The sequence below is a fragment of the Streptomyces lincolnensis genome, from assembly GCF_021173675.1.
Classification (GTDB): domain Bacteria; phylum Actinomycetota; class Actinomycetes; order Streptomycetales; family Streptomycetaceae; genus Streptomyces; species Streptomyces lincolnensis_B.
In genome coordinates this window covers 1-115,343 of sequence record NZ_JAIHON010000021.1, presented here as the reverse complement: position 1 = coordinate 115,343, position 115,343 = coordinate 1, and the positions used below count along the sequence as shown (strand labels likewise).

Sequence of the window (115,343 nt, the reverse complement as noted above, 5' to 3'; positions counted from 1 at the left end):
GAGGTGCCGGTCGAGGAGACCTGGGGCGCGATGGCGGAGCTCGTGCGGGCCGGAAAGGTACGGGCGTTGGGGTACTGCGCGATGGGCGCCCGGGGCGGCCGCCGGTCCGGTGCCGGGCTGCACGACGCGACGATCCGGCAACTGCGGCGGGTGCAGCAGGTCTTCCCGGTGACCGCGGTGCAGGCGGAGCTGTCGGTGTGGTCGCCGGAGGCCGGGGACGCCCTGCTGCCCTGGTGCGCGGAGCGGGGCATCGGCTTCCTGGCGGCGATGCCGCTCGGCAACGGCTTCCTGACCGGAACCCTCACCCCGGGCCAGGGCTTCGAACCGGACGACGTGCGGGCCCGCCATCCCCGGTTCACCGCGGAGATGATGGCCGCGAACCAGCCGATCGTCGTCGGCCTGCGCCGTGTCGCCCGGCGACACGGCGAGGACGTCACCCCGGCCCAGGTCGCCCTGGCCTGGATCCTCGCCCAGGGCCCCCACGTGGTGCCGATCCCCGGCTCCAAACAGGAGCGCTGGGTCACCCAGAACGCCCGGGCCGCGACCCTGCGCCTGACCGAACGAGACCTCACCGAACTGGCGAAACTACCGCGCGCCCAGGGCTCCTGGGAGTAACGGCCCGGCGACCGGCAGCGCGCGTCGGGGGGTGCCTGTGCTGCGGGTGCCTCCGCCACGGGTACCCGCCCTGTGAGCGCCTGCCACCCCGAGCGCACTCGCCCCGGGCCGTCGGGTTTCGCGTCGGTTTCTGGTGATCGGGAACCTGTGGGGTGCGAGCGGTGTATGACAAGTAGAGGCTGGTGCGAGACCGCTCCGTCGAAGGGACCAAGATCGTGCAACGTCGAGCTGTGTCGGCCGTGCTGGCCGCTGCCGCGCTCGTGCTGACGGCCGGCTGCTCCTCCGACGGTGGAGGCGGTGGAGCACCGACCGACAGCGGGAGCACGACACCCGGGAGCACGGCACCGGGGTCCTCGCCCTCGCGGGCGGCGGACGAGGCGGCCCCCGCCAAGGGCTCGGTCAAGGTGCTCCGCACTGTCGCCGAGGGCCTGAACACCCCCTGGGGCGTCGCCCCGCTGCCGGACGGCGACCTGCTGGTCTCCTCGCGGGACGAGCGCACGATCACACGGGTCGACGGGCAGTCGGGGAAGAAGACCGAGCTGGGCGAGGTGCCGGGGGTCTCCCCGGCGGGCGAGGGCGGGCTCATGGGCCTCGCGCTCTCCCCGGACTACGCCTCGGACCACCTGGTCTACGCGTACTTCACCTCGGCCGGGGACAACCGCATCGTCCGCATGCTGTACCAGGAGGAGAAGCCGGCCGGCGAACAGCTCGGCGCCCCCGACACCGTCTTCAGGGGCATCCCCAAGGGCTTCGTCCACAACGGCGGGCGGATCGCCTTCGGCCCGGACAAGATGCTGTACGCGGGCACGGGCGAGAGCGGTGACACCGGACTCTCCCAGGACACCAAGTCCCTGGGCGGCAAGATCCTGCGGATGACCCCGGAGGGCGAGCCGGCTCCGGGCAACCCGTTCCCCGACTCCACCGTGTACTCCTACGGCCACCGCAATGTGCAGGGCCTGGCCTGGGACTCCCGACAGCGCCTGTTCGCCGCGGAGTTCGGCCAGGACACCTGGGACGAGCTGAACGCGATCAAGCCGGGCGACAACTACGGCTGGCCGGAGGCCGAGGGCAGGTCGAGCGACGACAAGTACCACAATCCCCTGGCCCAGTGGGGCACCGACGACGCCTCCCCCAGCGGCATCGCCGAGGCCGAGGGCTCGATCTGGATGGCGGGTCTGAAGGGCAAGCGCCTGTGGCGCATCCCCCTCAAGGGCACCGAGGCCGCCGCCGACCCGCAGGCCTTCCTGGAGGACGAGTACGGCCGCCTGCGCACGGTGGTCTCGGCCGGCGGCGACAAGCTGTGGCTGGTCACCAGCAACACGGACGGACGGGGCGACCCGAAGGAGGGCGACGACCGGATCCTGGAGATACAGGTCAGCTAGGCGGACCGCTGTCGTCCTCCGGGGCGTCCCCCGGGTCCTCGCCCTCGTCCTCCCCCTTCGAGGGGCGTACGACGACCACTCCTGACGTGAGATCTATCGGTCCGCGTCCGGGGTCGCCGTCCCCGACGTCCTCGCGGGTGAGCTCCAGACGGTTCTGCTCGTCGGTGGTGTGCTTGCGTCCCGGAGAGAACAGTTCCTCGAAGGCGTTGAACACGGGGTCTCCCTCGGCCGAAGTCCTTTACAGCGTAGATCTCACGGCGCGGTCCGCGCGGTGAGCGGTTCGGTCGGGAACAGCTCCAGCCGGTGCGCCAGCGCCGCCGCCTCTCCTCGTCCGGAGACGCCGAGCTTGGCCAGGATGTTGGAGACGTGGACGCTGGCCGTCTTCGGGGAGATGAAGAGTTCCTCGGCGATCTGGCGGTTGGTGCGGCCGGCGGAGACCAGCCGCAGCACGTCCCGCTCGCGGCCGGTGAGGCCGAGGGACCGGGCCGGGTCGCCGGTGGTGCCGTCGGCGGCCTCGGCCCCGGCTCCGGACCTCCGGGGGCCGGTCAGGGCGAGCCGGGCCCGCTGGGCCAGCCGGGTGGCGGCTGCGGCGAGAGGGCGGGCGCCGAGGTGCTCGGCGACGGCGTGGACGAGGCGGAGCAGCTCCGTGGCGCGGGCGCGCTCGGGCTCCCCGCCGCCGGTCAGCAGGGCCTGGGCCAGCCGGTACCGGACGCGGGCGAGATCGTAGGGCCGGTCCAGGGTCTCGAAGGCGGCGACCACCTCCGACCAGGGCTCGGGGTCGTCCTGTCCCTCGGCGTGCCGGACCTCGGCGCGGACCCACTTCTCGAAGGCCAGCCAGACGGGCGCGCCGGTGGTGAGTTTCCTGACCGTGGCGAGGATGCGCTCCAGGACGTCCGCCCGACCCGCTCCGACGGCGGGCGCGGCGGGCAGGTCGCGGGCGTCGGCCTCGGCGACGGCGGCGGCCAGCAGCACCGACCAGCCGTAGCGCTGGGTGCCGGGCGGGAAGCCGGCCTCGAGGACGCGGTCCAGTTCGGCTCGGGCGTCGAGGAGGCGGCCGTCGGCCGCGGCCACCCCGATCACGATGCGGGCGAGCGGCAGCGCCTGCTGGGGCAACGAGTCATGGGTGCCGTAGTAGGTGCGGGCGGCGCCCAGTTGAGCGGCGGCCGTGGTGACGTCGCCGCGGTGGAGGGCCAGATGCGCCAGGCGCAGTGCGCCGGAGCCCTGGGGCCTGGAGCTGTGTCCCGCTCTGAGGGCGTTCTCCGCGGCTTCGGCGGCCTCGGGCCAACGGCCCAGTGAGTACAGCGACTCGGAGAGGTTGCCCCAGATGTAGGCCTCGGAGTCCAGCAGGCCGTACTTCCGGGCGTAGACGAGGCCCTCCTGGAGGAGGGGGACGGCTTCCCGGGAGCGGCCGACGGCCTCCAGTTCGGAGGGAAGGTTCACCTGGGCCCGGCCGGCCACGTAGTGCATGCCCTCGGCGACGGCACGGTCCTTGACCTCGTACAGCACACGCAGCCCGGCCTCGGTGTCGCCCGCGTCGACCATGAGACAGCCGACGGTGAGGCGGGCGTTGAGCTCCATCTCGCGGGCACCGACCATGCGGGCGTACTCCACCGCGCGTTCGGCGGCGGAGAAGGCGTCCGGGCCGGGCTCGTGCAGCATCGTCCAGTTGGCGACGGCGGACAGGACCTCGGCGTGCACCTCGGACGGCGGGAGGCCGCGCACCAGGTCCTGGGCGGTGGCCAGCTCCTGCCAGCCGTCGCCGCGGGACTGCGCCTGCACCAAGCGGGAGCGCTGGACCCAGAACCAGGCGGCGCGCAGCGGGTCGCCCTCGTCCTCCAGCAGCCGCAGGGCCCGCTTGGTGATCTTCAGGGCGCGTTCGCGCTCCCCGCACAGCCGTCCGGCGACGGCGGCCTCGGCCATCAGGTCGAGATAGCGCAGCGGGGTGGTCTCCGGGTCGCAGCCGCAGGGAGGGTAGACCTCGGTGTAGTCGACGGGGCGCAGCCGGTCCCGAATCTCCTCGGGGGCGCTGTCCCACAGCTCCATCCCGCGTTCCAGGAGCCGCAGCTGCTCGGAGTAGGCGTGCCGGCGGCGGGCGGTGACGGAGGCGTCGAGGACGGCGGGCAGCGCCTTGGCGGCGTCGTGGGCGTGGTACCAGTAGCTGGCCAGCCGGGTCACGCGTTCGTCGGCGACGACGAGCGTGGGGTCGGCCTCCAGGGCTTCGGCGTAGCGGCGGTTGAGGCGGGAGCGTTCGCCGGGCAGCAGGTCGTCGCTGACGGCCTCGCGGACCAGGGAGTGGCGGAAACGGTAGCCGTCGCCGCCGGGCGCGGCGATCAGGATGTTGGCGTTCACCGCGGCCCGCAGTGCCTCGATGAGGTCGTCCTCGGTGAGCCGGGCGACGGCGGCGAGCAGCCGGTACTCGACGGTGGAACCGCCCTCGGCGACGATCCGGGCGACCCGCTGGGCGCTCTCGGGCAGTCCCTCGACGCGGACCAGGAGCAGGTCGCGCAGGGAGTCGGTGAGGCCGGTGCAGCAGCCCTCGGTGGCGGCCACGGCGAGTTCCTCGACGAAGAAGGCGTTGCCGTCGGAGCGTTCGAAGATGTCGTCGACCTGGTCGGGGTCGGGTTCGGAGGCGAGGATGCCGGCGATCTGGCGGCCGACCTCGGTGCGGTTGAAGCGGCCGAGTTCGATCCGGCGGACTGTGCGCAGCCGGTCGAGTTCGGCGAGCAGGGGGCGCAGCGGATGGCGGCGGTGGATGTCGTCGGCGCGGTAGGTGGCGAGGACGACGAGGCGGCCGGTGCGCAGCGTGCGGAAGAGGTAGGCGAGGAGGTGGCGGGTGGAGGCGTCGGCCCAGTGCAGGTCCTCCAGGGCGACGACGACCGTGCGGTCGGCGGCGACGCGCTCCAGGAGGCGTGCGGTGAGTTCGAAGAGGCGGGCCATGCCCTCCTCGTCGTGCTGTCGCGGGCCGCGGGCGGTGGCCGTGTCGCCGAGTTCGGGCAGCAGCCGGGCGAGTTCCTCCTCCTGGCCCGCCGCGGCGGCGGCCAGGTCGTCCGGCAGTTCGCGGCGCAGGGCGCGCAGCGCGGTGGAGAAGGGGGCGAACGGCAGTCCGTCGGCGCCGATCTCCACGCAGCCGCCGAGCGCGACGACCGCGCCCGCGCGGCACGCGGCGGTGGCGAACTCCTCGACGAGGCGGGTCTTGCCGACGCCTGCCTCGCCCCCGAGCAGCAAAGCCTGCGGCTCGCCCGCGGCGGCGCGGGCGAGCGCGTCGTGCAAGGTGTCCAACTCGTCGGCGCGACCGACGAACACGGGACTGACGGACCTGGTCTCCACGAGCCCGAGCATCGCACGCGGGTCCGACAACGCGGCACCGGTTTTCCCCCCGGCAGAACCGGTGTGCCCGGTTCCGCCGAGGGCTTTCGCGGCGGGAACGACCGTGACGGCCGCCTCACTCGGGGCGGCCGTCACGGCGCGGTGGACGGAATCCGTCGCGCGGCCGTCCCGCCGCGCCCCGGTGTTCACGCGGCGCGGGCGAACCAGTGCCTGCGCCGGCGGTTGGTATGCACCTCACCCTCGGCGGCGCGTGTGGCGGTTGAACGGCGGGCGGCGCGGCGGCCGCGGACGACCTCGCGGGCCAGCCGCTCGGCGGCGGCCTGACGGATCAGCTCGGCGGAACGAAGCTGCTGAAGCTCGTACTCATACATGGTGTGCCCCTGTGTCCCTTGGAAGAGGTCGGTTTCGGACTTCGCTTTCTGCGATGTCTTAACCTTCGTCTCCCAGGCGGGTCCGCCACATCGGGAGAGTTCCGCATCTTCGGCGGGCCGGGGGGCCTTAGATGTGCGTGAGGGGCCTCAAGAGCTCCGTAAGGTGCTTACGGATGCCCTAAGACCCCTCAGGACCTGCGGCGATACGAGCCGAGTCAGCTCGCGGACGGCAGTCCCATCAGCACGTCGGTGTACTTGAGGACGGCCAGCAGGAGGCCGATGACGCCGAGCGCGACACCGCCCCAGGCGACCGACTTGATCCATACGGCCTGCGGCTTGCCGGGCGCCCCGAAGGCGGGCCGGGCCAGCACGAGGACACCCACGACCAGCGCGACGAGGGCGAAGAGGCCGCCCCAGAGGGCGCTGGCCTGCCAGGCGTCGCCGTAGACCTCCTTGACCTGCGTGGCGACGCTCGCGCCCGAGGAGGTCTGGAGCTGGCCCATCAGCTGCTCGCGGGCGGAGGCGACGGTGCCGACCCAGCTGCCGGTGAGGGAGACGAGGCCGAGGGCGGCGGAGACGACGGCACCCGCGCCCTGTCCGACGCCGGTGGGGCCGTCGTCGTCCTTGCCGGCGCCCTTCAGCAGCTCGGCCTCCTCGAAGGCCGGCTCGTCGGCCTCGGTGTCCGCGGCGGTGTCCTGCCCGTTCTCCGTCACCTCGTCGGTCTTGGTGACGTTCGCCTTCTCCTCGTCGGTGGTGGTCTCGGCGCCCGTCGTGGCGCCGGTCTCGTCAGCTGTCTTGGTTCCCATGTCCGGCACCGTACGGATCCTGTCTGAGAGGTTTCTTAATGATCGCTGTGGGGGGCACGCGCGCGTGCCTCACGCCACTCGGGCGCGAGAATCGACCACACCTCGAGGTCGTGGCGCACCCCACGATAGGGGTGGGCGGCCCGCCGTACACCCTCCGGGGTCATGCCGAGGCGGCGGGCCACGTTCAGGCTGGCCGTGTTGCCCGAGGCGGCGACCCACTCGACGCGGTGGATGCCGCGTTCCTCGACGGCCCAGTCGATCAGCACCCGCATCGCCCGGGTGATCAGCCCGCGTCCGGTCGCGGCGGGCTCCAGCCAGCAGCCGACCTCGCAGTTCCCCTGCTCCGCGTCGAAGTTCAGCGTGAGCACTCCGCCGACGAGCCGTCCGTCCCGCCAGATGCCGTGGTACGAGGCGGTGTCGGCGGCGCGCATCTCGGCGTACCGCCGGAGCGTCTCGCGCGCGGTGGTGACGTCCGTCGCCTGCGAGCCGAAGGGGATGAACTGTCCGATGAACTCGCGTCCCCGGTCCAGATGCGCGAGGAACTCCTCGGCGTGCCAGGGCTCCAGGGGGCGCAGTGCGGCTCCGTCGTCACCCAGGGATATCGCGTACATCCTGTTCCCGCTCCTTCTCCAGCTGCCCCATGACGTCGGTGAGCCTCTCATGGGCGGCGCGGCTCTCCGGCGGTTCGATGCTGATGCGGGGCATCCGGCGGTCCAGCCAGCGCGGCAGCCACCAGTTGGCGCCGCCGAGCAGATGCATGAGGGCCGGGACCAGCAGGGTGCGCAGGACGAAGGCGTCGAGGGCGACGGCGGCGGCGAGGGCGATGCCGAACATGGCGATCACCCGGTCGCCGCTGAGCACGAAGGCGAGGAAGACGGAGATCATGATGACGGCGGCGGAGTTGATCACCCGGCTGGTCTCGGCGAGGCCGACGCGGACGGCCCGCCGGTTGTCGCCGGTCTCCAGCCACTCCTCGTACATCCGGCTGACCAGGAAGACCTGGTAGTCCATGGAGAGCCCGAAGAGCACGGAGACCATGATCACGGGGAGGAAGGGTTCGATCGGGCCCGCGCGGCCGAGGCCGAGGAGTTCGCCGCCCCAGCCCCACTGGAAGATCGCGACGACGACGCCGAAGGAGGCGGCGACCGCGGCGACGTTCATCGCGGCGGCCTTCAGCGGGATGCCGACGGACCGGAAGGCGAGCAGGAGCAGCAGGCAGCCCAGGCCGATGACGACGCCGACGAACACGGGCAGCTTGCCGACGATGACCTCGGCGAAGTCGTCGTAGCCGGCCGTCACCCCGCCCACCTGGATGTCGAGGGAGGTGCCGGTCTCGGCGCGGGGCAGGACCTCGGTGCGCAGCCGGTCGACGAGTTCGCTGGTCGCCCGGGACTGCGGGGAGGACTCGGGGACGATCGTGAAGTAGGCGGTGTCCCCGCCGGAGTTGTAGACCACCGGGGTCGAGGACGCGATGCCCTCGGTGGTCCGGATGGTCGCGTCGAGGTTGTCGAGCAGGAGCTTGTCCTCGGCGCCGTCGACCTTGGTGACGAGGGTGAGCGGGCCGTTGACGCCGGGGCCGAAGCCGTCGGCGAGCAGGTCGTAGGCCTGGCGTGTGGTCGAGGACTCGGGGTTGTTGCCCTGGTCGGAGGTGCCGAGGCGCAGGCCCAGGGTGGGCAGGGCGAGGACGGTGATGACGACCAGGGCGAGGGCGCCGAGCAGTTTGGGGTGGCGTTCCACGAAGGCCGACCAGCGGGCGGCGAACCCGGTCGGCAGCTCCGGCTGGGACCCGTGCTCGGCGAGGTGGCGGCGTTCGCGGCGGCTCAGCGCACGCATGCCGATCAGGGACAGCAGGGCGGGCAGCAGGGTGACGGAGGCCACGACAGTGAGGACGACGGTCAGCGAGGCGGCTATCGCGACGCCGTTGAGGAAGCCGAGCCTGAGGATCAGCATGCCCAGCAGGGCGATGCAAACCGTGGCACCCGCGAAGACGACGGCCCGTCCGGTGGTGGCGACAGCGTTGGTGGCCGCCTCGGTGACGGACAGCCCGCGCTTGAGGCCGCGTCGGTGTCTGGTGACGATGAACAGCGCGTAGTCGATGCCGACGCCGAGCCCGATCAGCATGCCGAGCATGGGCGCGAAGTCGGCGACGGTCATGGCGTGCCCGAGCAGCACGATCCCGGCGTAGGCGGTGCCCACACCGACCAGGGCGGTGGCGATGGGCAGCAGCGAGGCGGCGAGCGAGCCGAAGGCGAGGAACAGCACGCCCGCGGCGACGGCCACCCCGACCACCTCGGCGAGATGCCCGCCGGAGGACTCGGTGAGCGCGACGGCGCTGCCGCCGAGTTCCACCTGGAGTCCGTCGGTCTCGGCGTCCTTGGCGGCCTTCACGACCGCCCGCGCCTCGGACGGGTCGATGTCCTCGGCGGGGGCGTCGAAGGTCACCGTGGCGTAGGCCGTGTGCCCGTCCGCGCCGATCCGGCCGGCGCCCTGCCCGTCGTAGGGACCGGAGACGGCGGTGACGCCCGGCAGGTCGGCGATGCGGTCCAGGGTGCGGCTCATCGTCTGCTCGACGTCGGCGGCCCGGACACTGCCCGAGGCGGTGTGCCAGACGATGGTGTCGCTGTCGCCGCCGAGGTCGGGAAAGCCCTCGCGCAGCAGCTGGGTGGCGCGGCCGGACTCGGTGCCGGGAACCTCGTAGTCGTTCGAGTAGGCGGAGCCCGCGACGGCGGCGGCCGCGCTCACTCCGCCCAGGGCGAGGAGCCACAGAAGAACGACGACGAGGCGTCGTCGGACACACCAGCGCGCGAGGGCTGCCACGAACGTGCTCCCAGGGTGACGATGTGTGGATCTTTGACCGGGAACAGTCGTTCATGGCCCCTCATGAACGACATGAGGTGAACAGCCCGCAAAGAACGCATGAGCAATGTGGAGACCACTCTTGCAGTCGAAAGTGATCGTTTAACGCGTTCGTGCGCTTATTCACAGGAGTGGGAGCCAGATCACAGGACAGTAACGGCCACTCTGTCACGTCAGTCGAACTGGTCGCCCAGCGCCATCACCATCACACCGGCGACCAGCAGCCACAGCGCCCGCCGGGTCCGCCCCCGGGAGCCCAGCACCGACCCCAGCGCGCACACGGCGGCGCCGAAGGCGTAGGCGGCCGACACGAGCGCGGGTGCGGAACCGGTCAGCCGGAGCGTCGAGGCGGCCAGGCCCGCGAGAGCGAGCAGCGCCCCCGTCCCGGCCGCCGTCCAGCGGGCCCGCCGGGCATCCTCGGCCGGGTCCACGACGTCGTCCTCCGGTATCCCGGATGCCTCGGAATTCCCGCGTCCGTTCATGGCGGGCGAGCGTAGCGCGTCCGGCCGGGAAACCGGGTGCGTGTCCACGGGGCGTGCTGCTACCGTCCCGCCGTCCGTCGTTCCCGGCATCTCGCCGCCGACCGAAGAGGGTGCGTTGTTTGAAGGTCCGACCGAGCTCCTGCGCATCTCTTTCCCCTACGAAGGACTCAAGGAGCCCGTTCACCGATGTCCGACATCACCGCGAGGACCTCGAACGACCTCACTAGCCGGCTGATCCACCCCCGCCGGCCCCGCAGCAACGGCTACGACGCCCGCTGGCAGATCGACAACCAGATGGGCCCGAACGCGCTGTGGCTGCTGGAGTGGCTGGCCCCCGCCCTCGGTCTCGACGCGCTGCGCCCCGGCGCCCGCATCCTCGACCTCGGCTGCGGCCGCGCCATGACGTCCGTGTTCCTCGCCAAGGAGTACGACGTCCAGGTCGTCGCAGCCGACCTGTGGGTCAAGCCCGACGAGAACGCCCCGCGCATCGCCGAGGCGGGTGTCGCCGACCGGGTGCTGCCCGTGTTCGCCGAGGCGCACGACCTGCCGTTCGGCGAAGGCACCTTCGACGCGATCGTCTCCGTCGACGCCTACCAGTACTTCGGCACCGACGCCCTCTATCTGCCCACGCTGACCCGGCTGTTGAAGCCGGGCGGGCGGATCGGTGTCGTGATGCCCGCGCTGCGGGAGGAGCTGGAGGGCGACGAGCCTCCGGCCCATCTCAGGGAGTACTGGGAGAAGGACCCCGGTTTCTGGGCGTTCCACTCCCCCGCCTGGTGGCGGCGGCTGTGGACGCGCAGCGGGGCCGTGGAGGTGGAGACGGCCGACTGGCTCCAGGACGGCTGGCGCGACTGGCTGCTGTGGAGCGAGGTGTGCGCCGAGGAGAGCGACAGCGCGTTCATGGCGGACATGGCCCGCTGGTCGGTCGACCTGATGCACGCCGACGTCGAGCATGTGCTCGGTTTCGCGCGAGTCGTGGGACGCCGTAAGAGCGACTGAGTGACAGTACTGAGTGACGGTACGGCCCCGGAGACCTGGTCTCCGGGGCCGTACCGCACAGTCGCTCAGCCCTCGCTGACGCCCAGCTGCTGAAGGATCAGCTCCTTCACACGGGCCGCGTCGGCCTGACCGCGCGTGGCCTTCATGACCGCGCCGACCAGGGCACCGGCGGCGGCCACCTTGCCGCCGCGGATCTTGTCGGCGATGCCCGGGTTGGCCGCGATGGCCTCCTCGACGGCGGCGGTGAGGGCGCCCTCGTCGGAGACCACCTTCAGGCCGCGCTTGTCGACGACCTCGTCCGGGGTGCCTTCGCCCGCGAGGACGCCTTCGATGACCTGGCGGGCCAGCTTGTCGTTCAGGTCGCCCTTGGCGACCAGCTCGGTGACCCGGGCGACCTGCTCCGGCGTGATGGCCAGCTCGTCGAGCGCCTTGCCCGACTCGTTGGCGCTGCGCGCCAGTTCGCCCATCCACCACTTGCGGGCGGAGGCCGCGTCGGCACCGGCGTCGATCGTGGCGACGATCGGGTCCAGGGCACCGGCGTTGAGGATCGCCTGCATGTCCAGGGCCGTGATGCCCCACTCGGCGACGAGCCGGTTGCGGCGGACCAGCGGCAGCTCGGGAAGGGCCGCCCGGATCTCCTCGACCCACTCGCGCGAGGGGGCCACCGGAACGAGGTCCGGCTCGGGGAAGTACCGGTAGTCCTCGGCCTCCTCCTTCACGCGGCCCGAGGTCGTGGACCCCGTGTCCTCGTGGAAGTGCCGGGTCTCCTGGACGATCGTGCCGCCACTGCTCAGGACCGCGGCGTGCCGCTGGATCTCGAAGCGGGCCGCACGCTCCACGGACCGCAGCGAGTTCACGTTCTTCGTCTCGGAACGCGTGCCGAACTTCTCGCGGCCGTGCGGGCGCAGCGACAGGTTCACGTCGCAGCGCATCTGGCCCATCTCCATCCGGGCCTCCGAGACGCCGAGCGCCTTGATGACCTCGCGCAGCTCACGGACGTAGGCCCGCGCGACCTCGGGAGCACGCTCGCCCGCGCCCTCGATCGGCTTGGTGACGATCTCGATGAGCGGGATGCCGGCGCGGTTGTAGTCAAGGAGCGAGTGCGAGGCGCCGTGGATACGGCCCGTCGCGCCGCCCACGTGGGTGGACTTGCCGGTGTCCTCCTCCATGTGGGCGCGCTCGATCTCCACGCGGAAGGTCTCGCCGTCCTCCAGCTGTACGTCGAGGTAGCCGTTGAAGGCGATCGGCTCGTCGTACTGGGAGGTCTGGAAGTTCTTCGGCATGTCCGGATAGAAGTAGTTCTTCCGGGCGAAGCGGCACCACTCGGCGATCTCGCAGTTCAGCGCGAGACCGATCCTGATCGCGGACTCGACCCCGGTCGCGTTGACGACCGGGAGCGCGCCGGGCAGGCCGAGGCAGACGGGGCAGGTCTGCGTGTTGGCGTCCTGACCGAGTTCGGTCGAACAGCCGCAGAACATCTTGGTCTTGGTGCCGAGTTCGACATGGACCTCAAGGCCCATGACGGGGTCGTACGACGCGAGAGCGTCCTCGTACGACACCAGGTCGGTCGTGGTGGTCACGGTGAAACTTCCCTCTCAGCCCAGCAGGACGTCGTCGTCGCCCAGCCGCTTCAGTTCGCGGTACAGGATGGCGAGGCCGGTGACGATGCCGACGGCGGCCACCGACGCGTCGATCAGACGCAGCGTGTCCTGCTCGGCGCGGGCCTTCTTGATCCGCTTGGCGATGCCCCACGCGCCGAAGGCGGTGGTGGCGATGGACACGTACGTACCGGACTTGGACTTCTGGAAGTCCTTGGCCTTCGACAGTGCCTTGGTCACAGCGACGGAGCCTCCTCGATCAGCGGGTGGCCCCACTTTTCCACGAACGCGGCCTCGACGGCGGCGCCGACCTTGTAAAGACGGTCGTCCTTCAGCGCCGGGGCGATGATCTGCAGACCGACCGGGAGGTTGTCCTCCGGGGCGAGGCCGCAGGGCAGCGACATGGCCGCGTTGCCCGCGAGGTTCGTCGGGATGGTGCACAGGTCCGCGAGGTACATCGCCATCGGGTCGTCGGCACGCTCGCCGATCGGGAACGCGGTGGTGGGCGTCGTCGGCGAGACGATGACATCCACCTGCTCGAACGCCTTCTCGAAGTCCCGGGTGATGAGCGTACGGACCTTCTGGGCGCTGCCGTAGTACGCGTCGTAGTAGCCGGAGCTCAGAGCGTACGTGCCGAGCATGATGCGGCGCTTGACCTCGGGGCCGAAGCCCGCCTCACGGGTGAGGGAGGTGACCTCCTCGGCCGAGTGGCTGCCGTCGTCGCCCGTACGCAGGCCGTAGCGCAGGCCGTCGAAGCGGGCGAGGTTGGAGGAGCACTCGGACGGGGCGATGAGGTAGTACGCCGACAGCGCGAGGTCGAAGGACGGGCAGTTCAGCTCGACGATCTCGGCGCCCAGTTCCTTCAGGAGGGTGACGGACTCGTCGAAGCGCTGGATGACGCCGGCCTGGTAGCCCTCGCCGCGGAACTGCTTGACCACGCCGACGCGCATGCCCTCGACGCTGCCGTTGCGGGCGGCCTCGACGACCGGCGGGACCGGGGCGTCGATCGAGGTGGAGTCGAGCGGGTCGTGCCCGGCGATGACCTCGTGCAGCAGCGCCGCGTCCAGGACCGTACGGGCGCAGGGGCCGCCCTGGTCGAGGGAGGACGAGAACGCCACCATGCCGTAGCGGGAGACCCCGCCGTACGTCGGCTTGACGCCGACCGTGCCGGTGACGGCGGCCGGCTGGCGGATGGAGCCGCCGGTGTCGGTGCCGATGGCGAGGGGGGCCATGTAGGCGGCGAGCGCGGCGGAGGAGCCGCCGCCGGAGCCGCCGGGGATCCTGGTGAGGTCCCAGGGGTTGCCGGTCGGGCCGTAGGCGCTGTTCTCGGTGGAGGACCCCATGGCGAACTCGTCCATGTTGGTCTTGCCGAGGATGACGACGTCGGCGGCCTTCAGGCGCTGGGTGACCGTCGCGTCGTACGGCGGGATCCAGCCCTCCAGGATCTTCGAACCGACGGTCGTGGGCACGCCCTCGGTGGTGAAGATGTCCTTCAGCGCGAGGGGGACCCCGGCCAGCGGGCCGAGCTTCTCGCCCCTGGCCCGCTTCTCGTCGACGGCGCGGGCCTGGGCGAGGGCGCCCTCGCGGTCGACGTGCAGGAAGGCGTGCACCTTCTCGTCGACGGCCTCGATCCGGGCGAGGTGAGCCTCGGTGACCTGGACCGCGGTCAGCTCGCCGGAGGCGATCCTCGCGGCGGTCTCGGCGGCGGTCAGCTTGATGATGTTGACGTTGTTGTCCGTCATGACTTCTTAGTCCTCCCCCAGGATCTGCGGCACCTTGAAACGCTGCTGCTCCTGGGCCGGGGCGCCGGAGAGCGCCTGCTCGGGGGTGAGCGACGGACGGACCTCGTCCGCCCGCATGACGTTCGTCAACGGGAGCGGGTGCGAGGTCGGCGGTACGTCTTGGTCGGCGACCTCACTGACGCGTGCGACCGCGCCGATGATGTCGTCCAGCTGTCCCGCGAAGTGCTCGAGCTCTTCGGGCTTCAGCTCCAGACGCGCCAGCCGGGCGAGGTGGGCGACCTCCTCGCGCGTGATGCCAGGCATGCAGCGATCCTCTGGGGTGAGTGCGTGTGTGGTGTGGAGCCCAATCCTATGGGTCAGCGCCCCGTGCCCGTGAAACGGTTTCCTCGCCCCCGCCGCGACCTCGATCTGCGGGTGGGTGGGGGCTGGTCGCGCCCGCGCGGCGGTAGCCGCATATTCAGCACAGCCCCGCGCCCCTGGGTTTCTCAGCCCGTCCGGCGTTTGAGGACGAGGCCCCTTCAGGGCCGACAGGGGGGTCTGGGGGCGCAGCCCCCAGGGATGGGACGGGTAGGGGCGGCGGGGGCGAAAAAGCTACTCGTCGGCCGCGGCCGCCGGCAGGGCCGTCCTCGGGCGTTGCCAGCCGCGCGAACCCCGGGCCCGCAGCCAGGCCGTCGTCTCCTCCGGAGGCATCGCCGCCGCCACCAGCCACCCCTGTACGGCATCGCAGCCGAGATCGCGCAGACGTTCCCAGGTCTCGTCGTCCTCGACACCCTCGGCGACGACGAGGAGCCCGAGGGAGTGGGCGAGGTCGACGGTGCAGCGGACGATCTCGGCGTCCTCGGTGTCGATCGCGAGCCGCGCCACGAAGGAACGGTCGATCTTCAGTTCGCTCACCGGCAGGCGCCGCAGATGCACCAACGAGGAGTACCCCGTGCCGAAGTCGTCCAGGGACATCTTCACCCCGTGCCCGGTGAGCGCGGCGAGGGTGTCGGCGGCGCGCTGCGGGTCCTCCAGGAGGACGTGCTCGGTGATCTCCAGCTGCAGGGCGCCGGCCGGAACACCGTGACGGGCGAGACGCGCGGCCACCGATCCGGCGAAGCCGGGGGTGTGGACGTCGCGCGGGGAGACATTGACCGCGACCGGGACGAACAGCCCCTGGGAGCGCCACTCGGCGACCTGGCCGAGGGCGGTCTCCAGGACGTACTCGGTGAGGTGGGGCATCAGACCGGAGGACTCGGCGATGGCGATGAACTCGTCCGGCGGAACCTTCCCGCGCTCGGGATGCACCCAGCGGACCAGGGCTTCGAGGCCGGCCACCTGTCCGTCGAAGCGGACCTTGGGCTGGTAGTGCAGTTCGACTTCGTGCCGGTCCAGGGCCCGGCGCAGATCGCCGAGGAGGCCGAGCCGGTCCGGGGTGTTGGAGTCCCGCTTGGACTCGTAGACCTCGACCCCGGTACGGTCGCGCTTCGCCTGGTACATCGCCACGTCCGCCCGGCGCAGCAGCCCCTCGGCGTCGAGGGCGTGGTCGGGGAAGACGGCGACCCCGGCACTGGCCTCCAGGACGAGGGTCAGGCCGTCGAGGTCGAGCGGGGAGCTGAGGGCGGCGACCAGGCCGCGGGCGACCCGGGTCGCGGAGGTGGTGGAGTCGGCGACCGGCAGTAACACGGCGAACTCGTCGCCGCCGAGCCGGGCCGCCTCGGCGCCGCGCGGCAGCGCCAGCCGGAGCCGGTCGGCTATCTGGAGGAGCAGCCGGTCACCGGCGAGGTGTCCCAGCGTGTCGTTGACCGAGCGGAAGCGGTCGAGGTCGATGAGCATCAGGGCGGCGCGGGCGTCGATGCGTTCGGCGTCGTCGAGGGCCGTCCAGATGCGCTCCAGCAGCCACTGGCGGTTGGGGAGCCCGGTCAGCGGATCGCGCAGCTGTTCCTCCGCCCGGGCCCGGGCTATCCAGAGGGTGGAGTCGAGGGCGATGAGCGGGATGGCGAACAGCGGCAGCAGGACGGGCTTGGCGGTGGCGACCACGCAGACCAGCGGGGCGATGCCGAGCAGCGCGGCCGCGACCAGGCCCTGTCTGATCAGGGCGGTGCGGGCGACGGTGGGCAGGCCGCCGGAGCGCGGGGCGTGCAGATACCAGCCCAGTGTGCGGGTGACGGCGAGGTAGGCGACGGCGACCAGCACCACTTCGGGAGCGGTGTAGAAGGTCCAGCTGTCGGGGTTCCAGGGGTGCTCGACGGACGGCACCCGGCCGAAGACGGCCAGCAGCAGGGCTCCGGCGGCGATGCCGAGGATGTCGACCGCGCCGTGCAGGACGCCCTGGCGCCAGCGGTGGCGGCGGGCCACCCCGACCAGCAGGACGACGGTGAGGCTGACCAGGCCTGCGGAGACCCAGCCGTAGAGCAGCAGGACGGCGAGGGTGAGGGCGGCGCCGGAGCCGGTGCCGCCCCACCAGCGGGAGCGGCCGAGGGCGACCAGGTGGCCGACGATGATGCCCGTCAGCACGGCCAGGGACCAGCCCACGGTGCCGGACGGGAAGAGCGCGTGGCCGCCGGTGAAGGCCCGGTAGAAGCCGGCGCCCAGGACGAAGGCGGCCGCCGCGACGACCGCGGCGGGCAGCGCGGGCCAGGACAGGTGGCGTTCCGTCTCGGCGCCGGACACCCCCGGGCCGAGGACGGCGGTGAGCTGGGGGGAGTCGTGGTTCTCGGTCTGCGTGTAGGGTCCGGCGACATACGGGCTGCCGGAGGCGTACTGGCCGGTGGTGCGTTGCCCGGTGCGCCCCTCCGCGCCCGGATGCTCCGCCGGCCGTCCGGCCCGCAGACCCGCCCGCCATGCGCCGGTCAGCCGGCGCAGCCGTGAGTCCGGGGCGGCGCTCTCGCTCGGTTCCATTCCCGTCCCTCTCACAGCCGGCGGTGCCCACGCCACGCGGCCCGGTGCCCGACAACAACCTTCAGCGGCGCCGCGTTGGAAATCCCTTCCCGCTGCTCCCGAAGAGTCTTCGAGAGCAAAGGGATGCCCCTGCCGCAGCTGGGCACGGCAGGCGCACATCTCAACAGTAGGCCGCAGAAGGCTTCCACGGGCACCGGTCGACGACGGTTGCCCGAATGCGACCCGGCCACCCGTATGCATCTGGTATGCGCCGATCGGGTGGCCTTCAACCGCTACTCCTCGCTACTCCTCTGCCGGAAGCGCGACTTCGGCGGCCGCCTCCGGTCCCTGTTCCAGCAGGACGGTGAAGCCGTCCTCGTTGAGGACCGGCACCTTCAGCTGCATCGCCTTGTCGTACTTCGAACCTGGATTGTCACCCACAACGACGAAAGACGTCTTCTTCGAAACAGAACCGGTCACTTTGGCGCCACGAATTTGCAACGCCTCCTTGGCGCCATCCCGGGTGAAGCGCTCGAGTGTGCCGGTCACGACGACGGTGAGGCCTTCCAGGGGACGCGGGCCCTCGTCCTCGCCGGAGCCCTCCTCCTCCATGCGGACGCCGGCGGCCTTCCACTTGCGGAGGATCTCCTGATGCCACTCCTCGGAGAACCACTCTTTGAGTGATTTCGCGATGATCGGGCCGACGCCGTCGGTGGCCGCCAGCTCCTCCTCGCTCGCCTGCTCGATGCGGTCGACCGAGCGGAACTCACGCGCCAGCGCCTCGGCGGCGACCGGTCCGACGTGGCGGATGGACAGGCCGGTCAGGACACGGGCCAGCGGGCGCTCCTTCGCGGCCGCGATGTTCTCCAGCATGCCGAGCGCGTTCTTCTTGGGCTCGCCCTGCTGGTTGGCGAAGACGGTGGCGACCTTCTCCTCGCCGGTCTTCGGGTCGCGCTTGGGCAGCCCGCTGTCCTGGTCGAGGACGTACGCCTTGATAGGCAGCAGTTGCTCGATGGTCAGGTCGAACAGGTCGCCCTCGTCGGTGAGCGGCGGCTCGGCCGGCTCCAGCGGCCGGGTGAGGGCCGCGGCGGCGACATAGCCGAAGTGCTCGATGTCCAGCGACTTGCGCCCCGCGAGGTAGAACAGGCGTTCGCGCAGTTGTGCGGGGCAGGTGCGGGCGTTCGGGCAGCGCAGGTCGACGTCGCCCTCCTTCATCGGCCGGAGCGCGGTCCCGCACTCGGGGCACTCGGACGGCATCACGAACTCGCGCTCGCTGCCGTCGCGCAGGTCCACGACCGGGCCGAGGATCTCCGGGATGACGTCACCGGCCTTGCGCAGCACCACGGTGTCGCCGATGAGGACGCCCTTCAGCTTCACGACGTCCTGGTTGTGCAGGGTGGCGAACTCGACCTCCGAGCCCGCGACCGTGACCGGTTCCACCTGGGCGTACGGCGTGACCCGGCCCGTGCGGCCCACTCCCACCCGGATGTTGATGAGCTTGGTGTTCACCTCCTCCGGCGCGTACTTGTAGGCGATCGCCCAGCGCGGGGCGCGCGAGGTGGAGCCGAGGCGGCCCTGGAGCGGGATCTCGTCCAGCTTGACGACCACGCCGTCGATCTCGTGCTCCACGGAGTGGCGGTTCTCGCCGTAGTACGCGATGAACTCCCGTACGCCGTCGAGATCGTCGACCACCCTGGCGTGCGGGGAGGTGGGCAGGCCCCAGGTCTTCAGCAGGTCGTAGGCCTCGGAGAGGCGGGTCATGCCGTCGAAGCCCTCCAGCGCGCCGATGCCGTGGACGACCATGTGCAGGGGGCGGGTGGCGGTGACGCGCGGGTCTTTCTGGCGCAGCGAACCGGCCGCCGCGTTGCGCGGGTTGGCGAAGGGCTTGTCGCCGGCCTCGACCAGGCGGGCGTTGAGCTCCTGGAACTTCTCCATCGGGAAGTAGACCTCGCCGCGGATCTCCACGAGGTCCGGGACGGCGTCTCCCTTCAGACGGTCCGGGATCTCGGCGATGGTGCGGACGTTGGGCGTGATGTCCTCGCCGGTGCGGCCGTCGCCGCGGGTCGCCGCGCGCGTGAGGCGGCCGTGCTCGTAGGTGAGGTTGACCGCGAGGCCGTCGACCTTGAGCTCGCACAGCAGGTGGTAGTCGGGCGCGCCGACGTCCTTGGCCACGCGCTCGGCCCAGGCGGCGAGTTCCTCGTCGCTGAAGGCGTTGTCGAGGGAGAGCATGCGGGAGCGGTGCTGGACGGCCGTGAACTCCGTCTCGTAGGCACCCGCGACCTTCTGGGTCGGCGAGTCCGGGGTGCGCAGCTCCGGGTGCTCCTCCTCCAGCGCCTCCAGGGTGCGCAGGAGCTTGTCGAACTCCGCGTCGCTGATGACCGGAGCGTCGTTCACGTAGTACCGGAAGCGGTGCTCCTCGATCTGCTCAGCGAGCTTCGCGTGCTGCTCCCGTGCCTCGGCGGGCACCGTCGTCTCCGCTTGCTTGTCGCCGGCCACCGTGTTGTCCTCCCGTTACTCAGGGTTGTCCGCGAGGGATCTCGCCGCCCGGACGCAGTGGGCGAGGGCCTCGCGCGCGTACGCGGGGGAAGCCCCCGCGAGTCCGCACGACGGAGTGACCGTGACCGCCTCCGCGAGAAGTCCCGGATGCAGCCCCAGCCTGCGCCACAGCGTCCTGACACCCATGACGCTACCGGCAGGGTCTGACAATCGGCTGTCCGTGCCCGGCACGACACCGACGAAGAGCCGAGTGCCCCCTTCCACCGCCTCGCCGATCGCGTCCTCGTCACGCTCGGTGAGGAGCGAGAAGTCGAAGGAGATCGCCGCCGCGCCCGCCCGGCGCAGCAGGGCGAACGGGACGTCCGGTGCGCACGAGTGGACCACGACGGGGCCGTCCCCGTGAACCCCGACGACGTCGCGGAGGGTGGACTCGATGAGCTGGCGGTCGACGGCGCGGTGGGTGCGGTAGCCGCTCGCGGTCTTCACATGGCCCCTCAGTACGGCGATGAGGGACGGTTCGTCGAGCTGGAGGACGATCCGGGCGCCGGGGGCGCGGCGCCCGACCTCCTCCAAGTGCAGCCGCAGTCCCTCGGCGAGCGAGGCGGCCAGGTCCCGGGTGGCGCCGGGGTCGGAGAGGGCGACCTCTCCGTTCCTCAGCTCCAGTGCGGCGGCCAGGGTCCAGGGGCCGACCGCCTGTACCTTCAGCAGCCCCTCGTATCCCTGCGTGAACTCCTCCAGCGCGTCCAGGTCCTCCCCCAGCCATGACCGTGCCCGCTTCGTGTCCCTCCCCGGGCGGTCGCCGATGCGCCAGCCGCTGGGCTCCACGCGTGCGTACAGGTCGACGAGCATGCCCGCGGTGCGGCCGATCATGTCGGCGCCGGGGCCTCTCGCGGGGAGCTCGGGCAGGAACGGGAAGTCCTCGAAGGAGCCGGTGGAGGTCTTGACGGCTTCCCTGGCGTCGCCTCCGGGGAGAGAGCCGATGCCGGTGGCCGGGCCGAATGCGGGGTTGGCGTTCACACCCCGAAGCCTAGTTCTCGCCCCCGCCGCCCCTACCCGTCCCATCCCCAGGGGCTCCGCCCCTTCGACCCCGAGCTGCGGGTGGGTGGGGGCTGGGCGCGCAGTTCCCCGCGCCCCTAGGTTTCTCAGCCCGTCCGGTGTTCGAGGACGAACCCCGGCCCAGGCATCTTCAGCCCGTCCGGCGTTTGAGGACGAGGCCCCTTCAGGGCCGACAGGGGGGTCTGGGGGCGCAGCCCCCAGGGATGGGACGGGTAGGGGCGGCGGGGGCGAGACAAGTTCTTGTCAGTTGCCCGGACGGACCGTCAGGTCGTTGATCTCCGCGTCCCGGGGGAGGTCGAGGGCGAGGAGGATCGTCGTGGCGACCGACTCGGGGTCGATCCAGCGGGAGGCGTCGTACTCCTTGCCCTCCTGCTGGTGGACCTTGGCCTGCATGGGGCTCGCCGTACGCCCGGGGTACACCGAGGTGACCCGGACCCCGTTGGTGTGCTCCTCGTGGCGGAGGGAGTCGGCGAGGGCCTTCAGCCCGTGCTTGGAGGCCGCGTAGGCGGACCAGTCGGCGTGGGCGTTGAGACCGGCACCGGAGTTGACGAAGACGACGTGGCCCCGGGCGGTGCGGAGTTGGGGCAGGAAGTGGCGGGTCAGCTCGGCCGGGGAGATCAGGTTGACGTTGAGCTGGTGGCGCCAGGACTTCGGGGTCAGGTCACCGACCGGACCCAGGTCCACCACGCCCGCGATGTGGAGCAGGGAGTCGACCCGGTCGGGGAGCGTCTGGTGGGAGAAGGCCCAGGACAGCTTGTCGGGGTCCGACAGGTCGCCGACCAGGGTCCGCGCCCCGGGGAACTCCGCCGCCAACTCCTTCGCGCGGCCCGCGTCGCGCGCGTGGAGGACGAGTTCGTCCCCGCGCGCGTGAAGGCGGCGGGCGACCGCCGCGCCGATGCCGGAGCCCGCTCCGGTGATCACATGAGTAGCCGTGTCCGTAGTAGCCATGCCCGCCATGCTCGCATCACCCCGGGGTCACTCGACGCTCTACTCGATGCCCTGGCTCTCCTCCAGGTAGGCCAGCGCGCCCACCGGCTCCTCCGCGAAGAACACCAGGTCGGTGAGGGGGACGGGCAGGAAGCCCTCGTCCTCCATACGGCGGAACTGTTCCTTCAGACCGTCGTAGAAGCCCGCGGTGTTCAGCAGGACCACCGGCTTGTCGGTGTGGCCGTGCTTCTTCAGTTCCAGGATCTCGGTCGCCTCGTCGAGGGTGCCGGTGCCGCCCACCATGACGACCACCGCGTCGGCCTTCTCCAGAAGCAGCCGCTTGCGTTCGGCGAGGTCACGGGCGACGACCATCTCGTCGACGCCGGAACGCGCCTTGGCCGCGAGGAACTCCACCGAGACGCCGACCAGCCGGCCGCCCGTCTCCTGGACGCCGTCGGCGACCACCTTCATCAGGCCGACGTCCGAGCCGCCCCACACGAGCGTGTGACCGCCCTTGCCCAGCAGTTCCGCGAACTCGCGCGCGGGGCGCGTGTACCGCTCGTCGAGGTCGGCGGCCGAGAGGAAGACGCAGATTCGCATGAGGTCACCGTACGCGGGAAGAACCGGGAACCCGCGAGTGCTTTTCGGATATGGCTGACGGACACACGATCACGATCGAGCAGGGCACCCGGCGCGTACGGGTCGTCCACGGCGACCAGGTGCTGGCGGAGAGCGAACGGCCCCTTCTCCTGCGGGAGACGGGCTGTCCGGTCCGGTACTACCTGCCGCCCGAGGACGTACGCCTCGACCTGCTGACCCCTTCCGAGACCCACACGTACTGCCCGTTCAAGGGCACGGCCTCCTACTGGTCGCTGCCGGACGCGGCGGACCTGGTCTGGGCGTACCCCGAGCCCAAGCCGGACGTCGCCCAGATCAAGGACCACTTCTGCTTCTACGACGTGGAAGAAGTGCAGTAGGCAATAAGGGCGGCCGGGGTGACTCAAACCACCCCGGCCGTCGCCCGCACCGTGGACGCGATCGTCGCCGAGCCCACCACGCGTGTGCCGTCGTAGAGCACGACGGCCTGGCCGGGGGCCACGCCGCGGACCGGCTCGGTGAAGGAGACCCGGAGCTCGCCGTCGACCAGTTCGGCGGTGACCTCGGTCTCGTCGCCGTGGGCACGGAGCTGGGCGGTGTAGGTGCCAGGACCGCTCGGGGCGGCTCCGCACCAGCGCGGCTTGATCGCCGTCAGTCCGTTGACGTCCAGGGCGGCGGCCGGGCCGACCGTGACGGTGTTGTCCACCGGGGAGATGTCGAGGACGTAGCGCGGCTTGCCGTCGGGGGCCGGGTGGCCGATCCGCAGGCCCTTGCGCTGGCCGATGGTGAAGCCGTAGGCGCCCTCGTGGGTGCCGACCTTCGCGCCGGACTCGTCGACGATGTCGCCCTCGGCCTTGCCCAGGCGGCGGGCCAGGAAGCCCTGGGTGTCGCCGTCGGCGATGAAGCAGATGTCGTGCGAGTCGGGCTTCTTGGCGACCGCCAGGCCCCGGCGCTCGGCCTCGGCGCGGATCTCGTCCTTGGTCGTCACCGTGTCGCCCAGCGGGAAGAGGGCGTGCGCCAGCTGCTTCTCGTCGAGCACACCGAGGACGTAGGACTGGTCCTTGGCCATGTCGGAGGCGCGGTGCAGTTCGCGGGAGCCGTCCTCGCGGACGATCACCTGGGCGTAGTGGCCCGTGCAGACCGCGTCGAAGCCGAGGGCGAGCGCCTTGTCGAGCAGGGCGGCGAACTTGATCTTCTCGTTGCAGCGCAGGCAGGGGTTGGGGGTGCGGCCGGCCTCGTACTCGGCGACGAAGTCCTCGACCACGTCCTCGCGGAAGCGGTCGGCGAGGTCCCAGACGTAGAACGGGATGCCGATGACGTCGGCGGCGCGGCGGGCGTCGCGGGAGTCCTCGATGGTGCAACAGCCACGCGCGCCCGTGCGGAACGATTGCGGGTTCGCCGAGAGGGCGAGGTGGACGCCGGTCACGTCGTGCCCCGCCTCGGCCGCGCGGGCGGCGGCGACGGCGGAATCGACCCCGCCGGACATGGCGGCGAGGACGCGAAGAGGACGGGTGGGCTGCGTGGTGTCAGTCATAACCCTTCAAGGGTAAGGGGACACGGGAACCGGAGCCCACGAGTATCCGTTCAGGATCACATGGGCGCGAGACGAGCCAAGGACAAGGACGCCGACCGGCGGATCGGGCGGCGGGCCCTGCTGATCGGCGGGACGGCCGCCGCGGTGGGCTCGGCCGTGCTGGCCCGGGACGAGCTGGCGCGGCTGTGGTACCGCGCGCCGGGCGTGACCAAGCCCCGCAAGGAGGGCGAGGTCGACTACGCCGGCGCGCGCTGGGTGGCCGCGTCGGACGCGAACTGGCGGCTCGCGGACCGCCCCGACGACTACGGCATAGACATGGTGATCATCCATGTCACCCAGGGCAGCTTCGACAGCGCGGTGAAGGTCTTCCAGGACCCGGGACACGGCGCGGCCGCGCACTACATCGTCCGCAAGGACGGCCACATCGCCCAGATGATCCGCGAGCTGGACGTGGCGTACCACGCGGGCAACCGCGACTACAACGAACGCAGTGTCGGCATCGAGCACGAGGGCTTCGTCGACAAACCCGAGGACTTCACCGACGAGATGTACGAGGCCTCGGCGCGGCTCGCGGCACGGATCTGCGCGCGCTACGACATCCCGGTCGACCGCGAGCACATCATCGGCCATGTGGAGGTGCCGGGCACGGATCACACCGACCCGGGCGAGGACTGGGACTGGGACCGGTACATGAAGCTCGTCCGGCAGGCGCACACGGCGGTGGCGACCTCCCGGACCTGACCGGTCAGAACAGCGCCGCGACCAGTGCGACGGCGGGCGCGAGTCCCTGGCCGAGCGCTCCCCTCCACAGCCGCGGGAAGGAGACGAGGAACACCAGCGCGGACACGATCAGCGACGCGCAGAGGTAGACGATCAGCGTGCGGCCGACGGTGGCGTCCCCGGTGTGCAGGGCGACGACCCCGGCGACCAGGCCCAGGCCGAGCAGGATGTTGTAGACGGCGACGCCCGAGCGCCACAGCGTCACCTCGGGGGCGTCGGCGGGCGAGGTGGTCAGGAAGACGCGGATGGCCTGGCGGTCGTAGAAGAAGCGCTCCAGCGTGCCCACGACGAGGTGGATCAGGGCCGCGAGCAGGGCGAAGACCTGGGTGACGGTGTTCACGTCCGGAGTGTCCGCCGTTGTCCGGAGGTCGGCAAGGGCGTGCGCGTCGGGTCGCGCGCCCCACGAGTCCTGGCCGCGTGCCCCACGAGTCCGGGTCGCGCGCCCGGGAGTCCTGGCGGGAGTCCTACAGCAGGCCCGCCGCGCGCGCCCGCTCCACCGCCGGACCGATGGCCTTCGCCACGGCTTCGACGTCGGCCTCGGTGGAGGTGTGGCCGAGGGAGAAGCGCAGGGTGCCGCGGGCCAGGTCCGGGTCGGTGCCGGTGGCCAGCAGGACATGGCTGGGCTGGGCCACGCCGGCCGTGCAGGCGGAACCGGTGGAGCACTCGATGCCCTGGGCGTCCAGGAGGAGCAGCAGGGAGTCGCCCTCGCAGCCGGGGAAGGTGAAGTGGGCGTTGGCCGGGAGGCGGTCCTCCGGGTCACCGCCGAGGATCGCGTCCGGGACCGCCGTACGGACCGCCTCGATCAGGGCGTCGCGCAGGGCGCCGATCTCCCGGGCGAACCACTCGCGCTGCTCGGCGGCGAGCCGGCCGGCGACGGCGAAGGAGGCGACGGCGGGGACGTCGAGGGTGCCGGAGCGCACGTGCCGTTCCTGGCCGCCGCCGTGCAGGACGGGGACGGGGGTGTGCTCGCGGCCCAGGAGGAGGGCGCCGATGCCGTAGGGGCCGCCGATCTTGTGGCCGGAGACCGTCATCGCGGCGAGGCCGGAATCGGCGAAGTCGACGGGGATCTGGCCGAAGGCCTGGACGGCGTCGGCGTGCAGCGGGATACCGAACTCGGCGGCGGTGGCGGCCAGTTCGCGGACCGGCAGGACCGTGCCGATCTCGTTGTTCGCCCACATGACGGTGGCCAGGGCCACGTCGTCGGGGTTGCGGGCGATGGCTTCGCGCAGGGTCTCGGGGTGGACCCGGCCGTACCGGTCGACGGGCAGGTACTCGACCGTGGCGCCCTCGTGCTCGCCCAGCCAGTGGACGGCGTCCAGGACGGCGTGGTGCTCGACGGGGCTGGCGAGGACCCGGGTGCGGGCCGGGTCGGCGTCGCGGCGGGACCAGTACAGGCCCTTGACGGCGAGGTTGTCGGCCTCGGTGCCGCCGGAGGTGAACACGACCTCGCTGGGGCGGGCGCCGAGCGCCTCCGCGAGGGTCTCGCGGGATTCCTCGACCGTGCGGCGGGCCGCGCGGCCGGACGCGTGGAGGGAGGAGGCGTTGCCGGTGATGCTCAGGTGCGCGGTGAGTGCCTCGACTGCCTCGGGGAGCATCGGGGTGGTCGCGGCGTGGTCGAGGTATGCCATGGTGACGCCGATTCTACGGGCCGCCCACGGAGCGGCTTCGGCCGCCGTACGCCTTGGCCGGCGGGCCGCACCGGGCGTGGGTGCGGGCATGGGTGCCCCTAGAGCCCCCAGGACACCGTGCTGTCCATCTGCATGAACGTCACCAGGACCACCAGGTCGGCGACGCCCAGGCCCAGGCCCAGGTAGGCACGGCCCTTGCGGGCCGTGCCGCGCCAGAGGGCGACGGAGGCCAGGACGATGGCGACGGGGCCGAGGAAGATGTTGAGGACCAGGAGGCCCAGGAGGCCCAGGATGAAGGAGGCGACGGCCATGCCGTCGGCGTCGCGGGTGGGGTTGGCGGGGGCGTTGCGGCGGGTGGCCGGGGCGGTGAGTTGCATGACGGATCAGCTCCTGGAAGTCGCGAGGGGGGACGAGCTGGACGGCGGACGGTCAGTTGGTGGACGGACCGCGACGGCGGCCGTGGCGCTCGCGGATCGCGAAGATGCCGAGCCAGGCGGCGATGACCGCGGCGGCGACGAGGGTGAAGGTGAGCGGCGCGTGGGCGACGGTGCCCAGGACGACGCCGAGCAGCATGAGTGCGGCGACGAGGAACAGCATGGGACGGATCCCCCTCCGAACATGGCGACGAGATGACTCTCGTTACGGTTGGGTGAACAGTTGTAGTTACAGTTGTTCACTGACTCCAGAGTCTAGCGCGCCGTACGGCTTTTCAATTACGGAGAACAGTTGTTAACTGGATGACATGAGTCACACCCTCGGCATCCGACAGGCCCAGAAGCAGAAGACCCGACAGTCGCTCCTGGACGCGGCATTGGGACTGTTGGAGGGGCAGAGCCTGAGCAGCCTCGGCCTGCGCGAGGTCACGCGTGCCGTCGGCGTCGCCCCGACGGCCTTCTACCGGCACTTCCGCTCCATCGCGGATCTCGGCGTGGCCCTGGTCGAGGAGGCGCTGGGCAGCCTGCACCCGATGATCCGGACGACGGTGTCCACGGCGGACAACGGCAACCAACGCATCACACGCGCCATCGAGTTGATCGCCCGCCATGTGGAGGGGTACCCCGCACATGTCCGGTTTATCGCCCGCGAACGACATGGCGGGGTCGAGCCGGTCCGGGAGGCGATACGGGACCAACTGGCCCGGTTCGGCGAGGAGGTCAAGGCGGAGCTGGCCAAGGACCCCGAGTCGGCCGGCTGGAACGACGACGACCTGCTCATGCTCGCCAATCTCTACGTCGACCAGATGCTGATCACCGCCTCGCTGTTCCTGGAGACACTCCAGGCCCCGGAGGAGGAGCGGGAGCGGGTCGCACAGGTGGCGGAGCGTCAGATGCGGCTGATCAGCATCGGCCGACGTCACTGGCTGGACTGAACCGGACCCAAGGGGTCAGCTCTTGGTCGCCTGCGGGGTGGGAGCACCACTCGGGGCCGCGCCGCCACCCGAACCGCCGCAGCCACCACCGGGACCGCCGCCCTGGCCGCCACCCTGACCACCGCCGGGAGCACCACTCGGCGCGCCCGAGGGAGCACCGGACGGAGCACCCGAAGGAGCACCCGACGGCTTGGCACTCGCGGTGCCGGTGGGAGCGCCCGACGGCGCACCCGACGGCACCCCGGACGGCTGCCGGCAGTTCTGCTGCTGACCGGAACCGCCGCTGTCCGGGGACGACGAGGAGTCGCCCGAACCGCAGGCCACCAGGGCGAGGGGTGCCAGCGCCAGCAGGGCCACCGCGGGGACGAGACGCACACGCTTCATGAGGAACAGCTCCAAGGAGGATGAGGAGAACCTGAGGTCGTGCACTCAACCAACGCCCCTTAGGGCTTCTTTGGGACCGGCCTGTTCCTCACCTGTGCGCACGGCAAAGCGCGTCTAAAAGGCGCACAACTCCGTGACGGAGGGGGCCGCCCGGGCCAGTTCCGCGCGCACCTCCGGGGGCGAGATCACCTCCACGCGGTCGGAGAACGCCAGCAGTTGGCGGGTCTCGCGGAGGAAGCCGTACGACAGTCGCGCGGTCACCCACGCGCCGGTGCCGTCGTCGCCGTCGTCCTCGGGGAGTTCGGCCAGGTACGCCGCGTTCATGCGCAGGAACATGTCGAGCCGGTCGCGGCGGACGCGGACGGTGACGTCGAGTCCGCCGGGGCGTTCCTCGACCTGGCGGCGCAGCGTCTCCCAGGCGTCCGCGAGGTCGACGCCCGGGCGTACCAGACGCCGGCCTTGGAGACGAGGCCGTAGGGGTCGACGGTGTACGTCCTCGTCTCCGGCTCGCCGCTGTGCCGGTAGCGGAGCCTGAGGCGCCGGTCGGCGAAGACGGCGTCCTGGAGGACGTCCAGGTCCACGGTCCTCGCGGGCCCGCCGTTCCAGCGGGTGGCGTCGACCAGGATGCGGCGCGAGGTCACCTCGGCGGCCGGGCGGTGCGGGGCCGGGAGCGCGGCCATCACCTTGCGCAGGGCCGAGCCCAGGGCGGCGTCCAGGCCGAGGGTGGCGTGTGCGCCCTCGGCGGCCAGGATGAACAGGGCGCGGGACTCGTCGGCGGTCAGGCCGGTGACGTCCGTACGGAATCCCGCGAGCAGTTCGATGCCGCCGTGTCGCCCGCGCTCGGCGTAGACCGGGACGCCGGTGGCGGAGAGGGCCTCGATGTCCCGGTAGATGGTGCGGACGGACACCTCCAGCCTCTCGGCGAGTTCGCGGGCGGGGACTCTGCCGCGGGTCTGGAGGAGCAGGAGGATCGACAGGAGACGGTCGGACTTCACATGGTCAGGCTATGGCTGTACGTGCGCCTATCGACCAGCCACATCCGTCCGCGCGCGGCTTCAGGTCGCTCGTGGCCGGTCGCGCAGTTCCCCGCGCCCCTGAGTGGCTCTTCTCAGCCCAGTCTCACACGTGCGAGCTGCCTCGACTGGGCCACCAGACGGTCCTCCGTGTCCCAGACCTCCGCGTCCTCCTCCAGGAAGCCGCCGGCGAGGTTGCGCGTGGTGATGGAGACGCGGAGGGGGCCCGGAGCGGGGCGGCAGCGGACGTGGACGGTGAGTTCGACCGTGGGCACCCAGCCCTTCAGGCCGATCTCGAAGGCGGTCGGCGGAAGCGCGTCGACCGCGAGGAGCAGCGAGAGGGGGTCGGCGTCGCGGCCGTCGGCGAGGCCGAACCAGGAGCGCATCTCACCCTTGCCGGAGGGGGCGCCGAGGGCCCAGCCGAGGGTGGTGGGGTCGAGCTTGAGCATCAGACGGTCGGTGATCGCGGAGCTGCCCTCGACCGGGGCACCACCCGACGGTAGTCGGACATCAGATGCAGTGTCCTCGGGGCCGAAGCACTGGTCCATGGGCGGGATCGCGGGCGGCTTCGCCGTCGTACGGACGTCGTCCGGCAGCGAGTCCAGGTCGCCGTAGGAGGCGAGGACGCGGATGCGTTCGACCTCGCGGCCCTGGTCGTCGTACTGGAAGAGGGAGGCCTGTCCGGTGGAGAGGGTGCGGCCGGTGCGGACGACGTCGGTGCGCACGACCGCGGGGCCCGGCCGGGAGGCGGTGAGGTAGTGCGCCGAGATCGTGAACGGGTCGGCGTGCGGCAGGGCGTCGGCGAGGGCGCGGCCGAGCACGGCCAGCAGGTAGCCGCCGTTGACGGCACTGATGATGGTCCAGCCCGCGGAGAGGTCGATGTCGTAGACCCCGGGCTCACGGCGGACGACCGCGGTGTCCCGGTCGAACTCGCTGTCGCCGATGGTGGCGCGCACGGTAGCTGCTTCTGGCATGGGTGAACGGTACAACATCACATTACTAAGCGGTAGCTTTGCTTTTGGGTGAGGAGCGGGAAATTTCTCGGTAAGTGCCCCTCTCGTCCGTAAACCCGGAGCCCCCTGTGTCCCTCCTTAGGGACATGAGCCTCACCGGGACTTCGTTCCTCTACACCCTGATCGCGCTGGTGCTCGTCGCCGTGGTGCTGCCCTTCGCGCTGTGGTCGCGCCTGCGGGGCCCGAGGATCGTGCGGGCCGCCGGCCGTGGGCTGATGCTGCTGTTCGCGCAGGGCACGGCGGTCGCCCTGGTCTTCGTCCTGGTCAACAACCAGAACAACCTGTACGACAACTGGGCCGACCTGCTCGGCACGGGCGACCATGTGCAGCACGCCGCCAACCTGGGCGCCGACGGCACCGGCGGGATAGCCCTGGAGCGACTGCCGAAGGTCAAGCAGAGGTTCGCCGAGGCCAGGGGGCCCGGGATGCCCGCGTCCGAGGGGGTGCGGATCACCCAGCTCAAGGGCCGGGTCTCGGGCGTCAACGCCGAGGTCTACGTCTGGCTGCCGCCGCAGTACCACGAGCCCGCCTACCGGCACCACAGGTTCCCGGTGGTGGAGCTGCTGTCGGGCTACCCGGGCTCGGCGAAGGCCTGGTTCGGGTCGCTGCACGCGGTCAAGCAGCTGCGGCCGCTGATGCGCGAGGGCCGGGTGGCGCCGTTCATCCTGGTCGCCCCGCGCATGAACCTGCTGGCCGGGGTGGACACCGGCTGCGCCAACATCACCGGCACGGTGAACGCCGACACCTGGCTCAGCGTGGATGTGCCGAAGATGGTCATGGACAACTTCCGCGCCCAGCCCGCGCCGACCGGCTGGGCGGTGGCCGGCTACTCGGCGGGCGGGCACTGCGCGACCAAGCTGGCCGTCGCCCACCCCGACCGCTACCGGGCCGCGGTCAGCATGTCCGGCTACAACGACCCGATCGGCGAGCGCAACTCCCTGGCCTCCGAGACGCCCGCCCTGCGCCGCGCCAACAACCCCTACGTCCTGCTGCGCGAGGCCCGCACCCCGCCCGCGATCGCGCTCTACCAGTCCGGTCAGCCGGGCGACGGCTACGAGGCGGGCGCGGCCCTCGAACAGATCGCGAAGGCTCCGACGACCGTGCACGTCGTCTTCATCCCGAAGAGCGCGGGCGGCCACAACATGGCCCTGTGGCGGCCGCAGGTGGTCCCGGCGTTCCAGTGGCTGACCGAGGAGATGGGGCTGCTGCACGGACGGGCCGGCGCTACTCCTCACGCACGGTCGAGCGCCGGTTCCACGCCCGCGGAGCTCGCCAGTGGAACCGCATCGCGAGCAACCGCAGCACGAAGGCCGTGAGCGCCGCGAGCGCGCTGGTCAGCGGGGTGAGGGCGCCGTAGCGGATGCACAGGGCGACCATGGTGGCGCCGACGATCGCCGGGACCGCGTACAGGTCGCGGTCCCAGCGCAGCAGCGAGGGCACCTCGTTGGCCAGCACGTCCCGCAGCACACCGCCGCCGACGGCGGTGGCGAGGCCGAGGGTCACCGACTGGGTCAGGCCGAGTCCGTACTCGTACGCCTTCGTCGTCCCGGCGACGCAGAACAGGCCGAGTCCCGCCGCGTCGAAGACGTTCACGCCGGCCTGGATGCGTTCGACCTGCGGGTGCAGGAAGACGACCAGGAGGGCGGCGAGCAGCGGGGTGACGAAGTAGCCGAGGTCGGTGAAGGCGGCGGGCGGCACCGCCCCGATGACCAGGTCGCGGAACAGCCCTCCGCCCAGCGCGGTGACCTCGGCGAGGACGGCGATGCCGAAGACGTCGAAGTTCTTGCGGACGGCCAGCAGCGCGCCGGAGATGGCGAAGACGAAGATGCCGACGAGGTCGAGCGTGTGCTGGACGGAGGGGCTGAACAGTTGCTGGAACACCCTGCCATTCTCACCCAGCACTGAGCCCCTGCCTTACATTGCAAGGCAGGGGCTCGGGTTCGCTTACTTGTCGTCGGTGTCCCGGGGAGGCTCGGAGACGTCCTCGGGAGGATCGGAGACCTCCTGGGGAGGTTCGGAGACCTCCGCCGCGACCGCCGCCGACGTCTCCGCGGACTCCTCCAGCACGGCTTCCGGCACCAGCTCCGCCGCCTCCTTGGCCGCCGAGAGCAGGACCGTCTCCTGCGGGGCCTGGTCCTCGAAGTTCTCGGGGTGGTGGCAGGCCACGCGCTGGCCCGGCTTCAGCTCCACGAGGGCCGGCTCGGTGGTCCTGCAGATCTCCGTCGCCTTCCAGCACCGGGTGTGGAACCGGCAGCCGCTCGGCGGGGAGATCGGCGAGGGCACGTCGCCCTTGAGCAGGATCCGCTCGCTCTTGACGCCCCGGCGCTTGGGGTCCGGGATCGGCACGGCCGACATCAGCGCCTTGGTGTACGGGTGCATCGGCGCCTTGTACAGCGACTCGCGGTCGGCCAGCTCGACGATCTTGCCCAGGTACATCACCGCGATCCGGTCCGAGACGTGCCGGACGACCGAGAGGTCGTGCGCGATGATCACGTAGGTCAGGCCGAGTTCCTGCTGGAGGTCGTCCAGCAGGTTCACCACCTGCGCCTGGATCGACACGTCCAGCGCGGAGACCGGCTCGTCCGCCACCACCAGCTTGGGGTTGAGCGCGAGCGCGCGGGCGATGCCGATGCGCTGGCGCTGGCCGCCGGAGAACTCGTGCGGATAGCGGTTGTAGTGCTCGGGGTTGAGGCCGACCACCGACAGGATCCGCTGCACCTCCTTCTTCACGCCGCCCTCGGGCTGGACGCCCTGGAGCCGGAAGGGGGCACCGACGATCGTGCCGACGGTGTGCCGGGGGTTCAGCGAGGAGTACGGGTCCTGGAAGATCATCTGCACGTCGCGGCGCATCGGGCGCATCCCGCCCGCGTCGAGGTGCGTGATGTCCTTGCCCTGGAACTCGACCGTGCCCGCGGTCGGTTCCAGCAGCCGGGTGATCAGACGGCCCATCGTCGACTTGCCGCAGCCGGACTCGCCCACGACACCGAGGGTCTCCCCCGCCCTGACCTCGAAGTCGAGGCCGTCGACGGCACGGACCGCGCCGACCTGCCGCTGGAGCAGGCCTTTTCGGATCGGGAAGTGTTTCTGGAGCCCGGTCACCTTCAGCAGGACGTCACCGGGGCCGGCGTCCTTGGTGAGCTGAGCACCGGCACTCTGCGCAGGGGTGGTCACTGCCGCGTCCTTCGGGTTCTCGCTCACAGCTTCGGCGCAATCTCTTCGGTCCAGATCCGCTGCCGCTGCTCCTGCGTCATGTGACAGGCGGCCCAGTGCCGGCCGCCGACCTCGGTGAGTTCGGGGCGGACCGTGCGGGTGACGTTGTCCTTGGGGATGTCGGCGTACGGGCAGCGCGGGTTGAAGGCGCAGCCCTCGGGGAGGTTGATCAGCGAGGGCGGGGACCCCTTGATCGGGATGAGCCGGTCGGTCTCCTCGCGGTCCAGCCGCGGCATCGAGCCGAGCAGGCCCCAGGTGTAGGGGTGGCGGGGCTCGGAGAACACCGACTCGGCCGGGCCGCGCTCCACACAGCGTCCGCCGTACATGACCAGCAGGTCGTCGGCCATCTCGGCGACGACGCCCAGGTCATGGGTGATCATGATGACCGCGGAGCCGAACTCCTTCTGCAGATCCCGGATCAGGTCGAGGATCTGCGCCTGCACGGTGACGTCCAGGGCGGTGGTCGGCTCGTCCGCGATGAGCAGTTCGGGGTTGTTCACCAGCGCCATGGCGATCATCGCGCGCTGGCGCATACCGCCGGAGAACTCGTGCGGATAGCCGTCCACCCGCTTGTTCGGCTCCGGGATGCCGACCCGGTCCAGCATCTCGACGGCCCGCTGCTTGGCCACCTTCTTGCTGACGTCGTGGTGGACGCGGTACGCCTCCACGATCTGCTGGCCGACCGTGTAGTACGGGTGCATCGCCGACAGCGGGTCCTGGAAGATCATCGCCATCTTGCGGCCGCGCAGCCGTCGTACCTCGTCGGGGTCGGCGGCGATCAGCTCCTGGCCGTCCAGCCACACCTCGCCGGAGACCTTGGCGTTGGCCGAGCGGTGCAGGCCCATGACGCCGAGCGAGGTCACGGACTTGCCGGAACCCGACTCGCCGACGATGCCGAGGGTCTTGCCCCGCCGTACGTCGAAACTGACGCCGTCCACGGACTTGACCAGGCCGTCGTCCGTGTTGAAGTGGATGCGCAGATCGCGTACGGACAGGAACGCGTCGTCCGCGTCGGACGGGGCGACGCCGGCGGGTTCGCCGAGCGCGGCTTTGACGGGCTTGCTCACGAGTACCTCACCCGGGGGTCGATGGCTGCGTACACCAGGTCGACGATGAGATTGCAGAAGACGATGAAGAAGGCGGCGACCAGGGTCACGCCCATGACGATGGGCAGGTCGTTGTCCTTGATGGACTGCACCGCGTAGGCGCCGATGCCCTGCAGCGAGAACACGGTCTCGGTGAGCACCGCGGAACCGACGAGGGTGCCGAAGTCCATGCCGAAGATCGTGACGATCGGGGTGAGCGCGGCGCGCAGACCGTGCTTGGCCACGACCGTGGTCTCCCTGAGTCCCTTGGCCCGGGCCGTCCTGATGTAGTCCTCGCCCATCGTCTCCAGCATGCCTGCCCGGGTGAGCCTTGCGTACAGCGCGGAGAAGAGGAAGGCGAGGCTGATCCAGGGCAGCAGCAGATGCCAGGCCCATTCGGCCGGGTTCTGGGTGAACGGGACGTAGTCGATGCTCTCCCAGATGGGGACCTCGTACACGAACAGGGCGCTGAGGACCTGGCCGGTGAAGAAGATCGGGAGCGAGACGCCGGCGAGGGCGATGAACATCGCGACGCGGTCGACCGGCTTGCCCTTGCGCAGGGCCGAGATCACGCCGGTGGTGACACCGAAGATCAGCCAGATCACCGCGGCACCGATGGCCAGCGAGAAGGAGACCGGAATCCGTTCCTGGAGCTGGGGCCACACCTCGACATGGCTCTTGAAGGAGTAGCCGAAGCACGGGGCGTCGCAACGGGTGGCGTCGGGGCCGAACTTGTAGTCGGCGCCCACCACGAGACCCTTGATGTAGTCCCAGTACTGGATCGCGATGGGCTGGTCGAGGCCCAGGTTCTTCTTGATCGCGGCGACGGACTCCGGGTTGGCGTCCTTGCCGACGTACTGCGTTGCCAGCTGGTCGGCGGTCTGGCCGCCCAGCTTGGGGACCAGGAAGAAGATCGCGAAGGTGACTGCGCTGACCACCAGCAGCAACAGCACCGCGCCCATGACGCGTCGGAGGATGTACGCAGCCACAGCTGTACGGCTCCGGGTGGCCGGGGCGGAGGGTATCCGCCCCGGCCACCCGGTGCCTTCACCTGCCTTTCAGGGAATAAGGCCTGCCGGTGTTACTTGGAGGAGCTCATCAGCAGGTAGTCGTACATGCCGAGGTACGCCTGCGTGACCGTCACGTTGGTCGCCGACTTCGGCCTGAGCAGCAGGTTCTTGCGGTAGACGAGCGGCACGACGGAGGCGTTGTCCAGCACCATCTTGTCGATGTCGCCCCAGGCCTTGGTGCGGGCCGCGTCGTCGGTGTTGGCGATCGCGTCCGTCAGGGCCTTGTTGATCTTCGGGTCGTTCAGCTCCATCAGGTTGTTGCCGCCGGAGGGCTTGATGGCGGCACCGTTGATGATCTGGTCGAGGAAGCCGTAGCCGGTCGGCCAGTCGGCGCCCCAGGCCATCGAGAGCATGCCGAGCTTGTTCTGGTGGACGTAGCTCGGGACACCGGCGAAGTTGGAGAAGTACTTGCCGGAGGGGAACTGCTTGATCTCGATGTTGATGCCGATGCTCTTCAGCGACGCCTGGATCGCGGTCGCGGCCGCGATCTCGGCGGGACGGTCGGAGCGGGCGGTCAGGATCGTGGAGAAGCCGTTCGGCTTGCCGCACGCCTTCAGCTCTTCCTTGGCCTTGGCCGCGTCGCCCTTGTGACCCGCGCTCGGGTAGGTGTCGAACTTGGTGTAGCCGTTCACCGACGGCGGCAGCAGCGTGGTCGCCACGTCACCCTTGGGCGAGCCGCCCATCGCGTCGATGACGGACTGCTTGTTCAGACCCCACTGCACGGCCTTGCGGCAGTGCACGTTGTCGAACGGCTTCACGTTGACGTTCAGCGCGATGTACTGCGTCGCGCCGGCGTACGAGTTGTCCGTCTGCTTGGCGTTGGGGCCGGCCAGCACCTTGGGCTGGGTCTGCGGCTGCACACCCGTGCCGGCCGCGTCGGCCGTGATCTTGTCGGACAGCAGGTCGTTGTCGACCGTGACCGGGTTGACCTTGAACTTGATCGTGACCTTGTCCGGCAGTGCCTTGCGGATCGGGTCCGTCTTCGGGTCCCACTGCGGGTTGCGCACCAGGGTGGCGCCGCGCCCCTCCTCGTAGGACTGGAACTGGTACGGGCCGGAGGACACGATGTTCTGCACGTACTTCGCGCCGGTGTCCTTCGCCTTCGGCACCGGAGCCGTCTGCGAGAACGTCGCCAGGTAGTCGAAGTCCGCGAACGGCTGCTTCAGCTTGAAGATGATCGTCTGGTCGTCCGGCGTCTCGATGGACTTCAGACCCTCGGCCGACTTGTCCTTGTAGGGACCCTGGTACTTGTCGCCGCCGACCAGGTACGCCTTGAAGTACGTCGGCCCGTTGGAGAGAGCCTCGGGCGCGAAGTTGGAGCGCTCGATGGCGTACTTGACGTCCTTGGACGTGATCGGCGTGCCGTCCTGGAACTTGAGGCCCTTGCGCAGCTTGTACGTCCACGACTTGGCGTCGGCGCTCGGCTTGCCCAGGGACTCCGCGAGGTCCGGGACGATCTCGAGGCCTTCCTTGCCGGCGGCCGGCTTGAAGGAGGTGAGCGAACGCCCGTACAGACGGGAGAAGTTCTGCACCCAGCCGTAGTAGGTGTTGCCACCGTCCAACGAGTCCGGAACGTCGGAGTGCTCCAGGCTGAGCGTCCCTCCCTTCTTGCTCGACGCGTTGACGATGGAGGTGAGCGCCGCGTCCTTCGCGCCGTTGCCTCCGTTGTCGTCGTTGTTGTTGTCCCCGCCGCCACATGCGGCAGCACCCAGCGAGAGTGCCAGGACCGACGCCACAGCGGCGGTCACCCTTCTCGTCTTCACCTGAGGAAAGCCCTCTCTATCGATGGATCACTTGCTGCGAGGGTCGAGGGCGTCACGCAGCCCGTCACCCAGCAGGTTGAAGGCCAGGACGGTGATGAAGATCGCCAGTCCGGGCACGAACATGTACTGAGGATCAGCGGTGTAGAGATCCACAGCGTTGCTGAGCATGCCTCCCCAGGAGGCCTGCGGCGGAGCGATACCGACTCCGAGGAAGCTCAGCGCGGCCTCGAAGAGGATGTTCGTCGGGATGATCAGCGTCGAGTAGACGAGAATCGGCGCGACGAGATTCGGGAGCAGCTCCCGGAAGAGGATGTACGGCCCGCGCGCACCGAGGCTCGTGGCGGCCTCGATGAACTCGCGCTTGCGCAGCGTCATGGTCTGCGCGCGGACGATACGGCCGATGTACGGCCAGCTGAAGAAGCCGATCACGAAGATCAGCACGCAGATGCGCAGCGGCAGTCCGTCGAGCCCGAAGAAACCGTCCTGCACGGAGGCGGAGATGGAGATCGCGAACAGCAGCAGGGGGAACGCCAGGAAGGTGTCCATCATCCTGCTGATGACGCTGTCGATCCATCCGCCGTAGTACCCGGCGACGACGCCGAGGACCGTGCCGATCACCACGGACAGCAGCGTGGCACCGCCCGCGACCAGCAGCGAGACCCAGGATCCGTCGATGATCCGGGCGAGCATGTCGCGGCCGTACTGCGGATCGACGCCGAGCGGGTGGTCCCAGCTCATGCCGCCCCAGCCGCCCTTGGGGGCGAGCAGCGCGGGGTCGATCAGGTCCTGGTTGAACTTGTTGGGGTCGAGGTCGAAGACCCACTGGATGGGCTTGGACAGCACGGCCATGAGCACGAGCAGCACGACGACGACGCCGCCCGCCATGGCCACCTTGTCGCGCTTGAACCGCGTCCAGGCGATTTGGCTGAGCGAACGCCCTTCGATCTGACTCTTCTTGACTCCGGCGAGAACGGCCTCGGGCTGTGCTCCGGCCTCCGCCCCGGTGGTCTCGATCGGTGCGGTCACAGTGAGATTGACCCCTCTCGGGTCGACGATGGCCGACCCCCTGGCTGCCGCGGTAGCGGTGGTTTTGAACTCGCTCACGGGACCGACCGGCCCGTGTCTCCCGGGAGTCTTCAACGCTTTGGCGATCAGTTGAAAGACTTCGTGATGAAAGGATGCGCAACCGTGATGCGGCTTGGGGGATTCCGTTATCCGGACGGGAAGTAACGCGGGCCGGACGTGGGCCAGTTGGGACATACGGGGCGTGAGAGCTCCTTTCACCCCGGTCTACGCGCGAAGAAACGTGGCGGTAACAAAGTACCGTCTCCCGGCACGGAGTGCCTGTTGTGTGAACGCTGTGTCGCGAGAGGCGTCAGTAACCGCCCCGGGCGGGCGGGTAGCCGTAGCCCGCCGCCGGGGCCTGTGCGGGAGCCGCGTGAGCCTCGCGGTCGTAGAACGGGCGGGCGCTCGCGCGCATCCACAGGGCGACCGGGTCGTACTCGTCGGACATCGCCACGGTGGAGACCGGCAGACCGTCCGGGACGGCGCCGATGGACTGCTGCATCATCGCGCGCACCGAGTCGACGGCCTGCGGGCTGGTGTCGTACACGTCGAGTCCGATGGCCAGATACGGGGCCCCCAGCGCGGGCTGCACCCAGGCGCGGCGCAGTGAGCGGACCGCCGTGGTGCGGTGGGCGTTCTGCGTGAGCAGGGCGTAGAACTGCGGGACCTCGATCGCGGGTTCGGACAGCCGCAGGGGTCCGGCGGGCTGCCGCTCCAGGCCGGTGGCGATACGGCGCAGGTCGAGCCAGGGGATGCCGACGCCGCCGCCCGGGGCGTGCGGGTTGAGCCAGAGGCCGTAGTGGTCGGGGTACAGGGTGCGGGCCACGTCGAGGCCGTCGACCACCTCGTAGGACCTGTTCCAGCCGCTGGCGGACAGTTCCTGGGCGGAGGTCACGCAAGGGGCGTAGCCGAAGCCCTCGACCTGCATGTTTCCGTACTGGGCGTCCGGGGAGCCGGCCTGGCCGTGCCACAGCAGCATCCAGACCTGGCCGGAGTTCGGGGTCGCCAGTGCGCGCAGGAGCGCCTCGTAGGCGTCGTAGCGCCCGGGCGTCACCTGGCGCAGCATGTGCTCGACCTGCCCGGTCGCGGTGCCCGTGCCCGTGCCGCTGGCGCTCACCTGAACCGCCCCTTCTGGAAGTTGCACCGGTTGTGGGACCAGCTTAAGTGGAGGTGCCGTCAGCAATCGCCCAAGGGCTCGGGGGTTCTTGCCCGCCGGCGGGTGCGGGCCGTGCCGGCCGGTCGCGCCCGCGCGGCGGTAGCCGCAGATCAGGCCCGGCCGCGCGGCCCGTCAGTAACCGTGCTGGTAGAAGGGCCGTACCTGGTCGCGCATCCAGTGGCCCACCGGGTCGTCCGCCACGTCCAGGAGGACCAGGTTGACCGGCCAGGGGGCGGGGGCGCGGGTGAGGGCCCGGGAGAGCGCCTCCATGGGGAGGGCGCGGATGTCGCCCTCCCACTGGGCCAGTTCGACGCCGACGAACATCACCGGGTCGGCCGTCTCGATGGCGGCCAGGCAGCGGCGGGCGGAGACGACCACTCCGGTCTGCGCGAACTCCGTGGCGGCGGCGGCGAGGAAGTCGACGGGGTCGTCCTGCCAGTCGGGCTCGTAGAGCTTGACCCGGCCGCCGCTCGCGGGACCGTCGAGCGGGGTGCGGCCGGTCCGGCAGAGATCGGCGACGGCCGCCGGGGGCAGCGGGACGCCGACCACGCCGTCCGGGTTCAGGGCGATGCCCACCTGCGGGGGCAGCCCGCGCGCGAACTCCACGGCCGGGGCGATGGTGTACGACATGTGCGAGCCGACGACCAGGCGGAACTGCTCCTCGGAGCTGAACACGGGCACATAGGCCTGGCCCTCGATCTCCAGCGTCGGCAGGTCGAGCGGGCCGCTGTGCGGGCCGCCGCCGCCGGGCAGCGGCACCCACACGAAGCTCCGCCCGAGCACCTCGACGATCCGTCCCCCGGCCGAGGGGACGCCGAGGGAGGCCGAGAGCACCTCCTCCAGCTCGTTGCCGGGCCATCCGCCGTGGGGATGGGGGTGTGCCTGCGCCGAGAAGTCCGCGGGGAGATCCGCCGGGAAGTCCATCTGCCTACCGCCTGCCGAGTACCACTGCTGTGGCTGAAAAGGCTAACGGGTACGAACGGCCCGGACACCGCGCCGGAACACCCCGGCCAAACGGAACGTGCAGCTCCGCCGGGGGAGGGAGCCCGGGCCGCTCAGCCCGTGAAGCCGATGCGGTGCAGGACGTTCGCCGCGGCGCGGTCGATGAGGACCGCGGAGCCGACGCCCTGGGGGAGGTCGCCGTTCTCCGCGGCGCCGATCAGGCGGGCGGCGGCGCCGCGGTGGCGCAGGAAGGCGTACCGGGAGACGCCGCGGCCGCGCTCGCGCTGGCCGGCGAGGGCGGTGTCCGGGGTGACGTCGAGAAGCAGGAGGTGCAGGGTGCCGCCACGGCGGCGGGCCTCGCGGGCCAGCCAGCGGCGCACCCAGGCCTGCGTACCGCAGTCGTGCACGACGACGCCCTCGCCGGAGCGCAGGGCACGGCGCAGTCCGGCGTAGTGCGCGAGACGGACCAGGGGACGGTAGGCCGCGTACGGCAGGAAGCGGGGCACGCGTTCCTGCCAGCGGTCCCGGGTGTCCTGGGAGTCGATACGGGTGCCCTTGACCGTCCGCTTCATCAAGGTGGTCTTGCCGCTGCCGGGCAGGCCCGTGATCACCACGAGGTCCTGGGGCGCGAAGAGCAGGGCATGCGGGCTGTGTCCGTCACGCTCGCGCAGGTCGCGGACGACGGGTGCGGTGAGCGGGCCGCAGACCTCCCTGGCCGGGGCCGTCGGCTGCTGGGGCAGCGCGAGGGCCGAGGTGGTCGCGTACGCCGTGGTCCTGTTCACCGTGATCGTCCTCCCCTGGGGTGGTCACGAGATCCCATCCCCGTCGAGTGTAAAGAGAAGGTAATGCGCGGTGCCTCTCGTTTCCGTCCGTTTCCCGCAACAAGCCTGCTACAGCGGGACGTGGCCGTCCGAGAAGCCTGTGCGGCCCCGGTGCGGACCCGGCGGACGGGTCCCCCTGCCGCGCCCGACCGATGCGTGCAATGATGTGCCCGCCAACTGCATACCGGCCGTTTGAATCCGCGCGGGAGAGTCCCCAGCCGTACGTCATCGGGCGTACGTCGCCGGGGCGCCGAAGGAGCAAGTCCCTCCCTTGAATCTCTCAGGCCCCGTCACCGCGCGGGCGAGGCACATCTGAAAAGCGGGCCGCCGGTTCCGGTGGCTCCACCCAAGGTGCAAGTCATGCCCCGTACGGTCATGACGAACCTCTCAGGTTCCGATGACAGATGGGGAGGAACGACCTCGCCGTCATGCCTTGGGAGACGACCGTCCGATGAGCAGTACCCCGATCCGTCATACCGCGCTCGACGCCCTGCACCGCTCGCTCGGCGCCACGATGACCGACTTCGCCGGCTGGGACATGCCGCTGCGCTACGGCTCCGAGCGCGACGAGCACAACGCCGTGCGTGAGAGGGCAGGCCTCTTCGACCTCTCGCACATGGGCGAGATCACCGTGAGCGGCCCCGAGGCCGCCGCCCTGCTCAACCACGCGCTCGTCGGCAACCTCGCCTCCGTCGGTGTCGGCCGCGCCCGCTACACCATGATCTGCCAGGAGGACGGCGGCATCCTGGACGACCTGATCGTCTACCGCCTGGACGACACCGAGTTCATGGTCGTCGCCAACGCCTCCAACGCCCAGGTGGTCCTGGACGCCCTCGTCGAGCGCTCCGCCGGCTTCGACGCCGAGGTCCGCGACGACCGGGACGCGTACGCCCTGATCGCCGTCCAGGGTCCGCGGTCCCCGGGCATCCTGGCCTCCCTCACCGACGCCGATCTCGACGGCCTGAAGTACTACGCGGGCCTGCCGGGCACGGTCGCGGGCGTCCCCGCGCTGATCGCCCGCACCGGCTACACCGGCGAGGACGGCTTCGAGCTGTTCGTGAAGCCCGAGCACGCGGTCGAGCTGTGGCAGGCCCTGACCAAGGCCGGCGAGGGCGTCGGCCTGGTCCCCTGCGGACTGTCCTGCCGGGACACCCTGCGCCTGGAGGCGGGCATGCCGCTGTACGGGCACGAGCTCTCGACCTCGCTGACCCCCTTCGACGCGGGCCTCGGACGGGTCGTGAAGTTCGACAAGGAGGGCGACTTCGTCGGGCGCGAGGCGCTGACGGAGGCCGCCTCCCGCTCCTTGGAGAACCCGCCGCGCGTCCTCGTCGGCCTGGTCGCCGAGGGCCGCCGCGTCCCGCGTGCCGGGTACGCCGTGGTCGCCGAGGGCCGAGTGATCGGCGAGGTCACCTCCGGCGCCCCCTCCCCCACGCTCGGCAGGCCCATCGCGATGGCCTACGTCGACGCCGCGCACGCGGCGCCGGGCACCCCCGGTGTCGGCGTGGACATCCGGGGCAGTCACGAGCCGTACGAGGTCGTGGCGCTGCCGTTCCACAAGCGGCGGAAGTAGACACTCGAAGCGGCCGGTGCGTGACCCTGCGCACATGTCCGCTGCTCACGCGCACGTTCCGCAGTCCCCCATTCATCAGCACTCCCCCGCGTACAGGAGAATTCAGGCCATGAGCAACCCCCAGCAGCTGCGCTACAGCAAGGAGCACGAGTGGCTGTCGGGCGCCGAGGACGGCGTCTCGACGGTCGGCATCACCGAGCACGCGGCCAACGCGCTCGGCGATGTCGTCTTCGTCCAGCTCCCGGAGGTCGGTGACACGGTGACCGCGGGCGAGACCTGCGGCGAGCTGGAGTCGACCAAGTCGGTCAGCGACCTGTACTCCCCCGTCTCCGGTGAGGTCACCGAGGTCAACGAGGACGTCGTGAGCGACCCGGCGCTGGTGAACTCCGCCCCCTTCGAGGGCGGCTGGCTGTTCAAGGTACGCGTCGCGGAGGAGCCGGCCGACCTGCTCTCCGCCGACGAGTACACCGCCTTTTCCGCCGGCTGAGGAGTCGTACACCAGATGTCCGTTCTGAACACGCCCCTGCACGAGCTCGACCCGGAGGTCGCCGCCGCGGTCGACGCCGAGCTGGAGCGCCAGCAGTCCACCCTTGAGATGATCGCCTCGGAGAACTTCGCGCCGCTGGCGGTGATGGAGGCCCAGGGCTCGGTCCTGACCAACAAGTACGCCGAGGGCTACCCGGGCCGCCGCTACTACGGCGGCTGCGAGCACGTCGACGTCGCCGAGCAGATCGCCATCGACCGGCTCAAGGAGCTGTTCGGCGCCGAGTACGCCAACGTCCAGCCGCACTCCGGCGCCTCCGCCAACCAGGCCGCCCTGTTCGCGCTGGCCCAGCCCGGCGACACGATCCTCGGCCTGGACCTGGCCCACGGCGGCCACCTCACCCACGGGATGCGGCTGAACTTCTCCGGCAAGCAGTTCAACGTGGTCGCGTACCACGTGGACTCCGCCACCGGTCTGGTCGACATGGCCGAACTGGAGAAGCTCGCCACCGAGCACCGCCCGAAGGTGATCATCGCGGGCTGGTCCGCCTACCCGCGTCAGCTGGACTTCGCGGAGTTCCGGCGGATCGCCGACGCGGTCGGCGCGTATCTGTGGGTGGACATGGCGCACTTCGCCGGCCTGGTCGCCGCCGGGCTGCACCCCAACCCCGTCGAGCACGCGGACGTGGTCACCTCCACCACCCACAAGACGCTCGGCGGGCCGCGCGGCGGGATCATCCTGGCCAGGAAGGAGTTCGCGAAGAAGCTGAACTCCTCGGTCTTCCCCGGCTTCCAGGGCGGCCCGCTGGAGCACGTGATCGCCGCCAAGGCCGTCTCCTTCAAGGTCGCCGCCTCCGAGGACTTCAAGGAGCGCCAGCGGCGTACGGTGGAGGGTGCGCGCATCCTCGCCGAGCGTCTGACGGCCGCGGACGCCCGCGAGGCCGGGGTGAACGTCCTGTCCGGCGGCACGGACGTGCACCTGATCCTGGTCGACCTGCGCGCGTCCGAGCTGGACGGGCAGCAGGCCGAGGACCGTCTCCACGAGGTCGGCATCACCGTCAACCGCAACGCCGTACCCGACGACCCGCGGCCGCCGATGGTGACCTCGGGCCTGCGGATCGGCACCCCGGCCCTGGCCACCCGCGGCTTCACCGCCGAGGACTTCGCCGAGGTCGCGGACGTCATCGCCGAGGCGCTGAAGCCGTCGTACGACGCCGAGGCCCTGAGGACCCGTGTGAAGGCGCTCGCCGACAGGCACCCGCTGTACCCGGGCCTGAACAAGTAGTTCCCCGGTGGGGGCACCCGACGACGTGTGCCCCCACCCTTTTCTGGAGGAGTTCCCGTGGCCATCTCGGTCTTCGACCTGTTCTCGATCGGCATCGGCCCGTCGAGCTCCCACACGGTCGGCCCGATGCGCGCGGCCCGCATGTTCGCCCGCCGCCTGCGCAACGAGGACCTGCTCGGCTCCGTCACCTCCGTCCGCTCCGAGCTCTACGGCTCCCTGGGCGCGACCGGTCACGGCCACGGCACCCCGAAGGCGGTGCTGCTCGGACTGGAGGGCGCCTCGCCCCGGACGGTGGACGTGGAGGGCGCCGACGAGCGGGTCGAGACGATCAGGTCGTCCGGCCGTATCCGGCTGCTCGACGAGCACGAGATCGCGTTCTCCTTCGACGACGATCTGGTCCTGCACCGCCGTAAGACACTGCCCTACCACGCGAACGGCATGACGCTGTGGGCCTTCGACGCGTCCGGTGCGGAGCTGCTGTCGAAGACGTACTACTCGGTGGGTGGCGGCTTCGTCGTCGACGAGGACGCGGTGGGCGCGGACCGCATCAAGCTGGACGACACGGTGCTGAAGTACCCCTTCCGCACGGGCGACGAGCTGCTCCGGCTGACGGGGGAGACCGGCCTGTCGATCTCCGCGCTGATGCTGGAGAACGAACGCGCCTGGCGCACCGAGGACGAGATCCGCACCGGCCTGCTGGAGATCTGGCGGGTCATGCAGGCCTGCGTGTCCCGGGGCATGTCCCGCGAGGGCATCCTGCCGGGCGGGCTCAGAGTCCGCCGCAGGGCCGCCATGTCGGCGCGCCAACTGCGGGCGGAGGGCGACCCGTTGGCCCACGCCATGGAGTGGATCACCCTCTACGCGATGGCCGTGAACGAGGAGAACGCGGCGGGCGGCCGTGTGGTGACGGCCCCGACGAACGGAGCGGCCGGCATCATCCCGGCGGTGCTCCACTACTACATCAACTTCGTCCCCGGCGCCGACGAGGACGGCGTGGTGCGCTTCCTGCTCGCCGCCGGCGCCATCGGCATGCTCTTCAAGGAGAACGCCTCCATCTCCGGCGCCGAGGTCGGCTGCCAGGGCGAGGTCGGCTCCGCCTGCTCCATGGCCGCCGGCGCCCTCGCCGAGGTCCTCGGCGGCTCCCCCGAACAGGTCGAGAACGCCGCCGAGATCGGCATGGAGCACAACCTCGGCCTCACCTGCGACCCCGTCGGCGGCCTCGTCCAGATCCCCTGCATCGAACGCAACGGCATGGCCGCGGTCAAGGCCGTCACCGCCGCCCGTATGGCCATGCGCGGCGACGGCTCCCACAAGGTCTCCCTCGACAAGGTCATCAAGACCATGAAGGACACCGGCGCCGACATGAGCGTGAAGTACAAGGAGACGGCGCGGGGTGGGCTGGCGGTGAACATCATCGAGTGCTGAGCGAACTGGCTGTCAAGTGCTGAGCGAGGGGGCTCAGGGACGCGACGGCACCGCCGCCGACACCTCTGTCAGCAGAGTCTCGACGTCCCCGCCCCAGCGCGAGGCGATCACCAGGTCGCGGGCCGGGTCGACCCACAGGGTGTGGGTGCCGGCGTTGCCGCGGGCGCAGCGGCCGGTGGTGGGGGCGGTGGGCCAGACGGTGCGGTGGTCGTTGAGCCACCAGGACAGGCCGTACTCGGGCTTGACCGGGCAGGGGGTCCACAGGGCATCGATCCAGCGGAGTGAGAGGACCTGGTGACCGTTCCAGCGGCCCCGGCGCAGGCAGAGGTGTCCCAGGCGGGCCAGGTCCAGGGCGTTGATCCACAGGCCGCCGCCCCAGTGCGCGCCGCCGGAGACGACGGGGAGCCGGGTGCCTTCGAGGTCGACGAACGACGTGGAGTAGCCGTGCCAGGACCAGGTGTCGGAGGCGCCGACGGGGAGCATCACGCGCTCGCGCAGGACCTCCGGCAGGGCGCGGCGCAGCAGGACGGTCAGGGCCAGGGCGGTGAGGTTGACGCGGACGTCGTTGTAGGCCCAGCCCGCGCCGGGCGGGCCGCCCGGTGACTCGGTGCCCTCGCGGGTGCTCTGGGCGTCCACCCAGGTGGGCTTGGACCACAGTTCGCCCTCCCACTGGCTCGTCTGGTCCAGCAGGTGGCGCCAGGTGATCGCCCGGCCGTGGTCGTCCGCGAACTGCGGCAGGTCGATCGCGGCCGAGACCGGTTCGTCGAGGCGCAGCAGGCCGTCGTCGTGGGCGATCCCGGCCACCAGCGACAGCACGCTCTTCGTCGCGCTGTACGCCATCTCCGGGCGGGTCGGATCGCCCCAGGAGGCCAGGACCGTGCCATGGCGTACGACGACACCGCTCGCGCCGGCGCCGTCCAGCAGGGGGCCGACGACCTCCCGGTGCGAGGTGTCCGACACCTGGCGGGCCAGATACGACGCCATGTCGTCGATGCCGGTCACCGGCCGTCCCGCCTGCGCCCGCACGGCCCGCGCGAGTGCCGCCCCGTCCACGCCCGCCCACGGGTCGGCGGCGCGGTCCGCGTCCTCCAGGACCTGTGCGTCGTACCGCGAGGTCACCGTGTGTCCGGGCTTAGGCTCGCCGGTCATCCGATCGCTTCCTGGAGGCTGCTGCGGCGGGGCAGTTGGGCGAGCTGGCCGCTGCCGAGCCGGATCCGGTCCTCGCTGATCATGACGCGGGCGGACAGCACGTCACGGATCTGGCGGCTCAGGCTCCATCGGCTCGCCGACGGTTCCCGATAGGCGTCCACGCCGATGACCTGGAAGGAGTCCAGCACACTGTCGTTGGCGCGGGCGGCGGCCGTCAGGCGCAGCGCGTTCGAGCGGCGCACCAGGGCGTCGCTCGCGGCACCCCGCGCCTCCTCGTAGCGTTCGGCGAGGGAACGGACCTGCTCGGTGAGTTCGTCGATGGTGTCCGATGCCCGTCCGAGCCGCATCGTCTTGGCCGTGAGGACGTCGGGCGCCGTCCTGCCCTGCTGCCGGCGGAAGGCGTCCTGGGCGACGGTGAACGCGGACTCGGCGATGCCCAGCCAGCACGCGGCCCAGCCCAGGTTGGACAGCGGCATGATGACGCGGCCGGAGACCTCGCTGAACGACTCCTCCAGGATCCGGTCCCGGTGGGTGCGGGCCCGGACCCGGCCGCCGCCGCTGCCCGTGCCGCGCATACCGAGCGCCTGCCAGTCCCGCCATCCGGCGATGGTGAGTTCCTCGCGGAGCACCAGGACCACGGCCTGCTCGGTGACGGCGTCCTCGGCCGAGCGCCGGGCCACCAGCAGCCCGGCGTCGGCCTGCTGGAGGTAGGAGGAGACCGAGACGTTCTTGTCGATGGTGACGGTGCCGTCGCCGCCCGGGTCCTCGCGGCAGTGGGCGCGGCTCTCCCGGGGGCTCGCGGCTCCGGCCTCCGACATCAGGCTGGCCACCAGCGGCTGGGTCTGCCACGCCGTGTCGAGGAAGTCCTGCACCGCCTGGCTGGTCTTCGGCTGGCGGGCGACCGCCTGGATCTGTCCCTGGTGCATGGCCCAGATCATGCCGGTGGAGGCGCAGGCCTGGCCGAGCGCGTGGGCCACCGCGACCGTCTGGGGCGCGGTCCACAGCCCCTGTCCGGGGACCGGCTCCGGGGCCAGCAGCCGGTTCCGCTTCAGCTCGGCGACCGCCTCGGCGGGGAAACGGCCCCGCGCGTCCACGTCCTCGGCGTGTGCGCGCGCCGCCTCCACGACCGCGGCGACCCGTTCGCGCAGGGGCAGGTGGTCCGGGGTGTCCTTGGGGTCTTCGGCCATGGCCTCTTCCGTCTGTGGGTGCCGTACGGGTACAGGTGCTCTCGGCGTCAGCCGCCGAACTCCATGAGCGTGGCGCGCAGTCGGGGCCCGGATGCGGCCAGCATGTCGGGGTCGAGCATGCGCAGGTGCGGTGCGGTGGTCGCGATCGTCTCCGCGCCGCCCTTGAACAGGCCCTCCCAGTACCCCGGTTCGCGCCGCGAGGCGGGGTCGGTGGCGAGGAAGTGGGTGAGCCCGCAGGTCACCCGGGGCTCCGGCGCGTCGAGGTCGACGTCGGCCGCGTCGAACATCACCACGTGCTCGATCTCGTGGCCGCGGTCCTGGAGTTCCGCCGCGACGCCCGGCGCGAGGGCCGCGCCGACGGACCAGCCGACCAGCACGAGCGGGCCGAGGACGTCGACGCTCTCCACGGCCGACACGAACTCCTCCAGCAGCGCGGCCGGATCGGCGGAGCGCCCCTCGGCCGCCAGGAGCGGCGAGAGCACGCCGTGCACCGGCATGTGCCGGGGCAGGTACGGCAGCAGCTGGACGAAGCTCCACGCCGTGCCGGACAGCGGGGGCAGGCAGATCACCGTGGGCTCGCCGCCGGCGGTGCGCAGCGGGACGGCGGGCTCCTGGACGAAGGACGGGCGGCCGAGCCGCTCGGCGAAGGTCCGCGGGGTGGGGTGGCGGAAGACCTCGGCGGTCTCCAGCGTGACGCCGAACATGTCCTGGAACCTGAGCACCATCTGCACGGCGAGCAGCGAATGGCCGCCCAGTTCGAAGAAGTTGGCGTCGCGCCCGATGTCGTCGCGTCCGAGCAGATCGCGGAAGACACCCTGGACCAGCTGCTCGTGGGGTGAGCCGCCGTCGGGGTCGGCCACCGGCGCGGGTGCGGTGGTGGCGCCCAGGCGGCGCCGGTCGAGTTTGCCGCTCGCCGACATCGGCAGGGCGGTCAGCGTGGTGTAGGCGGACGGGATCATGTACTCGGGCAGTGTCTCGGCGAGCCACTCCCGCATCCGGGCCGCCTCGGGCACGGTGTCGCCGTCGGGGACGACCCCGGCGATCAGCCGGTCCCCGGTCTCCGGGTCGACGCCGACGACCGCGTCGGCGACGCCGGGGCACTGCGCCAGCCGCTTCTCGATCTCCTCCAGCTCGACGCGGAAGCCCCGCACCTTGACCTGGGTGTCGAGGCGTCCCAGGAAGCGCAGCCGTCCCTCGGCGTCCCAGCGTCCGGCGTCACCGGTGCGGTAGCGGCGGTATCCGTCCGCCGCGATCCGGTCGAGCGGGAAGCGGCTGGCGGTGAGTTCGGGCCGGCCGACGTACCCCTGGGCCACCTGGGGGCCGGCGAGGAAGATCTCGCCGGGCACGTTGACCGGGCAGGGGCGGTAGGAGGCGTCCAGGACGTAGGCGCGGTTCAGGCCGAACGGGGTGCCCACGCAGGAGGCCGTCTCGACCGGCGGGGTGTCGGTCCCCCCGCCGGATGTCTGGACGGTGCAGTAGACGGTGGCCTCGGTCGGGCCGTAGAAGTTCCAGTACGTCAGTCCGCGCGCGTCCAGGTGGTCGGCGAACTCGCCGGGCAGGGGTTCGCCGCCGAGCATCAGCCTGGTGCCGGGGGCGACCTCGACTCCCGCGTCGCGCAGCGACTTCCACACCGTGGGGGTGCCGCCGACGTATGTCACCGGCGGGGTCGCCGCCAGCGCCCGCCCGACCGCCGCGGGGTCGGTCGCGTTCTCCGGGAGCAGGCGCACCGAGGCCCCGGCCAGCAGCGGGACCAGGTACTCCAGCAGGGAGATGTCGAACGAGGTGGTGGTCAGGCCGAGCGAGACGTCCTCGGGGGTGATCCCGACGAGATCGACGGCGGCCGCGCAGAAGGCCGACAGCGCCGTGCGGGCGACGGCCACGCCCTTGGGGTCACCCGTGGAGCCCGAGGTGTACATGATGTACGCGGTCGTGTCGGCGTCGGGCTCCGGGCGTGCGGCCCGTGGCGTCGTACGGCCCCGCAGACCGGCCGGGTGCACCGCGCGGACGCCGGCGATCGCGTCCGTGCCGGTGTCCGTCACCACCAGGGCGGCCTGCGCGTCGCCGAGGACGAACGCGACGCGCTGCGCCGGGTGGGAGGCGTCGATCGGGAGGAAGACCGCGCCGAGCTTCCAGATGCCGAGGACGGTGGCCAGGAAGTCGAGTCCCCGCGGCAGCCGGACGGCGACGACGTCCGCGTGGCCGATGCCCTCGGCGGCCAGCGCGTCGGCGAACCGGTCGGCGTCCCGGTCCAGTTCGCGGAAGGTCAGGCCGTCCTCGCCGGATCGGGCGGCGGGCCGGTCCGGCCAGGTCTCCACCGCCTGCCGGAACCGGGTCAGGACGTCCGGTACGGGACGGGCGGCGGCGTCGACGGTGTGCACTCCGGAGTAGGCCAGGACCCGGCGCTTCTCCTCCTCGGAGGCGAGGTCCAGATCCGCCACCCGCACCGTCGGTGTCCCGGCCGCCTGGAGCAGGACCTGACTGAGGTGGGACACCAGGGTGCGCACGGTGCCGTCGTCGAAGAGCGCGGTGTCGTACTGGAGCCGCAGGCGCAGCCGCCCGCCGTCGGGGACGAAGGTGGTCGTCAGGTCGTAGCGCGCGCCCGCCAGTTCGACCCAGATGTGCTCGGACGGTTCCAGGCCGGCCAGTTCGAAGGGCAGGTCGGGCAGATTGGCGACGGACAGCGAGACCTGGAAGATCGGTGAGACGGTGTCGCGCCGCTGCACCGACAGGCCCTGGAGGACCTGGTCGAAGGGGAGTTCCTGGTGCTGCATCGCCTGGAGGCTGGAGCGGCGGGTGGACTTCAGCAGATCGAGGAACGAGGCGTCGTCGTCGACCCGCACGCGGACCGAGATCAGATTCAGGAACAGGCCCACGGTGGACTCGAACTCGGTTCTGGTCCGTCCCGCGACCGGGGTGCCCAGCACGACGTCCCGCTGGTCGGAGTACCGGGTGAGCACCACGGACAGCGCCGACGCGAGGACCATGTACAGGGTGCAGCGGGCCGTGGAGGCGAGCCGGCGGGCCGCGTCGTACACCTCGTCGGGGAGCATGAGGTTGAGGACGGTGCCCGTCATGTCGCGGCGCTCCGGGCGCGGGCGGTCCCGGGGCAGCTCGATCTCCGCGGGGGCTCCGTCGAGGTAGCCGCGCCAGAACTCGACCTCCTGGCGGATCCGTTCCTCGTCGAGGTGCTCGCGCTGCCAGGCCGCGAACTCGGGGTACTGGACCGTCACCTCCCGGGGCTCCTGATCCGTCGCGCCGACCTCGCGGTCGTAGAAGAGGGCGATCTCCTCCATGACGTTGGTCAGGGACCAGCCGTCGAGGGCGATGTGGTGTCCGATCACGACCAGGACGTGCACCGTGGGGCTCCAGCGCAGCAGGAAGGTGCGCAGGGGCGACTCGGCGGCCAGGTCGAAGGGCCGCCCGGCGGCTTCCCGTACGAACGTCTCCACCGCCGGCCGCAGGGCGTCCGTGGAGAGGTCCGGCGCGGACATCTCCACCACCTCCAGCGGCCGCCCGACCCGCGGTTCGACCCACTGCATGGGCTCCCGGCCGCCGGTCGCGGGCGTGATCCTGGTGCGGAGGGCGTCGTGCCGGCCGACGACCGTGCGGACGGCGGTGTCGAGCGCCTCGACGTCGAGCGGGCCGCGCAGGATCCGCACGTCCGGGTTGATGTAGGCGACGTTCCCCGGCGCGACCTGCTCGACGAACCAGATGCGCTGCTGGCCGAAGGACAGCGGCGTCTCGATGCGGGACATACACGAGCTCCAGATGTCAGGGGCGGTGGGCGGGGTGGGGGCGGTCGGGGGCGGGGGAGCCGGTGGAGCCGGCGAGATCGAGCCGGACGGTGTCGAGCAGCTCCGCCGTCCTGTCGTGCGGGAAGAAGTGGCCGCTGTCGAAGACACGGGTCGTCACCGACTCGGCGGCCTCGGTCCACCGGGCGAGCGGCTCGGGCGGGGCGACCCGGTCGGTGAGGCCCGCGTACACCGCGGTGGGGGTGGTGACGCGGCGGCCCTCCCACGCGTAACCGCGCAGGGACGCCAGGTCGTTGAGGAGCATCGCGACGGCCAGCTCCCGCATGCCCGGGTCGGCGAGCACCTCCTCCGGGGTGCCGCCCGCGGTGCGCAGGAAGGCCACCGCCTCCTCCTCGGTCCCGCCCGCCACGGGCGGCGGCCGGCGCAGATGGGGCGGGACGGTGGCACAGACGACGAGCAGTGCGGGCACCGCCTCCGGGCGGTGCCGCTCCAGATGCAGCACCGCCTCCGCGGCGATGAGCCCACCGAGGCTGTGGCCCACCAGGACGTACGGCTCACCGAGTGCGGCCAGGGACTCGGCCAGGTGCCGGGCCCTGGCCCGGACGGTCCGGTCGGGAGCGGGCGTGCCCGGCGTCGCCGTCCGCACGCCGTACATCCGGAACCCTCGCGTCCGGGCAGGCCTCAGCCAGTTCCTGAAGGCGTGCGCGGTCCCTCCGGCATGCGGCACGGCCACGAGCGCGAGCCCGGGGGTCGGGCCGGGGGCGGGATCGAGGGGAAAGACGACGTCCGTGTTCATCGCGGCGGCTCCAGGACAGGTGTGGCGGAACCGCTCCCCGGCGATCCGCCGCCCGGCGAACCGCTCCCCGGCGATCCGCTGCCCAGCGCGAGTTCGCGGAGCCGGGCGCGGTCGATCTTGCCGCTGGGGGTCATCGGGAAGCGGTCGAGGACGGTGAAGCGGCTCGGGACCATGGCGGGGGTCAGACGGGCCATGGCGTGGCGGCGCAGTTCCGCCCGGCCGGGCGGGTCGCCCGGTTCCACGACGAGACAGCCGACGAGCCGGTCCCCGGCGGGGGTCCCGACCTTCACGACGGCGCTCGCCCGTACCCTCGGGTGCTGGTCCAGGACGTGTTCGACCTCCCCGGTCTCGATCCGCACCCCGTGGACCTTGATCTGCTGGTCGGTCCGGCCCCGGTAGTCGAGGGCCGGCCGGCCGTCGGCGGACGTCGTTGAGGGGAGCCAGCGGACGAGGTCGCCGGTCCGGTACATCCGGCGGTCCGGGTCGGCCGTGAAGGGGTCGGGCACGAACCGCTCCCGGGTGAGGGCGGGGGCGCCCACGTATCCCGAGGCGAGGCAGACCCCGGCCAGATGGAGTTCGCCGACGGCGCCGAAGGGCACCGGCTCCCCGGCCGGGGAGAGCACGTACGCGTCGACGTTGTCGATCGGCGGCCCGATCGGCACGGCCGGCCCCGGCTCGGGCGTGCGGCAGTCCCAGGCGGTCACGTCCACCGCCGCCTCGGTGGGGCCGTAGAGGTTGTGCACGGTGACGCCCAGGACCGACGCCGCCCGGTCGGCCAGCGCGGGCGGGAGCACCTCGCCGCTGCACACCAGGCGGCGCAGCCGGGTGCCGTCCGCGGCGCGCGGCTCCCGCAGGAACTGCTCCAGGACGCAGGGCACGAAGTGGGCGACCGTGACCTCCTCCCGGACGACCGCCTCGGCCATCTCCTCGGGGTCGAGGTGCGCGAGCGGCGGGGCCATCGCCAGCCGGGCCCCGACCAGCAGCGGCCAGAAGAACTCCCAGACCGAGACGTCGAAGTCGAACGGGGTCTTCTGCAGGACGATGTCCGAGCCGTCGAGGCGGAAGTGGTCCTGCATCCACAGCAGCCGGTTGACGATGGCCTCGTGCGGCACGACGACACCCTTGGGCCGTCCGGTCGAGCCGGAGGTGAACAGCACGTAGGCGGGATCCTCCGGTCCGGCACCGGCCTCGGGCCCGGCACCGGCCTCGGGCTCCTCCCCCGGGCGGTGGACCGGCTCAGGGACGGCCCGCCGGGCCTGTCCGGGCGGCCGGTGGCCGGAGAGGTCCACGAGGGTCACGTCCGGTGCGGCCCGCCGGATCCCGTCCGCGGTGTCGTCGGCGCATACGACGATCCGCGCTCCGGCCGTGTCGATCATGGTGCGGAGCCGGGCGGGCGGCGCCTCGGTGCCGAGCGGCAGATAGGCGCCGCCGGCCAGCAGGATGCCCAGCAGCGCGCCGGGCAGGTCCACGCTCCGCCAGGCGCTCACGCCCACCACGTCACCCCGGCGGACCCCCTCGGCCCGCAGCCGGTCCGCCAGCTCCCGGGCCCGGGCGAGCAGTTCGGCGTACGTCAGTGAGGTGCCCGCCGCCGTGACGGCCACCCGGGACGGGTGCCGGTCGGCGGTCCGCGCGATCAGCTCGTGCAGCGGTGTCGCGGGCCGGGCCACCCGCGGTCCGCCGAGTGTCAGGAGCATGCGGCGCTCCTCCGCACCGGCGACCACCAGATGGTCGAGCCCGGCCTCGGGGGACGTGCCGAGGCGCTCCAGCACGGTCCGGGTCCGCTCCGGGCCCCACCGGGTGAACGTCTCGCCGCAGCCGTGCGCCACCGGGTGCCGGCCGGGCTCCCCGGCGGGCGGCGGGGCGAGGGCGAGCCGGCAGGGCCGGTGGTCGCCGGAGCCGTCCCGGCAGCTGTCGCAGCGCACGTCGAGGCGGATGGTGTCGTACGCGCTCCAGGTGCCGATCGCCTCGGCGAGCCGGGTGACCGTCTCCCGGCCGTCCTCCGCCAGGGCCACCGTCACGCTCTCGGGCGAGCCGTCCGCCCCGATCCGGACGGTGGCGTCCCCGCGGTGGCAGACCCGCGCCGCCACGACGGCCGCCGCCAAGGCGGCCGAGGTCCGGTCCGGCGCCTCCACCGCGAAGCGCCGACCCTCGGACTCCTGCTCCGGGTTCTGCTCCTGTTTCTGCTCTTGTATCTGCTCTTGTATCTGCTCTTGTATCTGCTCTTGTATCTGCTCTTGTATCTGCCGCACCGTCAGCCCGCCTCCCCCTGTGCCGCGCCGGTCTTCTCGTCGATCAGGCCGGCCATGGCGCGGGGGGTCGGGTCGACGCCGAACAGGTGGGTCGCCGTGATCTCCACACCGCAGCTCCGGGAGAGCCGGCCGGCCAGCCGGACCAGGGTGAAGGAGTCCCCGCCGAGCATGTACAGGTCGGCGTCGGGCCCGACGTCCGGGAGTCCGAGGGTCTCCCGCCAGATCCGGAGCACCCGGGGCAGCGTCTCCTCGTCGCCCGTCGGGTCCGCGGCCGGCGCTGGGCCGTCGTCCCCGCCCCGCCGGCCGGGCGCGTCGATCCAGTGCCGCCGCCGGTCGAACGGGTAGGTGGGCAACGGCACGCGCCGGTGGCCGTCCGCCCCGTTGGCCGCCCCGAGGTCGACGCCGATCCCCGCCGACCACAGCCGGCCGAGCTGGGTGAGGAAGGGCACGGCTCCGGGGCCGGGCAGCACCGGCACCACCTCGGACGGGCCGTCCGCCCCGACGTACGGGTGCAGCAGGTCGCTCAGCGAGCGCCCCGGTCCGATGTCGACGACCAGCGCGCCCGGCACGGTCGCGGTCAGGGTGCGCACGGCGTCCGGGACGCGCACGGGCTGTCCCGGACGGACGTCCCACCAGGGGCCGTCGCGGCCGGTCCGCGGGTCGACGGCCCGGCCCGTGCGGGTGGAGACGACCGGCAGGGACGGCGGCTTGAAGGCGGCCGTCACGACGTCCGTTCCGGCCCCGGCGGACAGCCGTACGAGGTCGGCGCCGTCGACCGCAGAGAACTCGCCGGCGAGGCGGGCCGCCGCGAACTCCCCGAGCCCGTGACCCAGCACCGCGACGGGCTCGACGCCGAGGGACCGCAGCAGTTCGGCGGTGGCCACCTGAGCGACGTAGAGACACTGGGCGGCCAGGTCGGCGGGCGGCGGCGGGCCGTCGGTCTCGTCCAGCAGGGCGGAGCGGATCCTGTCGCCGTCCTCCCCCAGGGCGGCGAGGATGTCCTCCACCCGGTCGCGCACCACGGCGTGGCGGGGGTACAGGCCCGCCAGCGCACCGCGTACGGAGCCCGTCCGCTCGCCGAAGGCCAGCACGACCGGCGGTGGCTTCCTCGGGACCCGGCGGGGGGTGTCCCGGAGGGACTCGGGCACCGGCCCGTCCGGGGTCAGTACGACGCTCAGGCGGACCGGGAAGCCGCGCCGGCCCGAGACGAAGGTGCGGGCCACCTCGCCCACCCGTGGACCGGGCCGGACCGCCAACTGCTCCAGCAGGGCGTCCCGGTAGCGCAGCACGCCGTCGGGGCCGGTCGCCGACAGCGGGATCACGGCCGCCGTCAGGTCCTCCTGCGGTGTCGGCGCGGAGGGCGCGAACTCCTCGACCACGACATGGCAGTTGGTGCCGCCCATGCCGTAGGAGCTGACCCCGGCACGTCGCGGCACCCCGGGTGCGGCGGTCCAGGGCCGGGCCACCGGGTCCACCACGAAGCCGTCCGGCAATTCGTCCGCGGCCGCGCCCTCCCCCGCCCCGGGCAGCGGCGGGAGGACACCGTGCCGGAGCGCCAGCACCGCCTTGACCAGGCCCACGACACCGGCGGCCGCGCCCAGATTCCCGAAGGTGGCCTTGGCCGAGCCCAGGGGCAGCGGCTCGTCCGCCCGGCCCCGGGCGAACACCTCGGCCAGCGCGGCGAGTTCGATGTCGTCGCCGACCTCGGTGCCGGTGCCGTGCCCCTCCAGGTAGCCGACCGTCGCGGGATCGATCCCGGCGTCCCGGTGGGCGGCGCGCACCACGTCGACCTGGCCGGCGAAGCCCGGGGCGGTGTACCCGGCCTTGTCGCCGCCGTCGTTGTTCATCGCCGAGCCGCGGATCACGGCGAGGACGGTGTCGTGGTCGGCGATCGCGTCCGTCAGGCGCCGCAGGGCCACCAGACCGAGGCCGTTGCCCGGCACGCTGCCGTCCCGGCCCGCCAGGAACGGGCGGCAGCGGCCGCTGCGGGAGAGCACACTGCCCGGGGTGAGCGCGTAGCCCTCCTCCTGCGGCAACTCGACGTTCACCCCGCCGGCCAGCACCAGATCGGCGTCGCCGCTCCGCAGGGCCCGGACGCCCTGGTGCACGGCGACCAGCGAGGTGGAGCAGGCGGTCTGGACGGTCATCGCCGGGCCGGTCAGACCGAGCCGGTAGGCGATCTTGGCCGCGAGGTGGTCCTTGTCGTTGGCGAGGACGATGGGCAGGAGTCCCTCCACCGCCTCGATCGAGGGGTCGGTGAGGATGTGCCGCAGCAGGTAGTAGTCCAGCCCCGCGCCGGCGAAGACACCGATCCGCGGGGCACCGCCGCCGCGCCCGGTCCGGTCGCCGCCGGTGCCGTGGCCCGCCCGTTCCAGCAGCACCCACGCCGCCTCCAGCAGCAGCCTGTGCTGCGGGTCGGTCAGCTCGGCCTCGCGCGGGGGCATCCCGAAGGCCTCGGCGTCGAACAGCTCGACGTCCGCGAGGACTCCGCGCCGGGGAACCCGGCCGGGGCCGCCGTCGGGGTCCGGTCCCGTCCCGGCGCCGGGCAGGGTGGTGACCGCGTCCCGGCCCCCGGCCACCGTGGCCCAGAAGGCGTCGAGGTCGTCCCCCGCACCCGGGGTGCGGGTGTACACCCCGATCACGGCGATCGGCTCGGTCTCCGCTTCACGCACCGCGCATGCCCTCCTTGATGTGCGCCGCCAGCTTCTCGACCGTCGGGGCGCGGTAGATGTCGACCGAGGTGATCCGGACTCCCGGGAAGCGTTTGCGGAGCGCGTCACGCATCTCGGTGAGCTGCAGGGAGTCGCCGCCCGCGTCGAAGAACGCCTCGTCGTAGTCGAAGTCGTCACCACCGAGGAGGAGCCGCCAGACCCCGGCGACCTCCTCGACGACGTCGTCCGCGGTGGGCGCCGCGACGGCCGGCTCCGGAACCGCCGTCTCCGGGGCGGTCGTCTCCGGGGCCGTCCGCTCCAGGGCCGCCGGCGCCGGGGCCTCCGTGAGGAAGCGCTCCGTCGTCCGGGCGCGGGCGGCCAGGGCTTCGGTGTCCACCTTGCCGTTGCGGTTCAGGGGCAGGGCCGGCACCAGGCACCACAGGCCGGGCAGGGCGTAGGACGGGAAGCTCTCCGCGAGCGTGGGGACCAGCTCGCGCAGGGCGGCCGGTTCCGGGCCGACGACCGCGGCGAGGACGGCCCGGTCGGTGTCGTCCGCGCCGACGGCGCTCACGTCGACGTCGACGACCCCGGGCCAGCCTCTGATGTGCGACTCGATCGCGGCGAGTTCGACCCGGTGGCCCCGGACCTTGATCTGACGGTCCCGGCGGCCGCGGAACAGCAGCTGCCCGGTGTCGTCCCAGCGGACGATGTCCCCGGTGGCGTAGGCGCGTTCACCGGAGAGCCAGGGCAGGCTGCCGAAGGCCGCGGCGGTGCGTTCGGCGTCCTGGGCGTACCCGTGGGCGAGGCCGAGGCCGGTGGCGTACAGCTCGCCGTCGACGCCCGGCGGGACCGGTCGGCCCGCCCCGTCGGCGACGAGGACGCCGGTGCCGGCGACGGGCCGTCCGATCGGTACGGTGTCGCCGATCCCGTCCGCCGAGGTCACGTGGTGGACGGTGGTGAATGTGGTGTTCTCGGTCGGGCCGTAGCCGTTGGTGATCCACAGCCCGGGGCAGGTCTCCAGGACGCCGCGGACGTGGTCGGGGGAGACCACGTCCCCGCCGGTCAGCACCTGGCGGAGGGCGCCGAGGGAGGCCGGCTCGTGCCGGGCCATCAGACGGAAGAGCCCCGAGGTCAGCCAGGCATGGGTGACCCCCTCCTCCCGCAGGAAGACGCCGATCGCGCGGGGCGCCGCGGGTCCCGGCGGGAGAACGGTGATCCGGTCGCCGTTCAGGAGCGGGGGGAAGAGCTCCAGGGTCGAGGCGTCGAACGCCAGGGGTGCCATCCGCAGCATCGAGCGCCGGTGGCCGGGGTTCTCGTCGTCCGCCGGGCGCAGCAGGTCCGGGTCCGTCGCGAGGCGGATCACCGCGCGGTCGGGTACCTCGACTCCCTTGGGTGTGCCGGTGGTTCCGGAGGTGAAGGAGACGTAGGCCGTGCTGTCCGCGGTGCGCGGGTGCGGTGCCGGGGCGGTGTCCTCGCCGGGCGCCGGGTCCGGGGTCCACGGTGCCACGAACCGGACCCGGTCGGGCCAGTCGCCGCGGTGGTCGGCGGAGGCGACGGCCACGGCCGCACCGGTGACGCGGAGCACCTCCGCGCGCCAGGCGGCGGCCGTCTCGCGCGGCACCGGGACGTAGCAGGCCCCGGTCCGCAGGACCGCCAGGACCGCGACGGCCTCCGCGGCCGAGCGGTCTACCTGGACGATCACCCGGTCGCCGGGCCCGACACCCGCCCGGCTGAGGACGGAGGCGTACCGCGTGGCGGCCTCCCGCAGCTGACGGTAGGTCAGCGTGTGACCGGTGGCCGGATCGGTGACGGCGACGGCGTCGGGGCTCCGCCCGGCGGTCTGCGCGAAGCGGTCCCAGAGCCCCGGGGGCCCGTCCGCCGTGGCGGGCGCGCGCTGCGCGAGGGCGGTGACGCGGTCCCGCTCGGCGGCGGACAGCCCGGTGAGGGAGCCGAGCGGTGTGTCCGGGTCCTGTGCGAACTCCCGCAGGGTCGCGAGCAGCGCACCGGCGAGCGCCGTGGCGGTCCGCGGTCCCACGGTGCCGACCGAGTACTCCAGGGCCAGGGCCGGTTCGCTCCCCCACCGCCGCAGGTAGAGGATCGCGTCGAACACCGCGCCGCGGCAGTGCCCTTCGACCACCTCGGCCGGGGTGCCGGCGAGGTCGACGGTGGCCGGGACCAACTCGTCGTGCGCGGCGAAGGCGAATGGGGCCGGTGCGTTGGAGCCGCGCTCGGGGTGGGCACCGAGGTGGCGCACGATGTCCTCGTAGGGGGCCTCGGAGTCCCGGGTCGCGGCGCCGTGCTCGGCGGCCGTCGCCCGGAGGTGGTCCGCGACCGTGCGGTCCGGGTCCAGCCGGATCCGCAGGGGTGCCACCCGGGTCAGCAGGCCGACGGTGTCGAACTGGTCCGCGCGGAAACGCCCGCTGGTGGGCATCCCCAGCACCAGGTCGTCGACCCCGGCACGCCGACCCAGCACCAGGGCCCAGGCCGCCAGCAGGACGACCGGGCGGCGCACACCGGCCCGGCGGGCCACGGCCTCGACCGCGTCCCGTACGTCGGCGGGCAGGACGAACGGCAGCCGGCCGCCCTCCGGGTCGAACGGCCGGTCCTCTCCCCCGGCCGTTCCCCGCAGGCGCACCCCGGCCGGCGCGCCCGCCAGCCGCTCGGCCACCCGGCCGAGGTCCTCCGCCAGCAGCCCCGAGCCGGCCCGCGCGCGGTACCGGGACAGCGAGGAGTCCGGTGCCGGGGCGCTCGGGACCGGGAGGGGGTCCGTGGCGTAGAACTCCGCGAACTCGCGCAGCAGGACGCCGATGCTCCATCCGTCGGCGATCGTGTGGTGGACGAGCAGGGTCAGCACGTCGCCGGTCCCACCGGAGCGTCCGACGAAGGCGCACCACGGGGGCTGCTCGAACGGCCGGAGGACGCTTCCCGCGGTCGGGGCGAGGAGGGCCTCCATCCGGGCCGGGGCCTCCATCCGGGCCGCGGGGCCGCCGCCGTCCGCGGGGAGTTCCAGCTCACGCAGCGGGACCCGCCAGTGCGGCAGGACACGCCGTACGAAGGTGTCGCCCTCGGCGACGAACCTCGTCCGCAGGGACTCGTGCCGTGCGGTGAGTGCCCGCAGCGCCCGGTCGACCCGGGTGCCGTCGAGGTCCGGGGCCACCAGGGAGAACATCAGCCGGTAGGGGGCGTCCCGGCCCGCCAGATGGGCCGTCAGCATCTGCTCCTGCCCGGGCAGCAGCGGACGGTCGCCGGGCGGGGGCGGCGGCGCGGGCCGGGCGTCCACCGGCCGTGCGGCGGCCAGCACCTCGCCCAGCGGGGCGTCGCCCAGCAGACGCGTGAGGTCCGGCGCCAGACCGAGTCGCCGTTCGCCCAGGGCGACCAGGTGGTACGCCTGGAGCGAGGAGCCCCCGAGGGCGCCGAAGGTGACGTCGGTCCAAGCGCCGGAGCGGGCGCCGGTCCGGGCGCCGGGCGGGCCCGCCGTGCCGTGCAGCGCCTCGTCGAGCAGCGGCTCCCAGTCCTCGGTCGCCGCCCGGTGGCGCGGTGCGTCGGTGCTCACTGGGCGTTCTCCCCCTTGGTCTCGGACACCGGTTCCTTCTCGGGGCCGGGCTCGGACGGCCGGGTCGCCGCCTCGATCGCCCGGTCGGACAGGTAGACCCGGATCGGGACGACGGTGAGCAGGGTCAGGACGGTGGACACGGCGAAGAGGACCGTGGCGTCGACGGCGAGCGCGACGGCACCGCCGATCGCGGCGCCGACCGGTGTCATCCCGTACGTCAGCATCCGCGAGGCCCCGCTGACTCGGCCCAGGTCCCCCCGGTCGACGGTGAGTTGCCGCACCGACATCGACTCGACCGACCACATCCCGCCGAGCGCGCTGCCGACCGCCATCACGGCCGTCAGCAGGACACCCTCGGCGAACAGCGGGCCCGCGAACACCAGGGCCCAGCCCACCCGGGTGAGGGTGAGGGTCGTGCTCCGGCCCACCAGGCGCTCCACATGGTGGGTGGCCAGGGCGCCGCAGGCCGCGCCCACCCCGATCGCGCCCACGAGGAAGCCGTACTGCGACGTGGACAGCCCGAGCGGGCCCGGCGTGATCGCGTACACCACGAGGACGGTGAAGAAGATGCTGTTGGCGATCGTGGTCAGGCCGCCCACGGCGACGATGGTCGCGAGGATCGGCCGGGAGAAGACGATCCGCGCCCCGTCCCAGAACCCGGTGGAGGTCTCCTCGGATGCCACGCGGGCCGCGGTGCGCGGCAGTTGGGCGGCGACCAGCGCGGCGGCCAGGCACGCCAGCCCGGACAGCACACCGGGCAGCACCGGGTCGACGTCGACCAGGACACCGGCCAGGGCCGGGCCCAGGAACTGGTAGAAGAGCCGGGTCGACACGGCCAGCAGACCGTTGGCCCGGGTGCGACGCGCGTCGTCGACCGCGTTGGCGGTGACGACCTCGGCCGCGGTGTCGACCACGGTCTGGAAGCAGGAGACCACGAAGACCAGCGCCGGCACGGTCACCGTGAGCGCGACATCGGCCCAGATCAGCGCCGCGAGGCCGAGCATGGCCACGCAGCGCCCGAGGTTGGCCAGGGTGACGGCCCGGACCGGATTCATCCGGTCCACCAGGACGCCGGCCGGTACGGCGGCGATCAGCCAGGGCAGGGTCGCGGCGACCGTGACCGCGGCGACCGCCGCGGCCGAGTGCGTGGTGGTGGCCGCCGTCATCGTCGCCGCCACGGCGAAGACGCCGTTGGCGGTGTCCGAGACCGCGGTGGCGGTCAGGAATCTCCGGAACACCCCGCTCATCGGGTGGTTGTTCCGGTGCCGGCACCCGCCATCTCGTCCCGCAGCCGGGCGAACCGCCGCAGACTGCCGATCACCTGACGTTGTGTCAGGCCGAAGTCGACGAGCGCGCCGATCTCGTTCACCCCCGCCTCCCGCAGCAGCTCGCAGCGCCGCCGCACCGAGACCGGGTCGCCGAGCAGGGCGCGCTCGGTGCGGAACTTCCGGTAGGCGCGCCGGAGCACGGCGTCGAGGTCCTTCGGGCTGGCCCCGGCCAGGTCGATCCGCTCCTCCGCCAGGGCGGAGGTGAGGGTGCCCACCAGGTGGGTGTGGCTGCGCAGATAGCGGATGAAGGGGTCGTGGCAGACCTCCTCCACCATGTCCTCCGACTCACCGACGTAGCAGTGGACCATCAGGGTGACCCGGCCGGTCTCGGGGTCGTGGCCGGCCTCCTCGCGCGCCTTGCGGTAGACGCGGATCTTGTCGGCGAGTTCGTCGGTCCGCAGCTCCAGCAGCGCGGTGAGCAGGTTGGCGCCGAGCGCACCGGCCCTGCGGAAGCTCTCGTCGTTCGAGGTCGCGGTCAGCCAGGTCGGCAGCTCCCGCTGCACGGGCGTCGGATACAGCGACACCTGGACGCGGCCGCCCGTGCCGTCGAGGGCGTCCGGCACGACGCCCTCGGACCACAGCGAGCGGATCCGCCGGACGTCGGCCTCGAAGGTGTCCCTGCGGCCGGCGAACCGGTCGGGGGCGAGCGCGAAGTCGGACGGGTGGAAGCCGGGGGCGAAGGACACCCCGATGCGGCCGCCCGAGAGCCGGTCGACGACCCGCCAGTCCTCGACCAGGCGCAGGGGGTTGTGCAGGGCGGGGATGACGCTGCCCGCGCGGATGTGGATCCGCTCGGTGGCGGTGGCCAGCGCCGCGCCCAGCACGGCCGGGTTGGGGTAGTGCGCCCCGAACTCGTGGAAGTGACGCTCCGGTGTCCAGATCGCCTCGTAGCCGAGCGCGTCCGCCTCACGGGCGGCGGCGAGGATGAGGTCGTAGTCGGATCCGTGGGTGCCCTCGGCGGAGGAGAAGAAGTAGACGCTGGTGCTGAGGGCGCCGTCCGCTGCGGCCGGGCGGTCCGCCCGCGACGGTACGGGGTCGGCCGGGACGTGGGCCCGGAGGGCCGGTTCCGGCCGCGCCGGGGGGATCTGTGCCGTCGGGGCCGGCACGCCCAGCCGCTCCCGTACGACCCGGCACAGACCGCCGAAGGTGGACTCGTCGAAGAACGAGTCCAGCTCCAGCTCCAGGCCCAGCGCGTCGCGGATGCGGGCGCTCAGCCGCAGCGCGGCGAGGGAGTGGCCGCCCTGGTCGAAGAAGTCGTCCTCGGGGCCCACCGCGTCGACGCCGAGCACCTCGCACCACAGGGCGCTGAGCACCGGGTCGGTGTCCGTCGTCGCGCTCACGGCCGTCTCCTGTTGTGTCACGTCGCTCCGTTCGTCGGTCGCCATGTGCCGTGCTGGAACTGCCTCGTGACGCGGGGGCCCGGGCGTGCGCGGTGCGGAGGGCGCGGCGTCGGCCGCCGGCCCGATCCAGCAGCGCTCGCGCGAGAAGGAGTACGTCGGCAGCGGCACCCGCCGGGCGGCCCCGCCGTCCCCGTGCCACCCCTCACCGAGCCCCCAGCTCCACAGCAGCCCGGCGGCGTCCAGGCCCGTGGCCAGGGATCCGCCCCGCCGCGGCCGGTCGAACCCGCCGGTCAGCGGTGCGCGATCGGAGAGGATGTCGCTCACCAGGCCCTGGAGCGTGGCACCCGAGCCGGTCTCGAACCAGGCGACGGGCCCGAGGTCGTCCGACGCGGCCCGGACCGCCTCGGCGAACCGCACGGGCAGCCGGATCTGTGAGGCCCAGAACCGCGGGTCCACGGCCTCGGCGTCGCCGAGCCCGCGCCCGGTCGCCGCGGAGAACAGGGGGGTGCGGGGCGGTCGCAGGGCGAGCCCCGCCATCACCTCGGTGAACTCCTCCGCCGCCGCGTCCATGCCCGGTGAGTGGAACGCGTGCGCGGTGCGCAGCGGCACCGTCGCCGTCCCGGCCGCCCGGCAGCGCTCCACGAAGGCGCCCACGGCCTCGGCGGAGCCCGAGACGACCACGTTGTGCGGTCCGTTGAGGGCCGCGACGACCAGGCCGTCGGCCAGCAGCCCGGCCACCTCGTCGGCCGGTGCGACGACGGCCGCCATCGCGCCCGGTGGCGCGGCGTGCATCAGCCGCGCCCGCTCGGTCACCGCGGTCATGCCGTCCGCGAGGGTCAGCACGCCGCCGACGCACGCGGCGGTCAGCTCGCCCAGGCTGTGGCCCACCAGCGCGCGGGGTTCCAGTCCCCGGGAGGTCAGGCTCCGGGCCGTGGCGACCTGGTCCAGGAAGAGACAGGGCTGGGCGAGCAGGGTGCTCATGGTGCCCTCGGGCCCTCCGGCCGCCCCGGGAGCCGACGGGGTGAGCAGGGCGTCGGCCACCTGTCGGCGCAGCGTGCCCTCGACGGCCGCCAGCCCCTCGTCGACGCAGGAGCGGTAGACCGGGTCGGCGTCGTAGCGGGCGCGGCCCATACCCGGGCGCTCGGTGCCCTGCCCGGGGAACATCAGGACGACGCCCGAGCCGGCCGGGACCCGGACCCTGCCGAGTGCGGCCCGGCGCAGCAGGGCGGGTGCCCGGGCGGTGTCCGGAGCGACGACCGCCGCCCGCCACGGCAGTTCGGCCCGGCCGACCCGGAGGGTGTGCGCCACATCGGCCAGGGCAAGGTCGGGGTGTTTCTCCAGATGGTCGGCCAGCCGGCGCACCGCCCGGCCCAGCGCGGCCTCGTCGTTGGCCGAGCAGGTCAGCAGCCGGGGCGCGGGATCGGCGGGAGCCGCCGCGGGAGCCGCGGGCGGTTCCTCCAGGACGACATGGGCGTTGGTCCCGCCGATGCCGAAGGAACTGACGCCCGCACGCCGGGGCGTCGTGCCCCGCGGCCACGGCCGGGCCTCGGCCGGGAAACGCAGCGCGGTCCCCTCCGCGCCGAGCCGCTCGGCGGCGCGGGTGAGGTTCGCGATCGGGGGCACCGTGCCGTGGCGCAGCGCGAGCACGGTCTTGATCAGGCCCACCACCCCGGCCGCGGCGTCGAGATGACCCACATTGGACTTCACGGCGGTCAGGTGGAGCGGGGAGCGCTCGGCGTCCCGCGCCCCGGTCAGGAAGACCTCCCGCAGCGCGGAGATCTCCACCGGGTCGCCGAGCCGGGTGGCGGTGCCGTGCGCCTCCAGCAGGCCGATCGACTCGGCCGGTACGCCCGCCGCGTCCAGGGCGGCCTTGATGACCGCGGCCTGGGCGGCCGGACCGGGCGCCGTGTAACCGACCTTCCGGGCACCGTCGTTGTTGACGGCGGACCCGAGGAGGACACCGTGGACGACGTCCCCGTCGGCGAGCGCGTCCGCCAGCCGCTTCAGGACGACGACGCCCGCCCCGTCGCCGGGGACGGTGCCCGCCGCGTCCTCGTCGAACGGCCGGCACAGCCCGTCGGGCGAGAAGATGCCGCCGGGCTCGTGGACGTAGCCGTGCCGGGACGGCGGCGCGACCGAGCAGCCGCCGGCGAGGGCGAGGTCGCTCTCGTGGGACAGCAGGCTCCGCACGGCCATGTGGACGGCGACCAGGGACGTCGAACAGGCCGTCTGGACCGTGACGCCGGGGCCCTGGAGGTTGAGCTTGTAGGAGATCCGGGTGGCGGCGAAGTCCTTGTCGGAGGCGATGACCGCTTGCAGGGGCCCGGCGGTCTCCAGGGCCTTCGGGTGGGCGAGCACCTCCTCCAGCAGGTAGGAGTTGCCGCCGACGCCGGTGAAGACGCCGATGCGGTTGTCGTCCGGCGCCACCGGGGCGTATCCGGCGTCCTCCAGCGCGCGCCAGGCGCACTCCAGCAGGATCCGCTGCTGCGGGTCGAGCAGCGACGCCTCCAGCGGGGAGTAGCCGAACAGCTTCCGGTCGAAGCCGGGGACGTCGTCCATGGCGGCGCGCACCGGAACGTACCCGGGGGTGTCGAGGATGCCGCGCGGTACCCCGGCGGCGCGCAGCTCCGCCGCGTCGAAGCGGGCGGCGGCGTGTCCGCCGGACCGCACCATCCGCCAGAAGGCGTCCAGGTCCTCGCCGGTGCCGGGCAGCCGTGCGGCCATGCCGACCACGGCGATCCGGCCGTCGTCGGGACGACGGCGGCCGGTGTCCCGGTCCGCCGGTGCCCGCCGGGTGCCGCCACTGCCGATGGCCTCCCGTGACCCGTGCAGGAACCGGGCGCAGGCCTCGACGGTGGTGTGGTGGAAGAGGTCGGTGACGCTGATCTCCAGGCCGGCCCCGGCCAGTGCCTCGTGGACCTTCAGCAGGGCGAAGCTGTGTCCGCCGACGTCGAAGAAGTTGTCGTCCACGCCGATGTCGGACCGCCCGAGCACCTGCTGCCAGGTCGCGAGCACGGTCCGGGTGAGGTCCGCCAGGTCCGGCCGCCGAAAGCCGTCGGGTCGTGGCGCCGCCGTGGCGGCGGTCGGCTCCGGGGCGGCGGTCGGCTCCGGGGCTGCCAGCAGTCCGAGCAGGAGGGCGCGGTCCGCCTTTCCGTTCGGCGTCAGCGGGATGGCGTCGACCCGCACGAACCGGTCCGGGCGGAGGTAGGGCGGCAGCTCCGCCCTCAGGTGCTCGCGCAGCTCGCTCTCCGGGAGCGGCCCGTCGACGGCCACGAAGGCGACCAGCGAGTCGTCGTGGGCCAGCACGCTGCAGGCCGAGGGGCGGCGTCCGGGCAGCCGCAGCACGGCCCGTTCGACCTCCGCGGGCTCGACACGGTAGCCGCGCACCTTCACCTGGTCGTCGACGCGTCCCAGGTACTCCAGGGTGCCGCCGGTGCGCCAGCGGGCGAGGTCGCCGGTGCGGTACAGCGTGCCGCCGGGGTGGAACGGGTCCGGGGTGAAGCGCCGCGCGGTCTGCTCCCCGTCGGCCAGGTAGCCGCGGGCGACATGCCCGCCGCCGATGTACAGCTCGCCCGGCACGTCGAGCCCGGCGGGGTCGCCGTTCTCGTCGAGCACGTAGCAGCGGGCCTGCGGAAGCGGCACGCCGATCGAGTGGGCCGGCACCGAGCCGAGGTCCGCGGCGGGCACCGGGTGCGCGGTGACGTGGACGGTCCCCTCGGTGATCCCGTACATGTTCACCACGGTGGTGTCGAGACCGCCGCCGCCGAGCGACAGGGCCAGCCGCCCCCAGTCGAGCGCCTCGCCGCCCAGCACGATGTACCGCGGTCCGGAGCCGGACGCCGCGGTCAGGGCCGGGGCCAGACGGTAGAGCGACCCGGGTGTCTGGCTGAGGATCGTCACCCCGTGCCCGCTCACCAGGGCGGCGAGCGCCGCCGGGTCGCGCACCTGGTCGTCGGTGGCGAGGACACAGGTGCCGCCGGTGGTCAGCGGGCCCCAGATCTCCCAGACCGAGAAGTCGAAGGCGAACGAGTGCGCGCAGAGCCATACGTCCGTCTCGTCCACCGTCAGCCCGGCGGGCCGGTCGGCGAACAGCTGGGCGAGGCAGGAGTGCGTCACCTCGACACCCTTGGGCCGGCCGGTCGAGCCCGAGGTGAAGATGACGTACGCGGTCCGCTCGGGATCGCTCCCCTGCGTATCGTCCCCCTCGGGATCACTCCGCTCCAACGGCGGGACGTCCGGGACCTCGTGCGGCTCCCGCCCGTCCACCACCTCGTCCACCACCAGCGGGTTCGCGGTGGGCAGCCACTCCTGGAGGTCGGCCCGGGTCGCCGAGTCGACCAGGACCAGGCCGATCCCCGCTCGCTCCGCGATCGACCGCAGGCGCTCCCCCGGGCCGACCGGGTCGAGCGGGACGTACGTCGCCCCGGCCTTCCACGCGGCGAGCATCGCGACCACGGTCCACGGGGTCCGCCGCCCGCACACCCCGACCCGCGTACCCGGTCCCGCTCCGGCGTGCCGCAGCCGTCGGCGGACCCGGTCGGCGTGGGCGTCGAGCTCGGCGTAGGTCAACGTGGTCGTGCCGTCGGTCAGCGCGGGGTGGTCGGGACGGGCCGCGCGGGCCCGCAGGAACCGGGACAGCACGGACTCGGTCTCGGGCGCGGCGGGCGCCGGGTTCACGCCGAGGGTGAGGTGGGCGGCCTCCCGCGCGTCCACCATCCGCACCGGCTCGTCCGGGGCCTCGACCGCGTGGGCGATCGCCGACTCCAGATGGCGTACGAGGGTCTCGGCGGTCGGCGTCAGCAGGATGTCGGCGTCGAACTCCAGCCGCAGGGAGGGGTGTTCGCCCGAGAGGTCGACGGTCAGGGCCAGGTCCCACTTCGCCCGGTCGCTGTGCACCTCGATCTCGGTGACCGTCGTCCCCGGGAGGTCGGGCAGCCCGGCGTCGAAGTTCTGCACCGCCAGGGAGCACTGCAGGAGCGGCGACCGCCCGGCGGCACCGCGCAGCGCGAGCTCGCGCACCAGCACGTCGACGGGCACGTTCTGCCGGGCCATGGCGGGGAGCACCGCGGTACGTGTCCTGCGCAGCAGGTCGGTGAAGGCGGGGCGGCCGGAGACGTCCAGGCGCAGCGGCACCATGTTCACCTGGCACCCGACGAGGGCCTGGTCCTCCTCCGAGTGCCGGCCCGCGACCGGGCTGCTGATCACCACGTCGTCCTGACGGGCGTAGCGGCCCAGGACGCTCGCGTAGATCGCGGCGAACGCCATGAAGACGGTGGCGCCCGCTCGCTGCGCGGTCTCGCGCAGCCGGCCCACCACCTCCCGGTCCAGCGGCACCAGTACGGAGCCGCCGGCGCCGCTGGGTACCGCCGGGCGGGGCAGGTCGGTGGGCAGGGCCAGGGGGTTCAGGTCCGCCAGGTAGCCACGCCAGAAGTCCAGATCGGCCGACGCGGTCCCGCCCGTCGCCCACTCGGCCCGCTCACGCGCCGCCCGGGCGAGCGGGCCGGGGGCCTCGCCGTCGAAGGGCTCGCCCTCCGGGGGCGTGCCGTAGGCCCTCTCCAGGTCGCGGAAGATCACGCCCAACGACCAGCCGTCACACACGATGTGATGGGCCACCAGGACGAACCCGTACTCCCCCGGCCCCAACCGGGTCAGTCCCCAGCGGACCGGCGGACCGGCGGCCAGGTCGAAGGGGTCCTCGCTCAGCCGTCGCACCAGCGCGCGCACGGCCTCCGCCCGTTCGGCGCCCGGCTCGGACGCGGTGACGGTCCAGGAGGGCTCGGTGTCCCGGCCGGGTATCCGCTGCACCAGCCGGCCGCCCTCGAAGGCGAAGGTGGCCCGTAAGGCGTCATGACGGGCCGTCACCCGCCGTACGGCCCGGTGCAGCGCCTCGACGTCGAGATCGCCGTCGATGTGCATCGCCACGACGACCAGGTAAGCGTCGTCCCGTCCCGCCGCCTCGCGCGTGACGTAGAGACGCTCCTGGGCAAAACTCAATGGCCCTTGGTCGGCTGTCGCGCTCATCGTGTCCCCCGTGGACGCTGAAGATCGTGGTGCCCGGAGGGCTATGTGCCCAGAGTCGATTCAAGATGCACTCATCGTGGGTATGGCACACATCACACGTCACAGGGATCACACGCGCCACAACCGCCGGCCAGGTTGACGTTTCCATGTCACGCGCGCCGCCCCCGTGCCACGCTGGGAAACACACCAACTCGTGTCACCCCACTGGCACTTCAAGGAGTCCCCCCATGCTGCGCGGCATCGACGTGAGCGCCTACCAGTCCTCCTCCTACGACACCGACGGCCTCTCCTTCGTCTTCATCAAGGCGACCGAGGGCCGCTCCTACATCAACCCCAAGCTCGCCGCCCAGACCAAGCGCGCCCGCGACGCCGGTCTCGTCGTCGGCTTCTATCACTTCCTCTGGCCGGGCAACCTCACCGCCCAGGCCGAGTACTTCGTCAAACACGCCCCCGAGAAGGGCGGCGACATCCTCGCCGTCGACTGGGAGACCACGGGCGAGGGCACCCACGCCTCCAACGCGGAGAAGGACAGCTTCATCCGCAAGGTGAGGGCACTGCGGCCCAACAACCGGGTGATCCTCTACTGCAACCGGAACTTCTGGCTCAACGTCGACACGACCTCCTACGCCGGCGACGGCCTCTGGATCGCCGACTACGTCACCGCCGGCAAGCCCCGCATCAAGGCCAAGTGGCGCTTCCACCAGTACACCTCGGACCCGCTGGACAAGAACGTGGCGGACTTCGAGAGCAAGGCGGCACTGCGGAAGTGGGCGACGGACGCCTGATCTGCGGCTTCGTCTAGGCTCGCCACCATGGGTGGGACAGTGAGCGCGGTCAGCAGCAGTGGTACGTACTCCTTCACCAAGCCGAACCGGGAGAGCATCACACTGCTCGCCGGGCTCGGGGTGGAGGGGGACGTGCACGCGGGAGTGACGGTGAAGCACCGGTTCCGGATGCGCAAGGATCCCTCGCAGCCGAACCTTCGGCAGGTGCACCTCATGCACGAGGAGCTGTTCGAGGAGGTCCGCGGGGCCGGGTTCGAGGTGGCGGCCGGGGAGCTCGGCGAGAACGTGACCACGCGGGGCGTCGATCTGCTGGGGCTGCCCGTCGGGACGCGGCTGCGTCTCGGGGACGAGGCGGTCGTAGAGGTGACCGGGCTGCGGAACCCCTGCGCCCAGATCGACACGTTCCGGCAGGGGCTGATGAAGCAGGTCGTCGGCCGGGACACCGACGGGAGCGTGCGCTTCAAGTCCGGGATCATGGGTGTCGTGCTCACGGGCGGAGTCGTACGGCCCGGGGACGGGGTCGAGGTCCTGCTGCCGGAGGGACCGCACCGGCCCCTGGAGATCGTCTGATCACCCCTGTCCGCCGAACGGATCCTCCAGCTCCCCCCGCACGATCTCCGCGGCCGCCTCCGCGTCCCCGTCCGCGACCGCCCGGATCAGGGCCTCGTGGGCGTCGTCCGCGGTGTTGGGGTCGTGGTCGCGCAGGCCGGTGAGGGTCAGCAGGTCGATGAGGCCCTCGCGCAGGACCGGGACGAAGTCGTGGAACAGGTCGGTGAGGACGGGGTTGTGCGCGGCGGCGACCACCGCCGCGTGCAGGGCGATGTCGGCGTCGATGAAGGTCGCGTCGTCGCGCGTGGAGGCGGCCCGCCGGCCCTGGAGCGCGTGTTCCATCGCGGTGACGTCCTCGGGGGTGCGGCGCCGGGCGGCCAGCCGGGCGGCCTGGACCTCGATGCCCATGCGGACCTCGTAGACGTCGGTGACGGCGGCCCGCCGCAGCCGGGTCGGCCAGTCCTCGACGGGGTCGGTGGCGAGGACGAAGACGCCGGCGCCCTGCCGGGGCTGGACGAGCCCGGCGCCGGCGAGGGCGCGCAGGGCCTCGCGGACGGTGGAGCGGCCGACGCCGAGTTCCTTGGCGAGGGTCGTCTCGCCGGGCAGCTTGGTGCCCACGGGCCAGTGGCCCTCCGTGATGTGCTCACGCAGGCGCTCGGCGGCCTGTTCGACCAGGGGACTGGGACGGACGGGGCCCAGCGGCATCGGGGGTTCACCAACTCGTCGGAGGAGTGCTGCTCTGCACGGCCATTCTCACCTGCCTCATCCCGCCCGTACTTGTCTGAGGAGCTGAGGAGTGGATAGCGTACCGCCATGACGCTTCGCGGTCTCCTTCTTCTCGGCTGCCGCGGCGGGGCCTGACGCGACCGGCACCCCGCCGCGGGACGCCGTGCTGCCGGTCTCCGACCGATCGACGGTCCACCGAGCGGACCGTCCGAGCAGAAGGAAACCCCGTGACCTCCGTATGGAATCCGCAGCGGCCCGGTCCCATGCCGCACCACCGCTACCGCCCCTTCCACGAGCGGGTGAACGTCCCGGCCGGCGACCGGAGTTGGCCCTCCGCCCGCATCGAGCGCGCCCCCCTCTGGGTCCCCGTCGACCTGCGCGACGGCAACCAGGCCCTCGCCGAGCCGATGGACACCCCGCGCAAGCGCCGCTTCTTCGATCTGCTGGTGGCGACCGGCTTCAAGGAGATCGAGGTCGGCTATCCGTCGGCGAGCCGTACCGACTTCGACTTCGTACGGCACCTGGTGACCGCCGGGGTCGTGCCCGACGACGTGACCCCGGTCGTGTTCACCCCGGCCCGCCCGGACCTGATCGACCGGACCTTCGACGCGATCGCCGGGCTGCCGCGGGCGGTGGTCCATCTGTACATCGCGACCTCACCGGTGTGGCGCGACGTCGTCCTCGGCCGGGACCGCGGGGAGGTGTGGCGGACCGTACGCGAGGCGGCCGAGCGCATGGCGCGGCGGGCCGGGGACACCGCGGGCGTCCGTTTCCAGTTCTCCCCGGAGACCTTCAACCTCACCGAACCGGACTTCGTCCTCGACCTGTGCGACGGGCTGACCGAGGTGTGGGACGCGAGCCCCGACCGTCCCGTCACCCACAATCTGCCGGCCACCGTGGAGATCGCCACCCCGAACGTCTACGCCGACCAGATCGAGTACGTCCACCGCCATCTGGCCCGCCGCGACGCGGTCGTCCTCTCCGTCCACCCGCACAACGACCGCGGCACCGGCGTCGCCTGCGCCGAACTCGCGGTCCTGGCCGGCGCCCAGCGGGTCGAGGGCTGTCTGTTCGGCAACGGCGAGCGCACCGGCAACGTCGACCTGGTGACCCTGGCGCTGAACCTGTACGCCCAAGGCGTCGACCCGATGCTGGACTTCGGCGACATCGACGCGATGAAGGAGACCGTCGAGCTCTGCAACCGGCTCCCGGTCCACCCCCGGCACCCGTACGCCGGCGACCTGGTCCACACGGCGTTCTCCGGGACCCACCAGGACGCGATCAGCAAGGGGATGGACGAACACGCCCGCAGGGCGAGGGAGTTGGGTGTTCCTGAGCGCGAGGCTCCGTGGGAGGTCCCCTACCTGCCGATCGACCCGGCCGACGTGGGCCGTTCGTACGAGGCGATCATCCGCGTCAACTCCCAGTCGGGCAAGGGCGGGACGGCGTATCTGCTGCGTACGCACCACGGCGTCGACCTGCCGCCGCGCATGCGTCCGGACTTCTCCCGGGTGGTCCAGGAGGCGGCGGACGACAGCGGGCGCGAGCTGACACCGAAGGAGCTGTACGAGCTGTTCCGGGCGGCCTACCTGGCGGAGGGCGAGGTACGGCTGCACGACTGGTCCGCGTACGAGGAGGCGCCCGGCGTCCATCGCTTCGTGTGCACGCTGGAGGCCGGGGACCGTGTCGGCGACTACGAGGGCACGGGAGGCAGCCCGGTCTCCGCCTTCGTCGACGCGCTGGCCGGTGCCGGGTACACCGTCGACGTCGTCGACTACGCCGAGGACGCGACGGCCGCCTACGCCGAGTGCCGGGTGGACGGCCGGGTGGCCTGGGGCGCGGGCGAGGGCTCGTCGGCCGCCGTCCACGCGGTGCTGTCCGCGCTGAACCGGGCGATGCGGTGAGCCGGGTCCTGCGCGCCGAGGACGTCCACGTCGTCCGCGACGGCCGCCCCCTGCTCCAGGAGGTCTCCCTGACCGTGCGGGCCGGGGAGCACTGGGCGCTCCTCGGTCCCAACGGCGCGGGCAAGTCCACCCTGCTCAGCCTGCTCGGCGCCCTGGTCCACCCGACCCGGGGCACGGTCGAGGTGCTGGGCCGCCGGCTGGGCCGGGTCGACCTGCGGGAGCTGCGTGCGTACGTCGGTCATGTCGACCCGCGTCATCCGCTCACCGCGCCCCTGCGGGTGCGGGACGTCGTCCTGACGGGGCTGACCAACTCGGTCGCCCCGCTCCCCCGGTGGCGGCCGACGGACGGGCAGCTGCGCAGGGCCGACGGGCTCATCGAGACGCTCGGCCTCGCCGACCACCGTGACGCCCGCTGGCCCACGCTCTCCCAGGGGCAGCGCGGCCGGACGCTGATCGCCCGCGCGCTCATGCCCGAGCCCAGGCTGCTCCTGCTGGACGAACCGGCGACGGGACTGGACCTGCCGGGGCGGGAGCGGCTGCTCGACGCCCTGGACACGCTGCGTCGCGCACATCCGGCCCTGGCGACGGTCCTGGTCACCCACCACCTGGAGGAACTGCCGGCCGGCACCACCCACGCCGTGCTCCTGCGCGAGGGCCGGGTCCTCGCGCAGGGGCCCGCGGCCGAGATCCTCACCGGGGACCAGGTCGGCAAGTGCTTCGACCTGCCCCTGGTCGTGGACCGGCACGACGGCCGCTGGAGCGTGCGGATCCGGCGCCGGACATGAGGAAGGGGCGCCCGTCCGGCCCGGACGGGCGCCCCTTCGACGCTTCGACGCCTCACTGGCTCAGGTACGTCACCTGCTCAGGTGCGTCACTTGCTCAGGTGCGTCCAGAACTCGTCGAAGGACAGCACCTTGTCGCCGTCGAGGTCGCGGGTCTTGATGATGACCTCGGCCACGGACTCGGTGACGTTCCAGTCACCGGCCTGGGCGAGGGCGGTCTTGAACTCGGCAGCGGTGATGAATCCGTCACCGTCCGTATCGATCCGCTCGAACTGCTTGCGCGCTTCGTCGATGTTCGCCACCGAGCCGCCCCTTTTTCGTCGTTCCTTGCCGTGTGCTGACGAAGGTCAGATTAACCGGCGGTACGAGCACGCAGTGCGGCGACCACCCACGCGAAGTCCTCGGCGTGCGGTGGCGCGGGCTGCCGGTTCACGACGGCGAGCAGTTCTCGGTAGCGGGCGACCCGGTCGTTGAAGCCCGCCGTCATGCGTTCCAGTACGGCGACCCGGTCGGCGTCCCCGAACAGGTCCCGCAGCGCCTGCTCCGCCTCGGGTGCCCCGGGCTCGACACCGCGCTCCCGCAGCGGTGCCACCAGCTCCACCAGGCGTTGGGCGAACCACACGGACTGCCCGCGCGGGGCGTCCGGGGTCCGGTCGGCCGCGTTGAACTCGACGGCCCGCCGCATCTGCCGCCGGAACTCGGGGTCCTGGAGCATCCCGGCCAGCTCCATCCACGCGTCGACCTGCTCGGGCGTCGGGTCGTCCGCGAGGTCGACGGCGGTGCGCCGCATCCGTTCCCGGATGTCCGGGTCGACGGTGTCGAGCCCGTGCAGGGCCTCCTCCACGAACTCCTCCATGATCCGCTGCCGTTCGGCCGCGGACAGCCTGGCCAGTTTGTTCGTCAACGTCATCTCCTCCGCCGTGGATCCTCGTCGTGCCACGCTCGACAGCACCGCCCGGGTCACCTTCAGTGAGCGGATCTGCGCGTCCAGCGCCGCCACGTGCGCGGCCGCGACCTCCGCGACCGTCCGCTCCCCGTCCAGCACCTTGCGTACGACGTCCAGGCCGAGGCCCAGTTCGCGCAGCGTGCGGATCAGTTCCAGGCGGGCGGCGGCCTCGGCGTCGTAGAGCCGGTAGCCGCCGGCGGAACGGGCCACGGGGTGCAGCACGCCCTCGTCCGACCAGTAGCGGATGGTGCGCACGGTCAGTCCGGTGGCGCGGGCCAGCTCGCCGATGGTGAAAAGGCCGGTGCTGTTGTCGATCACGTCTGCGAGTCTGGGCCTTCCAGTGGGTGGAGACTCAAGGAGCACCCGAGGAGCACTCAAGGAGCGTGGCGATGGAGACCTTGCGGGACATTCTCGACGCGGCGGCCCGCGGAGTCTTCCCGCCCGCGGACGGCCGTACGACCGTCGTGCCGCAGGCCTGCCGACGGGACGCGGGGGTGCTGGCCTTCACCGCGCACTCGGTGGTCTTCACGGACGAGGACCCGGCATGGGTGCACGAGACGCTGCGCGGCCTGGACTGCGACACGCTGGCCGCGACCATGAATCCGCGGTTCCTGGCGGCGCTGCTGGAGCGGACCGGGCGGACGTCCGAGACGATCGACGCGATGCTGGTCGCCGACCCGCTGCCGGGTGAACCGCCGCTCGCGCTGAAGGAGATCGAGGACGGCGGCCATCCCCGCATCGCCTACGCCCGCGGGCGGCGCGACGACGTGCGCGCGTGGGAGGCCGAGGGCGGTGTGGTGGTCGTGGGGCGCGGGATCGCCGGGCGGCCGGAGGTCTCCGTCGAGGTGGACGAGGGGGTACGGCACCGGGGGCTGGGCCGGGCCCTGGCGACGGCGGCCCGGCACCTCGTCGCGGAGCCGCTGTGGGCGCAGGTCGCGCCGGGGAACGCCCGCAGCACGCGGGCGTTCCAGGCGGCGGGCTACCGCCCTGTGGGGGCGGAGGCGCTGCTGCTTCAGTGCCAGGGCTCGTAGTACGGGTTGCTCTCGCAGTCGCTCATGATCTCGACCTTGGTCTTCTTGTCGACCGGGCAGACTCCGATGACGTACTGCCGGGCGATGCCGCCGGGGAACGCGACCTCGACCTGGTCGGCCCACTTGTGGGTGTCGCCGATGGTCTTGTTGACGTCGATGCCGCCGGGGGCGTCGATGTAGTAGTTCCAGCCCGACTTCCACCACTTCTTGTACAGGTCGTGGTCGTACGTCGTGGACACGTACGGGGAGGGCTGGTTGACCAGGACGTACTTCTCGATGTCGTACTGGCCGTCGATGTCCTTGGGGTGGAAGCCCTGCTCGAAGACGATCTCCGGGCCGCGGCCGTCGGCCCGGTAGAGCGTGCCGCAGGTCTTGCGCCAGAACGGGTCCGGGGTGATGCGGTCGACGTCGACGCCTCGGTCGGCGGCGGCCTGGATCGGATCGTCGTACTGGACGGGGCAGTCGGGGGCGGTGGGGGCCTTGGCGGGGGTGCCGGCGGGCGTGGTGGTGAGTTGGGTGGCGGGTGCGGTGGCGGGTGCGGTGGCCGCCGTCGTGGTGAGGACGGCGGCCAGGGACAGGACGGCGGCAGCGGCGCGGCGCCGCAGGCGAGTTGTGATCACGGAGAGCACAATTCCGGTTCGGCAGCGGCCCGTTGTGGACGTTCACTCGTCCGACGGCGTGTCAGCCGCCCGGGCGTTTTTCGCCCCCGCCGCCCCTACCCGTCCCATCCCCAGGGCTGCCGCCCCCAGGGGGCTCCGCCCCCTGGACCCCCGATCGGCCCTGAAGGGGCCTCGTCCTCAAACGCCGGACGGGCTGAAAATGCCCGGGCCGGCAACAAGGCAGCCGCACACCCGCCAACCCCGCACCCGCACCCGCCAACGTCGCCCCACCCCCACCAGGGCCATCCGCACCCGACCACGAAAGTTGTACTGGTGGTGCGGGTGGGAACAACCGGCCCGGCCGGAGGCCACGGCCGGGCAGGAGACGGCGCGGGGTCAGCGGTCGGTGACTCTCATTTCGAACCAGGTTGTCTTGCCTCGGGGGAGGAGGTCGACGCCCCAGCGGTCGGAGAGTTTGTCCACGAGGAACAGGCCGCGGCCGCTGATGTCGAGGTGCTGGACGGGCATGAGGCAGGGCAGCCCCCGGGAGGGATCGCGGACCTCGACGCGGATCCAGCCGCGGCGGCGGCGCATGCGGAGGCCGAAGACGCGGGCGCCGGTGTGGCGGACGGCGTTGCCGACGAGTTCGGAGACGAGCAGGACGGCGTCCTCGGTCATCTTGGGGGTCAGTCCCCACTCGCGGAGGACGACGACCTGGGCCAGTCTGCGGGCGGTGGCGGCGGACTCGGGCCGGGACGGCAACGGAACCTCCGCGTCCACGGGGTTGCCGAACAGTTCGAGTGCCTTGAGTGCGCGTTCGTCCTCGACCGCCGGAGACCAGCGCGCCGCGGTCGCACGGCTCTCTCCCCGCGGCTGTTCGATACCCTCCAGCCCCGCCATGCCCCCATCATGGCCGCCCAGAGCGCCCTCCGGGGGCGTTCCCGGCGAATGCGCCCCCCGGAATCCATCATTCCGCAGCGGGCTGTTGACATATGACACAGGCATGCCGGAAGCGCGAAGAGCGCCGCCGACCTGCGGTAACGGCTCAATCGGCGGCAAGCGACCCGCTCCCTCGACGCGACAGACTTAAGGGTGCCTTAAGGCTCCCATAAACCGCCCCAACGAGGGACCCGGGTCAGACATCCTGTCAATTGCAAGTGGTTCAGAGGAATTTCGCCTTGCCGGGGCCCTCCTCGACGAAGCTCTTCATGCCCCGCTCCCGGTCCTCCGTGGCGAACAGGCCCGCGAACCAGTTCCGTTCCACCGCGAGCCCCGTCTCGATGTCGGTCTCCAGGCCGGTGTCGACGGCCTCCTTGGCCGCGCGCAACGCGAGCGCCGGGCCCTGGGCCAGCTTCGCCGCCCAGGCGTGGGCCTGCTCGTACACCTCGGCGGCCGGCACCACCCGGTCCACCAGCCCCAGCGTCAGCGCCTCGTCCGCCTTCACCATGCGGCCGGTGAAGATCAGGTCCTTGGCCTTGGAGGGACCGATCAGGCGGGACAACCGCTGGGTGCCTCCCGCGCCCGGGATCAGGCCGAGCAGGATCTCGGGCTGGCCGAGCTTGGCGTTGTCCGCGGCGATACGGAAGTCCGCGCAGAGCGCCAACTCGCAGCCGCCGCCGAGCGCGTACCCGGTGACGGCCGCCACCACCGGCTTGGGGATGCGGGCCACCGCGGTGAACGCGTCCTGGAGGGCGCGGGCGCGCAGGACCATCGCGGTGTGGTCCATGGCCTGCATCTCCTTGATGTCCGCGCCGGCCGCGAACACCTTCTCCCCGCCGTACACGATCACGGCCCGTACGTCGGTGCGCCGGGTCGCCTCCTCGGCGAGTTCCTTCAGCCGGTCCTGTGTGGCCACGTCCAGCGCGTTCATGGGCGGGCGGTCGAGCCGGAGCGTGCCGACGCCTTCGGCGACTTCGAGATTCACGGTCATGCAGGTCAGGTTAACCATCATTAACGGCCGCGGCCCCGGTGCCGTAGCTCACACCGGGGCCGCGGACCGCGGAGCGGCTACGCCTTCCACTTCTCCCAGGACATGTTCCAGCCATTGAGGCCGTTGTCCGGGGCGACCGTGGCGTCGTTGGAGTTCTTCACGACCACCACGTCGCCGACCATCGAGTGGTTGAAGAACCAGGCGGCGGGGACGTCGCTGTCGTAGCCGCCCTTGACGTCGCGCAGGCCGATGCAGCCGTGGCTGGCGTTGTAGTTGCCGAAGGCGTCGCCGCCCCAGTAGTTGCCGTGGAGGAAGGTGCCGGAGGTGGTGAGGCGGGCGGCGTGCGGGACGTCCTTGATGTCGTACTCGCCGCCGTAGCCGACGGTCTCGCCGTTCATGCGGGTGACCTCGAGCATCTCGCTGATGACCATCTGGCCGTTCCAGGTGTCGTAGCCGGGCTTGCCGGTGGTGACGGGGATGGTCCTGATGGTCTTGCCGTCCTGCATGACCTTCATCTTCTTGGTCTTCACGTCCACGACGGAGACCTGGTCGCGGCCGATGGTGAAGGAGACGGTCTTGTCCTGCTTGCCGTAGACGCCCTCGCGCCCCTCTACGCCGTCGAGGTTGAGGTCGACGGTGACCTTGGTGCCTTCCTTCCAGTACTTCTCGGGGCGGAAGTCCAGGCGGTCGTTGCCGAACCAGTGGCCCGCGACCTCGACGGCCGGTTCGGTCTTGACGGTGATGGCCTTCTCGACGTCCTCGGGGCTGGTGATGCCCCGGGTGAAGCGGATCGAGAACGGCATCCCGACGCCGACCTTGGAGCCGTCCTCGGGGGTGAAGTTGCCGAGGAAGGTGTTCTCGGGCGTCAGGGTGGTGAAGCGGGAGTCCTCGGCTGCCGTGCGGCCTTCGGCGTCCTTGGCGATCGCGTGCACGGTGTACGCGGTGCCGGAGGCGAGGTGGGTGGACGGCGTCCAACTGGCACCGTCGGCGGCGATCTTCCCGGCGATCGCGGTGCCCTTGGCGTCCTTGACCTCGACCTGGGTCAACCTGCCCTTGGCGGCGGTGACCTTGAGGGCGCCGCTGGTGTCGACGGCCTTGGCGCCGTTCTTCGGGGCTATGGAGACGACCGCCTCCGACTGCTTGGTCTCCGACTGTGTGGAGTCCTCGCCCTTGCCCTTGCCCTCGGAGCCGGAGCCGGAGCCACCGCCTCCGCCGCACGCGGTGACCGCCAGCAGCAGGACGCCGAGTATCAGCGCCAGCAGGCCCTTACCGCCACGGCCCCTGTACCGGTCGTCGTCCCGGCCCGCGCGCGCGTCAACCGACGCCCCCGATATCGGTCGCACGTTCAAAGTCCCTACTCCCCTCGTCGGGCCTGGTCGGGCCCGCTCCCCCACGCATCACGCCACGCGTCCCGCGCGTGCATCGGCGCATATTAACCACAAGGTCAGGGCCCTCGGCGGCCCGCAGTTGTCACTGTTCTGTACCGACTGTCGGCCTACTTCACAGCACTGCCCGCCTTCCACTGCTTCCAGCCCATATTCCACCCACCGAGGCCGTTGTCAGGAGCGACCTTTTTGTCATTGCTGTGGACGACCTCGACGACGTCCCCGATGAGGCTGCGATCGAAGAACCAGCCCGCGGGGGTGTCCGCGCCCCCGCCCTTCACGTCCCTCAAGCCGATGCAGCCGTGGCTGACATTGACCCTCCCGGGGGCGTCCGGCGCCCAGTAGTTGCCGTGCAGGAAGGTGCCGGAGTCGGTGAGGCGCAGGGCGTGCGGGACGTCCGGGATGTCGTACTCGCCGCCGAAGCCGACCGTGCGGCTGTTCATCCGGGTCACTTCGAGCATCTCGGTGACGACCATCCTGCCGTTGTAGGTGGTGGTCCTGGGGGCGCCGGCGGTGATCGGCACGGTGGCCAGCAGGTCGCCGTCCCGGCGTACCTCCATGGTGTGCCGGGCGGCGTCGACGAGGGAGACCTGACTGCGGCCGACGGTGAAGGAGAACGTCTTGTACTGGAGGCCGTAGACCCCGGGCGCTCCCTCGACGTCCCGCAGGCGCAGCGAGACGGTGACCTGGGTGCCGGGCTTCCAGTACTGCTCGGGGCGGAAGTCCAGGCGGTCCGCGCCGAACCAGTGCGGGCGGATCTCGACAGGCGGCCGGGCGGTGACGTGGACGGCGCGTTCGACGACGGCGCGGTGTGCGATCTCCCGGTTGAACTTCAGGGAGACGATCATTCCGGTGCCGACGGTGGAGCGGTTCTCGGGGCTGACGTATCCGATGAAGCGCTCGTCGGGGACGTACGTGGTGAAGGTGGTGTGGCGGGCGGAGCGGCGGCCGTGGCCGTCCAGGGCGACGGCGTCGACGGTGTACCGGGCGGCGAGCGCGAGGCGGGACTCGTCGGGCTCCCAGCTCAGGCCGTCCTCGGAGAGGTGGCCGGGCACCGGGGACTCCTGGGCGTCCTGGGACCTGACGACCTTCACCGACTCCAGCCGCCCGTCGGGCACCCGGACGCGCAGCTTCCGTTCGGGCCGCACGCCCTTGGTGCCGTCGTCCGGAGTGATCCGGATGACGTCCTCGGGCGAGGGGGGTTTGCCGAGGCCTCCCATGCCGATCCCGCCCGTGCTCCCGGTGCTCCCGGTGCAGCCGGCGGCTCCCACCAGCAGCCCTGCCCATGTCAGTACGGCGGCCAGTGCGACCCCCACGCGCCGTGCGCGCCCAGTTACGTGCCTCACGGGGTGCCCAACGACCGGGCACGCCACGGGGAAACGTGAGTGCGAGCCTGGCGCTGGGCAGAACAGTGGGGAGAACGACGCGAGAGGGTGTCACGTCCGGGATGCCGTTCGCCCTTTTTCCCCGTCGTTCCGCGAGCCGTGGGAGGCTGAACGGTGTCCAGCGCAGCCGAGCAGGAGGCAGTGCCGGCGGAGCGGGAGCGCCCCGCCGCCCTGGTGAACGGTGCGCGGCGCGCGGTGCCCGTCGTGCCCGTGTGGCCGGGGACGCCGGTGCCGCTGGGCGCGCGGTTCCGGGTCGGCCCGGACGGGGTGGCGGGCACCAACTTCGCGCTGTGGGCGGGCGGGGCGGAGGCGGTCGAGCTGTGTCTGTTCGACGCCGACGGCAAGGAGACCCGCGCCCGGCTGGCCGAGCTCACCCACGAGATCTGGCACGGCTTCGTGCCGGGCGTGATGCCCGGCCAGCGCTACGGCTACCGGGTGCACGGCCGCTGGGACCCGTGGACCGGCGGCCGGTGGAACCCGGCGAAGCTGCTGCTCGACCCGTACGCGCGCGCGGTGGACGGCGACTTCGGGCTGCCGCCGGAGGTGTACGGGCATGTGCGGGACTGGCCGCAGCAGCAGGTCGCCGACACCGTGCGCGACGACCGGGACTCGGCGCCGTACGTCCCCAAGGGCGTGGTCGTGCACGACGACGCGCCCGACGACGAGTGGGCGGACGACCGCCGCCCGAAGACGCCGTGGGCGGACTCGGTGATCTACGAGCTGCATGTGCGGGGGTTCACGGCGCTGCACCCGGACATCCCCGAGGACCTGCGCGGCACCTACGCCGGGTTGGCGCACCCGGCGGCGGTCGAACACCTCGTCAAGCTGGGCGTGACGGCCGTCGAGCTGCTGCCCGTCCACCAGTTCGCGCACGAGGACCACTTGCTCCGCAAGGGCCTGAAGAACTACTGGGGCTACAACTCCATCGGCTACTTCGCGCCGCACGCGGCCTACGCCGCCTCCGGTACGACGGGCCAGCAGGTCGGCGAGTTCAAGCGGATGGTGCGGGCGCTGCACGCGGCCGGGATCGAGGTCATCCTCGACGTGGTCTACAACCACACCGCGGAGGCGGGCGAGCTGGGCCCCACGCTGTCGCTGAAGGGCATCGACAACGGCGGCTACTACCGGCTCCAGTCGGACGCGCGCAGGTACGCCGACTACACGGGCTGCGGCAACACGCTGCACGTGGTCCAGCCGCACGTGCTGCGGCTCATCACCGACTCGCTGCGCTACTGGGTGACGGAGATGGGCGTCGACGGCTTCCGTTTCGACCTGGCGGCCGCGCTGGCCCGCTCGATGCACGACGTCGACATGCTCTCCCCGTTCCTGGCCGTCATCGCGCAGGACCCGGTGCTGCGGCGGGTGAAGCTGATCGCCGAGCCGTGGGACGTGGGCTCCGGCGGCTACCAGGTGGGCGCCTTCCCGCCCCTGTGGACGGAGTGGAACGACCGCTACCGCAACGCCGTTCGGGACTTCTGGCGGGGCGCCCTGCCGGACGTACGGGATCTCGGCTACCGCCTCTCCGGCTCCAGCGACCTGTACGCCTGGGGCGGCCGCCGCCCCTACGCCTCGGTCAACTTCATCACCGCGCACGACGGTTTCACCCTGCGCGACCTGGTCTCCTACGAGCGCAAGCACAACGAGGCGAACGGCGAGGGCAACCGGGACGGCACGGACGACAACCGCTCCTGGAACTGCGGGGCGGAGGGAGACACGGACGACGAGCGGGTCCGGACGCTCCGGCGCCGGCAGCTCAGGAACCTGCTGACGACCCTGCTGCTGTCCACCGGCGTGCCGATGCTGGTCGCGGGGGACGAGCTGGGCCGCACGCAGCGCGGCAACAACAACGCCTACTGCCAGGACAACGAGATCAGCTGGGTGGACTGGGGGCTGCTGGAGGACCCCGGCTGGAAGGCGCTGTTCGACCTCACCGCCCGGCTGATCGAGCTGCGCCACCGGCATCCGGTGCTGCGGCGCAGGGCGTTCTTCTCGGGCCGGGCGCACTCCGCCGACGGCCTGCGCGACCTGGCCTGGTTCACGGCCCGCGGCACCGAGATGACGGAACGGGACTGGTACGCCCCCGCCGCCACGCTCGGCATGTACCTCTCCGGGCGGGACATCCCGGGCCGCGACGAGCGGGGCGCCCCGATCGTCGACGACAGCTTCCTCGCCGTCCTGCACGCCGGTGACCGCCCGGCGGAGTTCGTCCTGCCGGGGCCGCCGTGGGCCGAACGGTACGAGGTGGTCGTCGACACGTCACGCGAGGAGCAGGCGGACGCGCCCGGTGCCGTACACCGGGCCGGGACGACGATCACGGTGCCGGCGCGGGCGGTGCTGCTGCTGAAGGTGGCCGACTGAGACGGCTGCCGCTGGAGGTGGTCGGCCTGGGCGGCTGCTGCTCGCGGTGGGCGGCTGAGGCGGCGTTTCAGGATCATGAAATCTCGCCGTGATTCCTGGCCCCGGGATCGACGTGCTGATCGACTGAGGCGCATGCCCGAGATATCCCGCCGTGCCTTCGGCGGTCTCGTCGGCGGCGGTGCCGTGACCGCCGTCGCCGGTACGACGACCGCCGGGGCGGCCCCCGCCGAACGCCCCTTCACGGCCCGCCCCGCGGCCTCCGGACCGCGCCCCAACCTCCTCGTCATCCTCGGCGACGACCTCGGCTGGGCCGACCTGTCGTCGTACGGCGCCCCGCACATCAGGACCCCGAACCTGGACCGGCTGGCCCGCCAGGGCGTGCGGTTCACCGACGCCTACGCGGGGTCCTCGACCTGCTCGCCGACCCGTTTCAGCCTGTACACCGGGCGCTACCCGGGCCGCACGAAGGGCGGGCTGGCCGAGCCGATCGCGAACCGCGCGCAGGGCCTGGACCCGAGCCATCCCACCCTGGCCTCGCTGCTGAAGCGGGCGGGATACGCGACCGCGCTGATCGGCAAGTGGCACTGCGGCTGGCTGCCGGCCTTCAGCCCCACCAAGTCCGGCTGGGACGAGTTCTTCGGCAACTTCGGGGGCGTACTGGAGTACTTCTCGAAGCTGGGCCAGCTCGGCACCCACGACCTCTACGAGGGCGACGCCGAGTACCAGGACCTGCGCTACTACACGACCGTGCTGACCGAGCGGGCCGTGGAGTACGTGAGCCGCGACCACGGCAGGCCCTGGCTGCTCAACCTCAACTTCACCACCCCGCACTGGCCCTGGCTCGCGGAGGGTGACGAGGAGACCGGCGCGCGGATCGCGGCGCGGATCCGGGCCGCGAAGACGCAGGCGGAGATCAACACCGCGCTGAACCACTACGACGGCGGCTCGGTCGCCACGTACACGCGGATGGTGGAGAGTCTGGACGCGGCCGTCGGCGAGGTGCTCGGCGCGCTGCGCCGGTCCGGGCAGGAGGAGAACACGCTCGTGCTGTTCGCCAGCGACAACGGCGGCGAACGCTGGTCGTACCTGTGGCCGCTGAGCGGCGAGAAGTTCGTGCTCCAGGAGGGCGGCATCCGGGTCCCCACCATCCTGCGGTGGCCGGCCCGCGTCGACGGCCACCAGGTCAGCCACGAGCCGAACTTCTCCCCCGACTGGACCGCGACCCTGCTGGAACTGGGCGGCGCCCGCCCCGACCCGGCGTACCCCCTGGACGGCACCAGCCTCACCGGCTACCTGCTGCGCGGCGAGAAGCCGCCGGAGCGGGACCTGTTCTGGCGGGTGCGGGCCAACCGGGCGCTCAGGCGCGGGAGATGGAAGTACCACCAGGACTCCGCGGGCAGGGACCACCTCTACGACCTCGCCACCGACCTGCGCGAACAGGCCGATCTGGCCCCCGACAGACCGGAGTTGCTGGCCGAGCTCAGGGCTTCCTGGGAGCGGATCGCCGGCGGTCTGCTGCCCTATCCCCCGTCCTGAGGGCTCAGCCGAGGATCCCGCGGTCGTAGGCCGTCGCCACCGCCGCCGCGCGGTCCTTGACGCCCAACTTGGCGTAGAGGTGGGTGAGATGGGTCTTCACGGTCGCCTCGCTGATGAAGAGTTCGCGGGCGATCTCGCGGTTGGGGGTGCCCTTGGCGACCAGGGCCAGCACCTCGCGCTCGCGGGCGGAGAGGGGTTCGTTGCCCGGAGTCCTGGGGGCGCGGACGGCGGAGACCAGGCGGGAGGCGACGGCCGGGGAGAGGACGGTGCGGCCCTCGGCGGCGGCCCGGACCGCGGTGAAGAGCTCGTCGCGCGGGGCGTCCTTCAGCAGATAGCCGGTCGCGCCCGCCTCGATCGCGGGCAGGGTGTCGGAGTCCGTGTCGTACGTGGTCAGGACGAGGACCTTGGCGCGGGCGCCGCCGCGGGTCAGCTCCCGGATGGCGGCCACGCCCGAGCCGCCCGGCATCCGCAGGTCCATCAGGATCACGTCGGGGTCGAGCGCGGCGGCCCGCTCGACGGCCTCGACGCCGTTCGCCGCCTCGCCGAGCACGGTGAACCCGGGCGCCGACTCGAACATGCCGCGCAGACCGTCCCGTACGACGGGATGGTCGTCGACGATCAGAACCGAAATGTCACTGGTCATGGCGGACCAACGGTACGCGAGCCGACACCGCCGTGCCCCCTCCCGGCTCGGACTCGACGGTGAGGGCGCCCGCGATGCGTTCGGCGCGCGCCCGCATGCCGTCGAGGCCGAAGCCGCCCGAGCGGGTGCGGGGCGCGAGGGCGAGGGGGTCGAAGCCGACGCCGTCGTCGCGGATGTCGAGGATGACCTCGTCGCCCAGGAAGCTCAGCGTGACACCGAGACGGGTGGCCCGCGCGTGCCGGGCCGCGTTGGAGAGGGCCTCCTGGGCGATGCGCAGGAGGGTGGCGGCGACTTCCTCGTGGAGCTGTTCCGTGGCACCGGTGGCCGTGAACTCGGCGCGTGCGCCGGTGCGTTGACCCCAGTCGGTGACCGTCGCCTTCAGGACCTCGGGGAGTCCGGCGTCGGACAACGCGACCGGGGCGAGGTTGTGCACGGAGCGGCGGGCCTCACCGAGGCTGTGCCGGGCGAGGTCCATGGCACGGCCGACGTGCTCGCGCGCCATGTTCTCGTCGGGGGCGTTCGCGACGACCTGGAGCTGGGCGATGATCCCGGTCAGGCCCTGGGCGAGGGTGTCGTGGATCTCGGCGGCGAGCCGACGGCGCTCGTCGGCGACACCCGCCTCCCGCGCCTGGACGAGGAGTTGGGCGTGCAGGGCGGCGTTCTCGTCCAGGGCCTGCTGGAGGGCGGTGATGGTCTCCGCGCGCTCCCGGGAACGCAGTTCCTCCTGCTCCACCATGTGGGCGATGACCAGCTGCAGAGCGGCGTTGACGACGATGAGCCCGGCGAACAGGGCCCCCTGGCCGGCACTCTTCGGCGGCAGCCCGCCGGACTGGGACCCGGCCAGGGTGACCGCGGCGGCGAACACGCCGAGCCGCCGCCATCGGCCCGGGAGGAGTTCGTCGGCGTCCATCAGGCCGGTGGCCGCGTAGAAGCCGAAGAGCGGGTTGATCCAGGTGAGCGCGAAGGCGATCGCCCAGCGGACGACGTAGTAGACCGTGCCGGGCGGGGACGGCGTCCGGCCCCGGTCGGGACGCCGGCGCCGGGCGCCGTTCCACCACACCTGGAGCACGATCGCGGCGACGACCAGGGCTCCGGCCCCGTACCACTCGCGGGGGCCGTCCATCAGGTCGGCGGCGCCGGCCGAGAGGACGGCTCCGACGCCGAGCAGACCGTAAGGACCCAGGGAGCGCAATTGCTCCCAGCGCCGGTCGATCTGCGTTTCCACCACGGTCATGCCCTCAGTCTGCACGGCCGCCGTCCCCTACTCCCAGCGGAACCAGCGCGCGGCACCGGCTGTCAACAGCACGGTCCAGGCCACCAGTACGCCCAGGTGTCCCCAGCCCGGCCAGTCGCCGGCCGCCGCCTGGTTCAGGGCCTCCGCGGCGGCGCCGAACGGGGTGAGGCCGACGGCACGGGCCAGCGCGTCGGGCATGGTCTGCACCGGCATCCACACGCCCGCGCAGAACATCGCGGGGAAGAACACCGCGGACCCGATGGCTCCCGCGATCTTCGTGGTGCGGGACAGCGCGGAGATCACCGCGCCCAGCGCGAGGGCGACCAGCACCGCCAGGAGCAGGGCCAGGGCGTATCCGAAGGGCTGCTCGGGCAGTCGTACGTCGAAGGCGAGCCGGCCGACCGCGAGGGCGAGCAGGGCCGAGGCCAGGGCGGCACCGCCGTAGAGCAGCATCTGCGCGGAGAGCAGGGCCGCGGGCCGGACCGGAGTCGTGGACATCCGGCGCAGGATGCCGCGCTCGCGGTAGCCCGTGAGGGTCTGCGGCATCGCCTGGATCCCGCCGACGATCAGTCCGAGCAGCACGCCCACCGGGACGTAGCCGTCGATCGGGCGCAGCCCGTCGAAGGACGGGTCGGCCTCCCGGAAGGCCGGGATCGAGCCGAGGATCACCAGCAGCAGGGTCGGGAATCCCAGGATCCAGAAGAGGGCGCCGGGCTCCCGGCGGAACAGCCGGATCTCCGACTTCAGTACGGCGGGGTTGACCAGTGCCGTGCTCATGCCGATGCCTCCTTGGTCAGGTCGAGGAACGCGTCGTCCAACGTGGCGTCGTTGACGCGGAGTTGATGGGCCGTGATGTGGGTGCGGGCGAGCAGGGTGATCACGGCGTTGACGGTCTCGTCGGTGCCGGAGAGGGTGAGGCGGCCGTCCCGGTGCTCGACGGCGGCGAGTGCGGGCAGCGCGTTCAGGTCGCCGTCGTCGAGCGGGGCGGACGGGGTGAAGCTGATGACGGTGGCGCCCGCCGAGCGGCGGATCAGTCCGGCCGGGGTGTCGAGCGCCGCGATGCGGCCCTTGTCGATGACGGCGATCCGGTCGCAGAGGCGCTGTGCCTCCTCCATGAAGTGGGTGACGAGCAGGACGGTGACGCCGCCCGCGCGGATGTCCTCGATGAGCTCCCAGGTGTCGCGGCGGGCGCGCGGGTCGAGGCCGGTGGTCAGTTCGTCCAGGACGACCACCCGGGGATTGCCGACGAGGGCGAGTGCGATGAACAGGCGCTGCTTCTGGCCGCCGGAGAGCTTGGCGAACCGGGTGGTGAGCTTCTGGGTCAGCCCGAGGCGCTCGGCGAGCGGGCGCCAGTCGACGGGCCTGTCGTGGAACGAGGTGTACAGCTCCAGCGCCTCGCGGACGGTGAGCTTGGCCTGGAGTTCGCTCTCCTGGAGCTGGGCGCCGAGGACGCGGGCCACGCTCGCGTGGTCGGCGACGGGGTCGAGGCCGGTGACCCGCACGCGGCCCGCGTCGGGGACACGCAGCCCCTCGACGCACTCGACGGTGGTGGTCTTGCCGGCTCCGTTCGGGCCGAGGATCCCGAAGATCTCGCCCTCCTCGACGGTGAAGGAGACACCGTCCACGACGGCCCGGCCGCCGTACGACTTCCGCAGATCGCTTACCTCTATGAAGGACATGGCCTCAGCGTCGCGGCGAGGGCACCCCCGCCACATCGGCCGTCGCGCTCGAAGCGGCATCAGCCGATCGGTGGATGCGGTCGTACGACCTCCCCCGGAAGCCTTCACCAAACCCCCGCGTCGGCCGGTGCGGCTCCTCGAACACGCAGGTCGTAGGTCCGACGGCCGATTCAGGTCCGGCCAAAACTCGGTGGGCGTCATCGGTGCCGGTCCGTAGGCTCCTGCTGATGGCGACGACACCTGTACAGACCAAGGACCGTTCCGCCGTACGGACTCTGCTGCGCCTGTGGCCGTACGTGCGGCCCGTGCGGGCGCGGCTGTTCGGCGCCGCGTTCGTCGCGGTCCTCGCCTCCTGTGTGGGGCTGGTGATCCCGCTCGTCCTGAAGTGGGTGGTGGACGGTCCCGTCGCGCACCGGGATCCTGCGGGCGTCTGGCTCGGGGCGCTGTACCTGCTGCTGCTCGGGCTCGGGGAGGCGCTGCTGTTCGGGCTGCGGCGGTGGCTGGTGGCGCGCCCGCTGGCGGGGGTCGAGGCGGCCATGCGGGGGGCTCTGTACCGGCGTCTCCAGCGGCTGCCGGTGTCCTTCCACGACCGGTGGGCGTCCGGGCAGCTGCTGTCCCGGGGCACCACGGATCTGATGCTGCTGCGGATGTTCCTGGCGTTCCCGCTGACGTTCCTGCTGGTCAACAGTGTCACGATCGTCGTCGGCGTGATCATCATGCTGGCGCAGGACTGGACGCTGGGGCTGGTGATCCTGGGGCCGGCCGTCCCCGTGATGGTGACGTGCGTGGTCTTCGAGAAGCGGTACGCGGCGGTGGCGCGGCGCGCGCAGGACCAGGTGGGCGATCTGACCACGCTCGTCGAGGAGAGCGTGCTCGGCGTCCGGATCATCAAGGGGTTCGGACGGCACCGCAGTCAGGCCCGGGCGTTCCGCGAGCTCGCGCGGACCCTGCGCGGCACGGAACTGCGCAAGGCCTCGCTGCTGTCGACCATCTGGGGCGTCATCGTCACGTTGCCGGAGATCGCCATCGGGGCGGCCCTGGTGCTGGGCACCGTGCAGGTGGCGGACGGGGAGCTGTCGGCGGGGACGCTGGTGGCCTTCCTCTCCACGGCGCTCGCGTTGCGGTGGCCGGTGGAGTCCATCGGGTTCCTGCTGGCGATGAGCCAGGAGGCGGCGACGGCGACGGAACGATACTTCGAGGTGATGGACGAGGAGGTCGAGGACCCGGGGGTCTCCGGCGGGCGGCCGTCGACGGATCAGCGGGGCATACGCTTCGACGCCGTCTCCTTCCGTTACCCCGACGCTCCGGCCGGCTCCTCTCCCGTGCTGGACCGCATCGACCTGCACATACGACCCGGTGAGTCCATGGCGCTCGTCGGGGCCACCGGGAGCGGGAAGACCACGCTGACCGCGCTGGTGCCGAGGCTGCACGAGCTGACCTCCGGGCGGATCACGCTCGACGGACAGGACATCTCCGCGATGTCCAGGGACCGGCTGCGCTCCCTCGTCGCCGTCGCCTTCGAGGAGCCCACCCTCTTCTCCGCCAGTGTCGGGGAGAACGTCCTCATGGGCGCCCCGGACACCGCCGGCGGCCCGGAGCTGGAGCGGGCGCTCGCGGTCGCGCAGGCCGACTTCGCGTACGCGTTGCCGCAGGGCACGGACACGCAGGTGGGCGAGCAGGGCCTGAGTCTGTCCGGCGGCCAGCGGCAGCGGCTCGCACTGGCCCGCGCGGTCGTCGGGCGGCCCCGCTTCCTCGTGCTGGACGACCCGCTGTCCGCGCTGGACGTGCACACCGAGGCCGCCGTCGAGGCGGCGCTGCGGGACGTCCTCGCGGAGACCACCGCGCTGATCGTGGCGCACCGCCCGTCGACCGTCCTGCTCGCCGACCGGGTCGCGCTGCTCTCCGGGGGCCGTATCACCGCCGTCGGCACCCACCACGAACTGCTGCGCACCAACGCCGAGTACGCGCACCTGATGGCCGGCACCGAGATCACCGAGGCCGGCGAGGACATCGAGGAGGCCGACGCCCGATGACGGCGCCCACGACGACCGCACCGGACAGGAAACAGCCGGCCGGGGACGCCCCGGGGACGGGCGACCCGTTCGACCGGGACATCCTGCCCACTCCGCCGGGCGCCACCCTCGCCCTCCTGCGCTCCCTGCTCGCGCCGATGAAGGCGCGGGTCGCCGTCACCACGCTTCTGCTGCTGCTCCAGCAGGCGGCGGTCCAGGCGGGCCCGCTGCTGGTGGCGTACGCCATCGACAGCGCCGTACCGGCGTTCCGCCGGGCCGACCACGGGCCGCTGATCGCGGTGGGGGCCGGGTACCTGCTGTGCGCGCTGGCCTCCGGAGGGCTCCAGTACGCCTTCATCCTGGCCTCCGCCCGCGTCAACCAGGACGTGCTGCTGGACCTGCGCGGCCGGATCTTCCGGCACGCGCAGGCGCTGAGCATCGACTTCCACGAGCGCTACACCAGCGGCCGGCTGATCTCCCGTTCCACGACCGACGTGGAGTCCCTGCGGGAGCTGCTCGACGAGGGCCTCCAGGAACTCGTCACCGTCGTCCTGTCCTTCGTGTACATCTCGGCCCTGCTGCTCTGGCTGGACCTGGGGCTCGGCGCGGTCGCGGTGGCGTCCTTCGTGCCGCTGTACCTGCTGGTACGGCTCTACCAGCGGCGGGCGGTCGAGGTGTACCGCAAGCGGTCGACCGCGATCGCGGCCGTGATCGTGAAGTTCGTCGAGACGATGAACGGCATCCGCCCGGTGCGCGCGTTCCGCCGCGAGGCCGTCAACGACGCCGACTTCGGCGCGCTGAACGCCCGGCACGAGCGCACGAACGGCGACGCGCTGCTGGAGATGGCCCGCTATGTGGTCGGCTCCCGGCTGGTGGCGAACACGGCGGTCGCGCTGATCGTGCTGTGGGGTGCCCACCGGGTGGCCGACGGCTCGCTGGAACTGGGGGTGCTGGCGGCGGCGGTGCTGTACCTGCGGCGGCTGTACGACCCGATCGACCGGCTCGGGATGTTCCTGAACTCCTACCAGTCGGCGGCGGCCTCCCTGGAGAAGATCGCCGGCCTGCTCGCGCAGAAGCCGACGGTCCCGGAACCGGCCACGCCCCGGCCGCTCCCGCCCCTCGCCTCCGAACACCCCGGCCGCGAGGTGGTCTTCGACGGCGTCCGGTTCGCCTACCGCACCGGCGGCGAGGTGCTGCCCCGCTTCGACCTGACCCTCCCGGCCGGGCAGACCGTCGCGGTCGTCGGCTCGACCGGCGCCGGCAAGTCGACCCTGGCCAAGCTGCTCGCCCGCTTCTACGACCCCTCCGAGGGGCGGGTCCTGCTCGACGGCGTGGACCTGCGCGACCTGGACGTGCCCGAACTGCGGCGCGGGGTGGTGATGGTGACGCAGGAGGCGTTCCTGTTCTCCGGCACGATCGCCGAGAACATCGCGATCGGCCGGCCGGACGCCTCCCGCGAGGACGTCGAGCGGGCCGCGAAGGCCATCGGCGCCCACGAGTTCATCAGCGGCCTGCCCGACGGCTACGACACGGACGTCCGCAAGCGGGGTGGCCGCATCTCCGCCGGTCAGCGCCAACTCGTCGCGTTCGCACGGGCGTTGCTCGCCGATCCGGCCGTGCTGATCCTGGACGAGGCGACCAGCTCGCTCGACATCCCGGGCGAGCGGGCGGTGCAGCGGGCGATGGCGACGGTGCTCAACGGGCGGACGGCGGTGGTGATCGCGCACCGGCTGTCGACCGTCGAGATCGCCGACCGGGTCCTGGTCATGGAGCACGGCCGGATCGTCGAGGACGGCACACCGGCCGAACTCGTCGCGGGCACCGGCAGGTTCGCGGATCTGCACCGGGCGTGGCGGGACAGTCTGGCGTGATCGCGGGGCTTGTGCGATCCGCGACTTCGTCGGCGTCGAATGGCGCCGAGCAGGGGCGGTCAAGCCGCTCCACGTACCATTCCGGAGAGGTTTTCCGGTCGGCGCCGAGGGCGTCCGTTCAGAGAGGATCGTGGGGAATGGGCGTGGTGGAGAGCTGGTCCCGTGTGATGAGTCTTCTTCAGGAGCACGCCCCGGCCGATCATGCGGATCTGCCCGGGCCGGCCACGGAACAGATGCTCGCGGCCGCCGAGGAACGGATTGGTGTCCCGCTTCCTCCGGAACTGCGGGCGTGGCTGTCGCAGAACAATCTGGATCTTCCCGAGGAAGATGTGGACGACGACGTGGCGTGTTGCGGTTTCGACGGGTTTCCGGACGAGGGACTTTTCTTTCTGGGTGTGCGGGCGATGGAGAAGCTCTACGCGAACCACTCCATGCCCGGTGGGATCAATCCTCCGGATCAGCCGGACAATCCGTTCTGGCGCAATGAGTGGATTCCGTTCCTGTCGGACCAGGACGGCTGGACGGGAAAGTTCATCGACGCGCGGGACGGCCGTATCGGCAGGTGGTTCGTGGGTGAGAACACGACCACGGGCGAATACGCCTCGCTGGCCGACTACTTCGACTCCGTGGCGGAGATGCTCACGAGAATCGCCGATGGCAGCCATCCGACCTGCTCGGTCGCCGAAGGACGACTCGTCTGGTCGTGAGACTCTGGTCGTGAGACAAAAAAGTGCCCCCCGGTTGTCCCGGGGGGCACTTCTCATGGCGCGGTTACGGGGTGGGCGCGGTGAATCCGCCCAGGTCGAGCCAGTAGTCGTCGTCCTCCATCAGGCGTTGTTCCTTGATGAAGTCGCCGAACGGCCGCATCGACTGGGTGTTCTGCCAGTTCGACAGCGAGGACCGGCCGCAGGGTTCCTTCCAGGTCGGTGCCGGGGCATCGGGACGCAGGTGCAGCGTCATGGTGTCGTCGGCGTTCCGTCTGACATAGGTCTGCACGCATTCCTTGCCGCTGTAGGTGACAGGGTTGGGGCCCGCGGAGTTTCCGGCGCTCTGGACGGAGTTGGCGAAGGCGAACTCGTCACAGCTCTTGGCGTCGGTACGTGCCGCCCCTGCCTCCAGGGTCCACATGTCACTGAACAGACCGGTGTCCTTGTAGGTCTTCCACTGCCTGCCGCAGATGAGCTGCCGGTTGCGGTCCGACTGAATCTTGCCGGAGCCGTCGACGGACATCTTGTTGCCCAGGTACGTGAGCGGCTTGCCACCGTTGCGGTTGCCCCAGTCGACGTTGGTCTTGCGCCACATCATGTCGACGTGTGCGGCGGCCCCCGGGAACTTCTGGGAGTTCATGACGTACGTCGGGTCGTAGCCGGAGAACACGCAGCCGGTGCCGGCGTTGGGGACTTCGTTGTCGCAGCGGATGTCCAGCTTGGACTTCTCGACTTCGAGCGGATTGGAGATCGGAGTGGCGTTGGCCGTACCGCCGAAGTACCAGTACGGAGTGATCGTGTTCTTGGTGGCGCCACTGGGCGTCCACTTGAACCGCGTGGTGATGGTCCGCTGGATCGTGTCGCCCGTCTTGAAGATCTTCGACCCGTCCCAGGTGACACTGGTGATGTTGCAGTACCCGCGGCACTTGGCCTGGTAGTCCAGGTTGACCGTGTTCATCACGCCGCTCATGGACTTCAGCCGGACCGTGGTGACCTGGGAGAACTCATCACTCGCCGCGTCGAGGTAGATCGTGTTGTAGTAGTCGAAGGACGCGTTTCCGTCCGGTTTGCCGTCCGTGTAGTGATTCACCCAGAGCTCGTCGTGGAGACAGCTGTTGGTGCGCTTGCGGGTGATGGACAGGGACACCGTCGAGCACGACGCGGTACTCATGGTCGTCGCCGTCGTCGCCGAGGGCGCCGCTGTGGCGGTGCCGGTCGAGAACCCCTCGACCCCGGGGAAGAGGCCGTCGCTGATGTCCTCGCCGGGCTCGACCGGTGCCGGCTCCGGTGCGGTCGGGTTGACCGTCATGCTGCCCGTCATCTTCTGGCCGTTGTACGTGCCCGGGACGAACGCCAGTGCGTCGAAGGCGATGTCCGCGCTCCCGCTGCCGCCGTTGAAGTTGTCGAGCCGCACCTCGGGGATCTGGTCACCGAAGTCGTAGGCACCCAGGTCCACCCACTTGTTGGACTCGTTCGCCGTCTGCGAGACGGACACTTCCTCTTCCCCGTCGAGGGTCTGGATCCGGTAGACGGCGTTGGAGGTCTGCGCCCCGTGGTCGGGGATATGGGCGAAGACCTTCGCCTGGCGCGTGGTGTTGGTCAGCGGAGCGTTCAGCTTCCACGTGCCGGTGACCTTCATCCGGTCGGCGTTGGCCGTGGACGACTCCGGCGAGCGGGTGTGTGCGAACCAGAAGTGGTTGCCGTAGCCGGCGCCGATCTGGTGCGTGTCGATCTTCCCCGGATAGGTGGTGACGGTGGTCGGGTTGTCCGTCCCGTCGTTGGTGAGATCCATCTGGGTGTCCCACGGAACGAAGGTGAAACCGAACGTGCCGGCGGACTTCACCGCCCCGCATCCGCGTTTGGTGTCGACTCCCGCGGGTGTGGTGCCGTCGGGCAGGTCGTCGACCACCAGGGCGTTGGTGGGCAGGGCGGTGGTGGAGCAGTTCGGCGGGTACGAGCCGGCGTCCGCCTGCTCGCCGTAGGAGGTGTCGAAGCGGTGCACGCCGTTGCCGCACTCGGCGAGGCGTTCACAGTCCTTCCACTGCTCCTTGGTGATCTTCTCGTGCCACCAGCAGTGGAGCCAGTGCGGGTTGGTGTCGCTGTTGCCCGAGTCGAGGGTGCAGGCGCCCAGGCCCGGGTCGTTGGAGTCGTTGTCGCCGATCTTGGACGGGACGCAGTAGTTCGACGCGTTGCAGAAGAGATCGACAGGAGGCTTGGCGTTGGAGCGGTCCGCGTTGGTGGTCCACCACGCGGGACGGTAGCCCGCCTGGAAGTCACCGGGCGCGAACATCGCCGAGATCGGGCGGGCCGCCCAGCCGATCACCTTCTCCTGGTACGGCCAGTCCTGCGGGTGCGCGGCATGGCTGTAGTCGTCACCGGCGGGGTTGGTCGCGTTCTGCAGGAACGGGACGCGGTTGGCCTTCCACAGCGGGTTGGCGGGGTTGTTGGTCCAGCCCACACCCCAGTGCCCGGCGGAGTCGGGCTTGTCGTAGAACCCGGAGTTGTAGGCCCACAGGGCGAAGAACCAGTTCTCGATCCACTTGGGGTGGCCGCCGTTGATCGTCATGCCGGCGTTGTAGGTCTGGTTCCACTTCTCCGACAGGATCCGCACACCGGCGGCGATGTTCGCCGTGTAGTCCAGGGCTACGGCTTCCTGCGCGATGGTCGACAGGGCGGTCTCGCCGGGCTTGGTCCTGCCCGCGAGGCGCATACCGTCGGTGGCCTGGGTGATGCCGTAACCGCAGTCGGCGTCCGCCCAGTTGATCCGCCAGGGGTCGAGCTGCTCACCGTCGGCGGCGTAGTCGACACCGTAGTAGTTGCCGATCAGCGAGTTGGCGGTGACACCGGGCACGGCGAAGCGGGTGGCCTGCCACATGTTGGACTCCTGCGCGGTGATGCCGAGCATCACCTGCGCGGGAATGTGCCACTTGTCGGTGACATCGGGGTCCTCGTTGTCGAGGGTGCCGTTGGGGTCACCGGCGAGCACGGTCGCCGGGAAGAGGCCCTGCGGCTGGTAGCCACCGTTCCCGGTGTTCTTCCAGTTCCCCTCGCGGTAGAAGTCCAGCTCGCCGACGACGGCCTGGTCCACGGCCCACTCGACCTGGCGCGGGGTGGGCTGGAAGGCCTGCTTCTTCGCATCGTTGCGGGTCACCGCGCAGTAGCGTTCCCCGGTGCCTTCGCTGGGGTTGTCGGCCTGTGCGGTGACGGTCTGCGTGGACAGGCCGCCTTCGCTCTGCTCGCCCGTGTCCGGGCCGGACTCGACCGGGCCGCCGGTGGGCAGGGCGGGCGACAGGACACGCCCCTGGGCCTCGGCGCCCACGCGGTGGGCACCGGGACGCAGATCGAGGGTCACGGACCTGCCGGACTCCAGCACGCGCAGGACGGTACGCGCGGGGCGGGGCTTGGCGGCGTCCTCCGGGTTGACCAGGGTGGTCTTCCCGTCGGACCACGTGGTGGTCAGGGCTGTCCGGGCGTGGCTGGAGATCGCCGCGCCGTTGGGGAGTCTGCCGGGGTTGTGCACCCGCTTGGGCAGCGTTCTGGACGTGGCGGCACCGGTGACGAACACCTCGCCGCGTGCCGAGCGGGTCAGGTCCCAGGCTTCGAGCTTGCCGGACACGACGGTGACGGGCTCGGTCTTCTTGCCCTTCTCGACCTTGGCGCGGTCGAGGTGCTTGGCCCAGCTGGTCGGCGTCTTGGACTGCTTCTTGTCCAGCTCGCGGTCGATGAAGGTGATGCCGCCGTCGGCGTCGGCGGTGATCTCGAACGGCACCGCTGTGGTGGACGCCAGTGTCTTCTCGGCCGTGCCGTTGATCCGTACCAGCCTGTTGCCGTGTGCGGCGACGACACCCGCGTCCGTGGGGACGGCCGAGGTGACCGCGCCCGCGAGCGTGACCGGCTGGGACTCCTTGCCGGTTACCGCGTCGACGGTGATCAGACGGGTCTGCTGCTTGTTGTCACCGTCGTGGCTGAGCTGGGTGAACACCGCCTTGTCGCCCTGGCCGCAGCCGGGCGAGAAGTAGGCGAGCGACGACTGGAACGGCAGCTTGGTGACCTTGCCCGACCGGAGATCGACCACTGCGGTGAACGCGCCGCGCACCATCAGCTCGGGCTTGTTGGTGAACATACGCGGCGCGTAGGAGACGGCCGCGTACTTGCCCGACTCGGTGACGCAGTGGTTGCCGATCCAGGTGTCCGAGGCGAAACCGTCCTCGAACAGGCTGGCTATCGTGCGCAGTTGATAGCCGTCCTTCTCCTTGCCCGCAAGGAGGTGGAAACCGGTGCCGTCGCCGGTCGTGGTGACGGCGGTGTCGGCGGATTCCGCGTAGTCCTCGCCGAGCAGACCGGCGCGGTCCTTCGCGGGGATCGCGGAAGGCTTCAGGGAGACCTTCTTCTGTTCCCGCCCGGCATCGTTCCAGCCCTGCGCCGCGCCCTTGGGCGGCGCGGGTTCCTCGGCCTGTGCGGGCAGGCTCAGCGGTACGGCCAGCGCGGTGGCCACCGCGAGGGTGACCGGCACGCGCAGGCGCACACGTCTGTGTCTCAACTTCTTTCCCCCTTCGGTTACTTGACAGCCTCGGCGGCTGCGAGGACCTTGCTCATGCGCGCCTTGACCGCGGCGAGCTGGTCCTTGTTCTCCTTGATCAGCCGCTGCTGGATCGCCGACTCCTCCTTGAACCAGACCTCGACCAGGCGGGTCTGCTTCTTGCAGTCGATGTCGTCCAGCGCGAGCTCGATCGCGTCTTGGGTGGTGCCGTCGCCCTTGGCGTAGCCCTGCTCCATGGCCCGGTACGGGTCCGCGGCGGACCGTCCCTGCTTCTTCATGCAGGCCGACCAGTCCTTGATGGCCTGCGTGACCGGCTTGCGCGACCGGGACTCGGAGAGGCTTGTCGAGGCGAGCTGCGAGACATAGCCCGCGTCCGACTCGTTCACCTTGAGCCGGCGCGTCGACCATCCGGCGCAGCCACCCGCGTGCAGCTTCTTGCCCTGGTACTCGGCCCGGGCGGGTTGGGAGTCCGCACCGGTGAAGAACGGCCCGTCCCCCTCGGCGCCCTCGGGCGGACGGAACTCGGGCTTGGCGCGCCCGGTCAGCACCTCGACCTCCACGCCCGAAAGCCCCTTGTCGACGGGTTCGGTGTTCCGGGTCAGCTCCTTCGGCAGCCCGTACCCGTACTTCGCCGCCCGCGTGCGGTCGGTGATGCCGTAACGGGCCTCGATCGACATGGCGTTGCTGTGCGGCGGCGGGTTCGCGCCGGGGCGCGGCAGGTCGACGGTGAGCCCGTACTCGGCCATGCACCGCGTTTGGAGGGTGCGCAGCGCGGTGTCCACGGTGACCTGATCCGCGTACGGGGTCATATATGCCTCAAGCGGCAGCTCCAGGCCTTTGACCAGTCCCGAAGCGGGTTTCTCCGCAGGCCAGTTGCTCCGGTCGACCGGGGTGTCGTCCTTCGCCGAGCCGGAGCCGGAGCCGGAGCCGGAGCCGGAATCCAATCCGGACGACGAGCAGGCACCGAGAGAAATTGCTGCGAGCATGACAGCTGCGGCGACGGTCGTTGGCTTGAGGACACGCACGGGCTTTCCTTGTCTGCATGAAGTGTCTGCATGAAGTGCCGGATCGGACCGGGGGCAGGGGAAACAGCCCCTTTTTCACCTTTGGTCGACGATGGGCGTGAACTCGTCGACGTAGATCTTCGGAACCTTCGGAACCGGACCCATGTCCTTCGAGCCGATCACCGCGGCATCCCGGCCGGTCTCGCCCGGAGGGACGTCCTGAAGCCAGAACCGGTTGTACGCGGTCCAGCCCTCACCGTCGGCGATGCTGATCCGGACCGAATACGTGGTGTTCCGTTCGTGGGTATTGGTCACCTCGATCTCGGTACGCACACCGCTGCTTTCCGGCGTGGCACGAACGACCAGGTCTCCGTACTCCAGGACACGCGTACGGCCTTCGGAGTGCACCGCGGGCACCGGCGAGGGACGCGCTTGCGGACTGCTCGGCTCGGCGCTCGGAGTCACCGGCCGCTGCGCCGCGGGGGCCCTGTCGGCGGCGCCGCCCGTGCATCCGGCAGCCAGCACACCCGCCGCCGTCAGACACAGTGCCCGGACCATCCACAGTCCGGGCACTCCGCCACCGGCCTTCACCGGGCGGAAGCCGTCATCTGCCGGTGCGCGGCGGCGACTTCCTTGCCGTGCTGATCCTTGATGCCGGTCAGCCGGCTCTTGTTGCCGTCGATCTGCTCGTTCTGGATCGCGGACTCCACGCCGAACCAGATCTTCACCAGGTCCGTCTGCGTCTTGCAGTCGATGTCGTCGACCGCCAGCGTGATGGACTCCTTCGTCGGCTCCCCATCACTGGTGACACCCTGATCCATCGCCTTGTACGGATCGGCAAGTCCCGTGTGTCCCTTGCCGTCCATGCACGAGGACCACGCGGCGACGGCCGTGACGACCTTCTCGTCCTTCATCGACCGCATCAGACTGTCCCCGGCGAGCTCCGCCACGAAGGTCGGGTCGACGTCCTTCACACCGAGTTGGTCCTTGGACCAGCCGATGCAACCGCCCGTCTTCAACTTCTTCCCGTTGTACTCCGCCCGAGCGGGCTTGACGCCCTGGTGCGGGGCGGCGACCGGCTCTCCCGCCCTGACCGCGCCGGCCGGTTCGGGCTTGGTGTGGCCGGTCAGGACCTCGACCTCGACACCGGACAGATCACGCATGGTCTGCTCGGTGTGCTCCCGCAGCGCCGGGGGGAGCTCGTAGCCGTATTTCTCGGCCTCGGCCCGGTCGGTGATGCCGTAACGGCGTTCGATGTTGGCGTCGTTGTCACTGGGCGGCGGGTTGGCGCCCGCCCGCGGCAGCGTCAGGTCGATGCCGTAGTCCTTCATACAGGACTGCTGGAGATCGCTGGCGGCCTGCTCGACGGTGACCTGGTCCTTGTAGGAGGCCATGTACGCCTCCAGCGGAAGGGTCAGATTCCTGGCCGGGCCGCTGGTGGGTATCTCCTCGGGCCAGTTCTCCGTGTTCACGATCGGTCTGTCGTCGGCCACGCTCGTCGCGGTCTCCGCAGTCGTACCGGAGGAGCAGGCACTGGTCAGGAGGGCTGAACCGGTCAGGGCTACGGCGGCGGCGATCCGCTTGATGTTCTTCACGGGGTTCCTTACGCGAAGTGGGAGGAGGCGTTGTTGTTCTTCAGGGCGGAGATCAGGTTGGTGATGTTGCAGTCTCCGTAGGGCCCGTTCTTCGCGAAGTACTGAGCTGTACCGCCGTAGCCGGAGTTGAAGTAGACGCGGTAGTTGTCGTCCCGGGCGCAGTTCTGCACGGACGCCGCGTTGTTCTTCATGTACTGGTCGTCGCCGTTGCCGCCGTTGCCGAAGACGTACCGGTAGGTCGTCAGGGACGAGCCCTGGTACTGGCTCGTACCCCAGTGGTCGTACACGTTGCCGTAGAACATCGAGAACGCCGACTTGTAGGTGCCGTTTTGGACGGCGATGTCCTTCGAGTTGTAGAACAGCCACAGATCGCCGTACGAGCACTCGATCCATGGAACGTCACAGTTGTCCATGACGTTGTAGGTGGCCGCCTGAGCCGGCGTGGCGGTGACCAGCGTTCCCACACTGGCGGCGACCGCGGTGAGGGCTACGCCCAGTCTGGCTCGAACGGACACACGCTTCACACTGGACATACCCATCCCCCGTGATGTGGACATGATCGGGTGTCACTTTCACACACCCACTCAACTTCTGTCACTACTTTTCAAAGGCAACGGACAGACAAGCAAGGGCAACTGACAGACAAGCAGGGGAACCCGCAGGGTTCGGGCGCACAGGGGGACGACAGGTGATCGACGCGTACGAGGATCCCGGCACGCCCGACTCGCGCGGCGGCTGGCGGTACCTGGGGTGGCTGGTGCTGCGCCAGCCGGGGCGGTCGGCGGCGGGCGCGCTGCTGGGCAGTGTGTGGATGGTGCTGCTCGCGGCGACGCCCCTGCTGATGGCCAAGGCCGTGGACGAGGGCCTGGCGAAGGACGACATGGGCGCGCTGGCCCGGTGGACCGGCCTGCTGGTCGTGGTCGGCATGTTCAACGCCTGGCTGAGCATCATGCGGCACCGCACGATGACGCGGGTCCGCATGGACGCCAACTTCCGCACGGTCAAGGTCGTCGTGGGCCACGCGGTCCGGCTGGGGTCCGCCCTCCCCCGACAGGTCTCGGCCGGCGAGGTCGTCACCATCGGGGTGGGAGACGTCCAGCAGATCGCCTCCGCCCTCACGGTGATCGGCCCCGGCGTCGGCGCGATCGCCGCCTACCTCGCGGTCTCCGCCCTGCTGCTCACCGTCTCCGTCCGGCTCACCGTGATCGTCCTGCTCGGCATGCCGCTGATCGCCCTGCTCGTCGGCCCGCTGATGCGCCGCCTCCAGGGCACGGAGGCGGAGTACCGGGAACGCCAGGGCGTCCTCACCGCCCGCATCGGCGACCTCGCGAGCGGTCTGCGCGTCCTCAACGGCCTCGGCGGCAAGGGCCTGGTCGCCGACGCCTTCCGCCGCGACTCCACCCGCCTGCGCGAACAGGGCTACCGCGTCGGCGCGGTCACCAGCTGGATGCAGGCCCTCGGCGTCGGCCTGCCCACCCTCTACCTCGCGGTGGTCACCTGGCTGGCCGCCCGCATGGCCGTCCAGGGCACCATCACCGTCGGCGAACTGGTCTCCGTCTACGGCTACGTCGCCGTCCTGGTCCGCCCGGTCTCCTACTTCGTCGACTGGGGCTACCAGCTCGGCCGGGGCGTGGTGGCGGCCCGACGCGTCGTACGCCTCCTGCGCCTTGACCCGGAACCGGACGAGGGCACGAGCCCGGCCCCGGCGGAACCGTCTGTCCTCTACGACCCGGAGTCCGGCGTACGAATCCCCCCGGGCCGCCTCACCGCCCTCGTCGGCGCCACCCCGGCGGACACGGCGACGGTCGTGGACCGCCTGGGCCGCTACGGTCCGACGGAGGCGGTGTGGGGCGGGGTACGCCTGAGCGAGATCCCCCTGGCGCAGGTGCGGTCCCGCATCTTGGTGGCGGACCACGAGGCCGACCTCTTCGCAGGAAATCTCCGAGAGGTGACAGCGCCCCAAAGGGGCGCGGGGAACGGCGCGACCAGCCACGAACGACCCGCAGCCGCCAACAAACAAACCGAGGCACTACATGCGGCGGCGGCCGAGGACATCGTGCAGGCACTGCCCATCGGCCTCGACTCCCCGATAGACGCCCAGGCCCGCAACCTCTCCGGCGGCCAACGCCAACGCATCCGCCTCGTAAGAGCCCTCCTCGCCGACCCGGAGATCCTGCTCGCCACAGAACCCACCTCGGCCCTCGACGCCCACACCGAGTCCCTCGTGGCGATCCGGCTGCACCACACCCGCAAGGGCCGCACCACCGTCGTCACCACCACCTCCCCCCTCCTGCTCACCCACGCCGACACGGTCCACTACCTCGTCGACGGCAAGGTCACCGCGACCGGCACCCACCAGCAGCTCATGGAGGACGCCCCCGGCTACCGCGCCCTCGTGGCCCGCGACTCCGAGGAGATCGTGGGATGACCGACAAACACCTCCCGATCGCCGACGCCCCCACCGTCCGCCGCGCCTCCCTCCGCCTCGTACGCGCCGACAGAAAGGCCTTCGCCGGAGTCATCGCGCTGAACGCCGCCGCCGCGGCCGTCGGCCTCGCCGGCCCCTACCTCCTGGGCCACATCATCGACCAGGTGAGAGCAGGCGCGGGGGTGACCGCCGTAGACCGCGCGGCGTTCGGCATCCTCGCCTGCGCGATCGCCCAGCTCCTCCTCGCCCGCTGGGCCCGCTGCGCGGGCCACCGCTTCGGCGAGCGCACCCTCGCCCGGGTCCGTGAGGAGTTCGTGGACCGCGCGCTGGCCCTGCCGACCTCCGTCGTGGAGCGGGCGGGCACCGGCGATCTGACGGCCCGCGGGACGGCGGACGTGGCGACCGTCGGCACCACCCTGCGGGACGCCGGCCCGGAGCTGCTGATCAACATCGTGCAGGCGCTGTTCCTGCTGGGCGCGGTCTTCCTGATCGACCCGCTGCTCGGAGCCGTGAGTGTGTTCGGCCTGACCCCGATCTGGTTCGCCCTGCGCTGGTACCTGCGGCGGGCCCGGGACGCCTATCTCGCCGAGGGCGCGGCCAACTCGGACGTCGCCGAGATCCTCGCGGCGACCGCGGCCGGGGCCCGCACGGTGGAGGCGTTCCGGCTCCAGGAGCACCGGGTGGCGGCGAGCCGTGAGGCGCTGGAGCGGTCCCGGGGGCGGCGTCTGTACACCCTGTTCCTGCGCTCGGTGTTCTTCCCGGTCGTGGAGGTGTCGTACCTCTTCCCGGTGGCGGGCGTGCTGCTGGTCGGCGGGGTGCTGCACTCCCACGGGGCGGTGAGCCTGGGCGCGGTGGTGGCGGCCGGACTGTATCTGCGCCAGTTCGAGGGGCCGTTGGACGAGATCCTGGTCCGGGTGGAGCAACTCCAGAGCAGCGGCGCCTCGTTCGCCCGGGTGGAGGGGCTGGCCGGGGCCCCGCGGGCGGTCGAGGCCGACGCCCCGGTGCCGAGGGGCGACCGGATCGACGTGACCGGTGCCCGCTACTCCTACGGCACGGGCCGTGAGGTGCTGCACGGGGTCGATCTGACCGTGCGGCCCGGGGAGCGGCTGGCCGTGGTCGGCCCGTCAGGCGCCGGGAAGACCACGCTGAGCAGGCTGGTCGCGGGGATCGACGCGCCGACCGAGGGGAGCGTGACGGTGGGCGGGGTGCCCGTGGTGGCGCTCGGTCCGGAGCAGCTGCGCCGGCAGGTCGTCCTGGTCACGCAGGAGCACCATGTCTTCCTCGGCACGGTCCGGGACAATCTCCTGATCGCCGAGCCCGCCGCCACGGACGAGCGGGTGTGGGAGGCGCTGACGGCGGTCGGTGCCGACGGCTGGGTGCGGGAGCTGCCCGAGGGGCTGGACACCGCGCTGGGCGACGGCGGATGCCGTACGGACGGGTCCCAGGCGCAGCAACTCGCCCTGGCCCGGGTGGTGCTGGCCGACCCGCACACGCTGATCCTGGACGAGGCGACGGCCCTGCTGGACCCCACGACCGCCCGGCACACCGAGCGCGCCCTGGCCGCCGTACTGGAAGGACGTACGGTCATCGCCATCGCGCACCGGCTGCACACCGCGCACGACGCGGACCGGGTGGCCGTGATGGAGGACGGCCGGCTGACCGAACTCGGCACGCACGACGAGCTGGTGGCGGCCGGCGGGGCGTACGCGGCGCTGTGGGCCTCGTGGCACGGGGAGCCCGCGACCCGGGACCGCCCTGCCCAAGAGTCCGTATAGCGAACATGAACTCCCGGACAACGTACGATTTCCGGCCAAGTTCCTGACGCGCTCCTGACAGAAACGGCGATCTGGTGCCACTCTTCCCACGGCCAGGTCACAGCAACCCCACAGCACCATCACACCGCTGTGCCCGGCCGAGCTCCCGCACATGGCTTTCGTACGCCCCGTTCTGCCCGGACGGCCCACCCGCCGACCGGTCTCCCCCGGCCGCGTGACCCGCGGCCCGCAGAAGGAGTCAGTGTTGAGAGACAGTTCCTCCCACAGACGCACCTCCCACACCAGCACCACCCCCGGCCGGACCACCGGCCGCACCACCCGACGGGCCGCCGCCGTGGCGCTCGTCGGCGTCTCCGCCCTCATCGCCGCGGCCGTCCAGTCGGGCGCCGCCACCGCAGCCCCGGAGAAGGCACCGTCGGCCGCGGGAAAGGTGATACCGGGCGCGGAGTCCGTCAAGCTCACGCCCGCCCAGCGCGCCGAACTGATCCGCGCGGCCGACGCCTCCAAGGCGGCCACCGCCGAGGAACTGGGCCTGGGCGCCAAGGAGAAGCTGGTCGTGCGTGACGTCCTCAAGGACGGCAACGGCACGGTCCACACCCGCTACGAGCGCACCTACGACGGGCTGCCCGTCCTCGGCGGCGACCTCGTCGTCAAGAGCACGAAGGCCGACGCCACCGCGGCCGTCGTCAAGGCCAGCCGGGCCGCCGTCAAGCCGGCGACCACCACGGCGAAACTGCCCGCCGCGAAGGCCGAGACCCAGGCGCTGGCCGCCGCGAAGGCCGAGGACGCCAAGAGCCCGGACGTCAACCGCGCCCCGCGCAAGGTGATCTGGGCGGCGAGCGGCACCCCGACCCTGGCGTACGAGACGGTCGTGGGCGGCTTCCAGCACGACGGCACCCCGCAGGAACTGCACGTCATCACCGACGCGGCGACCGGCGCGAAGCTGTACGAGTGGGAGGCGATCGAGACCGGCACCGGCAACACGGTGTACTCCGGCACGGTCAACCTGACCACCACGCAGTCGGGTTCGACCTTCAACCTCACCGACGGGGCGCGCGGCAGCCACAAGACGTACAACCTCAACCGCGGCACCTCCGGCACCGGCACCCTCTTCTCCGGCGCCGACGACGTCTGGGGCAACGGCACCCCGTCCAACCTGGAGTCGGCCGCCGCCGACGCCCACTACGGTGCCGCGCTGACCTGGGACTACTACAAGAACGTGCACGGCCGCAACGGCATCCGCGGCGACGGCGTGGGCGCCTACTCGCGCGTCCACTACGGCAACAACTACGTCAACGCCTTCTGGTCGGACAGCTGCTTCTGCATGACCTACGGCGACGGCTCGGGCAACGCCAACCCGCTGACGTCGATCGACGTGGCCGCGCACGAGATGACGCACGGCCTGACCTCCAACACGGCCGGCCTCAACTACTCCGGCGAGTCCGGCGGCCTGAACGAGGCGACGAGCGACATCTTCGGCTCGACCGTCGAGTTCTACGCGGCCAACTCCTCCGACGTCGGTGACTACCTCATCGGCGAGGAGATCAACATCAACGGCGACGGCACCCCGCTGCGCTACATGGACAAGCCGAGCAGGGACGGCTCGTCCAGGGACAGCTGGTACTCCGGCCTCGGCTCGATCGACGTGCACTACTCGTCGGGCCCCGCCAACCACTTCTTCTACCTCCTGTCGGAGGGCAGCGGCGCCAAGACCATCAACGGCGTCAGCTACGACTCGCCCACCGCGGACGGCCTCCCGGTCACCGGTATCGGCCGGGACAAGGCGGAGAAGATCTGGTTCCGGGCGCTGACCACCAAGTTCACCTCCACCACCAACTACGCGGCGGCCCGCACCGGCACCCTCGCGGCGACCGGTGAGCTCTACGGCACCACGAGCGCCGAGTACAAGGCCGTGCAGGACGCCTGGGCGGGGGTCGCGGTCGGCGCCCGGTCCGGCGGCGGGGGCGGTGGCGGCACCTCCTTCGAGAACACCGCCGACGTGTCGATTCCGGACAACGGCGCGGCGGTCACCTCGTCGATCACCGTGTCCGGCCGGACGGGCAACGCGCCGTCCAACCTCCAGGTCGCGGTGGACATCACGCACACCTACATCGGTGACCTCCAGGTCCAGCTGGTCGCCCCCGACGGCACGGCGTACACGCTGAAGGGGTACAGCACCGGCGGCAGCTCGGACAACATCAACACCACGTACACCGTGAACGCCTCCTCCGAAGTCGCCAACGGCGTCTGGCAGTTGAGGGTTCAGGACAACGCGGCGCAGGACTCCGGCCGCATCAACGGCTGGACGCTCACCTTCCCGTAGGCCGTACGCCCCGTGAGGGGCCAGGAACAGGGCGCCGCCCCGGTGGTTCGACTCCCCGGGGCGGCGTCCTCGTTCACATGCCCGAAACGTTTACCGGACAGTTGACTTTCGGCCAACATCATCGCGGGCGATGACATGTACGCGGCATGAATGTCACTCTTCCCTCACCCGCCGCACAACTTCCCAGCCCTTCCCCCCACAAAGGAGCTTGTGTGAACCCCCTCTACGCGCGTCACCGGCGCACCACGCTCGCCATCGCCACCGCGGTCGCCGCCGGAGCGCTGCTCACCACCGGTCTGACCACCGGTTCCTCGGCCGCCGAGTTCGCGAAGGAGACCGCCACGGCCGCCAAGCCGTCGGCCGCCCCCACGACCCTCGCGCCCGCCGCCCGCACCGCGCTCATCCAGGAACAGCAGGGCGAGGCCGGAGCCACGGCCCGGGAGATAGGCCTCGGCGCCCAGGAGAAGCTGGTCGTCAGAGACGTCGTCAAGGACGCCGACGGCACCGTCCACACCCGCTACGAACGCACCTACGCGGGCCTGCCGGTCCTCGGCGGCGACCTGGTCGTCCACGAGTCGCGGTCCGGCGAGACCGAGGGCGTCACCAAGGCGACGAAGGCCGCCATCGAGGTCGCCTCCCTCACCCCGGCCGTGACCACCGCCAAGGCCGAGAAGCAGGCCGTGACCCTGGCGAAGGCGGCCGGTTCGGAGAGGACCGAGGCCTCCGAGGCCCCCCGCAAGGTGATCTGGGCGGGCAACGGCTCCAAGCCGGTCCTCGCCTACGAGACCGTCGTCGGCGGCCTCCAGGAGGACGGCACCCCGAACGAACTGCACGTCGTCACCGACGCCGCCACCGGCGCGAAGCTCTTCGAGTACCAGGGCATCGAGACCGGCACCGGCAAGAGCCTCTATGCCGGCACGGTCACCCTCGGCACCGTTCTGTCGGGCTCGACCTACCAGCTCAACGACACCTCCCGCGGCAGCCACAAGACGTACAACCTGGCCCGGGGCACCTCCGGCACCGGCACCCTGTTCACCGACGCGGACGACACCTGGGGCACCGGCGCGGCCTCCAGCTCCTCCACGGACCAGACGGCCGCCGTCGACGCCGCCTACGGCGCCCAGACCACCTGGGACTTCTACAAGAACACCTTCGGCCGCAGCGGCATCAAGAACGACGGCAAGGCCGCCTACTCCCGCGTCCACTACGGCAACGCGTACGTCAACGCGTTCTGGGACGACAGCTGCTTCTGCATGACGTACGGCGACGGCTCCGGCAACGTCAAGCCCCTGACCTCGCTGGACGTGGCCGGGCACGAGATGACCCACGGCGTCACCTCCAACACCGCGGGCCTGAACTACAGCGGCGAGTCCGGCGGCCTGAACGAGGCCACGTCCGACATCTTCGGCACGGCGGTCGAGTTCTACGCGGCCAACTCCTCCGACGTCGGTGACTACCTCATCGGCGAGAAGATCAACATCAACGGCGACGGCACCCCGCTGCGCTACATGGACAAGCCGAGCAAGGACGGCAACTCCGCCGACGCCTGGTCGTCGTCGCTGAAGAACCTGGACGTGCACTACTCGTCCGGCCCGGCGAACCACTTCTTCTACCTCCTCTCGGAGGGCAGCGGCGCCAAGACGATCAACGGGGTGTCCTACAACTCCCCCACGTCCAACGGCTCCACGGTCACCGGCATCGGCCGCGCCAAGGCCGTCCAGATCTGGTACAAGGCGCTGACCGAGTACTTCACGTCCACCACCACCTACGCGGGCGCCCGCACCGGCACCCTCAGCGCGGCGGCGGCCCTGTACGGCTCCGGCAGCACCGAGTACCAGGCGGTCGCGGCGGCCTGGTCCGCGGTCAACGTGAACTAGCGCCTGTCCGGCAGCGGCTCACGGGCGGCACCCGGGACGAAGGCATTCCCGGGTGCCGCCCTACTCTTGGGTCCCATGCACTTCACGTACGACGAGGTCGGCGCGACCCGTCAGCAGGGTTACTGCCCGCCCGGCTTCCACCCCCTGCACGTCCGCAGCCGGATAGGCGAGGGCGAGGCCGTCTTCCGCAGAGCCGGCGACGCGGTCCTGACCTGGGAGATGCACCGCGCGCTGGGCGTGGGCATCGACGCCACGGCCGAACGCGCCGCCCCCGACGTGGACGTCACCGTCACCCTCGCCGGCATGATCAAGGCCCCCTGCCGCGTGGTCTGGACCGTCGAGGAACCCCGTCGGACCGGCTGGGCCTACGGCACCCTCGACGGCCACCCGGAATGCGGCGAGGAGTCCTTCCTCGTGGACCGCACCGGCGACGGCACGGTCTGGCTGACCGTCTCCGCCTTCAGCAGGAGCGCCAAGTGGTACACGCGGGCGGGCGGCCCGGCGACCCGGGGCCTCCAGCACGCCTACGCCCGCCGGTGCGGAACCGTCCTGCGCAAGCTGTGCGGCGGGGAGGACGCGGGCTGACCGAACGGCCCCGGCCCGCGCGCCTCCCCCTCCTCCCCCCGGATCACCGCATCAGCACCCCCGCGCCCTCCACCGCGTCCTCCGAAGGCACCGCCACCACCCCGAGCTCCGCGCCCGAGGCGAGCAGCCGGTGGGCGGGCAGGATGCGGACCGTGTAGCCGTAGGGACCCGTGCGGTCCAGGGACAGCGGACCCTCGTACAGCCAGCGTCCCTCCTCGTCCGGGCCGCCCGCCGACTTCAGCGGGACCGTCGACGCGTCCGCGATGCGGTCCTCCTCGTCGACGCGGCCGGAGACCGCCTGGACCTCCACGTCGTCCGGGCCGAGGTCACCCAGGGCGACGCGCACCCGGAGCCCGAGCGTGGCGCCCAGTTCCGCCGAGGCCGTGGCGGCGGTCGTCTCGACGTGGTCGACGGTCACGCCGTGCCAGGCCGCACGCAGCCGGGACTTCCAGGCGGCGAGTTCGCGCGCGGTGTCCGGGCCGATGGCGCGGTGGGCGTGGGCGGCCGGGGTGTACAGCCGCTCGACGTACTCCCGGACCATGCGGCCGGCCAGCACCTTGGGGCCGAGCAGGGTGAGGGTCTGGCGGACCATCTCGATCCAGCGGTCGGGCAGGCCCTGCCGGCCGCGTTCGTAGAAGCGCGGCGCCACCCGCTGTTCGAGCAGGTCGTAGAGGGCGTCGGCCTCTATGGCGTCCCGCCGGTCCGGATCGGTGCCGACGCCGTCCGCGGTGGGGATCGACCAGCCGAAGTCGGGCTGGAACCACTCGTCCCACCAGCCGTCCAGGACGGAGAGGTTGAGGCACCCGTTCAGCGCGGCCTTCATCCCGGAGGTCCCGCAGGCCTCCAGCGGCCGGAGCGGGTTGTTCAGCCAGATGTCGCAGCCGGGATAGAGCTTCTGCGCCATCGCCATGCCGTAGTCGGGCAGGAAGACGATGCGGTGGCGCACCCGCGGGTCGTCGGCGAACCGCACCAGTTCCTGCACCAGCCGCTTGCCGCCGTCGTCCGCCGGGTGCGCCTTGCCGGCGACGACGATCTGGATCGGCCGCTCGGGGTGCAGCAGCAGGTCCATCAGCCGGTCCCGGTCCCGCAGCATCAGCGTGAGCCGTTTGTACGACGGCACGCGCCGCGCGAACCCTATGGTCAGCACGTCCGGGTCGAGCACCTGGTCGACCCAGCCCAACTCGGCCGTCCCCGCGCCGCGTTGCCGCCAGGAGGCCCGCAGCCGCTCCCGCACCTCGGTGACCAGCTGCTCGCGCAGGCTGCGGCGCAGCTCCCAGATGTCCTGGTCGGGGATCTCCCCGACCGCGTCCCACCGGTCCGAGCCGCCGACGGTCATCGCGTCCTCGGTGCGTTGGGCGCCGATCTGCCGGGCGCCGAGCCGGAAGACCTCGGGGGCGACCCAGGTCGGGGCGTGCACCCCGTTGGTCACGGAGGTGATGGGCACCTCCTCGGGATCGAATCCCGGCCACAGTCCGGAGAACATCTCCCGGCTGACCCGGCCGTGCAGCAGCGAGACGCCGTTGGCGCGCTGGGCCAGCCGCAGCCCCATCACGGCCATGTTGAAGAGGTTGGGCTCGCCGCCGGGGTAGGTCTCCATGCCCAGGTTCAGGACCCGCCCGACGTCGATGCCCGGGAGTTCGGCCTCGGGCCCGAAGTGCCGGGCCACCAGCTCGCGGTCGAAGCGGTCGATCCCGGCCGGGACGGGTGTGTGCGTGGTGAACACGGTCCCCGCCCGCACCGCCTCCAGCGCCGAGTCGAAGTCCAGCCCCTGCGCGCAGAGCTCGGCGATCCGCTCCAGGCCGAGGAACCCGGCGTGCCCCTCGTTGGTGTGGAACACCTCGGGCGCGGCATGCCCGGTCAGCCGGCAGTACGTCCGTACGGCCCGCACTCCCCCTATGCCGAGCAGCATCTCCTGGAGCAGCCGGTGCTCACTGCCGCCGCCGTACAACCGGTCGGTCACCCCGCGTTCGCCGAGGTCGTTCTCCTCCACGTCGGAGTCGAGCAGCAGCAGCGGCACCCGGCCGACCTGCGCCAGCCAGATCCGCGCCCGCAGCCGCTTGCCGCCGGGCAGGGCCAGGGTGACGTCGGCCGCGGAGCCGTCGGCCTCCCTGAGCGGGACGACGGGCAGCTCGTTGGGATCCAGCACCGGGTAGTGCTCCTGCTGCCAGCCGTCCCGGGTCAGCGACTGCCGGAAGTAGCCGTGCCGGTAGAGCAGCCCGACCCCGATCAGCGGTACGCCGAGGTCGCTGGCCGCCTTCAGATGGTCCCCGGCGAGGATCCCGAGGCCGCCGGAGTACTGGGGCAGCGCGGCCGCGATCCCGAACTCGGGCGAGAAGTACGCGACCGCGGCGGGCAGTTCACCCGGCTGCGCCTGATACCAGCGGTCCCCGGTCACATAGTCGTTCAGATCGTCCGTGACCGCGGTGAGCCGGCGCAGGAACCGACGGTCCTCGGCGAGCTCGGCCAGCCGCTCGGGCCGCACACTTCCCAGCAGCCGCACGGGATCGCCCTTCACCTCCGCCCAGTGCTCCGGGTCGACGGACTGGAAGAGGTCACGGGTCTCGGTGTGCCAGGACCAGCGCAGATTGCGGGCCAGGTCACTGAGCGGGCGGAGGGGTTCGGGCAGAACGGGCCGGACAGTGAATCGACGGATAGCCTTCATTGCGACCTCGTCAGACGTGCGGAAGACCTGCGGAAGACACACGGTGGGGAACGCACGGCGGTGTGCGTCCCGCGTCACCGTCGACGGTATCCGTGACAGGGCCTCGGCCACTACGGCGCCGCCCCGGCCGAGGACCGTCCGAAAAGTGCCGCAACCTTCCCACATCCTCCCGGCCGATATGGCCGATTCCGCCCCTGTAGGCCTCCTTGTGGTGCTTCACAGCGCACGAGAGGCTGCCAAGTGGCGTACCGGTCCGGCCAGTCGCGCCGCGACGGTCCGGGGGTGCGGTACGCCGTGTTGAGGAGGGGGTACACAGCCATGGCACGGACGCGAACCCGGCGTCTGCGCGTGGCGGGGGGCCTGACCGCGGTGAGCTGTGCCGCGGTGCTTTCGGCCATCACCCTGCCCGCGCACGCCGCACCGCAGGGACGGATATCGGGGGCCGGAGAGCCCGGTTCCGTCGCCGGAAGTTACCTGGTGACACTCAAGGGGGGAACGAAGGCCCCGTCGGCGGCCGGAAAGGACCTCGCCGAGAAGTACGGGGCGAGAATCAGCCATACCTACGGCACTGTTCTCAACGGCTACGCGATCAGGGCGAACGAGAGACAGGCCGGGCTGCTCGCAGCGGACCCACGGGTCGCCTCGGTGGTCCAGGACACCCGTGTGGCCCTGGACCACGTCCAGAAGAACCCTCCCTCCTGGGGCCTGGACCGGATCGACCAGCGCAACCGGCCGCTGGACCGCCGTTACACCTCGCCGGAGTCGGGCGGTGCCGGCGTCACGGTCTACGTCATCGACACCGGCATCCGCACCGGCCACCAGGACTTCGGCGGCCGGGCGAGCCACGGCTGGGACTTCGTCGGCGGCGACCGGTCCGCGGGCGACGGCAACGGCCACGGCACGCATGTCGCCGCGACCGTCGCCGGAACGACGTACGGCGTCGCGAAGAAGGCCAAGGTCGTCGCCGTACGGGTGCTGGACAACGCGGGCGCGGGCACCACGGCCCGGGTCATCGCCGGCATCGACTGGGTGACCAGACACGCCAAGAAGCCCGCGGTCGCCAACCTCAGCCTCGGCGGCTACCGCAACGCCCAGCTGGACGCCGCCGTACGCACGTCGATCAGGTCGGGTGTGACGTACACGGTCGCGGCGGGCAACGACGGCATGCCCGCCGGTCTCTACTCCCCCGCCGCCGTGCGGGAGGCGGTCACGGTCGGCGCGACCGACGCGACCGACAAGAAACCGGGCTTCTCCAACCACGGGGCGGCCCTGGACCTGTTCGCCCCGGGCGTGGCGATCACCTCGGCCTCCCACGCGAGCAACACCGGCCGGGCGACCTTCTCGGGTACGTCGATGGCGTCGCCGCATGTGGCGGGCGCGGCCGCGCTCTACCTCGCGGACCACCGGAAAGCCACTCCGGCCCAGGTCGGCACGGCACTTGTCGCACAGGCCTCGTCGGGGAAGGTGTCCGGCCGGGGGCTCGCCTCGCCGAACAAACTCCTGCGGGTACCGGGCTCGTAGCGCCCGACTCACGGCACCGGCCCCGTTCGGCCTGAACGGGGCCGGTCTTGTGTGGAGACATACGCGTGAGTAGTTAACAAAGTGCCGGATTGCTCACCCGAATAGGGTGGGAAGGCTCCTCCGGTACGTCCCTGAGAAACTCAGGGGCACCACGCAGGACCCACCTCCCCACAGCCATCCGCCCACCCACGTTGACGCGGACAGGAGCGGTCATGCCCGCCACGCACCACTCGTCAGCACCCCCGACACCCGGCACCGACGCCGCCTCCACTCGCCCGGCCGACACCGGGCCGCCGACCCCGGAGCCACCCTCCGCACACGGCACCCCGTCCATCGGGCGCATACCTGTCCTCGATGTCCGTCCGGTCGTCCAGCAGGGCCGCAGGCCCGCCAAGGCGGTCACCGGCGAGTCGTTCGAGATCTCGGCCACCGTCTTCCGCGAGGGCCATGACGCCGTCGCCGCGAACGTCGTACTGAAGGATCCCCGGGGCCGCCCCGGACCGTGGACGCCGATGCGCGAACTGGCCCCGGGCACCGACCGCTGGGGCGCCACCGTCACCGCCGGCGAGCCCGGCCGCTGGACCTACACCGTGGAGGCCTGGGGCGACCCGGTCACCACCTGGCGGCACCACGCGCGGATCAAGATCCCGGCGGGCATGGACATCGACCTGGTCCTGGAGGAGGGCGCGCGGCTGTACGAGCGGGCGGCCGACGGCGTCCCCGAGAAGGAGACACGGCAGGTCCTCCTGTCGGCGGTCGAGGCCCTCCGCGACGAGACCCGGCCGCCCGCCGCCCGGCTGGCGTCGGCGTTGACGCCGGAGGTGGACGCGGTGCTGGCCCGCCATCCGTTGCGGGAGCTGCTCACCGCCTCCGACACCCTGCCCCTGCTGGTGGAACGCGAACGCGCCCTGTACGGCGCCTGGTACGAGTTCTTCCCCCGCTCCGAGGGCACCCCCCAACAACCGCACGGCACCTTCCGCACCGCCGCCCGCCGGCTGCCCGCGATCGCCGCGATGGGCTTCGACGTCGTCTACCTGCCCCCCATCCACCCCATCGGCCACACCTACCGCAAAGGCCGCAACAACACCCTCTCCCCCGGCCCCGAGGACGTCGGCGTGCCCTGGGCGATCGGCTCCCCCGAGGGCGGCCACGACGCCATCCACCCCGCCCTGGGCACCCTGGACGACTTCGACCACTTCGTCGCCGAAGCCTCCGCGCTGGGGCTGGAGATCGCCC

Annotated in this window: 87 protein-coding genes, 1 pseudogene and 2 riboswitches (1 of these 90 running past the window's edge); of the genes and pseudogenes, 28 read left to right on the top strand and 60 right to left on the bottom strand. The window is 71.6% G+C overall.

The genetic code is table 11. The annotated features are described in order from the left end of the window. Window positions 1–615 carry the 3' portion of an aldo/keto reductase gene (locus K4B79_RS43040; RefSeq protein WP_232032903.1) on the top strand. 384 nt of this gene lie to the left of the window's left edge, so only the last 615 of its 999 coding nucleotides appear in the window; its start codon lies off the left edge, out of view; the stop codon is at window positions 613–615. Window positions 616–830: 215 nt separating this feature from the next. After that, entirely contained in the window at window positions 831–1,997 is a 1,167-nt protein-coding gene (locus K4B79_RS43035; RefSeq protein WP_232032902.1) for a PQQ-dependent sugar dehydrogenase, read from the top strand. Here the strand turns inward: K4B79_RS43035 and K4B79_RS43030 are convergent. The 7 genes from K4B79_RS43030 to K4B79_RS43000 all read right to left on the bottom strand — a co-directional run bounded on the left by K4B79_RS43030 (window position 1,990) and on the right by K4B79_RS43000 (window position 9,839). Then, window positions 1,990–2,211 carry a DUF6191 domain-containing protein gene (locus K4B79_RS43030; RefSeq protein ID WP_232032901.1) on the bottom strand — a complete coding sequence of 74 codons (222 nt, stop codon included), beginning with the start codon at window positions 2,209–2,211 and terminating at the stop codon, window positions 1,990–1,992. The two genes, K4B79_RS43035 and K4B79_RS43030, sit on opposite strands and share 8 nt — an antisense overlap. A 38-nt stretch (window positions 2,212–2,249) precedes the next feature. After that, window positions 2,250–5,336 carry a helix-turn-helix transcriptional regulator gene (locus K4B79_RS43025; RefSeq protein WP_232032941.1) on the bottom strand — a complete coding sequence of 1,029 codons (3,087 nt, stop codon included), beginning with the start codon at window positions 5,334–5,336 and terminating at the stop codon, window positions 2,250–2,252. A 173-nt stretch (window positions 5,337–5,509) separates the two neighbouring features. Further along, a complete protein-coding gene (locus K4B79_RS43020) occupies window positions 5,510–5,695 on the bottom strand; it encodes a hypothetical protein (protein ID WP_232032900.1) in 186 nt (61 codons plus the stop codon). A gap of 215 nt (window positions 5,696–5,910) precedes the next feature. After that, complete coding sequence (locus K4B79_RS43015; protein ID WP_232032899.1) at window positions 5,911–6,501, bottom strand: hypothetical protein; 591 nt, start codon at window positions 6,499–6,501, stop codon at window positions 5,911–5,913. Window positions 6,502–6,536: 35 nt separating this feature from the next. Continuing rightward, on the bottom strand, window positions 6,537–7,112 hold the full coding sequence (locus K4B79_RS43010; protein ID WP_232032898.1) for a GNAT family N-acetyltransferase: 576 nt from the start codon (window positions 7,110–7,112) through the stop codon (window positions 6,537–6,539). Then, on the bottom strand, window positions 7,090–9,318 hold the full coding sequence (locus tag K4B79_RS43005) for an MMPL family transporter (RefSeq protein ID WP_232032897.1): 2,229 nt from the start codon (window positions 9,316–9,318) through the stop codon (window positions 7,090–7,092). The genes K4B79_RS43010 and K4B79_RS43005 overlap by 23 nt, the downstream gene beginning before the upstream one ends. A gap of 212 nt (window positions 9,319–9,530) precedes the next feature. Beyond that, the gene (locus tag K4B79_RS43000; RefSeq protein ID WP_232032896.1) at window positions 9,531–9,839 is read right to left on the bottom strand and encodes a hypothetical protein; all 309 of its coding nucleotides are present in this window, start codon (window positions 9,837–9,839) and stop codon (window positions 9,531–9,533) included. A gap of 186 nt (window positions 9,840–10,025) precedes the next feature. Between K4B79_RS43000 and K4B79_RS42995 the strand changes: the two genes are divergently transcribed. Continuing rightward, the gene (locus K4B79_RS42995; protein ID WP_232032895.1) at window positions 10,026–10,838 is read left to right on the top strand and encodes an SAM-dependent methyltransferase; all 813 of its coding nucleotides are present in this window, start codon (window positions 10,026–10,028) and stop codon (window positions 10,836–10,838) included. Window positions 10,839–10,903: 65 nt separating this feature from the next. On the opposite strand, the gene gatB is transcribed toward K4B79_RS42995, so the two are convergent. The 9 genes from gatB to K4B79_RS42950 all read right to left on the bottom strand — a co-directional run bounded on the left by gatB (window position 10,904) and on the right by K4B79_RS42950 (window position 22,116). Continuing rightward, window positions 10,904–12,418, bottom strand: a complete 1,515-nt coding sequence (gatB, locus tag K4B79_RS42990) for an Asp-tRNA(Asn)/Glu-tRNA(Gln) amidotransferase subunit GatB (protein ID WP_232032894.1) — start codon at window positions 12,416–12,418, stop codon at window positions 10,904–10,906. A 15-nt stretch (window positions 12,419–12,433) separates the two neighbouring features. Continuing rightward, entirely contained in the window at window positions 12,434–12,676 is a 243-nt protein-coding gene (locus K4B79_RS42985; RefSeq protein ID WP_232032893.1) for a hypothetical protein, read from the bottom strand. Then, on the bottom strand, window positions 12,673–14,178 hold the full coding sequence (gatA, locus tag K4B79_RS42980) for an Asp-tRNA(Asn)/Glu-tRNA(Gln) amidotransferase subunit GatA (protein WP_232032892.1): 1,506 nt from the start codon (window positions 14,176–14,178) through the stop codon (window positions 12,673–12,675). The genes K4B79_RS42985 and gatA overlap by 4 nt, the downstream gene beginning before the upstream one ends. 6 nt (window positions 14,179–14,184) lie before the next feature. Further along, window positions 14,185–14,481: an Asp-tRNA(Asn)/Glu-tRNA(Gln) amidotransferase subunit GatC gene (gatC, locus tag K4B79_RS42975; RefSeq protein WP_007384860.1), complete on the bottom strand. Its 297-nt coding sequence runs from the start codon at window positions 14,479–14,481 to the stop codon at window positions 14,185–14,187. Between the two features lie 288 nt (window positions 14,482–14,769). After that, window positions 14,770–17,058, bottom strand: coding sequence for a putative bifunctional diguanylate cyclase/phosphodiesterase (locus K4B79_RS42970; protein WP_232032891.1), 2,289 nt, complete (start codon window positions 17,056–17,058; stop codon window positions 14,770–14,772). Window positions 17,059–17,340: 282 nt separating this feature from the next. Continuing rightward, on the bottom strand, window positions 17,341–19,533 hold the full coding sequence (gene ligA / locus K4B79_RS42965; RefSeq protein WP_232032890.1) for an NAD-dependent DNA ligase LigA: 2,193 nt from the start codon (window positions 19,531–19,533) through the stop codon (window positions 17,341–17,343). Window positions 19,534–19,548: 15 nt separating this feature from the next. Next, window positions 19,549–20,550, bottom strand: coding sequence for a methionine synthase (locus K4B79_RS42960; protein WP_232032889.1), 1,002 nt, complete (start codon window positions 20,548–20,550; stop codon window positions 19,549–19,551). 282 nt (window positions 20,551–20,832) lie between these two features. Next, on the bottom strand, window positions 20,833–21,537 hold the full coding sequence (locus tag K4B79_RS42955) for an SDR family oxidoreductase (protein WP_374208581.1): 705 nt from the start codon (window positions 21,535–21,537) through the stop codon (window positions 20,833–20,835). Window positions 21,538–21,576: 39 nt separating this feature from the next. Next, window positions 21,577–22,116: an LOG family protein gene (locus K4B79_RS42950; RefSeq protein WP_232032887.1), complete on the bottom strand. Its 540-nt coding sequence runs from the start codon at window positions 22,114–22,116 to the stop codon at window positions 21,577–21,579. A gap of 50 nt (window positions 22,117–22,166) precedes the next feature. Between K4B79_RS42950 and K4B79_RS42945 the strand changes: the two genes are divergently transcribed. Further along, the gene (locus K4B79_RS42945; RefSeq protein ID WP_232032886.1) at window positions 22,167–22,493 is read left to right on the top strand and encodes a DUF427 domain-containing protein; all 327 of its coding nucleotides are present in this window, start codon (window positions 22,167–22,169) and stop codon (window positions 22,491–22,493) included. A 23-nt stretch (window positions 22,494–22,516) separates the two neighbouring features. Here K4B79_RS42945 and mnmA read toward each other — a convergent pair whose 3' ends face one another. Further along, window positions 22,517–23,647 carry a tRNA 2-thiouridine(34) synthase MnmA gene (mnmA, locus tag K4B79_RS42940; protein WP_232032885.1) on the bottom strand — a complete coding sequence of 377 codons (1,131 nt, stop codon included), beginning with the start codon at window positions 23,645–23,647 and terminating at the stop codon, window positions 22,517–22,519. Between the two features lie 60 nt (window positions 23,648–23,707). Here mnmA and K4B79_RS42935 point away from each other — a divergent pair, with 60 nt between their 5' ends. Next, a complete protein-coding gene (locus K4B79_RS42935; protein WP_232032884.1) occupies window positions 23,708–24,388 on the top strand; it encodes an N-acetylmuramoyl-L-alanine amidase in 681 nt (226 codons plus the stop codon). 4 nt (window positions 24,389–24,392) lie between these two features. Here the strand turns inward: K4B79_RS42935 and K4B79_RS42930 are convergent, their stop codons facing one another. The 4 genes from K4B79_RS42930 to K4B79_RS42915 form a co-directional block, all read right to left on the bottom strand. After that, on the bottom strand, window positions 24,393–24,767 hold the full coding sequence (locus K4B79_RS42930; RefSeq protein ID WP_232032883.1) for a DUF1304 domain-containing protein: 375 nt from the start codon (window positions 24,765–24,767) through the stop codon (window positions 24,393–24,395). Window positions 24,768–24,891: 124 nt separating this feature from the next. Then, entirely contained in the window at window positions 24,892–26,055 is a 1,164-nt protein-coding gene (locus tag K4B79_RS42925) for a cysteine desulfurase family protein (RefSeq protein WP_232032882.1), read from the bottom strand. A 98-nt stretch (window positions 26,056–26,153) separates the two neighbouring features. After that, window positions 26,154–26,432 carry a DUF4190 domain-containing protein gene (locus K4B79_RS42920; RefSeq protein WP_232032881.1) on the bottom strand — a complete coding sequence of 93 codons (279 nt, stop codon included), beginning with the start codon at window positions 26,430–26,432 and terminating at the stop codon, window positions 26,154–26,156. 52 nt (window positions 26,433–26,484) lie between these two features. After that, the gene (locus K4B79_RS42915; RefSeq protein WP_232032880.1) at window positions 26,485–26,652 is read right to left on the bottom strand and encodes a hypothetical protein; all 168 of its coding nucleotides are present in this window, start codon (window positions 26,650–26,652) and stop codon (window positions 26,485–26,487) included. Between the two features lie 145 nt (window positions 26,653–26,797). Here K4B79_RS42915 and K4B79_RS42910 point away from each other — a divergent pair, with 145 nt between their 5' ends. Continuing rightward, window positions 26,798–27,424, top strand: a complete 627-nt coding sequence (locus tag K4B79_RS42910; protein WP_067440121.1) for a TetR family transcriptional regulator — start codon at window positions 26,798–26,800, stop codon at window positions 27,422–27,424. 15 nt (window positions 27,425–27,439) lie between these two features. On the opposite strand, the gene K4B79_RS42905 is transcribed toward K4B79_RS42910, so the two are convergent. The 3 genes and pseudogenes from K4B79_RS42905 to K4B79_RS42895 form a co-directional block, all read right to left on the bottom strand. Further along, window positions 27,440–27,808 carry a hypothetical protein gene (locus K4B79_RS42905; protein WP_232032879.1) on the bottom strand — a complete coding sequence of 123 codons (369 nt, stop codon included), beginning with the start codon at window positions 27,806–27,808 and terminating at the stop codon, window positions 27,440–27,442. Between the two features lie 114 nt (window positions 27,809–27,922). Further along, window positions 27,923–28,803: pseudogene (locus K4B79_RS42900) on the bottom strand (helix-turn-helix transcriptional regulator). Window positions 28,804–28,916: 113 nt separating this feature from the next. Further along, window positions 28,917–29,795, bottom strand: coding sequence for a thioesterase family protein (locus tag K4B79_RS42895; protein WP_232032878.1), 879 nt, complete (start codon window positions 29,793–29,795; stop codon window positions 28,917–28,919). A gap of 125 nt (window positions 29,796–29,920) precedes the next feature. On the opposite strand from K4B79_RS42895, the gene K4B79_RS42890 reads away from it, so the two are divergent. Then, window positions 29,921–31,150 carry an alpha/beta hydrolase gene (locus K4B79_RS42890; protein ID WP_232032877.1) on the top strand — a complete coding sequence of 410 codons (1,230 nt, stop codon included), beginning with the start codon at window positions 29,921–29,923 and terminating at the stop codon, window positions 31,148–31,150. Here the strand turns inward: K4B79_RS42890 and K4B79_RS42885 are convergent. The 9 genes from K4B79_RS42885 to K4B79_RS42845 all read right to left on the bottom strand — a co-directional run bounded on the left by K4B79_RS42885 (window position 31,059) and on the right by K4B79_RS42845 (window position 40,907). Beyond that, the gene (locus K4B79_RS42885) at window positions 31,059–31,715 is read right to left on the bottom strand and encodes a trimeric intracellular cation channel family protein (RefSeq protein ID WP_232032876.1); all 657 of its coding nucleotides are present in this window, start codon (window positions 31,713–31,715) and stop codon (window positions 31,059–31,061) included. The two genes, K4B79_RS42890 and K4B79_RS42885, sit on opposite strands and share 92 nt — an antisense overlap. Before the next feature lie 63 nt (window positions 31,716–31,778). Beyond that, a complete protein-coding gene (locus K4B79_RS42880) occupies window positions 31,779–33,005 on the bottom strand; it encodes an ABC transporter ATP-binding protein (protein ID WP_232032875.1) in 1,227 nt (408 codons plus the stop codon). A gap of 23 nt (window positions 33,006–33,028) precedes the next feature. Beyond that, window positions 33,029–34,111, bottom strand: a complete 1,083-nt coding sequence (locus tag K4B79_RS42875; RefSeq protein WP_232032874.1) for an ABC transporter ATP-binding protein — start codon at window positions 34,109–34,111, stop codon at window positions 33,029–33,031. Beyond that, a complete protein-coding gene (locus K4B79_RS42870) occupies window positions 34,108–35,118 on the bottom strand; it encodes an ABC transporter permease (RefSeq protein ID WP_232032873.1) in 1,011 nt (336 codons plus the stop codon). The genes K4B79_RS42875 and K4B79_RS42870 overlap by 4 nt, the downstream gene beginning before the upstream one ends. Before the next feature lie 92 nt (window positions 35,119–35,210). Further along, complete coding sequence (locus tag K4B79_RS42865; RefSeq protein WP_232032872.1) at window positions 35,211–36,947, bottom strand: ABC transporter substrate-binding protein; 1,737 nt, start codon at window positions 36,945–36,947, stop codon at window positions 35,211–35,213. Window positions 36,948–36,989: 42 nt separating this feature from the next. Next, window positions 36,990–37,988, bottom strand: coding sequence for an ABC transporter permease (locus tag K4B79_RS42860; protein ID WP_232032871.1), 999 nt, complete (start codon window positions 37,986–37,988; stop codon window positions 36,990–36,992). 349 nt (window positions 37,989–38,337) lie between these two features. Continuing rightward, window positions 38,338–39,093 carry an enhanced serine sensitivity protein SseB C-terminal domain-containing protein gene (locus K4B79_RS42855; RefSeq protein ID WP_269464647.1) on the bottom strand — a complete coding sequence of 252 codons (756 nt, stop codon included), beginning with the start codon at window positions 39,091–39,093 and terminating at the stop codon, window positions 38,338–38,340. Between the two features lie 222 nt (window positions 39,094–39,315). Beyond that, window positions 39,316–40,107: an enhanced serine sensitivity protein SseB gene (locus K4B79_RS42850; RefSeq protein ID WP_232032869.1), complete on the bottom strand. Its 792-nt coding sequence runs from the start codon at window positions 40,105–40,107 to the stop codon at window positions 39,316–39,318. Between the two features lie 131 nt (window positions 40,108–40,238). Continuing rightward, the gene (locus K4B79_RS42845; RefSeq protein WP_232032868.1) at window positions 40,239–40,907 is read right to left on the bottom strand and encodes an AAA family ATPase; all 669 of its coding nucleotides are present in this window, start codon (window positions 40,905–40,907) and stop codon (window positions 40,239–40,241) included. A gap of 232 nt (window positions 40,908–41,139) precedes the next feature. Continuing rightward, a riboswitch (glycine riboswitch) is annotated at window positions 41,140–41,252 on the top strand. After that, window positions 41,253–41,360, top strand: a riboswitch (glycine riboswitch). A 37-nt stretch (window positions 41,361–41,397) separates the two neighbouring features. On the opposite strand from K4B79_RS42845, the gene gcvT reads away from it, so the two are divergent. The 4 genes from gcvT (at window position 41,398) to K4B79_RS42825 (ending at window position 45,709) form a co-directional block, all read left to right on the top strand. Then, a complete protein-coding gene (gcvT, locus tag K4B79_RS42840; protein ID WP_232032867.1) occupies window positions 41,398–42,516 on the top strand; it encodes a glycine cleavage system aminomethyltransferase GcvT in 1,119 nt (372 codons plus the stop codon). Between the two features lie 109 nt (window positions 42,517–42,625). Next, the gene (gene gcvH, locus K4B79_RS42835) at window positions 42,626–43,003 is read left to right on the top strand and encodes a glycine cleavage system protein GcvH (protein WP_007384830.1); all 378 of its coding nucleotides are present in this window, start codon (window positions 42,626–42,628) and stop codon (window positions 43,001–43,003) included. A 15-nt stretch (window positions 43,004–43,018) separates the two neighbouring features. Further along, complete coding sequence (gene glyA / locus K4B79_RS42830; protein ID WP_232032866.1) at window positions 43,019–44,284, top strand: serine hydroxymethyltransferase; 1,266 nt, start codon at window positions 43,019–43,021, stop codon at window positions 44,282–44,284. Window positions 44,285–44,341: 57 nt separating this feature from the next. After that, window positions 44,342–45,709 (top strand): L-serine ammonia-lyase, encoded by a 1,368-nt coding sequence (locus K4B79_RS42825; RefSeq protein WP_232032865.1) that lies wholly within the window; start codon window positions 44,342–44,344, stop codon window positions 45,707–45,709. A 33-nt stretch (window positions 45,710–45,742) separates the two neighbouring features. Here K4B79_RS42825 and K4B79_RS42820 read toward each other — a convergent pair whose 3' ends face one another. From K4B79_RS42820 to K4B79_RS42780, 9 genes are read right to left on the bottom strand one after another with little or no spacing between them, the layout of a single operon-like run. Further along, window positions 45,743–46,858 (bottom strand): serine hydrolase domain-containing protein, encoded by a 1,116-nt coding sequence (locus K4B79_RS42820; RefSeq protein WP_269464633.1) that lies wholly within the window; start codon window positions 46,856–46,858, stop codon window positions 45,743–45,745. Next, entirely contained in the window at window positions 46,855–48,045 is a 1,191-nt protein-coding gene (locus K4B79_RS42815; RefSeq protein ID WP_232032864.1) for an acyl-CoA dehydrogenase family protein, read from the bottom strand. Before K4B79_RS42815 ends, K4B79_RS42820 begins: the two co-directional genes overlap by 4 nt. Window positions 48,046–48,092: 47 nt before the next feature. Next, window positions 48,093–51,800: a non-ribosomal peptide synthetase gene (locus tag K4B79_RS42810; protein WP_232032863.1), complete on the bottom strand. Its 3,708-nt coding sequence runs from the start codon at window positions 51,798–51,800 to the stop codon at window positions 48,093–48,095. A gap of 16 nt (window positions 51,801–51,816) precedes the next feature. After that, a complete protein-coding gene (locus K4B79_RS42805) occupies window positions 51,817–52,593 on the bottom strand; it encodes a thioesterase II family protein (RefSeq protein WP_232032862.1) in 777 nt (258 codons plus the stop codon). Beyond that, entirely contained in the window at window positions 52,590–54,842 is a 2,253-nt protein-coding gene (locus K4B79_RS42800; RefSeq protein ID WP_232032861.1) for an amino acid adenylation domain-containing protein, read from the bottom strand. The genes K4B79_RS42805 and K4B79_RS42800 overlap by 4 nt, the downstream gene beginning before the upstream one ends. Before the next feature lie 2 nt (window positions 54,843–54,844). Beyond that, a complete protein-coding gene (locus K4B79_RS48435) occupies window positions 54,845–57,514 on the bottom strand; it encodes a beta-ketoacyl synthase N-terminal-like domain-containing protein (protein WP_232032860.1) in 2,670 nt (889 codons plus the stop codon). Continuing rightward, complete coding sequence (locus K4B79_RS42790; protein WP_232032859.1) at window positions 57,507–61,046, bottom strand: non-ribosomal peptide synthetase; 3,540 nt, start codon at window positions 61,044–61,046, stop codon at window positions 57,507–57,509. Before K4B79_RS42790 ends, K4B79_RS48435 begins: the two co-directional genes overlap by 8 nt. Continuing rightward, a complete protein-coding gene (locus K4B79_RS42785; RefSeq protein ID WP_232032858.1) occupies window positions 61,043–62,293 on the bottom strand; it encodes an MFS transporter in 1,251 nt (416 codons plus the stop codon). The genes K4B79_RS42790 and K4B79_RS42785 overlap by 4 nt, the downstream gene beginning before the upstream one ends. Next, complete coding sequence (locus K4B79_RS42780) at window positions 62,290–69,735, bottom strand: non-ribosomal peptide synthetase/type I polyketide synthase (protein ID WP_232032857.1); 7,446 nt, start codon at window positions 69,733–69,735, stop codon at window positions 62,290–62,292. The genes K4B79_RS42785 and K4B79_RS42780 overlap by 4 nt, the downstream gene beginning before the upstream one ends. A gap of 227 nt (window positions 69,736–69,962) precedes the next feature. Here K4B79_RS42780 and K4B79_RS42775 point away from each other — a divergent pair, with 227 nt between their 5' ends. Beyond that, window positions 69,963–70,520, top strand: coding sequence for a glycoside hydrolase family 25 protein (locus K4B79_RS42775; protein WP_232032856.1), 558 nt, complete (start codon window positions 69,963–69,965; stop codon window positions 70,518–70,520). A 27-nt stretch (window positions 70,521–70,547) separates the two neighbouring features. Beyond that, complete coding sequence (locus tag K4B79_RS42770) at window positions 70,548–71,090, top strand: MOSC domain-containing protein (protein WP_232032855.1); 543 nt, start codon at window positions 70,548–70,550, stop codon at window positions 71,088–71,090. Here K4B79_RS42770 and K4B79_RS42765 read toward each other — a convergent pair whose 3' ends face one another. Then, entirely contained in the window at window positions 71,091–71,774 is a 684-nt protein-coding gene (locus tag K4B79_RS42765) for a FadR/GntR family transcriptional regulator (RefSeq protein WP_232032854.1), read from the bottom strand. It abuts the gene before it with no gap. Window positions 71,775–72,058: 284 nt separating this feature from the next. Here K4B79_RS42765 and K4B79_RS42760 point away from each other — a divergent pair, with 284 nt between their 5' ends. Beyond that, the gene (locus K4B79_RS42760) at window positions 72,059–73,699 is read left to right on the top strand and encodes a 2-isopropylmalate synthase (protein ID WP_232032939.1); all 1,641 of its coding nucleotides are present in this window, start codon (window positions 72,059–72,061) and stop codon (window positions 73,697–73,699) included. Further along, window positions 73,696–74,484 carry an ABC transporter ATP-binding protein gene (locus tag K4B79_RS42755; protein WP_232032853.1) on the top strand — a complete coding sequence of 263 codons (789 nt, stop codon included), beginning with the start codon at window positions 73,696–73,698 and terminating at the stop codon, window positions 74,482–74,484. The genes K4B79_RS42760 and K4B79_RS42755 overlap by 4 nt, the downstream gene beginning before the upstream one ends. Window positions 74,485–74,570: 86 nt before the next feature. Here K4B79_RS42755 and K4B79_RS42750 read toward each other — a convergent pair whose 3' ends face one another. Together K4B79_RS42750 and K4B79_RS42745 are read right to left on the bottom strand one after the other, a co-directional pair. After that, a complete protein-coding gene (locus K4B79_RS42750; RefSeq protein WP_232032852.1) occupies window positions 74,571–74,783 on the bottom strand; it encodes an EF-hand domain-containing protein in 213 nt (70 codons plus the stop codon). 50 nt (window positions 74,784–74,833) lie between these two features. Further along, window positions 74,834–75,745, bottom strand: a complete 912-nt coding sequence (locus K4B79_RS42745) for a MerR family transcriptional regulator (protein ID WP_232032851.1) — start codon at window positions 75,743–75,745, stop codon at window positions 74,834–74,836. A gap of 71 nt (window positions 75,746–75,816) precedes the next feature. On the opposite strand from K4B79_RS42745, the gene K4B79_RS42740 reads away from it, so the two are divergent. Further along, window positions 75,817–76,458 (top strand): GNAT family N-acetyltransferase, encoded by a 642-nt coding sequence (locus K4B79_RS42740; RefSeq protein ID WP_232032850.1) that lies wholly within the window; start codon window positions 75,817–75,819, stop codon window positions 76,456–76,458. Here K4B79_RS42740 and K4B79_RS42735 read toward each other — a convergent pair. From K4B79_RS42735 to K4B79_RS42715, 5 genes are all read right to left on the bottom strand, one after another. After that, window positions 76,440–77,078, bottom strand: coding sequence for an ADP-ribosyltransferase (locus K4B79_RS42735; protein WP_232032849.1), 639 nt, complete (start codon window positions 77,076–77,078; stop codon window positions 76,440–76,442). The two genes, K4B79_RS42740 and K4B79_RS42735, sit on opposite strands and share 19 nt — an antisense overlap. 375 nt (window positions 77,079–77,453) lie before the next feature. Further along, on the bottom strand, window positions 77,454–77,957 hold the full coding sequence (locus tag K4B79_RS42730) for an ATP-binding protein (protein WP_308280633.1): 504 nt from the start codon (window positions 77,955–77,957) through the stop codon (window positions 77,454–77,456). A 262-nt stretch (window positions 77,958–78,219) separates the two neighbouring features. Beyond that, window positions 78,220–78,987 carry an enoyl-CoA hydratase/isomerase family protein gene (locus K4B79_RS42725; RefSeq protein WP_232032847.1) on the bottom strand — a complete coding sequence of 256 codons (768 nt, stop codon included), beginning with the start codon at window positions 78,985–78,987 and terminating at the stop codon, window positions 78,220–78,222. A 77-nt stretch (window positions 78,988–79,064) separates the two neighbouring features. Beyond that, window positions 79,065–80,336: a L,D-transpeptidase gene (locus tag K4B79_RS42720; protein ID WP_232032846.1), complete on the bottom strand. Its 1,272-nt coding sequence runs from the start codon at window positions 80,334–80,336 to the stop codon at window positions 79,065–79,067. Between the two features lie 146 nt (window positions 80,337–80,482). Beyond that, window positions 80,483–81,718, bottom strand: a complete 1,236-nt coding sequence (locus K4B79_RS42715) for a L,D-transpeptidase (protein ID WP_232032845.1) — start codon at window positions 81,716–81,718, stop codon at window positions 80,483–80,485. Between the two features lie 153 nt (window positions 81,719–81,871). On the opposite strand from K4B79_RS42715, the gene glgX reads away from it, so the two are divergent. Continuing rightward, window positions 81,872–84,115 (top strand): glycogen debranching protein GlgX, encoded by a 2,244-nt coding sequence (gene glgX, locus K4B79_RS42710; protein WP_232032844.1) that lies wholly within the window; start codon window positions 81,872–81,874, stop codon window positions 84,113–84,115. A 132-nt stretch (window positions 84,116–84,247) separates the two neighbouring features. Next, window positions 84,248–85,651, top strand: a complete 1,404-nt coding sequence (locus K4B79_RS42705) for a sulfatase family protein (RefSeq protein ID WP_232032843.1) — start codon at window positions 84,248–84,250, stop codon at window positions 85,649–85,651. A gap of 4 nt (window positions 85,652–85,655) precedes the next feature. Here the strand turns inward: K4B79_RS42705 and K4B79_RS42700 are convergent, their stop codons facing one another. Genes K4B79_RS42700 through K4B79_RS42685 form a run of 4 tightly spaced genes read right to left on the bottom strand, consistent with a single transcriptional unit; the run spans window position 85,656 to window position 89,207 of the window. After that, entirely contained in the window at window positions 85,656–86,294 is a 639-nt protein-coding gene (locus tag K4B79_RS42700) for a response regulator (protein WP_232032842.1), read from the bottom strand. After that, a complete protein-coding gene (locus K4B79_RS42695) occupies window positions 86,284–87,528 on the bottom strand; it encodes a sensor histidine kinase (protein WP_232032841.1) in 1,245 nt (414 codons plus the stop codon). The genes K4B79_RS42700 and K4B79_RS42695 overlap by 11 nt, the downstream gene beginning before the upstream one ends. 27 nt (window positions 87,529–87,555) lie before the next feature. After that, window positions 87,556–88,305, bottom strand: coding sequence for an ABC transporter permease (locus K4B79_RS42690; RefSeq protein WP_232032840.1), 750 nt, complete (start codon window positions 88,303–88,305; stop codon window positions 87,556–87,558). Beyond that, window positions 88,302–89,207 carry an ABC transporter ATP-binding protein gene (locus tag K4B79_RS42685; RefSeq protein WP_232032839.1) on the bottom strand — a complete coding sequence of 302 codons (906 nt, stop codon included), beginning with the start codon at window positions 89,205–89,207 and terminating at the stop codon, window positions 88,302–88,304. Before K4B79_RS42685 ends, K4B79_RS42690 begins: the two co-directional genes overlap by 4 nt. Window positions 89,208–89,434: 227 nt before the next feature. On the opposite strand from K4B79_RS42685, the gene K4B79_RS42680 reads away from it, so the two are divergent. The 3 genes from K4B79_RS42680 to K4B79_RS42670 all read left to right on the top strand — a co-directional run bounded on the left by K4B79_RS42680 (window position 89,435) and on the right by K4B79_RS42670 (window position 93,797). Then, entirely contained in the window at window positions 89,435–91,240 is a 1,806-nt protein-coding gene (locus K4B79_RS42680) for an ABC transporter ATP-binding protein (protein WP_232032838.1), read from the top strand. Beyond that, entirely contained in the window at window positions 91,237–93,090 is a 1,854-nt protein-coding gene (locus tag K4B79_RS42675) for an ABC transporter ATP-binding protein (protein WP_232032837.1), read from the top strand. Before K4B79_RS42680 ends, K4B79_RS42675 begins: the two co-directional genes overlap by 4 nt. A 137-nt stretch (window positions 93,091–93,227) precedes the next feature. After that, on the top strand, window positions 93,228–93,797 hold the full coding sequence (locus K4B79_RS42670; RefSeq protein ID WP_232032836.1) for an SMI1/KNR4 family protein: 570 nt from the start codon (window positions 93,228–93,230) through the stop codon (window positions 93,795–93,797). Window positions 93,798–93,861: 64 nt separating this feature from the next. Here the strand turns inward: K4B79_RS42670 and K4B79_RS42665 are convergent, their stop codons facing one another. The 5 genes from K4B79_RS42665 to K4B79_RS42645 form a co-directional block, all read right to left on the bottom strand. Then, the gene (locus K4B79_RS42665; RefSeq protein ID WP_232032835.1) at window positions 93,862–98,337 is read right to left on the bottom strand and encodes a golvesin C-terminal-like domain-containing protein; all 4,476 of its coding nucleotides are present in this window, start codon (window positions 98,335–98,337) and stop codon (window positions 93,862–93,864) included. A 17-nt stretch (window positions 98,338–98,354) separates the two neighbouring features. After that, a complete protein-coding gene (locus tag K4B79_RS42660; protein WP_232032834.1) occupies window positions 98,355–99,362 on the bottom strand; it encodes a hypothetical protein in 1,008 nt (335 codons plus the stop codon). A gap of 75 nt (window positions 99,363–99,437) precedes the next feature. Continuing rightward, window positions 99,438–99,656: a hypothetical protein gene (locus tag K4B79_RS42655; RefSeq protein ID WP_232032833.1), complete on the bottom strand. Its 219-nt coding sequence runs from the start codon at window positions 99,654–99,656 to the stop codon at window positions 99,438–99,440. 272 nt (window positions 99,657–99,928) lie between these two features. Further along, window positions 99,929–100,936 (bottom strand): hypothetical protein, encoded by a 1,008-nt coding sequence (locus K4B79_RS42650; RefSeq protein ID WP_232032832.1) that lies wholly within the window; start codon window positions 100,934–100,936, stop codon window positions 99,929–99,931. Window positions 100,937–100,944: 8 nt separating this feature from the next. After that, on the bottom strand, window positions 100,945–101,451 hold the full coding sequence (locus tag K4B79_RS42645; RefSeq protein ID WP_232032831.1) for a hypothetical protein: 507 nt from the start codon (window positions 101,449–101,451) through the stop codon (window positions 100,945–100,947). A 173-nt stretch (window positions 101,452–101,624) separates the two neighbouring features. On the opposite strand from K4B79_RS42645, the gene K4B79_RS42640 reads away from it, so the two are divergent. The 5 genes from K4B79_RS42640 to K4B79_RS42620 all read left to right on the top strand — a co-directional run bounded on the left by K4B79_RS42640 (window position 101,625) and on the right by K4B79_RS42620 (window position 109,924). Beyond that, window positions 101,625–103,364 carry an ABC transporter ATP-binding protein gene (locus K4B79_RS42640; protein WP_232032830.1) on the top strand — a complete coding sequence of 580 codons (1,740 nt, stop codon included), beginning with the start codon at window positions 101,625–101,627 and terminating at the stop codon, window positions 103,362–103,364. Beyond that, a complete protein-coding gene (locus K4B79_RS42635) occupies window positions 103,361–105,139 on the top strand; it encodes an ABC transporter ATP-binding protein (protein ID WP_232032829.1) in 1,779 nt (592 codons plus the stop codon). The genes K4B79_RS42640 and K4B79_RS42635 overlap by 4 nt, the downstream gene beginning before the upstream one ends. A gap of 244 nt (window positions 105,140–105,383) precedes the next feature. Beyond that, window positions 105,384–107,462 (top strand): M4 family metallopeptidase, encoded by a 2,079-nt coding sequence (locus K4B79_RS42630; RefSeq protein WP_269464631.1) that lies wholly within the window; start codon window positions 105,384–105,386, stop codon window positions 107,460–107,462. A gap of 212 nt (window positions 107,463–107,674) precedes the next feature. Further along, entirely contained in the window at window positions 107,675–109,339 is a 1,665-nt protein-coding gene (locus tag K4B79_RS42625; RefSeq protein WP_232032827.1) for a M4 family metallopeptidase, read from the top strand. Between the two features lie 75 nt (window positions 109,340–109,414). Then, a complete protein-coding gene (locus tag K4B79_RS42620) occupies window positions 109,415–109,924 on the top strand; it encodes a DUF1990 domain-containing protein (protein WP_232032826.1) in 510 nt (169 codons plus the stop codon). A 43-nt stretch (window positions 109,925–109,967) separates the two neighbouring features. Here the strand turns inward: K4B79_RS42620 and K4B79_RS42615 are convergent, their stop codons facing one another. Continuing rightward, window positions 109,968–112,586 carry a glycosyltransferase family 1 protein gene (locus K4B79_RS42615; protein WP_232032825.1) on the bottom strand — a complete coding sequence of 873 codons (2,619 nt, stop codon included), beginning with the start codon at window positions 112,584–112,586 and terminating at the stop codon, window positions 109,968–109,970. A gap of 318 nt (window positions 112,587–112,904) precedes the next feature. On the opposite strand from K4B79_RS42615, the gene K4B79_RS42610 reads away from it, so the two are divergent. Together K4B79_RS42610 and K4B79_RS42605 are read left to right on the top strand one after the other, a co-directional pair. Beyond that, window positions 112,905–114,107 (top strand): S8 family peptidase, encoded by a 1,203-nt coding sequence (locus K4B79_RS42610; RefSeq protein ID WP_232032824.1) that lies wholly within the window; start codon window positions 112,905–112,907, stop codon window positions 114,105–114,107. A gap of 212 nt (window positions 114,108–114,319) precedes the next feature. After that, window positions 114,320–115,343: maltotransferase domain-containing protein (locus tag K4B79_RS42605; RefSeq protein ID WP_232032823.1), on the top strand; the 1,024-nt coding region annotated here is incomplete at its 3' end.

Coding starts and splice junctions, on each gene's coding strand:
- K4B79_RS42705 (WP_232032843.1), top strand. CDS start 84,248: ATGCCCGAGATATCCCGCCGTGCCTTCGGCGGTCTCGTCGGCGGCGGT.
- K4B79_RS43025 (WP_232032941.1), bottom strand. CDS start 5,336: ATGCTCGGGCTCGTGGAGACCAGGTCCGTCAGTCCCGTGTTCGTCGGT.
- gatA (WP_232032892.1), bottom strand. CDS start 14,178: ATGACGGACAACAACGTCAACATCATCAAGCTGACCGCCGCCGAGACC.
- K4B79_RS42620 (WP_232032826.1), top strand. CDS start 109,415: ATGCACTTCACGTACGACGAGGTCGGCGCGACCCGTCAGCAGGGTTAC.
- gatC (WP_007384860.1), bottom strand. CDS start 14,481: ATGCCTGGCATCACGCGCGAGGAGGTCGCCCACCTCGCCCGGCTGGCG.
- K4B79_RS42815 (WP_232032864.1), bottom strand. CDS start 48,045: ATGGCCGAAGACCCCAAGGACACCCCGGACCACCTGCCCCTGCGCGAA.
- K4B79_RS42995 (WP_232032895.1), top strand. CDS start 10,026: ATGTCCGACATCACCGCGAGGACCTCGAACGACCTCACTAGCCGGCTG.
- K4B79_RS42920 (WP_232032881.1), bottom strand. CDS start 26,432: ATGCAACTCACCGCCCCGGCCACCCGCCGCAACGCCCCCGCCAACCCC.
- K4B79_RS42765 (WP_232032854.1), bottom strand. CDS start 71,774: ATGCCGCTGGGCCCCGTCCGTCCCAGTCCCCTGGTCGAACAGGCCGCC.
- K4B79_RS42730 (WP_308280633.1), bottom strand. CDS start 77,957: ATGGCGGGGCTGGAGGGTATCGAACAGCCGCGGGGAGAGAGCCGTGCG.
- K4B79_RS42895 (WP_232032878.1), bottom strand. CDS start 29,795: ATGCCAGAAGCAGCTACCGTGCGCGCCACCATCGGCGACAGCGAGTTC.
- gcvT (WP_232032867.1), top strand. CDS start 41,398: ATGAGCAGTACCCCGATCCGTCATACCGCGCTCGACGCCCTGCACCGC.
- K4B79_RS42675 (WP_232032837.1), top strand. CDS start 91,237: ATGACGGCGCCCACGACGACCGCACCGGACAGGAAACAGCCGGCCGGG.
- K4B79_RS42935 (WP_232032884.1), top strand. CDS start 23,708: ATGGGCGCGAGACGAGCCAAGGACAAGGACGCCGACCGGCGGATCGGG.
- K4B79_RS42970 (WP_232032891.1), bottom strand. CDS start 17,058: ATGGAACCGAGCGAGAGCGCCGCCCCGGACTCACGGCTGCGCCGGCTG.
- K4B79_RS42905 (WP_232032879.1), bottom strand. CDS start 27,808: ATGAAGCGTGTGCGTCTCGTCCCCGCGGTGGCCCTGCTGGCGCTGGCA.
- K4B79_RS42635 (WP_232032829.1), top strand. CDS start 103,361: ATGACCGACAAACACCTCCCGATCGCCGACGCCCCCACCGTCCGCCGC.
- K4B79_RS42950 (WP_232032887.1), bottom strand. CDS start 22,116: ATGCGAATCTGCGTCTTCCTCTCGGCCGCCGACCTCGACGAGCGGTAC.
- K4B79_RS42855 (WP_269464647.1), bottom strand. CDS start 39,093: ATGCTGCGCCAGGTGACGCCCGGGCGCTACGACGCCTACGAGGCGCTC.
- K4B79_RS42740 (WP_232032850.1), top strand. CDS start 75,817: ATGGAGACCTTGCGGGACATTCTCGACGCGGCGGCCCGCGGAGTCTTC.
- K4B79_RS42785 (WP_232032858.1), bottom strand. CDS start 62,293: ATGAGCGGGGTGTTCCGGAGATTCCTGACCGCCACCGCGGTCTCGGAC.
- K4B79_RS42805 (WP_232032862.1), bottom strand. CDS start 52,593: ATGAACACGGACGTCGTCTTTCCCCTCGATCCCGCCCCCGGCCCGACC.
- K4B79_RS43000 (WP_232032896.1), bottom strand. CDS start 9,839: ATGAACGGACGCGGGAATTCCGAGGCATCCGGGATACCGGAGGACGAC.
- K4B79_RS42610 (WP_232032824.1), top strand. CDS start 112,905: ATGGCACGGACGCGAACCCGGCGTCTGCGCGTGGCGGGGGGCCTGACC.
- K4B79_RS42890 (WP_232032877.1), top strand. CDS start 29,921: ATGAGCCTCACCGGGACTTCGTTCCTCTACACCCTGATCGCGCTGGTG.
- K4B79_RS42780 (WP_232032857.1), bottom strand. CDS start 69,735: ATGAGCGCGACAGCCGACCAAGGGCCATTGAGTTTTGCCCAGGAGCGT.
- K4B79_RS42775 (WP_232032856.1), top strand. CDS start 69,963: ATGCTGCGCGGCATCGACGTGAGCGCCTACCAGTCCTCCTCCTACGAC.
- glyA (WP_232032866.1), top strand. CDS start 43,019: ATGTCCGTTCTGAACACGCCCCTGCACGAGCTCGACCCGGAGGTCGCC.
- K4B79_RS42915 (WP_232032880.1), bottom strand. CDS start 26,652: ATGCTGTTCCTCGTCGCCGCACTCATGCTGCTCGGCGTCGTCCTGGGC.
- K4B79_RS42925 (WP_232032882.1), bottom strand. CDS start 26,055: ATGGCATACCTCGACCACGCCGCGACCACCCCGATGCTCCCCGAGGCA.
- K4B79_RS42670 (WP_232032836.1), top strand. CDS start 93,228: ATGGGCGTGGTGGAGAGCTGGTCCCGTGTGATGAGTCTTCTTCAGGAG.
- K4B79_RS42690 (WP_232032840.1), bottom strand. CDS start 88,305: ATGAGCACGGCACTGGTCAACCCCGCCGTACTGAAGTCGGAGATCCGG.
- K4B79_RS42700 (WP_232032842.1), bottom strand. CDS start 86,294: ATGACCAGTGACATTTCGGTTCTGATCGTCGACGACCATCCCGTCGTA.
- mnmA (WP_232032885.1), bottom strand. CDS start 23,647: ATGACTGACACCACGCAGCCCACCCGTCCTCTTCGCGTCCTCGCCGCC.
- K4B79_RS42680 (WP_232032838.1), top strand. CDS start 89,435: ATGGCGACGACACCTGTACAGACCAAGGACCGTTCCGCCGTACGGACT.
- gcvH (WP_007384830.1), top strand. CDS start 42,626: ATGAGCAACCCCCAGCAGCTGCGCTACAGCAAGGAGCACGAGTGGCTG.
- K4B79_RS43010 (WP_232032898.1), bottom strand. CDS start 7,112: ATGTACGCGATATCCCTGGGTGACGACGGAGCCGCACTGCGCCCCCTG.
- K4B79_RS42760 (WP_232032939.1), top strand. CDS start 72,059: ATGCCGCACCACCGCTACCGCCCCTTCCACGAGCGGGTGAACGTCCCG.
- K4B79_RS42945 (WP_232032886.1), top strand. CDS start 22,167: ATGGCTGACGGACACACGATCACGATCGAGCAGGGCACCCGGCGCGTA.
- K4B79_RS42910 (WP_067440121.1), top strand. CDS start 26,798: ATGAGTCACACCCTCGGCATCCGACAGGCCCAGAAGCAGAAGACCCGA.
- K4B79_RS42725 (WP_232032847.1), bottom strand. CDS start 78,987: ATGACCGTGAATCTCGAAGTCGCCGAAGGCGTCGGCACGCTCCGGCTC.
- K4B79_RS42695 (WP_232032841.1), bottom strand. CDS start 87,528: ATGACCGTGGTGGAAACGCAGATCGACCGGCGCTGGGAGCAATTGCGC.
- K4B79_RS42850 (WP_232032869.1), bottom strand. CDS start 40,107: ATGGACTTCCCGGCGGATCTCCCCGCGGACTTCTCGGCGCAGGCACAC.
- K4B79_RS42955 (WP_374208581.1), bottom strand. CDS start 21,537: ATGGCTACTACGGACACGGCTACTCATGTGATCACCGGAGCGGGCTCC.
- K4B79_RS42770 (WP_232032855.1), top strand. CDS start 70,548: ATGGGTGGGACAGTGAGCGCGGTCAGCAGCAGTGGTACGTACTCCTTC.
- K4B79_RS43020 (WP_232032900.1), bottom strand. CDS start 5,695: ATGTATGAGTACGAGCTTCAGCAGCTTCGTTCCGCCGAGCTGATCCGT.
- K4B79_RS42810 (WP_232032863.1), bottom strand. CDS start 51,800: ATGTCCCGCATCGAGACGCCGCTGTCCTTCGGCCAGCAGCGCATCTGG.
- K4B79_RS42685 (WP_232032839.1), bottom strand. CDS start 89,207: ATGTCCTTCATAGAGGTAAGCGATCTGCGGAAGTCGTACGGCGGCCGG.
- K4B79_RS42820 (WP_269464633.1), bottom strand. CDS start 46,858: ATGACCGGCGAGCCTAAGCCCGGACACACGGTGACCTCGCGGTACGAC.
- K4B79_RS42615 (WP_232032825.1), bottom strand. CDS start 112,586: ATGAAGGCTATCCGTCGATTCACTGTCCGGCCCGTTCTGCCCGAACCC.
- K4B79_RS43015 (WP_232032899.1), bottom strand. CDS start 6,501: ATGGGAACCAAGACAGCTGACGAGACCGGCGCCACGACGGGCGCCGAG.